This window comes from Variovorax sp. CF079 (assembly GCF_900101545.1).
Taxonomy (GTDB): domain Bacteria; phylum Pseudomonadota; class Gammaproteobacteria; order Burkholderiales; family Burkholderiaceae_C; genus Variovorax.
In genome coordinates this window covers 219,719-319,750 of record NZ_FMZU01000005.1, presented here as the reverse complement: position 1 = coordinate 319,750, position 100,032 = coordinate 219,719, and the positions used below count along the sequence as shown (strand labels likewise).

Genomic DNA, 100,032 nt, shown 5'->3' with positions numbered 1-100,032 from the left:
CTCGCCGACGCGGCGCGCCACGCTGTCGCCGGCGCTGCCGGCCGGGAAGCCGTAGAGGATCTTGACCTGCTCGATGGTCTGGGCCAGCGCGGCCAGTGGGTGCAGGGCAGCGAGTGCCGCTGCACCGCCGAGGGTGTGGAGGAAGTGGCGGCGATCGGTCATGGTGTGTCTCCTTGCTGTTCTCTCGGAATCGTTGGTCAGGCTGCGAACTCGGGGCGCGGCAGGCCCACGCGCGGCAGCCCCATCATGTCGCGCGCCTCGGCCGGCGTCGCGGGCTCCATGTCCATCTCGCGGATGAGGCGCACGATGCGCTCGGTGAGCTGCAGGTTGGTGGCCAGCTCGCCGTGACGGTAATAGAGGTTGTCCTCCAGGCCGACGCGCGCATGGCCGCCGAGCAGCAGCGCGCTGATGTTGGCCTCGAGCTGCGAGGGGCCGATGCCGCTCACGCAGAAGATCGCGCCCTTGGGCAGCGTGTCCACCATCATCTGCAGATGCCGCGGCGAGAAGGGCATCGCGTTCTGGAAGTTGCGGTGCACGTTCATCACCAGGTTGATGAAGTAGGGCGCCTCGTCCAGCCCCTCCTCGATCAGCGTGGTCGTGTCCTGCAGGATGTGGGTGGGGCTGAACACCTCCCACTCGGGCTTGATGCCGCGCGCCTTCATGCCGGCCGCGAGCTCGCGGCCCTTGGTGAGCGGCGTGTCCATCAGGATCTCGCGGCCTTCGAAGGAGAGGTTGAGCGTGGTCGCGTCCAGCGTGCACATCTCGGCGCCGGCGTCCATGCCCTTCACGCGCTCGTCGAAGGCGATCTCCCAGCGCCCCCCAGGCAGCGGCTTGATCATGTCGCCGTGCACGCCGCCGCCGGTGGAGTTGTTGAGCACGATGTCGCAGCCGGCGGCGCGGATGCGGCGGTTGATGTCGCGGTAGACCTCGGCGTCGCAGGTGGCGCCGTCGTCGGGCCGGCGCGCGTGGATCGCGGCCACGCTGGCGCCGGCCTTCCAGCAAGCCACCACATCCGCCGCGATCTCCTCGGGCTGGGTGGGAAGATGCGGGTTCTGCGACTTGTGCGCCATGCCGCCCGTGGGGGCGATGGTCACGATCACTTTGCGCTTGGACATGGGCTTTCTCCTGTGGACGGCGCGCTATTATTTTTGGCTGCCGTCGTCCCGGCAGTCATTGCGATGACATTTGAGATCAGGGTTTACGAGCCGCAGCCAGCAGGAGCGTCGATGCCGCACACCAGGCCGAGCCAGAGACCTCCGGCGTCCTTGTCGATTCCCGAGCTGCTGCAGCGATCGGTCTGGTTCCCCGGGCTGGACGCTGCGGCGCAGGCGCGCGTGCTCGATGACATGCGCGAGGAGTCGGTGGCCGCCGGCGCCGCGCTGTGCCGCCGCGGCGACACGCCGCTGCACTGGTACGGCACGCTCGAAGGCCTGCTCAAATGGTCGATGACATCGAGCGACGGCCGCTCCGTCACCTTCGGCGGCCTGTCGGTCGGCAGCTGGTTCGGCGAAGGCACGCTGTTGCGCGCGATGCCGCGCTCGGCCGACATCATCGCGCTGCGCGACAGCCGTGTCGCGGTGCTGCCGCTCGACACCTTCGAGTGGCTGCACCGCACGCAGATGAGCTTCAACCACTTCCTGCTGAACCAGATCAACGAGCGCCTGCACTGGTTCATGGGCAACTATGCGGCGCACCGGCTGCTCGATGCCGACAGCCAGGTGGCGCGCGCGCTGGCCGGCCTGTTCCATCCGTGGCTGCATCCGGGCAGCGACGTGTATCTGCAGACTTCGCAGGAAGAGATCGCCAACCTCTCCGGCCTCTCGCGACAGCGCTGCAACGCGGCGCTCAACCGGCTGCGCGAAGCGGGCCTGCTGCGCATCGAGTACGGCGGCATCACCGTGGTCGATCTGGAAGGGCTGCGGCGCTTTGTCGAATAGTGCGTCGGAGAACTCGCCTGCAGCGCGTCTGGGCAGTCAGAGCCTGGAAGACCAGTACGCGGGCTCGCGGCTCTGATGCGCGATGGCAAAGATCTGAGGCCCGAGGCTTGCGTCTTCCGCGTAGATCACGGTGCAGGGAAATCGATCGAAGTGATAGATGCGCATGCCGTGCCCTCCATCAGGACCACGCTGCTGATTCTCGAGGAGGAGCCCAAGAACTCGCTCGTACTCGGCGAGGAAAGCCTCTGCGATCAGTCGCTCCAGAAGTCGAGCGCGGTCCTCGGGCGGCAAACCGAGGACCTGAGCCTCAAGATCTTGAACGGCAATGGACATGACGCCTCCGTAAACCAGTGCGAATGGCAAGCACGCCACAGCACTGCCGGAGCCGGGCGCCGCCAAGCTCCCGATCCCTCAGAGCCGGCTCAGCGCCGCCGATCCAGCGCTGCCCGTTGCGGCCTTCAGAATTTGTGCGCGAGGCGCGGAGGCCTGTTTTCTTCGCCGGTGCTTTCGTCGTCCACCGAGGCGATCTTCAGGCGGGCGGCCTCGTGCTTGACACTCAGTTCCATGCAGCGCTCGCGTTCGGCCGGCCGGGACGGCGACTCGCGCATGCAATCGACGAAGAACTGCGACTCGTCGGCGCTCAAGCCATGCAGCACTTCCCGGCCCTTGGCGTCGATGGCCAGGGCGCTGCGGGCGGACAGCTCGGCGCGTTGCGCCTCGGGCATTTCCAGCAGTTTCATGCTCGGCTCCTTTTCGAACAGTCTGCAGTCTGGCGCAGTTTGCCTGGTGTGGCGTGCCATGGTGCCTGGCTGCCCCGATAGTGTGCGGCGCGCCCGAAGGCCCTGAATCAGATCAACACTGTACGCCCTCTTCATTGGGATGAATCACCTTGTTTGTAGAGGCATGCAAGGAGAGTGAATGCACACATCTGAGAATGGGCCCGTATATTGCTGTATGCTGTGAAATGCCGACTGTCGACAGTTGCCCGTCGGAACCGACCCAAGGAAAAGATCCATGCCATTGCACGCAGTGGGCCGCGCGGCCCTCCCGATCTCCGATGCCGAGCGCGCCGTGCGCCAGGACCTGGCCGCCGCCTACCGGCTGGTGGCGCACTACGGGATGGACGACAGCATCTACACGCACATCTCCGCGCGCGTGCCCGGCACCGAAGACCAGTTCCTGATCAACCCCTTCGGGATGCTGTTCAAGGACGTCACGGCTTCCTCGCTGGTGAAGATCGACCTCGAGGGCCGCATCCTCGACGACTCGCCCTACGACGTGAACCCGGCCGGCTTCACCATCCACAGCGCCGTGCATGCGGCGCGCCACGACGCCGCCTGCGTGCTGCACACGCACACGGTGGCGGGCGTGGCGGTGTCCTCGCTCGCCGGCGGGCTGCAGCCCTGCAACCAGTGGGCGCTGCAGTTCCACGAGCGCGTGGTCTATCACGACTTCGAGGGCATCGCGCTCGACTTCGAGGAGCGCGAACGGCTGGTCGCCGACCTCGGGCCGACGGCGCGTGCGCTCATCCTGCGCAACCACGGCCTGGTCACGCTGGGCTGCACGGTGTCGGAGGCCTTCATCCTCATGCTCAACCTGGAGCGCGCCTGCCGCGTGCAGGTCGCGATCCAGTCCAGCGGCCAGCCGGTCTACCCGGTTCCGCCCGAGGTCTGCGAAAAGACCGCGCGCCAGTACGAGAGCGGCGACACCGTGCGCATGCCCGGCCAGCCCGACCCGAATGCACGCGAATGGCGCGCGCTGCTGCAGCGCATCGAGCCCGTGCCCGCCACGTCCTTCCGCGACTGAGCTTCGTTCCCTTCCTTCCTTCCTTCCCACCATCCCCGATCGAGCCACAAGGAGTTCTCATGAAACGTCGCAATCTCATCCAAATGGGTGCCGCCACGGCGGCCGGCCTGACGCTCGCGGGCGTTCCCCTGCATGTGCTGGCGGCAGGCAAGAAGGGCGGCGTGATCAACGCGGTGGTCCAGCCCGAGCCGCCGGGCCTGATGCTGGGCATCACGCAGAACGGCCCCACGCAGATGATCGCCGGCAACATCTACGAAGGCCTCTTGCGCTACGACGAGAAGATCAATCCGCTGCCTTCGCTGGCCACTTCGTGGACCTCGAACAAGGAGGGCACGCTCTACACCTTCAAGCTCAAGCCCGGCGTGCTGTGGCACGACGGCAAGCCCTTCACCTCGGCCGACGTGGTGTTCTCCGCCGACGTGTTCCTGCGCAAGACGCATGCACGGCTGCGCGCCAACCTCGCCGCGGTGGAGAGCATCCGGGCGGTCGATCCGCTGACGGTCGAGTTCAAGCTCAAGTACCCCTTCGGGCCCTTCCTCGGCATCTTCGAGGTCGGCAGCATGCCGATGATCCCCAAGCACATCTACGAAGGCACGGACTTCGCCGCCAACCCGGCCAACGCCACGCCGATCGGCACCGGCCCGTTCAAGTTCAAGGAATGGGTCAAGGGCTCCTACATCCAGCTGGTGGCCAACGACAAGTACCACGTCAAGGACGTGCCGCTGGTCGAGAGCGTGTACTTCCACGTCATTCCCGACGCGGCCTCGCGCGCCGCGGCCTTCGAATCGGGCAAGGTCGACCTGGTGCCGGGCGGCGCGGTCGAGTACTTCGACGTGCTGCGGCTGTCGAAGCTGCCGGGCGCCGCGGTCACGACCAAGGGCTGGGAGTTCTTCGCGCCGCACGCCTGGCTGTGGATCAACAACCGCAAGGCGCCGATGGACCAGGTCAAGTTCCGCCAGGCCCTGATGCACGCGATCGACCGCGAGGCCATCTGCAAGGTGGCCTGGCAGGGCTTCGCCAAGCCGGCGACCGGCCCCTTCAACAGCAACATCAAGTTCCACAGCACCGACGTCCCCAAGTACCCGCGCAGCGTCGACACCGCCAAGAAGCTGCTGGCCGAGGCCGGCTACAAGGGCGAGACGCTGCGCCTGCTGCCGCTGCCCTACGGCGAGACCTGGACGCGCTCGGCCGAGATCCTGCGCCAGAACCTGGCGCAGGCCGGCGTCAAGCTCGAGATGGTCGCCACCGACGTGGCCGGCTGGAACCAGAAGCTCAACGAGTGGGACTACGACCTCGCCTTCACCTACGTCTACCAGTACGGCGACCCGGCCCTGGGCGTGGCGCGCAACTACACCACGGCCAATATCGCCAAGGGCTCGCCCTTCAACAACGTCGAGGGCTACTCCAACCCGAAGATCGACGAGCTGTTCGATGCCGGCGCCAAGGAGGCCGATCCCGAGAAGCGCAAGGCGATCTACCTGGAGGCGCAGAAGCTGCTGCTGAACGACGTGCCGGTGGCCTGGCTGTACGAGATCAACTTCCCGACGCTCTACCGCACCAAGCTCAGCAACATCATCAGTTCGGGCATCGGCCTGAACGACAGCCTGAGCGGCGCCTCGGTGGCCTGAGCCGCGCATGAAGCGCACGCAATTCATGCTGGCCCGCGTGCTGCAGGGTCTGGTCGCGATCCTGCTGATCGCGACCGTCAACTTCATGCTGGTGCGCGCCGCGCCGGGCGATCCGGTCTCGGTGCTGGCCGGCGAGGCTGGTGCTTCGGACCCGCAGTTTGTCGCCCAGCTGCGCGCGCAGTTCGGGCTCGACCAGCCGATCACGACCCAGCTCGGCACCTACCTCGGCAAGGTGGTGCAGCTCGACCTCGGCTTCTCCTACCGCCAGCAGCAGCCGGTGCTGAAGCTGATCCTGGACCGGCTGCCCGCGACGCTGCTGCTCACCGGCAGCGCCTTCGCGCTGTCGCTCTTGTTCGGCGTCACGCTCGGCGCGCTCTCGGCGCGGCGGGCCGGGACGTGGGTGGACAGCGCGATCACCACGGTGGCGCTGGTGTTCTATGCCACGCCCCTGTATTGGCTCGCCCTCATGGCCGTGCTGGTGTTCACGGTGCAGCTCGACTGGCTTCCGGGCTTCGGCTTCAGCACCGTCGGCTCGGGCGCGACCGGGCTGGCACTGGCGTGGGACGTTGCGCAGCACCTGGTGCTTCCGGTGCTGACGCTGGCGCTGTTCTACATGGCCGTCTACGCCCGCATGACGCGCGCCGCCATGCTCGACGTCGCGCAGATGGACTTCGTGAAGACGGCACGCGCCAAGGGCGTGAAGCCCGGCCGCATCCTGCGCGCGCACGTGCTGCGCAACGCGCTGTTGCCGGTGGTCACGCTCGCGGGCATCCAGGCCGGCAGCCTGATCGGCGGCGCGGTGCTCACCGAAACCGTGTTCGCATGGCCCGGCCTCGGCCGCCTGATGTTCGACGCGCTGCTGCAGCGCGACTACAGCCTGTTGCTAGGCACCTTCCTCGTGACGGCGGCGATGGCCGTGCTGTTCAACCTGATCACCGACCTCGTCTACACGCTGGTCGACCCACGCATCGAACTGACATGACCCAAAGTCCTTTCTGGCGGCGCTTCGTCCGCAACAAGGGCGCGGTGGCCGGCATGGTGGTGCTGGCGGTCGTCGCCGTCGTCGCTTTGTTCGGCCCCTGGATGGCCGCCAACGACCCCTGGGGCATGGTGCAGCAGCCCTTCCTGCGGCCCTGGACCGAGCCCGGCTTCGCGATGGGCACCGACACCCTCGGGCGCGACATCCTCTCGGGCGTGATCCACGGTGCGCGCATCTCGCTCCTGATCGGCGTGGTCTCGACCGTCGTCGCGCTCCTGATCGGCGTCACGCTCGGTGCCGTCGCCGGCTACTTCGGCGGCTGGATCGATGCCGGGCTGATGCGCTTCACCGAGATCTTCCAGGCGGTGCCGAGCTTTGCGCTGGCCATCGTGCTGGTCGCGATCTTCCAGCCCTCGGTCGGTTCCATCGTGGCGGCCATCGCCATCGTCTCCTGGCCGCCGGTGGCGCGCCTGGTGCGCAGCGAGTTCCTCACGCTGCGCCAGCGCGACTTCGTGCAGGCCGCCTTGCTGGCCGGCCAGTCGACGCCGCGCATCATCCTCACGCAGATCCTGCCGAACGCCATGTCGCCCATCATCGTGATGGCCTCGCTCATGGTGGCGACGGCGATCCTGCTCGAATCGAGCCTGAGCTTCCTCGGCCTGGGCGACCCCAACCAGATGAGCTGGGGCTACATGGTTGGCTCGGCCCGCACCGTGCTGCGCCAGGCCTGGTGGATGGCGCTGTTCCCGGGGCTGGCCATCGTGCTGACCGTGCTCGCGCTCAACCTGGTGGGTGAAGGCCTCAACGACGGCCTCAATACGCGGCTGGACGGGAGGGGCCGATGAACGCCGGCGTGACACGCCTGAAGCCGGCGCAAGCCGTGCTCGAGGTCGTCGACCTGAGCATCTCGCTGCCCAAGGGTGCCGACCGCGCGCTCGCGGTCGAGGGCGCGACGCTCTCGGTGCTGCCGGGCCAGACGCTGTGCGTCGTCGGCGAATCCGGCTCGGGCAAATCGATGATCGCCAACGCGGTGATGGGCCTGTTGCCGCGCCCGCAGGTGGCGCCGGTGGCCGGCAAGATCCTGTTCGAAGGCACCGACCTGCTGGCGCTGACCGAGCCGCAGATGCGCGAGCTGCGCGGCCGGCGCATCGGCATGGTGTTCCAGGAGCCGATGACGGCGCTGAACCCGGTCATGCGCATCGGCGAGCAGATTGGCGAGGTGTTCGATGCGCACGGCACGGTGCCCGCGGCCGAGAAGCGGCGCCGCATCCTCGCGGCGCTGGCCGACGTCGGCCTGCCCGATCCCGAGCTGCTGATCGACAGCTATCCGTTCCGCCTCTCCGGCGGCCAGCGCCAGCGCGTGATGATCGCCTGCGCGCTCGTGCTCGAGCCCGTGCTGCTGATCGCGGACGAGCCGACCACCGCGCTCGACGTGACGACGCAGGCGCAGATCCTCAAGCTGGTGCGCGAACTGCAGCAGCGCCGCGGCACCGCCGTGCTCTTCATCACGCACGACTTCGGCGTGGTCTCGGAGATCGCCGATCACGTGGTGGTGATGCAGACCGGCAAGATCGTCGAGTCCGGGGCCGCCGCCGGCGTGCTCGGCGCGCCGCGGCATCCCTACACGCGCAAGCTGATCGCCGCCATTCCCCATGGCCACGCGCAGCGCGCCACGCCGACCGACGATGCGCTGCGCTTGCTGCAGGTGCAGGACCTGTGCAAGACCTACAAGTCCGGCGCGGGCCTGTTCAAACGTGGCCGCTCGGTGCAGGCCGCGAAGAACATCAACTTCGAGCTGCGCCGCGGCGAGACGCTGGGCCTGGTCGGCGAGTCGGGCTCGGGCAAGTCGAGCGTGGGACGCTGCCTGGTCGGCCTGGCGCCCTTCGACAGCGGCCGCATCCTCTTCAAGGGGCACAACCTGGCGCAGGACGGGAACTTCCGCCGCTCTGCCGGCGGCAAGATCCAGATGGTGTTCCAGGATCCGTATGCGTCGCTGAATCCGCGGCATCGCATCGGTGCGGCGATCGCCGGCGGTCCCATCGCCCAGGGCGTAGCCAAGGCGGAGGCCATGGCGCGCGCGATGGAGCTGCTGAAACTGGTCGGGCTCGGGGCCGACGCGGCGCAACGCTACCCCCACGAGTTCTCCGGCGGCCAGCGCCAGCGCATCGGCATCGCGCGCGCGCTGGCGATGCAGCCCGAACTGCTGGTCGCCGACGAGCCGGTGTCGGCGCTCGACGTCTCCGTGCAGGCCCAGGTGCTGGAACTCTTCGCCCAGGTGCGCGAGCAGTTCCAGCTGGCGATGGTGTTCATCACCCACGACCTGCGCGTCGCCGGCCAGATGTGCGACCACATCGCGGTGATGCAGCGCGGCGAGGTGGTGGAGTACGGCGAGACGCATGCGGTGCTGAACGACCCGCAGCATGCGTACACGCGCAAGCTGATCGATGCGGTGCCGCGGCTGGCTTCGCCCGACGAAGCTGCGGCGCGGGTCGCGTGATGCAGCGCAACGGCGACAGCACGACACCCTGCGTGGCGCTGCTCAGCGAGGTGCTGGACATGCAGTACCTCGCACCCGCTTTCCGCGAGGCCTGCCCCGGCATCGACCTGCGGCTCGGCGCCGAGCTCGGGCCGCTGGAAGACATCGAGGCGGCGGTCTGCTGGTACCCGCCGCACGGTCAGCTGGCGCGGCTGCCGAAGCTGAAGCTCGTGCAGTCGCTGGCCGCGGGCATCGACCACATCGTGGCCGACCCGCAGCTGCCACGCGAGCGCCCCTTGTGCCGCATCGTCGACACCGGCATGGCCGCCGGCATGAAAGCCTATGTGAGCTGGGCGGTGGTGCAGCACCATCGCGGCATGAACGCCTACGTTGCGAGCTCTGCGGCCGGCCGATGGGAGGAGCAGGACGTGGTCTCGCCGCGCCGCCATCGCGTCGGCATCGCCGGCCTCGGCACGCTGGGCATGGCCTGCGCCGAGGCGCTCGCGGGCATCGGCTACCAGGTCCGCGGCTGGAGCCGCAGCGCCAAGGAAGCGTTGCCGCCGGGCGTCGTCGCCTTCCACGGCGCCGGACAGCTCGACGCGTTCCTGTCGGGCTGCGACACGCTGGTGTGCCTGCTGCCCTTGACGCCGCAGACGCAGGGCTTTCTCGATGCCGCGCTGTTCGCGAAACTGCCGCGCGGCGCGCACCTGATCAACGTCGGCCGCGGCGATCACCTGGTCGAAGCCGACCTGCTGGCTGCGCTCGAAAGCGGCCAGCTCGCGGCCGCGACACTCGATGCCTTCTCGCAGGAGCCGCTGCTGCCGGACCATCCCTTCTGGGGCGATCCGCGCATCCTGATCACGCCGCACATCGCGACGCGCACCGACCGCCTGGTGATCGCGCAGCAGACCCTTGCCAACCTCGCGCTGCTGAAAAAAGGCGAGCGTCCTTCCCACTTGGTCGACCTCGAACGCGGCTACTGACATGAACCCATCCACCCACGCCGACAACGCCGCCCACGACATCGCGGCGCACCTTCATCCCTTCACCAACCTCGCCACCCATCCCCAGGTCGGGCCGCTGGTGATCCGGCGCGGCGACGGCATCTTCGTGGAGGACGACCAGGGACGCCGCTACCTGGAGGCGATGTCGGGCCTGTGGTGCGCCTCGCTGGGCTTCAGCAACGAGCGCCTGGCCAAGGCCGGCAGCGAGGCGCTGCGCTCGCTTCCCTACTATCACACCTTCAACCACCGCTCGAACGAGGCGGCCATCGCGCTGGCCGAGAAGCTGCTCACGCTCGCGCCGGTGCCGATGTCGAAGGTGTTCTTCGCCAACTCCGGGTCGGAGGCCAACGACAGCGCGGTCAAGCTGGTCTGGTACTACCACAACGCCATCGGCAAGCCGGACAAGAAAAAGATCATCGCGCGCCGCAATGCGTATCACGGCGTCACCGTGGCAGCGGCCAGCTTGAGCGGCCTGGTGCCCAATCACCGCGACTTCGACCTGCCGATCGCTCGCATCCTGCACGTCGACTGCCCGCACCACTACCGCTACGCCGAGGCCGGCGAAAGCGAGGAAGCCTTTGCCACGCGCCTGGCCGATGCGCTGGAAAAGCGCATCCTCGAAGAGGGCCCCGAGACCGTCGGCGCCTTCATCGCCGAGCCCGTGATGGGCGCGGGCGGCGTGCTGGTGCCGCCAGCCACCTACTTCGAGAAGGTGCAGGCGGTGCTCGCGAAGTACGAGGTGCTGCTGATCGCCGACGAGGTGATCTGCGGCTTCTGCCGCACCGGCGAGATGTTCGGCTCCACCACCTTCGGCTTGCGGCCCGATATCCTGACCGCGGCCAAGGCGCTGTCCTCGGGCTACGTGCCGATCTCGGCCGTGATGGTGTCGGAGAAGGTGCATGCGGCGGTGGCCGCCAACAGCGGAAAGATCGGCACCTTCGGTCACGGCTTCACCTACTCGGGCCATCCGGTGGCCTGCGCGATCGCGCTCGAAACGCTGCAGGCCTACGAAGACGAGAACATCCTCGCGCACGTGAAGACGCTGGCGCCGCGCTTCCAGCAGGGCCTGCAGCGCTACGCAGCGCGCCCGCATGTCGGCGAGGTGCGCGGCGTGGGCCTGATCGGCGCGATCGAGCTCGCAGCCGACCCGGCCCGGCGCACGCCCTTCGATCCGGCGCAGAAGGCCGGCGCGCGCGTGGCCGAACTCGCGCTGGAACAGGGCCTGATCGTGCGCGCCATGGGCGACGCCGTCGCCTTCTGCCCGCCGCTCGTCATCAGCGCCGCGCAGATCGACGAGATGTTCGAGCGCTTCGACCGCGCCCTGGTCGGCTTCGAAGCGTCGATGGCATGAAGGCCTTCTTCACCGACGAGCAGCTGCTGCACGATCCGCAGCAGTTCATGCGCCTGGGCCGCATCAGCAAGCCGGCCGATCTGCCGACCCGCGCGCACGCCTTGCGCGACGCGCTGGCCGCACGCGACATCGAACTCGTGCAGCCGCGGGACTACGGCCGCGCGCCGCTCGAAGGCGTGCACAGCGTCGACTATCTGGACTACCTCGAAACGGCCTACGCGCTGTGGCGCGCGCTGAAGCTGCCGGGCGTCGAGCCGGGCATCGAAGTGCTGCCCAATCTTTCGCCGTACCACGGCGGCACGCCGGGCGTGCTGCGCGCGCCTTGCCCCTCGCCGTCGATCGTGGCGCGCACGGGCTACTACATCAGCGACCTCTCGTGCCCGATCGGCCCCCACACCTGGCGCTCGGTCCTGCGTTCGGCGCACACCGCGGTGGCGGCGGCCGACGCGGTGCTCGACAGCGGCGATGCCGCCTATGCCCTGTGCCGGCCTTCGGGCCACCACGCGCACCGCGACCGCGCGGGCGGCTTCTGCTACGTGAACAACAGTGCGGCGGCCGCGCAGCGCCTCCGGGAGCGCCATGGCCGCGTGGCCGTGCTCGACCTCGATGCCCATCACGGCGACGGCACGCAGAACATCTTTTATGCGCGCGATGACGTGCTGACCGTGTCGACGCATGCCGATCCGAGCGGCTACTACCCGTTCTACACCGGCTATGCGCACGAGCGCGGCAGCGGTGCGGGCGAGGGCTGCAACCTGAACCTGCTGTTGCCCCACGGCGCCGGCAACGAGCTCTTCCTGCAAGCGGTGGACCAGGGACTGGCGGCGCTGCGCGGCTTCGCGCCCAAGGCCCTCGTGCTCGCGCTGGGCTTCGACAGCTACAAGGACGACCCCATCAGCGTGCTGCGGCTCGACCTGGACGCCTACCGCCGCATCGGCGAGAAGATCGGCGCGCTGGGCCTGCCCACGGTGATCGTCCAGGAAGGCGGCTACATGGTGGAGGCCATCGGCTCGGCGCTGGACCACTTTCTGCGCGGCTTCGAGGCGCTTCGGTGATGACCACCGCCGCACTGCGAGCCCCGGGGTCGAGGAGCGCCGGCATCGCGCTCTTCTTCTGCGCGCTGGTGGCCTTCGCCTCCTACGACGCCTTCTGCAAGAAGATGCTGCAGTTCTACCCGGCGCCCTTCGTCAACCTGATGCGCTACCTGTCGGTGATCTGCATCGCTCTCGCCATGCTGCTGCACCACGGCGACCTGCGCATCTGGCGCGCGCCGCAGAAGAAGTTGCTGCTGCTGCGCGGCGCGATGCTGGCGACCGTGGCCACCTGCTTCATGACGGCGCTGATCTGGATGCCGCTGGCCGAGGCCACGGCCATCTACTTCACCGCGCCGCTGTTGATGGTCGCGCTGTCGCCCTGGCTGGTGGGCGAGCAGGTGCAGCGCAGCCGATGGGTGGCCGTGGTCGTCGGCTTTGCCGGCATGCTGCTGATCGTGCGGCCCGGCAGCGACCTGCCGTGGCTCGGCACCGTGCTGATGGCGATCGCCGCCGTCTGCTACGCCGTCTTCCAGCTGCTCACGCGCCGGCTCGCGGGCAGGGTCGCGAGCCCCGTGCAGTACGCCTACACCGCGCTGGTCTGCCTGATCGCGACCGCGCTGCCGGCGCCGCTTTTCCTGCCGCCCGAGCGCCCCGAGGCCGGCGCCGTGCTGCTGCTCCTGGCCGGCGGCGCCTGCAGCGGCGCGGCGCAGTGGCTGCTGCTGGCGGCCTTCGAGCGGGTCGAGGCCTCGACGCTGGCGCCGCTCAACTATTTCCAGCTGCTGCTCGCGGTGGCCTTCAGCACCTTCTGGTTCCACAAGCCGCCCGACGGCCTGGCGATGTCGGGCATTGCGTTGATCATCGCGGCCGGCGTCTACCTGGCGCGGCAGCCGATGAAAGAATGAGCCCGGGTGCTCCAACAAGACGAGACAACCACATGGCTTTCAATTCCTCTTCCGACACCGTTCTTTTCGAATCCGTCGAGGCGACCGACTTGGTCGGCCTGGTCGAAGCCCAGCTCACCCGCGCCATCGTCGAAGGCCGCCTCGCGCCCGGCAGCCGCATCGTCGAAGCCGACATCGCGCGCCGCATGGGCGTGAGCCGTGCGCCGGTGCGCGAAGCGGCGCGCCGGCTCGAGCGCCAGGGCGTGCTGGTCGCGCGGCCGCGCCACGGCTTCGCGGTGCGAACCATCAGCGTGCAGGAGATCGACGACCTGTACGAAGTGCGCCTGAGCCTGGAGCTGACTTCGATCGAGCTGGCCTGCCGCAAGGCCAGCGATGCCGACCTCGCGCGCGTGCGCGCGATGGTCGACGACATGGTGCGCCTGGCACGCACGCGGGCGCAGGACGAGCGCATCGATACCGACCTCGCGCTGCACACGCTGATTAGCGAACTCTCGGGCAATGCGCACCTGCACCGCATCTTCCTGAACACGCAGACCGAGCTGCGCATGATCATCGCCCTCATCACCGTGGTCGACGATTCCGAGACCGTGGCCAGCAACCACCTGCTGATCGCCGACGCGCTGGTGCGCCGCGACATCGAAGCCGCCAAGGCCGCGATGCGCACGCACATCGAATCCGCATGGCGCGACGTGCGCGCCCTGTTCGTCCGCCAGCACGGCGTCCCCACCCCCTGAATTCAAGGACCCCCTCGATGAAGGTCGTCTACACCGACACGCACCAAGGGCACGACCCGCAGCTGTTCATGGTGCGCGGCAAGCTCAAGCGCAGCAACGAGCAGCCCGAGCGCGCCTTCCGGCTGCTCGACGCTGTGCGCAAGGATGGCCACGAGATCGTCCCCTGCGAGGACTTCGGCGCCGGCCCGCGCGCGGCCATCCACACGCCCGACTACCTGCGTTTCCTCGAGACGGCCCATGCGCGCTGGCAGCTGCTGGACGACCCTTCGGAAGAGGTGATGCCGAACATCCACCCCTTTCCAGGCCAGCCCTGCAGCTATCCCGAGAGCGTGGTCGGACAAGCGGGCTTTCACATGGGCGACAACGCCTGCTCGATCGGCCCCCACACCTGGGAGGCGGCCGTTGCGTCGGCCCACATGGCGACGCACGCCGCGCAGCTGGTGCTCGACGGCGAGCGCGCTGCCTATGCGCTGTGCCGCCCGCCGGGCCATCACGCCTACGTCGATCGCGCCAACGGCTTCTGCTACCTGAACAACGTGGCCATCGCCGCGCAGCATCTGCGCAGCAGGCACGCGCGCGTGGCCATCCTCGACATCGACGTGCACCACGGCAACGGCACGCAGGGCATCTTCTACCGCCGTGCCGACGTGCTGTCCATTTCGCTGCACGGCGACCCGCGCAACTTCACGCCCTTCTTCACCGGCCATGCGCACGAGCGCGGCGAGGGCGAGGGCCTGGGCTACAACATCAACAAGCCGCTGGCGCTCGGCACCGATCTCGACGGCTACCTGCCGGCGCTGCGCGAGGCCTGCGACAGCATCCGCGCCTTTGCGCCCGGCGCGCTGGCGGTGGCGCTGGGCCTCGACACGCACGAGCGCGACCCGTACAAGGGCATGAAGATCACGACGCCGGGCTTTGCGGTTCTGCTGGCCGAGATCGCGCGCCTCGGCTTGCCGACCGTGCTGGTGCAGGAGGGCGGCTACCTCTCCGACGACCTCGGCCCCAACATCGCGAGCGCGCTGCGCGGCTTCGCCGGCGCGGCATGACCGACGCGCAGGTCCTGAGCGAGGGCTCGCCCGACCTCGACGATGCCTGGGTGCGCGCGCTGGCGCGCGAGCGCTGGGGCATCGAGGGCGAGCTGCGCGCGCTGACGGGCGAGCGCGACCGCAACTACCTGCTGGCGCCGCCCGGCGACGGCGCGCGCTTCATGCTGAAGATCTCGCATCCGGCCGAGTCGGCGCTGGTCGCCGACTTCCAGACCCAGGCGCTGCTGCACCTCGCGGCTGCCGACCCGCAGCTGCCGGTGCAGCGCATCGTGCCGGCATCGAGCGGCGAGCCTTCCTTCCTCTGCGATCCCGGAGACGGCCTGCCGCGCGTGGCGCGCCTCTTCAGCTACCTGCCCGGCCTGCCGCTGCCCGAGGCGCCGCGCACGCCGCGGCAGCAGCAGAACCTCGCGCGCATGCTGGCGCGGCTCGACCTTGCGCTGCGCGATTTCGACCATCCCGCCGGCGAGCTCGCGCTGCCCTGGGACATCCAGCGCGCCGACAGCGTGCGCGGCCTGCTCGCGCACATCGCCGACCCGGAGCGCCGCGCGCTGGCGGAGGGCGCACTCAACCGCTTCGAGCGCGACGCCAAGCCACGGCTCGCCGCGCTGCCCGCGCAGCCGATCCACAACGACTTCAACATCTACAACGTGCTGGTCGATCCGGCCGACACCGACCGCATCGCCGGCATCCTTGACTTCGGCGACATGGTGCGCGCGCCGGCGATCGACGATCTGGCCGTCGCGGCCGCCTACCAGGTCGGCACCGGCGGCGATCCGCTGGCCGACATCGCGCCCTTCGTTGCCGCCTACCACGGCGTGCGGCCGCTGCTCGCGGCCGAAGTCGAGCTGCTGTTCACGCTGATCACGGCGCGGCTGGTGATGGTGGTGGCCATCAGCGGCTGGCGCGCGGCGCGCCATCCCGAGAACGCGGCCTACCTGCTGCGCAACAACCCGCTCTCATGGGCGCGCCTCGCGGCCTGCGAGCGCGTCGGCGCCGAAGCCGCGACCGCCGTCTTCCGCCGCGCCTGCGGCCTGCACATGGAGGCCTGACATGCCGACCTCAACTTCTGCGATCCCTCCTGCGACCCGCTCGCTCATGGACCGCCGCGCGCGGGTCCTGGGCCCGGCCTACCGCCTCTTCTACGAGACGCCGCTGCACCCGGTCCGCGGCGAGGGCGTCTGGCTGCACGATGCCGACGGCAGGCGCTACCTGGACGCGTACAACAACGTCGCCTCGGTCGGCCATTGCCATCCGCATGTGGTGGAAGCCATCGCGCGCCAGGCCGGCGTGCTCAACACGCACACGCGCTACCTGCACGAAGGCGTGCTCGACTATGCGGAGCGCCTGCTCGCCACGATGCCCGCCGAGCTCGCGCACACGATGTTCACCTGCACCGGCAGCGAGGCCAACGACCTGGCGATGCGCATTGCGCACTCGCACACCAAGGCTTGTGGCCTGATCGTCACGCGCTTCGCCTACCACGGCGTGACCGCATCGATCGCCGAAGCCTCGCCCTCGCTCGGCAAGTTCGTGCAGCTCGGCGACGCCGTGCGCACCGTGCCGGCGCCCGACAGCGGCGGCGCGGCCTTCGCCGACGGCGTGCGCGCCGCCATCGCCGATCTGCAGGCGCATGGCATGCGGCCCGCCGCGCTGATGGTCGACACCGTGTTCTCCAGCGACGGCATCTTCACCGACCCGCCGGGCTTCCTGGCCGAGGCGGTGGAGGCCGTGCGCGCCGCCGGCGGCATCTTTATCGCCGACGAAGTGCAGCCCGGGCTGGGCCGCACCGGCGATGCCTTCTGGGGCTTCCAGCGCCACGGCGTGGTGCCCGACATCGTCACCATGGGCAAGCCGCTCGGTGCCGGCCATCCGCTGGCCGGCCTGGCGGTGCGGCCCGAGGTGCTCGCCGCCTTCGCGCGCGAATGCCGCTACTTCAACACCTTCGGCGGCAACCCGGTTTCGATGGCCGCCGGCATGGCGGTGCTCGACGTGATCGAGCGCGAAGGCCTGATGGCGAACGCACAGCGCGTCGGCAAGTACCTGCGCGCGCGTTTGACGGCGCTCGCCGCGCGCCATGCGCTCGTCGGTGAGGTGCGCGGCGCCGGCCTGTTCGTCGGCGTGGACCTCGTGAGCGACCGCGCCACGCGCGCACCGGCCACGGCCGAGACGGCGCGCATCGTCAACGCGCTGCGCGGCCGGCAGGTGCTGCTGAGCTCGACCGGCGAGGACGCCAGCACGCTGAAGATCCGTCCGCCGCTGGTGTTTAGCGAAGCCCATGCGGACCTGCTGGTCGACACGCTCGATAGCGTGCTGACGACGCTCTAGTCGAGCGGCTCGACGCCGCACCAGTCCGCCATGAACTGCGCCATGGTGGCGGCCACGCGCTTCATACTGTCCAGCGAGACCGCTTCGTCGATGCCGTGGATGTTGCGCGCCAGCGGGCCGTAGACGGTCACCGGGATGTCGGTCATCAGCGCGAAGTGCCGGCCGTCGGTGGTGGCGGTGCAGGCGAGCGGCTTGGGCGCGGCGCCGGTGATCTTCTCGTGCGCCTCGGCCAGCATGCGCAGCGGCGGCGCGTCGAGCTCGTATTCGCAGCCCGGCGAGAAATGTCCGCGTGCGTTGATCTCCACCGTGAGATCCGCATCGAGCCGGGCCGCGGTGGCGCGGATGCGTTGCGTCACTTGCAGCGTGGCCTCCTCGGCCGTCGTGCCGGGGAAGAAGCCGAAGCGGATGCCGAGCCTGCAGGTGCAAGGCACCGACGAGTTCCACTCGCCGCCCTCGATGCGCCCCAGGTTGAAGTTGAGCGGATGCTCCACGTCGCGAAACAGCGGATGCCGGCGCTCGGGCGCATTCCATTCGGCCTCCAGCGCCTTCAGGTCGGCCATGATGGCGATGCCGGCCTCGATCGGGTTGACGCCCTTGCTCATGTAGGCGACATGCGCTGGCCGGCCGGTGATGTCGATGAAGAGCCAGCACACGCCAACCTGCGCGCGCATCAGCGTTTCGCCGAAGGGCTCGGGGATCAGCACCGCATCGAAGTCGCTGAGCTTCGCCTTGCCCAGCGCGTTCTGCAACGCGTGCACGGTGGCGAGCGTGCCGTTGCCGGTGTTCTCCTCGTCGAGCACGGCGTTGAAGCCGACGGTGCCGGCCGGCTGCAGGCCCATCTCGCGCAAGGCCTGGTAGGCGATCAGCGCGCAGACCAGGCCGCCCTTCATGTCGCCCGCGCCGCGGCCGTGCAGCCAGCCGTCCTTCACCCAGGGCACGTAGGGCGGCCGGGTCCACAGCGCCTCGGGTCCGGTGGGCACCACGTCGATGTGCCCGTTGAACAACACGGAGCGCCCGCCGCCCATGCGCGGCAGGTGGCGCGCCAGCAGGTTGTAGCGGCCGTTGTCGGGGTCGCACGGGCAGGAGAACAGAGGCATGCCTTCGATCAGGCTGCTGTCGAGCACGATGCGCTCGGACTCCAATCCCAGCTCGGTCAGCGCGCCTTCGAAGAAGTCGGCCGCGGGCTGCTCCGCACCCGACAGGCTGGGCGCCGCGACGAATTCGCTCAGGATCTCCGTCATGCGCGGCGCGAGCCGCTCGATCGTTGCGAGCAGGCGGGTGCGATCGACGGCGGGGGAAGGATTCTTCATGCGCTGGCCCGCCGCAAGCTCCATGCCCGCCGCGCTCAAGCGTTGCCGTGCACCGACAGGACCGCGCGCAAACCGCCGAAGCGCCGGAGGTACTGCGGCGGCGTCAGGTTCACCTGGCGCCGGAACAGGCGGCCGAAGAAGGCGGCGTCGTCGTAGCCGACTTCCTCCGCCACGGCCGCCACGGCCGCGACGGGCAGCTCGCTGGTCTCGAGCAGGTGCTTGGCCACTTCGATGCGCATCGTGTGCACGTACTCGAGCGGCGCCATGCCGGTGGCCAGCTTGAAGCGGCGCTGGAAGGAACGCTGCGGGAGGCCGCTCTGCTGGACCATCGCCGCCACCGGCGCCGGGTCGGCGTAGTGGTCGGCGATCCAGGCCTGGCAGCGGCCGATCAGCGCGTCTTCGACCTGCGTCGAGCGCGCCACGCGCGCGAAGGGAGGCCCGACTTGAGAAAAACGCATACGCCGCAGAGCCCGAACGATCGGCCGCGCAGTTCTGCCTGCTGTCCGCGAGTGCCTTGCTGGGCGTGACGCAATTGCTTCTGAACCGTTCAGCGACTCCGTCTCCGAGCGAACGCCTGCAGGATTGGAACGACCTGAGCGAGCTCACCAAGGAAGCGGGGCGATCGGCGTACCGCGCGGCCTTGATCCTGGCCGACCCGGAGCGTTGGTGCCGCCCGGGTTTTGAGCCCAGGCAGGTGCGTCCAAAGGAACGAGGTGAAACTACGGGGGTACACACCCTGGCCCTTCCCCCGGAGCAAACCTTGTCATCCAAAGTCTTTCGCGTTGCACTATCGGCTTCGGCAGCTGCGCTTGGAGGCATCGCAGCCTACTGGGCCCTCCTTGCGACACGCCAGGGACACATCCTTTTCGACGCTCGCAAGCACCCCGTCGTTCACTTGTCCGACGACTTTTCCACTTACTCTCATACCGTGCCGGGCGGGATGGTCCGCGGCTATGTCTATCACCCCCAGGGCGAGGAGGCGCTGCAGGACCTGTTCATCTATTTCGCGGGCCGAGGCGAGGATGTCCGCGCCACTGCAAAGGCGCTGCACTGGCTTCCGGAAGGCTTCGGATTCGCCGCGGTCAACTATCGGGGGGTGGCCGACTCGCAGGGGCACCCCTCCGAGGTCGCCTCCGTCGAGGACGCGAGAGAGTTCGCCAATCACTTGCGCCGGGCCTTCCCGCACGCGCGCCTGCACGTCGTCGGTCGAAGTCTGGGGACGGGCGTGGCCATTCAGCTTGTAGCGCGACAAGACTTCTCGAGCCTGCAGCTGGTCACGCCATACGACTCGATGCTGCAGGTGGCGAAGAAGCGCTTCCCGCTCGTTCCACTTTCCCTGTTGCTGCGGCACCAGTTCAACTCCCTGACGCACTGCAAGGAGGTCGCAGCGAAAACCCAGGTCCTGCTGGCCGAGTGGGACGATGTCGTGCTGCCGGAGCGTTCACAGAAGCTCATCGCCGCCTGGCCAACACCCATCAGCGTGCAGACCATCACCGGCTCCGACCACCGCAGCATCATGGGCCTCGAAGCGACCTGGCTCCATCTCGTCGACTTCGCATTGACAGCGGTCCTCCCTGAGCCGAAGGCCGCATGAGCCGCTACACGAGCCCGGGCCTCCGCCGGCCTGCTCTCAGACGCCGGCGCGCAGATGGAAATCGGCCTGCCCGGGACTACGCCCGGCGGCCGCGCGCGAAGTAGCGCATCAACGCGCCCTGACGATCCTCCACGTAGCCCTCCAGCCATGAGTCGTCCGTGTCCAGAAAACCGGACCAGCTCTTCTTGTGCTGTTCGGCTCATCCACCCGCATCGAAGGCAGCAAGCTGTCGGACCGGGAGGTCGAGCGTCTGCTGTCCAACCTGCAGATCAAGACCTTCACGACGCGCGACGAGCAAGAGGTGGCCGGTTACGCCGAGGTCATGGAGCTGGTGTTCTCGTCCTGGCAGGACATCACCCTGACCGAGAACCACATCAAGCAGTTGCATCGCGACTTGCTCACATACAGCGAAAAGGACGCGTGGCACCGGGGCAAGTACAAGACCTCCACGAACAGCGTCGTCGCGTTTGACGAAAACGGCAAGCAGCTGGGCGTGATCTTCGAAACCGCGACGCCGTTCGACACGCCACGCCTGATGACCGAACTGGTGGTCTGGTTCAACGGCGAACGCGACGCCGCGTGTCTCCATCCACTGTTGCTCGTCGGTATCTGGGTCGTGGTCTTCCTTGAAATCCACCCATTTCAGGACGGCAACGGCCGCTTGAGTCGGGTGCTGACCACCTTGTTGCTGCTGCAAGCCGGCTACGCCTATGTCCCGTACAGCTCACTCGAGAGCGTGATCGAACTGAGCACGGAATCCTACTATCTTGCGCTGCGCCAGACGCAGGGAACGATTCGCACCGAGTCCCCGAACTGGCAGCCCTGGCTCGTCTTCTTCCTGCGCGCGCTGGCTGAGCAGGTTCGTCGTCTTGCTCGCAAGGTGGAGCGCGAGAAGCTGGTGCTGGCCGCGCTGCCCGAGCTATCACTGCAGATCGTCGAATTTGCGCGGGAGCATGGGCGCATCACGATGGGGGATGCGATTCGGCTGACCGGCGGCAATCGCAATACGCTCAAGCAGCATTTCAGAGCCCTGGTCGAACAAGCACGCTTGGCCCAGCATGGTGCTGGCCGTGGTGTGTGGTACGAGTTGGAGTAGGGATACCTATGGTCGGCAATCGCCCACCGAGCAACTTCTCCCATCTCGGGCTCACGACGAGCGCATGATCGTTGGGATCTGCGCAGAGGATCTCGGTGTGTCCCGCCCGTTTCACACCCCCAGCAACTCCTCCAACACCTCCGGCGCCGCCAGCAACTCCGCCGAAGGCCCGTGCCGCACGATCTTGCCCTTCTCCATCACCACCGCCTGATCCGTGTGCGCCAGCACCTTGCGCCAGTCGCGGTCGACGATCAGCGTCGCGATGCCGGTGGTGCGGATGTCCGCGATCACGCGCCAGATCTCGGCCACGATCAGCGGCGCCAGGCCTTCGGTCGCCTCGTCGAGGATCAGCAAGCGCGGGTTGGTCATCAGCGCGCGGCCGATCGAGAGCATTTGCTGCTCGCCGCCCGACAACTGCTGCCCGCCGTGCGAGAGCCGCTCCGTGAGGCGCGGGAAGGTGGCCATCACGCGATCGAAAGTCCAGGCGCGCTTTCCGTCGATGCCGGAGCGTGCGCTCATCACGAGGTTCTCGCGCACCGAGAGGTTGGGGAAGATGCCGCGGCCTTCGGGCACGTAGCCGATGCCGCGGCGCGCCATCTTCTCGGGCGCCCAGCCGGTGACGTCGTCGCCGTCGAGCTTCACGCGGCCCGAGGCCGGACGCACGTAGCCCATCAGCGAGCGGATCAGCGTGGTCTTGCCCATGCCGTTGCGACCCAGCAGGCCGACCGAGGTAGCCGCCGGCATCGCGACGTCGATGCCGCGCAGGATGTGGCTGTCGCCGTAGTAGGTGTTGAGGCCTTCGATCTGCAGCATCTCAGTGGTCCTCGCCCAGGTAAGCAGTGCGCACTTCGGGGTTCTGACGGATAGAAGCCGGGTCGCCGGTCGCGATGACGGTGCCGTTGACCATCACCGTGATGCGGTCGGCGATGCGGAACACCGCGTCCATGTCGTGCTCCACCAGCAGGATCGCGTGCGAGGCCTTGAGGCTGGCGAGCAGGCCCAGCATGCGCTCGGTCTCCTCGGCGCCCATGCCGGCCAGCGGCTCGTCGAGCAGCAGCACGCGCGGGTTGGTGGCCAGGCACATCGCGACTTCGAGCTGGCGCTTGGCGCCATGGCTCAGCGTGCCGGCGACGCGCTCGGCCACCGCAGTGAGCCCCGCGGCCTCCAGCGCTTCGCGCGCCGCGGCATTGCTCGTCGCGCACTGCGTCGAGGCCTGCCAGATCGCCCACGGCCGCGGCGTCGCGGCCTGCGCGGCGAGGCGGCAGTTCTCGAGCACCGTGAACTCCGGAAAGATCGTGGTGCGCTGGTAGCTGCGGCCGACGCCGGCGAGTGCGCGGCGGAACTGCGCGCGCTTGGTGACGTCGGTGCCGTCGAGCGTGATGCGGCCGTCGGAGGCGTCGATCTCGCCCGAGAGCATGTTGATCAAGGTGGACTTGCCGGCGCCGTTGGTGCCGATCACCGCATGGACTTCGCCGCGCCGCAGGTCCAGGCTCACCGCATTGACGGCGACCAGGCCGCCGAAGCGGCGCGTCAGCGTTTCGACCGAGAGCAGGGTACTCATGCGGCCGCCCCCTTCGGCGAGAGCCGCGATGCGATGCCGATGATGCCCTTGGGCAGCAGTGCGACGAAGGCGATGATGGCCAGACCCAGCGTGAGCTGCCAATGGTCCGCGAGCGGCCCCACCAGCGCATGGGTGGAGAGCAGTTCCTTCAGCAGCGTGAAGGCCACGGCGCCGATCACCGCGCCGCGCAAATGGCCGAGGCCGCCGAGGATGATCATCAGCAGCACCTCGCCTGAGTTGTGCCAGGCCAGGAGCTCGGGATTCACCACGCCGTCGCGCGAGGCGACGAGGAAGCCCGCCAGCCCGGCCAGCGCACCCGCGATCACGAAGGCCGCGAGCTTGTAGCCGTAGACCGGAAAACCGGCCGCACGCATGCGCTGCTCGTTGACGCGGATGCCGGCCAGCGCCGCGCCGAAGCGCGAGCGGCGGATCAGCGCCAGGAAGCCGTAGGTGAAGACCAGTGCCGCGAGCACGAAGTAGAACTGCACGCTGCGGTTCTCCATGTCGAGCGCGCCAATGGCCGGCCGCACGTACATGTAGATGCCGTCGCTGCCGCCGCCGAGCGCGGTGTCGTGGAACACGAAGAAGGCCATCTGCGCGAAGGCCAGCGTGACCATGATGAAGTAGACGCCGCGCGTGCGCAGGCTGAGCGCGCCCGTCACCAGCGCGTAGCCGGCGGCGCAGCCCATGGCCAGCGGCAGCAGCACGGCGAGGGAGCCACCATCCTTGCCGGAGCCCAGCACCGTGGCATAGGCGCCGATACCGTAGAAAGCCGCATGGCCGAGGCTCACCAGGCCGGTCATGCCGACCAGCAGCTCGAGGCTCAACGCGAAGATCGAGAGGATCATCACCTTGACCACGAGGTCGCTGAGATAGGGGCTCAGCATCGGGCCGAGGACTGCGAGCGCGATGGCGCACAGCAGCGGAAGAAAGTACGAAAAGCGCTTCATGTCAGGTCTTGCGCCCCATCAAGCCTTCAGGACGCCAGATCAGCACGATGGCCATCAGCACATACACCCCCATGCCGCTCAGCTCGGCGAAGAACACCTTGCCGAAGGTGTCGACGAAGCCGACCAGGAGCGAAGCGATCAGCGCACCCGTGATCGAGCCGATGCCGCCGATCACCACCACCACGAAGCAGATGATCAGCACGCTCGCGCCCATGTTCGGATAGACCGAGGACATCGGCGCCGCGATCATGCCGGCCAGCGCGGCCAGCGCCACGCCGGCCGCGAACACGATGCGGTAGAGCCGGCGGATGTCGATGCCCAGGCCGCGCACCATGTCGCGGTTGCTGGCGCCGGCGCGGATCATCATGCCCAGGCGCGTGCGGTTGACCACGTAGTAGAGCCCGACTGCGAGCACCACGCAGGCCGCCGAAGCGAAGAGCCGGTACCACGGGTAGCTCATGAGATCGCCGAGCGCGAAGCTGCCGTCCAGCCAGGGCGGCACCCTGACGCCGTGCACGTCGTTGCCGACGAGCAGTGAACGCAGCTCCTCGAACACGAGGATCAGGCCGTAAGTCATCAGCACCTGCTGCAGATGGTCGCGCTGGTAGAGGTAGCTGAAGAAGGCCCACTCCAGCGCATAGCCGAAGAGCGCGCTGAGCACCACGCCCGCCAGCAGCATCACGATGAACTGGTCACCGAAGAGCGGCGAGAGCGCGAACGCCATGTAGGCGCCGATCATGTAGAAGCTGCCGTGGGCCAGGTTGATCACGCCCATGATGCCGAAGATCAGCGTCAGTCCGGAGGCCACCAAAAACAACAGAAGCCCGTACTGCACCGAATTCAGGCATTGGACTAGAAAGGTACCGAGGTCCACGACAGGTCGTCACTTTCCGCTCAGAGTTTGCAGCCGCGGGCCGGGTCGGCGAGGCCCTTGATGGCCACGTTGACCATCTTGTTTTCCTTGCCCTCCACCTTGCGCAGGTAGATGTCCTGCACCGGGTTGTGCGACTTGCCGATCGTGAAAGCGCCGCGCGGGCTGTCGATCTTGGCCTTCTCGATGGCGCCTGCGAACTCGGCCTTCTTGCTGATGTCGCCCTTGGTCGCCGCCAGGCCGATCGCGAGCATCTGCGCCGCGTCGTAGCCCTGCACCGCGTACACGTCGGGCTGCAGCTTGAACATCTTGGCGTAGGCGGTGCGGAAGCTGATGTCGCGCGGCGTGTTGAGGCCGTCGGCGTAGTGCAGCGTGGTCAGCATGCCCTGGGCCGATTCGCCCTGCGCGTCCAGCGTGCCGTCGGTCAGGAAGCCGGGGCCGTAGAGTGGGATGTTCTTGTTGAGGCCGGCCGCCGCGTAGTCCTTAACGAACTTGACCGCGCCGCCGCCCGCGAAGAAGGAATACACCGCATCGGGCTTGGCCGCCGCGATCTCGGTCAGGAGCGCCTGGAACTCCACGTTCGGGAAGGGCACGGTGAGCTGCTTCACAACCTTGCCGCCGCCCTTCTCGAAGCCTTCCTTGAAGCCGTTGACCGACTCGTCGCCGGCCGCGTACTTCCAGGTGAGCGTCATCGCGGTCTTCTTGCCCTGCTTGGCTGCGACCTCGCCCATCGCGTAGGCCGGCTGCCAGTTCGAGAACGAGCTGCGGAAGATGTTCTGCGCGCACATCGGGCCGGTCACCGCGTCGGCCCCGGCATTGGGCACGATCAGCACGGTGCCGCTTTCCTTGGCGGCCTTGGCCATCGCCATCGCGACGCCGGAGTGCACGGTGCCGACGATCACGTCGACGTTGTCGCGCTTGATCAGCTTGTTGACGTTGTCGGTGGCCTTGGCCGGGTCCGATTCGTCGTCGACCTTGATGTATTCGATCTCGCGGCCGCCGAGCTTGCCGCCCTGTTCCTCGACGCGCAGCTTGAAGCCGTTCTCGATGGCCACGCCGAGCGCCGCATAGGTGCCGCTGAAGGGCAGCATCAGGCCGACCTTGAGCTTGCCCTGCTGGGCGTGGCCGACGGTCGCGATGCAGGCCAGCGCAAGAGCGGTTAGCGTGGTGCGTGCGATGCGAGTGGTCATGGGTATCTCCTGGCGTTGATGATGAGTGAAAAGGACGGGAACGGCCTGGCGACAGATCGGCAGGGGCGGGTCGGGACGGGCTTCTCCATGGTGAACCGTGGGACGCAGATACTTTAAGGGTAAATCATTCATCTCTCAAACACGAGTTTTCCCTGCCCGCCGATCCGCTGCTTCGACAAACGAAACGGCCGCCACTATGACCTGTTCCGGCTGGTCCCGATGCGGGGAATGCCCGCAGTCGCGCAGCTCGAGCAGCCGGGTTCCGGGCACCCGCTCGGCGATGCCGCGAACCTGGCGGAGTGTGCCGTACTCGTCGTCGATCCCCTGGATAGCAAGAACCGGGCAACGGATGGCGTCGAGCCCGGCCTCAATGTTCCATTGCTTGAAGGGCGGGTGCAGCCAGATGCGGTTCCAGCCCCAGAAGGTGGCTTCGGCGTCATCGTGGTAGCGGGCCAGCTTCTTCGGAAGGTCGGTCGCGAGCCAGGCCTGGCGCGCCTGGTCGATGCTCGCCACCGTCAGGTCTTCCACGAAGATGTGCGGCGCGAGCAGCACCAGCCCGGCCACGCGCTCCGGAAAACGCGACGCGTAGAGCAGCGAGATCGAGCCGCCGTCGCTGTGGCCGAAGAGCCAGGGCTTCTCCTTGAGGCCAATGGCCTCGAAGAAGGCCGGCAGCACCTCGTGCGCCTGGCGGTGCATGTAGTCGACGTCCCAGAACTCGTCGGGCTCACGCGGCGTCGAGCGGCCGTAGCCGGGGCGCGAGAACACCAGGCCGCGAAAGCCGCCGCGCTCGCAGAGCTTCTCGGGGAAGTCCTTCCACATCGCGACCGAGCCAAGACCTTCATGCAGGAACACAACCAGCGGCGCATCCGTCCGTTCGGGTGCGATGCGCACATATTCGATGCGCACGTCTTTTCCCCGCCAGTGGATGGCGGTGAATTCGGATTCCGTGCTCACGCTTCGCGCTCCCGCTCGCGCAAACGGAAGCGCTGGATTTTTCCTGTGGCCGTCTTCGGCAGCTCGTCGACGAACTCGATGAAGCGCGGGTACTTGTAGGGCGCGAGGCGCTCCTTGACGAAGGCCTTGAGTTCCTCGTCCGTCACCGACTGGCCGGACTTGAGCACGACGTAGGCCTTGGTCTTGGTCAGCCCGTCGGCGTCTTCCTTGCCGATCACCGCGGCCTCGAGCACCGCCGGGTGCTGCATCAGCGTGGCCTCGACCTCGAAGGGCGAGACGTAGATGCCGCTCACCTTGAGCATGTCGTCGCTGCGGCCGGCGTAGGTGTAGTAGCCGTCGGCGTCGCGCGAGTACTTGTCGCCACTCTTGGTCCAGCCCTCGCGGAAGGTGTCGGCGCTCTTCTCGGGGTTGCCCCAGTACATCACCGCCGTGCTCGGCCCCTTGATATAGAGGTCGCCGACTTCGCCCACGGGCACGGGCTTGCCGTCCTCGCCGCGCAGCTCGATCGCATAGCCCTCGACCGGCCGGCCGGTGGTGCCGTAGCGGATGTCGCCGGGCCGGTTGGAGATGAAGATGTGCAGCATCTCGGTGGAACCGATGCCGTCGATGATCTCGCAGCCGAAGTGCTGCTTGAAGCGCTGCGCGAGTTCACCCGGCAAGGCTTCGCCGGCCGAGGAGCACATGCGCAGCGACACCGCCTCGCGCGGTGGCAGCGCGGGCGAGGCGAGCATGCCGGCGAAGCCGGTCGGGGCGCCGAAGAACACCGTGGGTTTGTGCGTGCCGGTCCAGCGCTTGAAGACCGCGTCGGGCGTCGGCCGCTCGGCCATCAGCAGCACCGTCGCGCCGACCGAAAGCGGGAAGGTCAGCGCATTGCCCAGGCCGTAGGCGAAGTAGAGCTTGGCGGCCGAGAAGCAGACGTCGTTCTCGGTCAGCCCCAGCACCGGCTTGCCGTAGAGCTCGGCCGTCCACCACGGGTTGCCGTGCGTGTGCACCGTGCCCTTGGGCTTGCCGGTGGAGCCGGAGGAGTAGAGCCAGAAGGCGTGATCCTGCGGCGTGGTGGCGGCGGGTTCAGCCAGCGGCTGGTGCGCGGCGATCACCGCCTCGAAATCCTGCGCGCCGTCGGGCAGGGCGCCGGTGGGTTGCGAGACGATCAAGGTCTTGAGCTCGTTCGACCCCTTGACCCGCGCGTCCTGCAGCACCGGCAGCAGCGCGCCCGACACCAGCGCCGCCTTGGCGCCGCTGTGTTCGAGCATGTAGGCGTAGTCGTCGGTCGTCAGCAGCGTGTTGACTGCCACCGGCACGATGCCGGCATAGAGGCAGCCGAGAAAGCTCACCGGCCAGTCGCTGCTGTCGAGCATCAGCAGCAGCACGCGCTCTTCGCGCTTCACGCCTGATGCGCGCAGCGCCGCGGCGAGCCGCCGCGCGCGGTCTTCGAGCTGGCCGTAGGCGAGGGTGCCGCGGTCGTCGACATAGGCGATCTTCTGCGCGCGGCCGCGGTTGAGGGCGAACAGGTGTTCGGCGAAATTGAAGGATGCTGGCAGGCTCATCGTGTCTCCTCGGGTCGCATTTTTCTCTTCGGACGGTCTTCAGCCGGCCGAGAGGCCGAGCTGCGCGAGCACCGCCGGACTGGCCTGCACCGCGCTCTTGCGGTGATAGAAGTCCAGTGCCCGCAGGCCGCCCAGTTCGGCGCCGCCGCCCGCGCGGCCGGGGCCGCCATGCAGCGACTGGGGCATCACGTTGCCATGGCCCGTGTGGGCCTGCGCCACGTCCGGCGTGATCACGTGCACGCGGCCGTGGCTCGCGGCGAGCTGCACCGCTGCTTGGCCGAGCGCCGCCTCGTCGGCACCGTAGAGCGAAGTCACGAGCGAGCCCTGGCCGCGGTGTGCGAGCGCGATCGCATGCTCGACGTCGCGATAGGGCAGCAGGGTGGCGACCGGTCCGAACACCTCGACGTCGTGCACGCGCTGTGCAGCATCGGCATCGCGCGCGCCCAGCAACACCGGGCCGATGCAGGCGGCGACGGCGGGGTCGGCATCGACCAGCGGGGCCTTGCTGCCGTCATGCAGCACGCTCGCCTGCGCCTTGAGTTCTTCCAGCCCTTCGCGCACCGCATTCAATTGCGCACGGCTCACCAGCGAGCCCATGCGCACGCTCTCGTTGCGCGGATTGCCAACCGTGATGGCGGCCAACTTGGCGCCGATCGCTTCGGCCGCCGCGTCGTAGACGGCAGCCGGCACGAGGATGCGGCGGATCGCGGTGCACTTCTGGCCCGACTTGACCGTCATCTCGCGCACCACCTCGCGCACCAGCAAATTGAAGGCGTCGCTGCCCGGCGCCGCATCGGGCAAGAGCAGGGCGGAATTCAGGCTGTCGGCCTCGATGTTGACGCGCACCGAGCGCTGGGCCACCGCGGGGTGCGAGCGGATCACGGCGCCGGTATCGGCCGAGCCGGTGAAGGACACCACGTCGAAGCCCTGCAGCTGGTCCATCAGACCGTTCGAGCTGCCGCAGATCACCGACAGCGCGCCGGCCGGCAGCACGCCTGCCTCGACCACGTCGCGCACCATGCGCTGCGTGAGCCAGGCGGTGGAGGTGGCGGGCTTCACGATCACCGGCACGCCCGAGAGCAGGGCGGGCGCGGCCTTCTCCCACAGGCCCCAGGACGGGAAGTTGAAGGCATTGATGAAGAGCGCCACGCCGCGCGTCGGCACCTGCAGGTGCAGCGACTGGAATACCGGCTCCTTGCCGAGCTTGGCCGCATCGCCGTCGCGCAGCGCGCGCACATCGCCCAGCGCATCGCCCCACTTGGCGTACTGGCCGAGCGTGAAGATCGCACCGTCGATGTCGACGGCCGAGTCGTTCTTCACCGTGCCCGAGTTGGCGGTGGCGATCTCGCAATAGGCGTCGCGGTTCGCCTGCAGCACCTTCACGACCGCGCCCAGCAGCGCGGCGCGCTCCTTATAAGTGAGGGCGCGCAGGGCAGCGCCGCCGGTCTCGCGCGCGAAGCCGAAGGCCGCGGCCAGGTCCAGCCCGGTCGCATCGACCCGGGCCAGCTCGGTGCCGAGCACCGGATCGACAAGCGCCGTGCCGGCGCCGCTGCCGGCCTGCCAGCGGCCGGCGACGTAGTTGGAAAGAAGTTCGGTCATGGAGCGTCTCAAGTCTTGGTGAACTGGATCTGGCCTTCGGGCAGCAGGTAGAGGACCAGCGCTCGCCCTTGGGCGACGGTGGGGTGATGAGCCGTTCCCGGCGGATAGACGCACCAGCCCGCCGGCCGCCCGTCGAAGGTGGCATCGCCCTCCAGCGGCATGATCAAATCGATCTCGCCGTACGGATGCGTGTGGTGCGGGCCGGCGATGTCCTTCATGTCGACCACGTCGACCGAGAAGCGGTGCAGCGCGTCCTCGGCCTTGAAGACCCGGCCGTACTTGATGCCGCCGCCTTCGCGATCGCACAGCCAGCCTTCCGCCACGCCGTCGATGCAGGCCTGCTTGAGGCGCTCGAAGGCGGGGCTGCCGGCGCCGTGGACGGTGTTGAGCCAGCGGTCGAGTTCGTCATCGAGCGCTCTGCCGGCGAGCTGCGCTGTCACGTCGGCAACGATCTGGTGGAAGGCTTCCTTGGACATCGTGGTGGTGCTCATGCGTGGGTGGAACTTGCGGCAATTGGCCGCGTGCAGTATCTTGCCTGTGCACGAACCATAAGCATCGACACAAATGGTGTCAAGCAATATAGTGCATATATGGTGTTTACCCGGATAGGGGTGAACGGGAGACGAAGGAGCGACATGAATGAACGAGCCGACGCGGTGCTGACCGCACCCGCGGACCCGGCCCTGCCGGCCGAAGAAGCGAAGAACCCCCTGCTGGTGGCGCTGGGCGAGCGCGTGCGCAACCTGCGCGCGCGCCGCGGGCTCACGCGCAAGGCCGTGGCGCAGGCGGCGGAGGTCTCGGAGCGCCACCTGGCCAATCTCGAATACGGCATCGGCAATGCGTCGATCCTGGTCCTGCAGCAGGTGGCGACCGCGCTGCAATGCTCGCTGGCCGAGCTGGTGGGCGACGTCACGACCAGTTCGCCCGAATGGCTCCTGATCCGCGAGCTGCTGGAGCGCCGCGACGAGGCCGACCTGCGGCGCGCCCGCATCGCGCTCGGCGAGCTGCTCGGCACCGCCGCCGGCGACCCGGCGCGCAACCGCCGCATCGCGCTGGTGGGCCTGCGCGGCGCGGGCAAGTCGACGCTGGGCCAGATGCTGGCGGACGATCTCGAGGTGCCCTTCATCGAGCTGAGCCGCGAGATCGAAAAGCTGGCCGGCTGCAGCGTGCGCGAGATCCACGACCTGTACGGCACCAACGCCTACCGCCGCTACGAGCGCCGCGCGCTCGAGGAGACGGTGCAGATCTACAGCGAGGTGGTGATCGCCACCCCGGGCGGCATCGTGTCCGACCCCGCCACCTTCAACCAGCTGCTGGCCCACTGCACCACCGTCTGGCTGCAGGCCGCGCCCGAGGAGCACATGGGCCGCGTCGCCGCCCAGGGCGACACCCGCCCAATGGCCGCCAGCAAGGAAGCCATGGACGACCTGCGCCGCATCCTCGCCGGCCGCGCCGCCTTCTATTCCAAGGCCGACCTCAGCGTCGACACCAGCGGACAGGGCCTGGCGCAGAGCTTCCGGGCGCTCAGGACGACGGTGCGCGAGGCAATGAGCCGGGCCGCCTGAAGGGCGCCAAAAAGAAGAACGTAAAAAATCCCTCGCAGGGTTGACGCGCCCTGGAACATGCAGCATGATGCATGCATTGTCGCCAGACAAATGCATTATTGTTCCTAGACCCCCACGGCACCCAGGAGACCTCGACATGACCGACACCGCCGCCCATCCCGCCCGCGTCGACTACCGCACCGACCCCACGCAATACCGCCACTGGAAGCTCAGCGTGGAGGGCCCGGTGGCCCGCCTGTCGCTGGACATCGCCGAAGACGGCGGCATCCGTCCCGGCTACAAGCTCAAGCTCAACAGCTACGACCTGGGCGTGGACATCGAGCTCAACGACGCGCTGAACCGCGTGCGCTTCGAGCATCCGCAGGTGCGCTCGGTGATCGTCACCAGCGGCAAGGACCGCATCTTCTGCTCGGGCGCCAACATCTTCATGCTCGGCGTCTCCAGCCACGCCTGGAAGGTGAACTTCTGCAAGTTCACCAACGAGACGCGCAACGGCATCGAGGATTCGTCGAAGCACTCGGGCCTCAAGTTCATCGCGGCCGTGAACGGCGCCTGCGCCGGCGGCGGCTACGAGCTGGCCCTGGCCTGCGACGAGATCCTGTTGGTGGACGACCGCTCCTCCTCCGTCTCGCTGCCGGAGGTGCCGCTGCTCGGCGTGCTGCCCGGCACCGGCGGCCTGACCCGCGTCACCGACAAGCGCCACGTGCGCCATGACCTGGCCGACATCTTCTGCACCAGCGTCGAAGGCGTGCGCGGCCAGCGCGCGGTCGAGTGGCGCCTGGTCGATGCGATCGCCAAGCCGGCGCAGTTCGGCGCCGCGGTGCAGGAGCGCGCCGCCAAGCTGGGCGAGGGCAGCGACCGCCCCGCCGATGGCAAGGGCGTGAGCCTCACGCGCCTCGAGCGCGAGGACGGTGCCGACAGCCTGCGCTACGAACACGTCACGGTCGAGATCGACCGCGCACGCCGCACCGCCACCTTCACCGTCAAGGCGCCGAAGGGCGCGCAGCCGGCCGACATCGCCGCGATCGAAGCCGCCGGCGCCGCCTGGTGGCCGCTCGCGATGGCGCGCCAGCTCGACGACGCGATCCTCAACCTGCGCACCAACGAACTCGACATCGGCACCTGGCTGCTCAAGACCGAGGGCGATGCGCAAGCCGTGCTCGCGAGCGACAAGACCATGCTCGCCCACAAGGACCACTGGCTGGTGCGCGAAACCATCGGCGCGCTGCGCCGCACGCTGGCGCGGCTCGACGTCTCCTCGCGCAGCCTGTTCGCGCTCGTCGAATCCGGCTCCTGCTTCGCCGGCACGCTGGCCGAGATCGCCTTCGCGGCCGACCGCGCCTACATGCTCGCGCTGCCCGACGATGCCGAGCGCGCACCGAAGATCACGCTGGACGAGTTCAACTTCGGTTTCTTCCCGATGGTCAACGACCAGAGCCGCCTGCAGCGCCGCTTCTACGAAGAGGCCGCGCCGATGGAAGCCGCGCGCGGCGCGGTCGGCCGCGCGCTGGACGCCGACGAGGCGCTCAAGCTCGGCCTGGTCACCGCCGCGCCCGACGACATCGACTGGGAGGACGAGATCCGCATCGCCATCGAGGAGCGCGCCGCCATGTCGCCCGACGCGCTCACCGGCCTCGAAGCCAACCTGCGCTTCGCCAGCCAGGAGAACATGGCCACGCGCATCTTCGGCCGGCTGACCGCCTGGCAGAACTGGATCTTCAACCGCCCGAACGCCGTCGGCGAGAAGGGTGCCCTCAAGGTTTACGGCACCGGCGAAAAAGCCGGCTTCGATCTCAACCGCGTCTGAGTCCACCCCGACCGTTCGGGCTGAGCTTGTCGAAGCCCCCCGCGAGCCTTCGACAAGCTCAGGCCGAACGGATTTTCGGATTTCCATCCAAGCAGGAGCCCCCATGAGCACGATCAACTACAGCGAGAAGATCCCCAACAACGTCAACCTCGGCGAAGACCGCACGCTGCAGCGCGCGCTCGAAGGCTGGCAGCCGAACTTCATCAACTGGTGGGACGACGTCGGCCCCGACGGCTCGACCAACTACGAGGTCTACCTGCGCACCGCCGTCAGCGTCGACCCGCAGGGCTGGGCCCAGTTCGGCCACGTGAAGATGCGCGACTACCGCTGGGGCATCTTCCTGAACCCGGGCGATGCCAACCGCGAGATCCACTTCGGCGATCACAAGGGCGAGAAGGCCTGGCAGGACGTGCCCGGCGAACACCGCGCCAACCTGCGCCGCATCATCGTCACGCAGGGCGACACCGAGCCGGCCTCGGTCGAGCAGCAGCGCCACCTGGGCCTCACCGCGCCGAGCATGTACGACTTGCGCAACCTGTTCCAGATCAACGTGGAAGAGGGCCGCCACCTGTGGGCCATGGTCTACCTGCTGCACAAGCACTTCGGCCGCGACGGCCGCGAAGAGGCCGAGGCGCTGCTGCAGCGCACCTCGGGCGACGAGAACAACCCGCGCATCCTCGGCGCCTTCAACGAGAAGACGCCCGACTGGCTGGCCTTCTTCATGTTCACCTACTTCACCGACCGCGACGGCAAGTTCCAGCTGTCGGCCCTGGCCGAGAGCGCCTTCGATCCGCTGGCACGCACCACCAAGTTCATGCTGACCGAGGAAGCGCACCACATGTTCGTGGGCGAGAGCGGCGTCTCGCGCGTGCTGCAGCGCACCGCGCAGGTGATGAACGAGCTGAAGACCGACGACCCGCAGAAGGTGCGCGCGGCCGGCGCCATCGACCTCGGCACGATCCAGCGCTACCTCAACTTCCACTACAGCGTGACCATCGACCTGTTCGGCGCCGACCAGTCGAGCAACGCCGCCACCTTCTACAGCTCGGGCCTGAAGGGCCGCTACGAGGAAGGCAAGCGAGGCGACGACCACGTGCTCAAGGGCCAGACCTACAAGGTGCTCGAGGTGCAGAACGGCCAGCTCGTCGAGAAGGACGTGCCGATGCTGAATGCGCTCAACGAAGTGCTGCGCGACGACTTCATCAAGGACTCGGTGGCCGGCGTGAGCCGCTGGAACAAGGTGCTGGAGAAGGCCGGCATCCCGACCCGCCTGGTGGTGCCGCACAAGGCCTTCAACCGCCAGATCGGCGCCCTGGCCGGCATCAAGATGTCGCCCGAAGGCCGCGTGGTGAACGAGGCCGAATGGGCCGCCAAGAAGGACGAGTGGTTGCCCACGGGCGAGGACTTCGCATTCGTGGCATCGTTGATGGGCCGCGTGGTCGACCCGGGCAAGTTCGCCGGCTGGATCGCGCCGCCGGTGATGGGCATCAACCGGCAGCCGGTGGATTTCGAGTACGTGAGATTCGGCTGATCGGCGTGACTCCTTCCCCCTCTGGGGGAAGGCAGGGATAGGGGCAAGCAGCGTACCCACGACAAGCGCCGCGTGCCCCCACCCAACCCTCCCCCAGAGGGGGAGGGCTTTAGGAGAGACTAATGGAAACGGCCACCATCGACATCGGCGTCATCAGGCAGCACCTGATCGACCCTGAAATCTGCATCCGCTGCAACACCTGCGAAGCCACCTGCCCGGTCAACGCGATCACGCACGACGACCGCAACTACGTGGTGCGCGCCGATGTCTGCAACGGCTGCATGGCCTGCATCTCGCCGTGCCCGACCGGTTCGATCGACAACTGGCGCACCATGCCCGTGGCGCGCGCCTATTCGATCGAGGAGCAGCTCACCTGGGACGAACTGCCGGCCGAACTCACGCCCGAGCAGCTCGAAGCCGAAGGCGTCGCATCGCCTGCCGAAACGCTGGCGCCTGCGCCGGCCGCACCGCCGCAGCCGCCGGCCGAGCCGGGCGAAGTGCCCTTCAACTCCGCACAGTACGGCGCCACCACGCCGCCCTGGTCGGCTGCGCACGCCTACACCAACCTGTTCCCGCCGAAGAGCCCGACCTCCGCCACCGTGGTGGGCAACTTCAACTGCACCGAGGCCGGCTACGAGAACCAGACGCACCACATCGTGCTGGACTTCGGCAGCATGCCCTTCCCGGTGCTGGAGGGCCAGTCGATCGCCATCATCCCGCCGGGCACCGATGCCAACGGCAAGCCGCACTTCGCGCGCCAGTACTCCGTCGCCAGTCCGCGCAACGGCGAGCGGCCCGGCTACAACAACGTGTCGCTGACGGTGAAGCGCGTGCTGCAGGACCACCAGGGCAAGCCGGTGCGTGGCGTCGCCAGCAACTACGTGTGCGACCTCAAGGTCGGCGACAAGGTGCAGGTGGTCGGCCCCTTCGGCGCCTCCTTCCTGATGCCGAACCATCCGAAGTCGCACATCGTGATGATCTGCACCGGCACCGGCAGCGCGCCGATGCGCGCGATGACCGAATGGCGCCGGCGCCTGCGCAAGAGCGGCAAGTTCGAAGGCGGCAAGCTGATGCTCTTCTTCGGCGCACGCACGCAGCAGGAGCTGCCGTACTTCGGACCGCTGCAGACCCTGCCCAAGGACTTCATCGACATCAACTTCGCGTTCTCGCGCACGCCCGGCCAACCCAAGCGCTATGTGCAGGACGCGATGCGCGAACGCGCCGCCGACCTGGCCGCGCTGCTCAAGGACAGCCAGAGCCACTTCTACGTGTGCGGCCTGAAGAGCATGGAAGAGGGCGTGGTGCTCGCGCTGCGCGACGTAGCGGTGGAAGCCGGACTCGACTGGGACACGGTCGGTGCCAGCCTGAAGCGCGAAGGCCGCCTGCACCTCGAAACCTACTAAGCTCGGCCGATGAAGTTCGCCGAGTTCCACGCCGCCCAGGTCATCGAGGCCGGCCCCTATCTCGTGACCGAGGCGGAGCTGCTGCAGTTCGCGAAGGCCTACGACCCGCAGTGGTTCCACACCGATCCGGAGGCGGCGGCCGAAGGTCCCTTCGGCGGATTGATCGCGAGCGGCTGGCATACCGGCGCGATCGCGATGCGGCTGGTCACCGACGCAGCGCTCGCGGGTTCCGAATCCTTCGCATCGCCGGGCCTCGGCCACGTGAAATGGCCGAACCCCGTGCGGCCCGGCGATTCGCTGCGGCTCGTGGCCGACGTGATCGAAGTGCGCCGTTCGGAGAAGCGCCCCACGCTGGGCATCCTGCGCTGGCGCTGGCGCCTGTTCAACCAGCGCGAGCTGCTCGTGCTCGACCTCGAGGCGACCAGTCTGTTCAAGCTCGGCGCTTAGTCTTGGCCATCAGCACCAGCGCGATGCCTCCGAGGATCGCGACCGAGGCGAAGGCCAGCCGCGGCGTGATCGCTTCCGACAGGAACAACACGCCGCCGAAGGCGGCGATCAGCGGCACCGACAGCTGCACCGTCGCCGCGCGCATGGCCGAGAGCCCCGGCAGCGCCGCATACCAGATGACATAGCCGATGCCGGAGGTGACCGCGCCGGAGGCCACGGCCAGCGCGATCCCGGCCGCGTTCGCGTGGGCTCGGGACGCCAGCGCCAGGCTCAGCAGCAGCGCGAGCGGCGCCGCGCGCAAGAAGTTGCGCGCGGTGGCAGCCAGCGGGTCGGCCACGCCGCGGCCGCGCAGCGAGTACACGCCCCATGCGATGCCCGCGATGGCCATCAGTGCGGCCCCGAGCGGCGGCGGCGCCGTCACGCCCGGCGAGACCAGGTAGACCAGGCCCGCGACCGCCAGCACGAAGCCGGACCAGGCGACCGGCCCGAACATCTCGCCCGAACGCAGCCCGACGCCCAGCATCGTCAGCTGCACCGCGCCGAACAGGATCAGCGCCCCCGTGCCCGCCGACAGGCTGAGGTAGGCGAAGGAGAAGAAGGCGACGTAGGCGAACAGCATGGCCGCAGCCAGCCAGTCGGCGCGGCCCGCGGCCGGCGGCTTCGCGCGCAGCCGCACGATGAGCGTGAGCGCGAGCGCGCCCGACACCAGCCGGATGCTGCCGAAGCTGGCTGCGTCGATGGCCTCTTGCTGCAGCGCCAGCCGGCACAGCAGCGAGTTGGCCGCGAAGGCCAGCATGGCGGCCACGGTGAGCGCGAGGGTCTGCAGGCCGGGCGGGCCGTCGCGCGCTTCAGGCATGAACGGCCACCAGGACCATGGCCCATGCCAGCAGCGCGACGCCGAGCGGCGTGCTGAGGCGATGGCCCCAGCGAAAGTTCTTTTCGATCGCCATCACGGCGGCCAGCAACAGCATCCAGCCCAGGCTGCCGGTGCCGAGCGCGAACATCAACAGCATCAGCGCCCAGCAGCAACCGACGCAGAACAGGCCGTGGTGCATGCCCAGCGCGAAGGCGTGGCGCGCCTGCGCCTGCCCGCGCCAGTGCTCGATGACGAAGCTCAAGGGTGTGCGGCATTTCTCCAGGCAGCGGTGCTTGAGCTTGCTGAACTGGAAGGCCCCGGCCAGTGCGATGGTCGCGGCGCCGATCAGCCAGCCATGCCAGGCCAGCGTGGGCGCGCTGGAAAGCAGCGCCAGCAGGGTGCCGTGCAGCGCATGCGCCAGCAGGCCGAAGGCGCCCCACACCGCCATGTAGCCCAGGGCGAGCAGCGCCAGCAGGCGCCCATGGTCCGGGCGCTCGGCCGTCAATCGGTCGAAGGCGTTGAAGAGCGGCAGCGTGGTCGGCAGCATCATGGCCGCCGTCATGAGGATCCACGCGAGGCCGTAGAGCAGCGCGGGCACGAGCACGTCGCCCGCCGGAACGACGCGGCACAGGAACGCCGCCGGTCCCGATGCCGTCCAGTCGCCGTGCTCGAGATAGCGTCCGTAGGGGCTGCGCGCCCAGGCCCACAGCGCCAGCCACGCGAGCGCAATCAGCGCGGCCAGCAGCGGCAGGAACACGCGGCGGTGACGGGAGGCGCCGGCGGGCAGCCGACCCGCTCGCCCGGCGCCTGCGGCGGCGCTCATGCGTCGAAGACGAAGGTGCTTTGCAGGGCGTTGTGGTTCTTGATGTCGAGATCGATGCCGAGGGCCGGGTTCTTGGAACGATAAGTCGGCGCCTTGCCGACGAACACCGGCGCGCCCGGTACCGTCGAGAACACGGTGTCGGAGAGGGTGGTCAGGCCGCCCATCGCGCCGCGATAGGGCTCGAGTTCGGCGTAGTAGTTCTTGCCGATCGCGAGTTCGCCCTTGCCCTCGTCCACGGTGAAGCGGATCGGCGCCCGCTCCACCGACACCACCGTGCCGATCAGCTTGGCGAGGTCGGCAATCGGCCCGCCGGCCTGGCCGGTGTAGACCTTGAGCAGCGCTTCCTCTTGCGCCTTGGAGGCGTTGTCGTCGACGAAGATCGCGGCGGTCCAGTTGCCTTCCAGGATGTTGCCGGGCACATGGGCCACGGCTGCGATGGTGTTGCCGCCCACGTCAAGGCCGTCCACCGTTCCCTTGTCGATGCGCCACGCGACGATGGTGTCGCAGGTGCCGTTGTCAGGATCCTCGCCGATCCAGCAGGGGCACAGCACATTGCAGTTGCAAACCTCGAGCAGGCGACCTTCCAGGTGATAGCTCATACGCACCTCCATTGAAGCCACTGGGACATGGACTTGTCGCCGCGACGTTGGCGGCAAGGGGGGAATCGATGCTACGCCGCGTGCCGGGCCAAGTCCATATCGGAGTTTCTGTGCCTTTCAAGGCTATTCTTCACGCGCGAAATCGCCGGGGTCCGCTTAGGATCGATTCATGAAAGTGGATATACATGAGAACGATCTTCGACGGTGAATCGGAGAACCCGGAGGGCTGGGAGACGCGCATCGCCGCCATCACAGCGGACGCAGTCGCGAATGCGGACGCCGGCCTCATCGAGCGTTGCATAGGCAGTCTTCTGCGCGTCGTGCGCGAACAGCTCAATCTCGAGGTGCTGTTCGTCGGCGAGTTCGTGAACGCCAATCGCGTGTTCCGCCACATCGATTCGAAGACCGCGCCGGCCATCGTTCAGCCGGGGCAGTTCCACCCGCTGGACGAAACCATCTGCCAGCGGATCATCGACGGCCGGATGGATTGCCTGGTGCCCGACATCACGCGCGTGCGGATCGCGAATGGTTTGCCCGACTACTACGACGGCATGGGCGCCCACATCGGCGTGCCGGTGCGGTTCACCGACGGCACCCTCTACGGCGTGCTGTGCGGTTTCAGCTTCGAGCCGGGCGCCGATCTCGAAGAGCGCGACGTGAAGCGCCTGGAAATGGCGGCCGACGCGATTGCCCAGCTCCTGGCGCAGGCTGAAGGGCACGAGGCGAGGCTGTCCCACACGCGTTGACGGCAGCGACATGCGGACGATCGGGCAAGCCTGCCCGACGCGCGGGCAGGACGCCGCCGCGCATCGGCACGACAGTCGGTGCCCATGCCACAACAGCAATCGCCTTATTTCCGCGAAACCGGCGCAGGGCCCGGCGTCGTCTGCATCCACGCCAATGCGAGCGCTTCCGCGCAGTGGCGTGCGCTGATGGAGCGCCTGTCACCGAGCTACCGCGTCTTCGCTCCCGACTCCTTCGGCGCCGGCAGGAGTCCTGCCTGGCCGGCTGACCGTGTCGTCGCGCTGGGCGACGAGGTCGCGCTCCTGGAGCCTGTGTTCGCGGCGGCCGGCGAACCTTTCTTCCTGGTCGGGCACTCCTACGGCGCCGCGGTGGCCCTGATGGCGGCGCTCGCGCGCCCCGAGCGGATTCGCGCCATCGCGTTGTACGAGCCGACTCTGTTCGCGCTGCTCGAAGAAGAAGCGCCAGGCCAGGAGGCGGCGAACGGCATCCGCTTTGCCGTGGCCGATGCCGCCGCGGCCATCGATGCCGGCGACCAGGCTGCCGCCGCCCAGCGCTTCATCGACTACTGGATGGGCCCGGGAAGCTGGAGCGGCATGCCCGAGGCGCGCCAGGCGCCCGTCGCCGCATCCATGGTCAACGTCGCGGGCTGGGCCCGGGCGCTCTTCTCCGAGCCCACGCCCCTGCGGGCCTTTCGCGCGCTCGATCTCCCGGTGCTGTACATGATGGGCGGGCAGTCTCCCGCTTCGTCACGCGGGGTGGCCAGGCTTTTGACCGGCACGCTGGCCAAGGTCACCGTCATCGAGTTCGCCGGGCTCGGGCACATGGGGCCGGTCACGCATCCGGAGCTGGTCAACGACGTCGTGGCGGGCTTTCTGGCATGCCATTGAGGATTCGGCCGAAGGCCAGCCTGTCGTTTGCCGGGACGAGCCGGGAGCCTGACCAACGACCACATCGCCTGGTGATAACACCATCGTTGTCTTGCAGCGTGCACCCCTGCCTTGTAGGATTCAGGCGTCGAATGTGACTTTTTCACATTTGCTTCTGAACCTCGAAGCAACAGAGCCGGACATGCTGAAAATCAAGAACCCCTTGGCGTACTTACTTCGCATGCTGACCCTGAGCAGTGCCCTCGTGCTCTCGGCCTGCGGAGGTGGGGGCGGCGGAGGCGGCGGGTTCTCGGCCGGGACCGGGACGACGGCTGCCAATTCTTCAGGCACGCTGCGCGTATCGATGACAGATGCGCCCGCCTGCGGCTTCGACAATGTCTTCGTCACCGTCGAGAAAGTGCGGGTCCACGGCGATACCGGCGTCGACGCAGGCGGATCCGGATGGGTTGACATCGTGGTCGATCCGGCACGACGCATCGATCTTTTGTCGTTGACCAACGGCGTGCTCACGACGCTTGGCCAGACGCCGCTCGCCGCCGGCACGTACCAGCAGATTCGCCTGGTGCTCGCGGCCAACGGGGCCGGCAAGGTCGCCAACTCGGTGGTGCCTACCGGCGGTGTCGAGCAGCCGCTCGACACCCCCAGCGCGGTGCAGTCCGGCATCAAGATCATCCGTCCCTTCACCGTGGCGGCCGACACGCTGACCGACCTGATCCTGGACTTCGATGCCTGCAAGTCGATCGTGACGCGCGGCAACGGCACCTACGGCCTCAAGCCGGTAGTGACGGCGCTTCCGAGCGCGGTCAGCGGCTCGGTGACCGGCGTGTTGGCCAGTGCGCCGGGTGCCAGGGTCTATGCCGAACGCAACGGTACGGTGGTCAAGGCTTCGGTGGCGGACGCGAACGGCAACTTCACGTTGTCGCCGATCGAGCAGAGCAGCAGCGTGGGCACCGTGGACGTGGTGATCGTGCCCACCTCGACCAACGCTCGCGGCACCGGCATCATTCGGGACGTTCCGGTCACCGCCGGCGGCAGCACGGCCCTTGCCACCGCGGGCGCCCCCATCACACTGCCGAGCTCGGCATTTCGCAAGGTTTCCGGGGCTGTCAGCCCGGCCAGCGCGCAAGCAACGATTCGGGCCCTGCAGCTGAGCGGCGCGCGCACATTCGAGATCGCCGCCACGGCGAGCAACCTCGATACGGGAGCCTACGGCCTTTTCGATGCGCAGCCGGCGCTGCCGGCGGCCGCGCCCATGGTGGGCACCTATCAGACGACGCTTCCCATTCCGCTGACGGCAGACACCGCCGCCGCGGGCAAATACAGCATCCAGGCAACCAGTGACGCGGGCGCTGTCAGCACGCGGCAGGTCGACATCACTGCGAGCGACCTTGTCGATCAGAATTTCCAGTTCTGATCGATCGGACTACCTTCGCACGCGCAGCCGCAACTTCAGCCCCACCAGCGGCGTTCGAAGCGCCGCGTGACCTTCCCAGCGTGGGATGGAAGGCCTTGATATGGGCCGGGTCCGGGCCGCGCAGCGCCATGGGGCGCTGCCGCTTCCGATGATCGCCATGTCGGCCCCTTCGTACGCCAGTGCGCTCCAAGCGGGGCATCTTGCATCAAGATGCGGACCGCCCAGCGCAAACTGATTGCGCTGGCCATGAAGCGAAGTCAACCCGCAGGAAACGCATGAACATCCCACCAAGCATCGCCGCGTTCTGGCAGGACTTCTGCACGGAGATGGGAGAAGATCGCTCCGCCCGGTTCTTCGAGGCCTTCCACTTCCACGACAACGAAGCCGGCGCCAACGAACTGGCGCAGCTCGTGCTCGCGGGCGTCAAGCGTGCCACTGCCGGTCTTGTCTGGACGTACGAGAGCGCAGGCGTCTCGCCACCCAAGCCAGGCGCCCTCAGCGTCGTCACTTACTGGGACGGCAAGCCCGCGTGCGTCATCGAGACTCTGGAGATCGAGGTGGTGCCCTTCGAGCAGGTCACAGCCGAGTTCGCCGCCAGCGAGGGCGAAGGCGACGGGTCATTGGCGTACTGGCGCCACGTCCATTGGGCCTACTTCGGCCGCGAGTGCGCTCGCATCGGGCGAGCGCCAAGCCAAGTCATGCCCGTAGTCTGTGAGCGCTTCAGCGTCATCTAAATGTCTTGATAGACCGCAACCTTCACGCGCCGATTCGAAAGTCTGCAGTCGAGACCAGGCGAACGCGAGGGCCAAAACTGCTGATGTTGCTGAGGGTTGTGTTGTGGTGCTGGACCACCTGAGGCGCCGACAGGTACTGATTCCCCTCCGTCGTGTGCGCGTCCTCGACCAGGACCACCGGGTAGCCCAGCGCCAGAGCCCTTCGTGTTGTCGTGTCCACGCAGAACTCCGTGTGCATTCCGCAAACGACAAGGTCCGTGACGCCATTGTCCTTGAGCACTTCCTCGAGCTCCGTGCGATGGAACGAGTCCGGGGAAGTCTTTCGGATGCGCAGGTCCGTCGCCTTCACTTCGAGGCCACGGGCCAGCTGCCACGAATCCGTTCCGAACTCGAGGTAGCCGGCATTCGATTCATGCTGGATGAAGACCACCAACGCGCCAGCGGCGCGAGCCCTGTCCGCCACCTGATTGATTCGACGGATGACTTGCTGCGACTCGAAGGCATCATGCTCACCTTCGCAAAGGCCCTGCTGGACATCGATAACAAGGAGCGCGGTATTCATGCTTGGAGGGTGTCAGGCCGGAAGCCGGCTCAATTCGAGTTGATCGCCAACGGCTTGCGGCCATTTGGTCGACGCCGGCGATTGTAGGCACCGGCGCGCGGCCATGAACACGCGGTCGACCGGCTAAACAATTGCAGCGCTCTGCCGATATGCATGGGAGGCTGCAGGTGCACTCCTGCCGTCAGGCACCTCACCCTTCCTTCAAGAGACCTTCATGACCCAACCATCATTTGCGGGGCGCGCGGTCACACGGCTTTTCGTCGTCCTGAACACCATCGTGCTGTTGACTGCCTGCGGCTCGCGCCAGCCGGCAGCGCCGCAGGCAGAGCCGGCCGCCGCCAGCGCGCGCAATACGGTGGTGATGCCTGCCATCGCATATGGCACGACCGCCAAGGGCCTTCAGCTATCGAAGAAAGACGATCCGTGCGATGTGCCGGCCTCGTTGCAGCAGGCCGTGCAAGACCAGTTGATCGCGCCCTACGAATACCTGCTTCCGGCCCGCTCTCCTGGCACCGACGGGGCGCCTGTGCTGAAGATCGAGATCACCGACATTCTTGCGAACGCCGGCGGCCTCTATGGCGGACCCAAGATCGTGCAATTGCGCGGCACCTTGGAACGCAGCGGAGAGCCGCCCGCCGGCTTCACGGCGCAGCGACAGATGTTCATTTACTTCGGCGTGCCGCGCAGCACCTGCAGCATGGTGGGCGTGGTGACCTATGCGTTGGGCGGCGACATCGCGAACTGGCTGCAGAAGCCGACCAACGGTGCGACGCTCGGGGAGTTCTGACGTGGCTGGGCGCTGGACTATGGGGCCGGCAGCTCAAACGATCGGGCGGATTCACGCGGCCGCCAGGGACATCGTCGAACGGGCTGGCGGGGGCGGCGCGAAATGCGAGCAGTGCTGACTGATCGCTCCAGCCGCAGCGGGCCTGCGGCCTTCGCGCGCGGCTGAGCTCAAACGTTGAGCGGTCCTTTGCGGTGTCGAAGTTGGTCTCTCGAACTTCCGCAATGGGCCCCACTGCGGTCCTACGATTTTCTCTGAAGCCGACGTTGAGTTGGAGTCCCCGTCGCTGGGTCAGACGTCTTCACGCCCAGACATAGCGCGCTCGACAACGGAAGCCATTGCCGCAGCGTTCTCAGTCCCTTCGGCGGCAAGCCCGGCGACGGTGCCTAGCCTGTCTTGCAATGCTTCATCTTGACTCGCCTTGAGCTTTCCGACCAAGCGCTCGATTGGAATCTCTATGCCCACCACCGCACGCAAGAGCTTGTCGATGAAGTCCGCTGGCGCGTCCGTCACCTTCCAAGGCAGTTGTTGTGAGGACTCATGAACAGCCGTCAAGCGAACCAGCATGTCACGCAGCCAGGCTTCGTCGTTGATGGCTCGGGCCACGCCGTGTGCGTGTGCGACCGCGTAGTTCCAGGTTGGGACGACCTTCCCGTGCTCTTGCTTACTCGGGTACCAGCCAGGCGTGATGTACGACTGAGGGCCTTGGAACATGACCACTGAATGCTTCGATGCGAGGAGCTGCGTCCACACTGGATTGGCGCGCGAGACGTGGCCAAGAAGTGTTCCGAGCTTGCCGCGCGACCTGTCCAGCAGAAAGGGAACATGGTTTGCGACCAGCCCTTCGCCGCTTGGCGCGACCCACGCGCCGAGCGGGTAGGCCTCTATCAATGCCTGGGCTTCGACAAAGTCGGACTGTGCGTGGTGCTTTGATACGTACACGAAAACTCCGAAGATTCAGTTGAACCATGCACACCTGTGCCGAAGGGGCCGCTTCTGGGCCGCATTCTGCCTTTGCACTGGGCGCCAATCTTCAAGCGACCTGTTTCTCGCCCTCGAGCGGTGAGGAGGCAACCCCGCGAACCTTCGACCAGTATTCGTCCTGAACGTCGTCGTCAATGACGGGCCGGACGTGCGTGGCGTACAGAGCGTCCTTGCCGTCCCGGCGGGGTCCTGAAATCCAGTAGTGCTCGCCTGTCTCAACGTCGAAGTAGTTCGACTTGAATCCGCTCCCTTTAAGGCTACGAAAAGCCTTGCCTCCGTAGTACAGCGTTGCCCCGGATTTGGAGCAGGTGACTCGGCCGATGCGAGCTGGTCCTGTCAGACCGCCCGACTTCGCTTCGATGTACATGATGCGGCTCTTCATCAGGTTCGTGCTCTTGTGAGAAGTAGGAGGCTGATGGGAGTGTCCGGTCGTAGCCGTTTACAGCTGCCCGCCGCCCCAGTCGATGTTGTGTTTGAAACCTGGGAAAACTCCCTGGAGTCGTTCAGTGGCCTCCTTGGCGACCATGAAGAACGCAGCGTACGAAGCGTCCTGGCCGCCATCGCGAAAGCCCGAGAGCTCGACGTTGCACGCCAAGACTGAAACGTAGCTCTGCGCGAGCAGCGTCGTGAGGACTCCGTTCTTCGCCGCTGCGACGTACTCGTCATCGATGCCGTCCGCGCTGACCGAAAAGGAAAAAGTTGCGGCAGGTTTGATGGCGGCGGTCAGAGCCGCGCTCATGTTCCTTCCACCAAGCTGCCGACGCCACTCTTGAGAAACGATGCGCCCTTCGTGCACGCTTGCCCAAGGGCGTAGCTCCACCTTTTCAGCAAACCGTTCGTTGATGATTGCGGGTGGTTTCATATTTGACGGGAAAGGCTGCACTGCTCGGCGGACCGCAACTCGGAACGCTGCTTGAGGAGGTCTACGTACGCGACCTCCACCAACTGGGCAGCATCAATCGCGAGACGCTCCATGAGTTGTGCCGCTTCGCGGGTTCCGTCGTCGCGTCCCTCGTCGTCCCGCAGTACCACTTCAAGTTCGAGGAAGGCACCCAGCCCACGAACCTCGTCAAGATGGATGCGCGTACGACCGGCGATATACAGAACCCGATGCTTCACAACTCGCCCGACCGTGCCATAGGCAAGGTTCAGCGCTTCGCGGAGCCCGTCCGGTTCAGAGGTCGGCGTGCGAACATAGAAAGACTCTTTCGGCCCGGCCTGGTCGGGGCGCCGGTAGAAAATCAACTCTCCAGTCCCATCGCTGAATGCCCGCAGCTTCAGCCGACCGCTTGGGCATGCAAAGAAGGTGTCATCCTGGAAGATGTCGACTGGCCCCGTGTCGGCAAAACTGGCCGTCACGGCAGCTAGCCGTGCAAGGTCCTGCACGCGTGCTTTGATTTCTACGTTTCGAGCCATGTTCACATCTGCCTAGGTAGTTATCGCCGCGTCGCGTTCACGCCTTCACAAGCAGCCCCAGCACGTACTCGTCTACGTAATGTGGCTCGTTGGCCCGTTTGTAGAACTCGCGCAAAGTGCCCTCGTGTAGAAAACCCAGCTTTCCATAGAAGCGCAGTGCTTGCGTGTTGTCGCTCTCGGCGTACAGCTCGATGCGTCGGACACCCTCGGCCTTGAGCCGCTCTATCGCATCAGCAAGCATGGCATGCCCTATGCCTTGCCCGTGGCGTCGCGGGTCTACCGCCAGGGTTCCAAGCAGGGCGACATGCCGCACCCGACCTGGGTAGCGAGTCGCCTTGTAGAAGCCGGCGAGCGAGCCATCGACTTCCCACAGGTAGAAACAACTGCTTCTGATGAGCTCATCGTAGATACCTTCGAACTCGTCGAGCAACATGGGTTCGTAGGTGAGGAACGGTACTACCTTCTCGTGCGCGTAGATTGAGAACACGGCCTCAATGTCTTCAGGCTTGGCAAGTCGGCGCATTCAAGGAATCCTTGGGAATGACAGGAATGGATGGCGGCAGGTATGTCCAGCGGACGACCGCTATTGGCCCGCATTCTGCCCGTCACGGCTCGACCGTGACGCGCTGAAACTTCATCGCAGCGACGAAGCTTCGCGCATTTGCGCCTGCATGTCGGCGGAGTGCTGCAACTGTCTTGGCGATTAAGACTGTGTTCAGGGCTCGTACCTACAATCGCCGGCGTTCACCCAACGAGGATCCATGAAATCAAAACTGTTGCTTGCTGCGGCATGTGCACTGAGCGTCGCACCCCTGGCCTTTGCCCAAGGCCATCCCCATTGGAGCTACCAGGGCCACGGCAGCGCCGCCCACTGGGCTGAGTTGGATGAAAGCTTCAAGCTGTGCAAGCTAGGCAAGCACCAATCGCCGATCAACGTCGACACCCGGGTGGTCGAGAAATCGCATGGCGCGAAGCCCCTCGGCTTTGCCTACGCGGCCGAGACCGGCGAAGTGGTCAACAACGGCCACACGATCCAGGTGAATCTGCCCGCGGCCGGCTCGGTCACCCTCGATGGGGTCGAGTACAAGCTGCTGCAGTTCCATTTCCACACGCCGAGCGAAGAGAAGATCGACGGCAAGGCGTACCCCTTGGTTGCGCATCTCGTGCATAAGAACGCAGAGGGACAGCTCGCCGTCATTGCGGTGCTGTTCAAGGCCGGAAAGGAGAACGCGGCGCTGAAGCCCGTGTTCGACCACCTGCCGGCCAAGGAAGGCGAAACCCTGAAGCTGGACGTCGCCATCAACCCGGCCGATCTGCTACCTGCCGATCGTGCCTACTACGCCTTCATGGGATCGCTGACGACGCCGCCTTGCAGCGAAGAGGTGCGTTGGCAGGTGCTGAAGACGCCAGTCGAGCTCTCCGCCTCGCAGCTTGCCGCGTTCAGGAAGCTCTACAAGATGAATGCACGGCCTGTGCAACCGTTGAATGGCCGCAAGGTGTTGACGGCCAACTCGAATTGAGCTGGCTTCCGGCCTCATGCACGCCGCATGCGACCGCGATGACAAGTCCGTCACCGCGCCTCCGGGCGCGGTCTAGGCGCTCGTCGGCCGATCGATCGGCTTCGGGCTCTTCCGGGCGATCAGCGAAAGTAGCGGGCCTGTCGCGGCCGTCGTGACCAGAGCCATCACCAGCAGCATCGTGAACAACTCGGCCCCGATCAGCCCGGCATCAAGCCCGACCTTGATCACGATGAGTTCCATCAGGCCACGTGAATTCATCAGTGATCCCGTCGCCAGGCTCTCCCGCCAGCCGTAGCCGCACATCCGCGCACCGGCCGCGCCGCCAACGATCTTGCCGACGCTGGCCGCCAGCAGAATCAGTGCAAGCATGCCCAGGCCGCTGTTCGCGAACGCGCCGGCACTGGTTCCCAGGCCAGCCAGCGCAAAGAAGATCGGCATCAGCACGACGATCGACAGTGGCTCTATCCGCTCGGCCAGCGCGTGCAGAAGCCGGTCGTCGCGCGGAAGAGCAACACCGAAGAGGAACGCGCCGAAGACTGCGTGCAGATGCAGCCATTCAGTGAGCATGGCGCAGACGAACATGCCGATCAGCAGCGCTGCCAGCATCATCGGCGAAGGCACGCCGTCCGGCGCGTGGGTGCGCAGCAACCAGGCCAGCATCGGCTTCACAGCGAGGAATACCACGGTCACCAGCACAACCAGGCCGATCGCGATGCGCATGAAAGCCTGCAGTCCGGCGCCAGCACTCGCCAGCGCGACCACCAGCGCCAGCAGAATCCACGCCAGCGCATCTACCACGCCGGCGGCGCCGAGCGACAGCTGGCCGACGCGCGTGCGCGTCATGTTGCGGTCCCTGAGGATGCGGGCCAGCACCGGGAACGCGGTGATCGACAGCGCCACGCCGAGGAACAGCGCGAATGGCCAGAATTCCACACCCTGCGGTGCGAGCGCAGGATGAAGGACCGGCGCGATCGCCAGGCCCAGGACCATCGGGAGCACCATGCTCGATACGCCGACCCAGCCCGCAGCCCTGAACTGCGCCCCCATGCCGCTGGGCGCGCGTAGCTCGGCGCCGACGATGAACATGAAGAGCACGACCCCCACGGTCGCGAGCGAGGACAGCCCTGGAAGCGATGCTGGGGGAAAAAGCTGTTGATGCCACTGCGGGAACAGCGCGCCGAACACGACCGGCCCGAGCAGGATCCCCGCCGCCATCTCGCCAATGACCATCGGTTGGCCGAATGCCCGAAGCACGAGGCCGCAGGTCCGAGCGGTGACCAGGATGACGGTGAGCTGCAGGAAGAGGAGTGTCAGGGACATGTGGCCGGTGCCGGCTTGTCGAAGGCCCGCATCCTGCCACACCGCGCACCGACGCTATCGGGCTCTAAGCCGTCCCCAGGACCAGCGCTGGAATGATGCGGGTCATGTGCGCCTTTGCCCTGCCTAGAAGTCCGCAAACTCGGTGGTGTGATAGCCGGTTAGCCGACCACCCTGAGTCGCTTCGGATGCTCGCGCCTGCCCAGTTGAAAACACAAAGGTTGCGGCGGTGAGCGCGACGAACGCGATGAGCAGCCAGAAGCCGAACGTGTAGACGAGCCAGAGCGGGCCTAGGGCAACAAGGAGAAGAAGCAGCGCTCTGAACATGCGGTCAGTTTGCCCCAACCAGCGCAACGCGTTGCGTGATGGAATCGACCAATCAACGGAGAAAAAGCAGGGGCCGCCGTCCGCTCGTAACTGGGCTCTCCCCAACGGATGCGCGGCGAGCCGTTACGACCCTCCGTGCTTCAACTCGCGCAATTGCTCCTCTGCACGGTTGAGTTCCAGCCGCAGGTCCCGGATTTCTTGCTCCAGCCTCTCGATGCGCGCTGCGCGACTCTGCTCCGGGGCGGCGACCGCCTTGCAACGAGTTTGCAGTGCGGCCAACGCCTCGGCGAGCTGCCTTCGGCGCAGCATTTGGCCTTTGGAGCGGGCGATGTCGATGTCCCGCTCGAGCGCAGCTTCCTTAGCTTTGCAATCGGTGTTGTCCGCCTGGTCTACGGGCTGTGCGATGGCGGGAATTGCCAGAGCCAGCGCGATGGCCAAGAAGGAAGGTTTCACGCGCATACCGGTACCAGTGAGAGCAAGGAGAAGTCGAGTTTGCCAGCAACTTCCCGCGGTCGGCCGCTACCGGTTGCTCCGCCGGTCTCGCAACACGCTGACCGGCCCGCCGCCTCTACGCCAGCCCGATCTGCGCGTGTATCTCTTTGATCACAGCCTCTTTTTCCCGGTTGTAGACCTCTGGATTGACCGGATCGATCATGTGAGCATGGTCCTTGGCTTCCTCGTACTTCCTACGCAGGTCTGGACGTCGATGGAGGATGTCCATGAATGCCAAGGAGTCCTTGTGAACCGGATCACCCCGATGGCAGATGTGTATGTTGATGTTGAACCTGCGTCCGTCGTGTTGAATGCACCCGCAGACGTACGGCTTCTCATCTTTGTCCACCCACACGGCACGCCGGTGAAATCCAAGCCTCTCAAACTCCTCTTGCGCAGCGCGTAGATCCTCTCGGCTCGTGATGGCGGCGATATCCACCATGGGTTTGCCCCGCAAACCGCGGATGGCTGTGCTCCCAATGTGAACGAGCTCCACGCCCTCCAGATTCTCTTGGACGTATCGCCGTACTTGCGCGAACACATCGGAGTACGCGGGATCGTAGGGCAGGATGTTGCGGTGCTCCAAGCCCTCGTCAAACGTGTCGACCTTCATGGCGCCTCCATGCGATGCAGCGACGAGATCGTCCCTGGTTGCGAAGTGTCCTTTCGCCGAGCGGTCAGGGCTGTCAAAGACCGGACCGTATAGCTCAGACGCGTCGCGCCGATTGCATAGCCGCCCTCCAGAACACTTCTGCCGCCCTCGGCAGCTGTCCCGGCGTGCGGAACAACCGGATCTCGAGCTCCACATTCCATTTGCCGTCTCCGACCGGCAAGAGCGTTCCTTCCGCCAGCTCGGTTTGAATGAGGCTGACAGGCAGCCAGGCGATACCGCGCGCCTCGAGCGCCATCGTCTTCAAGACCGTCGCAAGGTGCGCGGTGAGGACCACGTTCGTCGCCAGCTGCTCGAGCCTGGCCCCGAGGACGGCGCGCATGATGCGGCCCAGGCCGGACTCGGTGCTGTAGGCGAGCATGGGAACGCGCGCCGAATCCGTGCCGCGCAGCGCATGGACCGGCGTGTTGCGTTTACCGGGGGCGCAGACCGGGATCAGCGCGTCGGCACCGACCACGCACGAGGGAAAGCCGCCTGCCTCCAGCCGTCCGGGAACCTGGGCATGCCCATGGCACAGCAGGAATTGCGTGCGGCCTTGCAGCATCAGTGCTTCGCATTGCTGCATCACGTCCGACACCAGTTGCATCGGGCCGGCGGACGCACCGGATTCCAGTCCGCGCAGCCATGCCGGCATGAAGGTCAGCGACAAGGCGTGCGTGGAGGCGATCCGCAGCGTGGCCGAACTCGCGTCGGCGACGGCGCGCGCCTCGTCCGGCATGCGGGCCACGCGCGCCAGCAGCTCCTGCGCCGATGAGCGGAACCACTCGCCGGCTTCGGTCAGCGTTGCCGGATGGCTGGTGCGGTCGACCAGCACCACGCCGAGCCACTCCTCCAGCGCGCGGATGCGCCGGCTGAAAGCCGGCTGGGTCATGTGCCGCTCCTCGGCGGCTCGGGAGAAGTTGCCCGTAGCGGCCAGGGCGAGGAAGTCTTCGAGCCACAAGAAATTCATCGGCGGTGCTTTGGCGGCATACAAGAAGAGAAAACGGGCATTGGCCTTTGGCGCGCTGCAGGGCGACCATGGGGCCACTCGGACGCGACTTGCTCGCCGTTCCAGGAGTTTTTAACCCAGGAGACATCATGCCGACCATCCAGAATTACCGCGGGATCATTCCTGCCATCGCCTGCCCCTTCACGCGCGACTTCCGCATCGACGAGCCCGAGCTGCGACGCCATGCGTCCTGGCTGGCCGAGCAGCCCGGCGTGGTCGCGGTCATGACCAACGGCCACACCGGCGAGGTGTTCTCGCTGACGGCGAAGGAGCGCGCGGAGGTCACGCGCATCGTGGCCAGCGAGCTCGAGGGCAGGCTCCCGGTGATCTCCTCGATCGTCTGCGAAGGCCTGCTGGAAGCCAAGGAGCATGCGCGCATGGCGCGCGACGCGGGCGCCCGCGCACTTGACGTGATGCCGCCGCACCACTGGCTGCGCTTCGGCTTCCGCGCCGGGCACGTCGCCGACTACTTCGAGGCGATCTCGGAGGCCGGCCTGGACCTGGTGGCCCACGTGTATCCCGCCTGGACGCGCGCCGCCTATTCGTCCGCCACGCTGGCAGAACTGGCGAAGCTGCCGTACGTGCAGGCCTTCAAGGTCGGCCAGCGCGACATGAACAAGTACGCAAGCGACATCAAGGCGATTCGCGAGGCCGATGCCTCCAAGTCCATCCTCACCTGCCATGACGAATACCTGCTGGCGTCGATGGTGCAGGGCGTCGACGGTGCACTGGTCGGCTTCGCGACCTTCATTCCCGGCCTCATCAACGATCTCTGGGAAGCGGTCAAGGCCGGCGACCTGAAGAAGGCCATGAAGGTCCAGGCCCTGATCACGCCGCTGAAGGACGCGGTGTATGGCGGCGGCGAGCCCACGGGCGAGGCGCATGCGCGCATGAAGGCCGGTATGTATCTCGCCGGCGTCATCAAGGACCCGACCGCCCGCCCGCCGACCGAAGCGCCGAGCAAGGCCGAGATGCAGGCGCTGCGCGCCGCGCTCGACAACGCGGGTCTGCTGAAGCGCTGAGCGCGCGGCGAGACCCAGGGATGACTGCCATGCAACGCAGAAAATTCACGCATTGCGCACTGTCCGCCATGCTGCTCGGTCTGGCAGGCGCCGCCGGCGCCCAGGCCTGGCCGAGCAAGCCCATCACGATGATCATTCCGTTCCCGCCCGGCGGCACGCTCGACACGGTGGGCCGCATGCTGGCGCAGAAGCTCGGCGAGCAGCTGGGCCAGAGCGTGGTCGTCGACAACCGCGCCGGCGCCGGCGGCGCCATCGGCTCGGCGGCCGTCGCCCGCGCGGCGCCCGACGGCTACACGGTCCTCTTCAGCCCGTCGACCTTCACCACCACGCCGATGGTGGTGAAGACGACGCCCTACGACGTCAACAAGGACTTCCAGCCCGTCGCGCTGGTCGCGAAGGCGCCGCTCTCCGTTGCGGTCAACAAGAACCTGCCGGTGAACGATCTCAAGGGCTTGATCGCGCATGCGAAGTCCCACCCCGGCAAGCTGAGCTTCGCCATCGGCTCGCCGGCCTCGGCAGGCCATCTGTCGACCGAGCTGCTCAAGCGCGCGAGCGGCATCGACTACCTGGTCGTGCCGTACAAGGGCTCCGGCCCGGCCTACCAGGACCTGATCGGCGGCCAGATCGACGGCTTCGTCGATCCGGTGCTCGGGTCGGCGCAGTACGCGAAGAGCGGCATGCTGAAGGTACTGGCCGTGACCTCGAAGACGCGCATCGCGAGCATGCCCAACACGCCGACGGTCGCGGAGACCGTGCCCGGCTACGAGTTCTACAGCTGGTACGGCATGTGGGCGCCGGCAAAGATGCCGCAGGAGATCGCGCAGCGGCTGAATGCCGAGATCAACAAGGCGCTGGAAGCGCCCGACATCAAGGACAAGCTCACCGTCCAGGGCCTGCTGCTGACGCCGGGCAGCATCGCCGACTTCGCCACCTTCCAGAAGGAAGACATGGCACGTTCGGCCAAGATCATTTCCGAGGCGAACATCCGTGCCGAATAGCCCGCATGCCCTCGTGACCGGCAGCAGTTCCGGCATCGGCCTCGCCATCGCGCAGGCCTTGCTGGCGGCTGGGTGGCAAGTCACCGGTTTCGATCGATCTGCGCCGGCCATCGCGCACGCCGCGTTCACGGCCGTCGAGGTCGACCTCTCGGACGCAGGCGCGACCGACGAGGCGGCGCGGCAGGCGGCCGGCGTCACGGCCTTCGTCCATGCGGCGGGCGTGCTGCGCGTCGGCGCCATCGGAAGCCTGAACCCGTCCGACGGCGAGCTGATGTGGCGCTTGCACGTCGACGCCGCCACGCGCATCGCCGACGTGCTGGTGCCGGCCATGGCAGCGGCAGGCCACGGCCGCGTCGTCCTCGTCGGCAGCCGCGTCGCGCAGGGCAAGGCCGGCCGGAGCCAGTACGCCGCGTCCAAGGCAGCGCTGGTCGCGCTGGCGCGCAGCTGGGCGGCGGAAGTGGCCGCGCGCGGCGTCACGGTGAACGTGGTGTCGCCGGCGGCCACGCAAACCGCGATGACCTCCGACCCTTCGCGCGCCGCGGAAGCGCCCGTGCTGCCGCCGATCGGCCGCCTGATCAGGCCAGACGAGATTGCCGCACTCGTCGGCTTTCTCCTGTCTGCGCAAGCCGGCGCCATCACGGGCCAGGACATCCAGATCTGCGGCGGCTCCTCGCTGCCGCGCTAACCCTGATCGAGTTCGACCATGAAGATCATCGACATCAAAGAAGAGACCAAGCCCATCAAGTCCAACATCCGCAACGCCTACATCGACTTCTCGAAGATGACCCTGAGCCTCGTGGCCGTGGTCACCGACGTGATTCGCGACGGCAAGCCGGTGGTGGGCTACGGCTTCAATTCGAACGGCCGCTACGGCCAGGGCTCGCTCATACGCGAGCGATTCCGCCCCCGCATCCTGGAGGCCGACCCCGCCTCGCTGATCGACGACAAGCACGACAACCTCGATCCCCACAAGATCTGGGCCGCCATGATGACGAACGAGAAGCCCGGCGGGCATGGCGAGCGCTCGGTCGCGGTCGGCACCATCGACATGGCCGTGTGGGATGCGGTCGCCAAGATCGAACGGAAGCCCCTGTACCAGTTGCTCGCCGAGCGCTACGGCTCCGGCCGCGCCGAGCGCAAGGTCTTCGTCTACGCGGCCGGCGGCTACTACTGGCCGGGCCAGGGCATCGAGGGCCTGGAGCGCGAGATGCGCAGCTACCTGGACCGCGGCTATTCCGTCGTCAAGAAGAAGATCGGCGGCGCTTCACTGGCCGAGGACCGCAAGCGCATCGAGGCGGTGCTCAGGCTGCTCGGGCCGGGCCAGAAGCTGGCGGTGGACGCCAACGGCCGCTTCGACCTGAAGACCGCCATCGAGTACGCGAAGGCGCTGTCGGAGTACGACCTGTTCTGGTACGAGGAAGCCGGCGATCCGCTGGACTATGCGCTGCAGGCCGAGCTCGCCCAGCACTACCGCGGCCCCATGGCCACCGGCGAGAACCTGTTCTCGATGCAGGACGCACGCAACCTGATCCGCTACGGGGGCATGCGGCCCGACCGCGACTATCTGCAGTTCGACTGCGCACTCAGCTACGGCCTGGTGGAGTACCTGCGGACCTTGGAGATGCTGAAGGAAAACGGCTGGTCTGCGTCGCGCTGCGTCCCGCATGGCGGCCACCAGATGTCCCTGGCGATCGCAGCCGGCCTGGGTCTGGGAGGCAATGAGTCCTACCCCGACCTGTTCCAGCCTTACGGTGGCTTTCCCGATGGCGTCAAGGTCGACAACAGCTACGTCGTGCTGCCGGAGCTTCCGGGCATCGGCTTCGAGGGCAAGACGGACCTTTATGCGGAGATGAAGAGGCTGGCTTCCTGATGCGCCGCGGAGAAAGCGTCAAGTACGAAACTCGGCGATGCGACGCGCAAGCAGCAGTGCCGAAGCGAGCATCAGCATGAACCCGCTGGCAGCTTCGGACCATATGGTCGTGTTGGTCGCGAGCGTGTGTTCGGAGCAGAGCGCAAGGGTGTAGTGGCCGAGGCCGCCGAGCCCGAGGGCACCGTACGCGCCGACAAGAAGCACGCCGAGCGCACGAAGCCCCAGCCGAGCGACGAGCAGACCGGCGATGCCGAGGCTGTTGACGGCCAGCCAGGCGAGATACACCTGCTCCCGGGTGAGCCAGCTCGGCATGTTGGGATAGAAGGCGATGAACTCGGCGTTGTGGGCGAAGTGCGCCAGGCTGGCGACGAAGTACACCGCGACGAGCACCCACATATGCGCGGGCAGAAGTGACCTTTTGAGCATTGGCGCATTGTGTGCTGGACGGTGCGGATCAAGGCAGCAGGTGCCGGCTGAAGAAGGCGGTGGTCTTGCGGTCCACCTCCGGCATCGCGCTGCGATCGAAGCCCGGCGGGTCGTTGAGCATCTCGCCGACAAGGCCGGTGAGCCCCGGCGGCGGCGGCGACAGCAGCGCGCCGTGGCCGCCGGTGGGCAGGTCGGCGATGTGTTCGCAGCGCGGCATGCAGGCCTCAAGCACCCGGTCGCTGTGGAAGCGCGGCACCAGCCAGCGGTCTTGCTGCGCGGTGATCAGCCCCAGCGGCACGCGCGGCACGGCCAGCGATGCCATGTCGAAGTCGGCGGAGGAGGGCACGCCGGCCACCACGGCGGCCACGCGCGCATCGGTGTGGGAACGCGGCGCGGCATCGTCGAAGCGATGGCGGATCACGGCCAGGGCGGCCCACTTTTTCACGCCGTCGAAGATGCCGCCGGTCAGCCGGGTGATCAGGCCGGCGCAGGACTGGAAGTCCTCCACCAGGTGCGCCTCGCAATGCTGCTTGAAGCCCGCCGGCGACCAGCGTCCGCCGGCCATGCTCAAGGCCGTGTGGCCGCCGGCCGACATGCCGTAGACGCCGACCTTGTCCAGCTTCAGCAGCGGCGCGAAGCGCGCGTCGCGCCCGACCGCGTCGATGGCCCGCGACACCTCGGCCGGCCGCATCGTCCAGCTGTCGGGGCCGGGGTCGCTGTCGTCCCTGTAGTTGTCGGCCCGGTGCTCGGGCATGGCGACGACGAAGCCGGCTTCCACCAGGCTGCGCGCCAGGTCCGCATGCACCCAGGGCGAGCCGCCCGAGCCATGCGAGATCACCACCAGCCGGCCATTCCCGCGCGCCGGCATACCCTGCGGCGCCAGCGTCAGCGTGAAGCGCCCGCGCTTGACCGGCCGGGCCTCGTCGCCCGACGGGTAGTACAGCGTGACCGGGCCGTCGTCGGCCGTGGCGGGGATTTCGCCCAGGCCGACGGAGGCCTGCGCCAGGCCGGACAGCAGCGCCAGCACCAGGGCCGGCCAACGGAATGAACGCATCGAATCAGCTCCTCATCAAAACTTGAAAATGGAAGTATTCGTTTTGCCTGCGCAGGCTGCGGGATAGAGAACTTCATCCGCACAAGGCCGGCATCTCGTGGCATTCTCGGCCGCTTGAGTTTGAACGGGCTGGCATGAAAAACAGGACGCGCGGCACGGTCGAGATGACCGCCGCCATGGTGATTTCCGGAACCATCGGATGGTTCGTCGTGCAATCGGGTTTGCCGATCATCGACCTGCTGTTCTGGCGCTGCGTCTTCGGCGCCGCGACGCTCCTGATCGTCTGCGCGGCCATGGGCATGCTGCGCGGCAAGCTCCCGCTTCGGCTCATCGGCTGGGCCGCGCTCGGCGGTGCGGCCATCGTGCTCAACTGGGTGCTGATCTTCGCCTCGTTCTCGCGCGCCTCCATCTCCATCGCCACGGCGGTCTACAACACCCAGCCTTTCATGCTGGTCCTGCTGGGCGCGTTGCTGTTCTCCGAGCGGCTGACCGCGAACAAGTTCATGTGGCTCGGCCTGGCCTTCATCGGCGTGCTGCTCATCGTGCAGGCCAAGTCCGATGCGGACTACGCTGGCGCCGGCTATCTCACCGGCATTCTGTTGGCGCTCGGCGCGGCCTTCTTCTATGCGCTGGCCGCCATCATCACCAAGAAGCTCACCGGCACGCCGCCGCACCTGATCGCGCTCATCCAGGTCTGCGTCGGCATCCTCATGCTGGCGCCCTTCGCCCACTGGTCGCAGCTCCCCACCGACAGCCAGGCGTGGGGCAACTTCCTCATCATGGGTGCCGTGTACACCGGCCTCGTGTTTGTGCTGCTCTACGGCGCGATACAGAAACTGCCGACGCACGTGACGGGCGCACTGTCCTTCGTCTACCCCATCGTCGCGATCGTCGTCGACTTCGTGGCCTTCGACAATCTGCTGCATCCGGTGCAGATGTTCGGCGTGGCCGCCATCCTGCTGGCGGCCGCGGGCATCAACCTCGGCTGGTCCTTCGGGCGGGCGAAGGCCTGCGTCGAAGGATCCCGGGCGCTCGATTGAGCTCAGAACGCCACTGAGGCCTGGACGTACAGCGTGCGCGGCTGGCCGACGTACTTGCCGCCGTTGTTGTCGACCGAGCGCGTGTAGTAGCGGCGGTCGAACAGGTTCTTCACGCCGACGGCCAGCTTCAGGTTGCTCCGCTGCGGACCGAAGTCGTAGCCCGCGCGCAGGTTCACGGTCGCGTAGCCGGGAATGTCACCGAGCCGCCCGCTCGCATCTTCCAGCGTGACGTACTGGGCGCCCGCGTCGGGCGATCCGGGCGAGCGCTGTTTGGACTGCGCGAACACGTCCGCATTCAAGGTCCAGGGACCGCGCTGGTAGCGCGCGCCGAGCGATGCCACCTGGCGCGAGTAGAAGGGCAGGTCGCGCCCGGCGAAGACGCCGGCCTTGGAAATGGCCTGCGTGTAGGTGTAGGTCGCATAGACCGAGAAGCCCTTGAGCGCGGCGTTCAGCGCCCCGAGCTCGTAGCGCATCGCCGCTTCCAGGCCGCGATGCCGTGTCGCGCCCAGGTCGGTCCACGTGCCTTCGCCCACGATTGAGCGGGCCAGCTGCAGTTCCTTGTCGAAGTCGATGTTGAACAGCGTCAGCTCGGAGCTCCAGGCTTCGCCCTTGTAGTGGGTGCCGATCTCGTAGGTGTTGGCTTTTTCGGGGTGCAGGCCCTCCGTGGCCTGAGCGAGCTGCGCGTACTGCTGCGGTCCGAAGGACACGCCCGCGTTCGCGAACAGCGACCAGCGATCGCTCATGCGGTACATGACCGACAGCGTGGGCAGCACCTCGTTGGAGTCGATCTTCGGAAACAGGGTGCTGGTGATCCTGCTGCCGGTGAGGTTCACCACGTCGTTGTGCGTGCGGATGGCTTCGTAGCGCACGCCGGGCGTGACGGTCCAGTTGCTGAAGTCGATCCGGTCGTCGATGTAGAACGCATGCGCGGTCGTGCCGCCCGCGCTGGTCTGGTAAGTCGGCGAGGCCAGCGTGTAGGCATCGAAACCCGGACGCGGCCGGTAGAACGCGCTGCGCGTCGCCACTTCCGAACTCGACTCCTTCAGGTAGCGGTAGCCGATGCTGACTTCCTGGACCACGCTGCCGGAATCGAAGAGCCGCGAGTAGCGGGGCTCGACCGCGAAGGTGTTGTAGTTGCGCGGGGCCGCGGTGAGGCGGCGCAGGCCGGCGCTGGCGCCGGTGCCGTCCTGCTCGATGTGGCTGCCGCGAAAGGAGTCGGTGTAGTAGCTGAGCAGCTCGAACTTGTTGATGCCGTCGTTGTGCGTGTACTTGATCGAGCCGTCGGTCCGGCGCCCGGTGAATTCGTCGAAGGGGCGGTCGGACTGGAAGGGGTTCGCGGCGTACTGCGCCGTGGTCAACCCGCCCGGCATGCGCCCGCTGCCCTCGAAGTGATGCAGCGACAGCGCGATGTCGTCGTATTTGGAGAAACGGTAGGCACCCTTCAGCATCACGTCGTCGATCCTGGTGCTGTCGTTGCTGCTGCGATAACCGTCACCGTGCGTTCCGGAATACAGGAGCGCCAGGCCGAGCCCCTGCTCGTTGGTGCCGCCGACGAACAGGCTCGGCGTCGTCTTGACGCCGCCGCCGTGGCTCGCGCTCTCGACGCCGATGCTCGCGTCGGCAGTGAACTGCCGGGGAATCGAACGCGTCACGAAGTTGATGATCCCGCCGACGTTCTGCGGGCCATAGCGCACCGAGCCCGCGCCCCGCACCACGTCGACCGCCTCGAGGCTGCCGAGCGACAGCGGTGCCAGCGACAGCTGCGGCTGGCCGTACAGCGCATACGCCAGCGGCACGCCGTCCAGCAGGATGGTGGAACGCGGCGACAGCCGGGACGTCAGCCCGCGCACCCCGACATTGAGCGAGATGTCGCTGCCGCCGGTGCCGTTGCTCTCCTGCACCTGCACACCGGGGATCTGGCGCAGCACGTCGCGCACGCTGGTGGAGCCGCTTTCCTCGATCTGCTTGCGTTCGATGATGGTGCGTGCGCCGGGATGTTCGAGCACCTTGGTTTCGCTGGGGCTGCCGAGCCAGTCGCCGGTGACGGTGACCGTTTCCAGCTGCGCGCCGGGCGACGCATCGGCTTCGGCAGCAAGGGCTTGCAGGCTGATCTGAAGCAGCGCGATGGCGATGGCCACACGGGTTTTTGGGGGGGACAAGGCTTCTCCTTCGAATAAGAAATCAGGCGAGCAGGACGGCCTGGCTCAGGACGTCGTGCGGCTGGAAAGTGCGTTGCTGCGGGCGGCGCCGGCCACGGCGCGCCGGCGCCACCAGAGCCAGACGCCGCTCAGGCCGAGGCCGCCGAGCGCGAGGCCGAGCAGGGCAGTGACGGCTTCGTGCACCGGCCCGCCGAGCACGCCGGTGTGCAGCGGATAGATCACCGCCACTGCGCCGTTGCCGGCGTCGAGCTCCTGCCATCGGCGCACCGCCAGCACCTCGCCCGTTCGCGGATGCAGCCAGACCGAGCTGATGCCGTTCGGATGCGGATCGTCGGCAAGCCGGAAGCGCACGCGCAACGGACGGTCGGCCTTGGCGGGTACGTGCATGTAGCCGATCGGCTGGCCCGGAAATTCCTGCTGCGCACGGGCCACGAGTTCGTCGAGCGAAAACCGCGACCCGGCTGGCGTCCCCTTGGGCACCACGGGCGGCTTGACGGGCTGCTGCCCGATCGCGGTGGAGATGAAGTTGCCCAGCGGCCGCCAGGCCATGTAGGCGCCGGTCGCTACCGAGACGGCGATCAGCAGCCCGAGCACCGCGCCGCCGGTGCGGTGCAGGTCGAACAGCCCGCGCAGCAGGCCGCGATGGAGCGTGATGCGCAACGAGGGCGGCCAGCGCGTCGGCCACCAGAGCACCAGGCCGGTGATCAGAAGGAACAGATAGGCCAGCGCAGCGCAGGCCAGGATGTCCTTGCCGGCGTCGTCCAGGAGCAGGCTGCTGTGCAGCTCAAAGAGCAGGTTGTACGCACCTTCGTGCGTGCCGCGCCGTCCTTGTTCTGCGCCGGTCGCGGGGTCGAGGTAGAGCGTGCCCTCCCACTTGCCGCGCACCATCACCCAGAGCGTTTCGCCGGGCTTGCGCGGCGGGCGCAGCGTGAAGTTGGTGTCCGGGCCGAACTCGGCCAGGAGGCGCTGGCGCAGCGACTCGAGCGGCAGCGCCGCTGCCGCCGCGTCACCGGCCGTGCGTGCGACGAAGAAGGCGGGATGGGCGTAGCGGTCGAGCGGCAGCGCCACCACCAGCATCGCGCCGAGCAAGGCGGTGAGGGCGAGCAGCGGACCGAGCGAGAGGCCGATCCAGCGGTGAATCCTGAGCCAGAGACGTCTCAGCGGGGCGCGCAGCATGAACAACAGGGACGGCGAGTCCCATCACGATGGTTGTTGGCTGCGCACCGCTGGCGGTGCGTTGGCTGGGAAGGGGGGTGGGAAAAAGATGCTAACGCATTTCCCATCGTCGGCCAGAATGCCGAGCCGCTCGACGCGGCCATCAATATCAACAATGGAGTTTCGACCGTGACCTTGAGGATCCCTTTTTCCACCCTGGCCATGACGGCCGCGATCGTGGTGCTGGCCGCGGGCTGCTCGACGCAGTCCCGCACCTCTTCTCAAGCCGCCGCTCCGGCGCCGGCAACCCAGGCGGCACCGGCACCGGCCGCGCCTCCGGCACCGCCGGTGCCCGAGGGCATGAGCTACGACGAGCTCACCGGCGTGCTGGGCACCGGCAACGAGAAGCGCGTCAGGCAGGAGCTGGTCGGCAAGACCGTGGCGCTGAACCTTGCCAAGCCCAAGGGCCGCGGGGTGCCAGCCGGGCACTACGAGGTCGATGACACGGATGCGATCTACTTCCGCTGCAGGACCGCCGCCCCCGGCTTCGCAGGCGGCGAGATCAGCACCAAGGTCAGCGGCTATCGCTTCGTGACCAAGGCCAAGCAGAAGATCGTCGACCTCGAACGCTGCGCACCGCCAGAGCCCGTCAGGACTGCCGCGGCACCGGCCGCAGCGCCGGCACCTGCCGCGGCACCCGCACCGCAACCGGCAGCACCCGCCCGTTCGAGCGGCGGCGTCGCCAAGGCCGGCATGGACGCGCAAGGCAACGTGGTCGATTCATCCAAGGTCGAGGCCGGCAGCGGCCGCACCGTGAAAGGCCTGAACGACTACGAGGGCGAGATCACCGGCAACCCCGCGCCCAACAGCAAGTTCAGCAAGTTGCAGATCGGCATGCCGGCGCGCCAGGTGACCGACCTCGCGGGCCCGCCCACCGACCAGGGCGCCTACATCACGGGCAAGGCCTGGATCCCCTTCTACTTCGGCGCCGACCGGCATCGCTTCGAGATGACCTACAAGGGCCAGGGCCGCCTCATCTTCGCCGGCGGCGGCATGGGCGATTTCTCCAGCGGCCACCTGATCTGGATCATCCACAACGCCAACGAAGCAGGCTACCGCTGATCGAAGACCAGGGCCTGGCGCCGGTCCAGCGCTTACGATCCCGCGCACCGGCATTCTGCGAAAGGGCTACATGAGCGATGGTTTCCTGGCAACGCTCTCGTGGCCCTCGGCACTCGCCTTCGTGCTGGCGCTCCTGGTCGTCCTGCTCGGGCTCGTCATCTGGTCGATCCGCCGTCACCGCGATCCACGCCTCGCAATCGACTGCGATGCGCCGATCACCGAACTGATGCCATCGCTGTCCGGTCTGACGCAAGGCACGATCTACGAAGGCAACGCGGTCGAGCTGCTGGCGAACGGCGCCTTCTTCGACGCGATGTTCGAAGAGATCCGCGCCGCCACCTGCTCGGTGCACTTTGAGACCTTCCTGTGGAAAGAAGGCGTTCTCGGCACGCGCCTGGTCGATGCGCTCGTCGAACGCCGCCGCGCCGGCGTGCCGGTGCGCGTGCTGGTCGACGCCGATGGCGGAAAGAAGATGGGCGAGGGCGCCTCGCGCCGCCTGCGCGAGGCCGGCTGCCGGCTCGCGATGCACCACCCGCGCCACGTGCGCAACATCGGCGTCTTCAACGACCGCGACCATCGCAAGCTGGTGGTGGTCGACGGCAAGGTGGCGCTGGTCGGCGGCCATTGCATCGTCGACGGCTGGCTCGGCGACGGGCAAGACCGTGAGCACGTGCGCGACCTCGGCGTGCGCCTGCGCGGGCCCATCGTGCATGCGGTGCAGGCCGCCTTCAGCGAGAACTGGGTGGAAGACACCGGCGAGCTGTTCGTCGGCGACGCGGTGTTCCCGCCGCTCGAGCGCGTGGGCGAGGTGGCGGTGCATGTCGCGAGCCTCAAGCCCGAAGGCTCGCCGCCGGCGGTGAAGATCCTGCACCACCTGGTGGTGTGCGTCGCGCGCAAGCGCATCCGCATCCAGAACCCTTACTTCCTGCCGGACCGCGAGGCCATCGACGCGCTGTGCGAGGCGGCGCAGCGCGGGGTCGACGTGCGCGTGATGGTGCCCTCCACCGAGGCCTCCGACATGCCCATGGTGCAGCACGCCGCACACCGCAACTTTCATTTGCTGCTGGCCGGCGGCGTGCGCATCTTCGAATACCAGAAGTGCCTGCTGCACCAGAAGGTGATGACCATCGACGGCGCCTGGTGCGCCATCGGTTCGAGCAACTTCGACGATCGCTCCTTCGAGACCAACGACGAGATCACGCTCGGCCTGCGCGACGAGGCGCTGGCCGCGCAGCTCGAAGAGATCTTCGAGTGCGACACGCGCGACTGCATCGAGCTGCAGGCCGACGCGTGGGCGCGCCGCGGGCTGTGGCACCGCTGCAAGGACAACGTGCTCTACGTGTTCAACGAGCTGCTGTGAGACGGACGCCTCGGGCGATGCCGCCGGCTATCGCTCTCCCCTCGATTGCATCAATGCGCGATGCAGCTTGTCCAGCCCTCGCACGAGGGCGCGAACTTCGGCGAGCGACAGCGCCGCTGTCCACTGCCCGACCTCCGCGTGGTCGTCCGTGTTCCGGCGCTTCCAGAAGCGATGGTGCAGCTTCGTGAGGTGCAGGCGGCGCACGCGACCGTCCTGCTCGTCCGTGGTGATCTCGAGGAAGCCTTTGCGCTCGAGCACGTTGGCGATCTGCTTGAGGTTCTGGTGGCTCATTGCCAGCGTTGAGGCCAGTTGCTTGAGCGTCGGCGCCTCGGCCTGACCTTGCAACACCTGCAGCACCATCGCCTGCTGGGTCGTGAGGCCGCTGTCCGAAAGCTGCCGATCCATGCGCGTGCGCAGCTCCATGCCGTTGGCGAGCAGAAGCCGGAACAGCAGGACGCGCTCGGCCTGCTCGGCATCGCGATCGGCCTCGAGTCCGAGGCTAAGAATTTGACGGCGCAACTCCATAGGGAATATATTACCTATATTCGATCGGCCTGACGACTCCTGAAGTGAGGTGGCATCATGATCGCGCTGTTCCCCCACTGCGGCTTTCTCTCCGAGACCTCGCGCATGCTGGCCATTGCGCGCGCGCTTGTGCAGCGCGGCGAACAGGTCGCCGTCGCCACGCATGGCGGCCCCTACACGCGCGTGCTCGACGAGGCAGGCATGCCCTACACGCTGCTGGCACCGGCAATGGACGACCGGCGCTGCGAGGAATACTTGGCCGGCATCGTCACGCTCGGCAAGCCCGGCGCCCGGCTCCAGCCGGCGGACGAAGTGCGCGCCGGCGTGCGCAGCGAGGTCGAGTTCCTGCGTGCGCACGCGGCCAGCATGGTCGTGATCGGGTTCACGCTGACGGCTTACCTTTCGGCGCGGGTGGTCGGCATCCCGCTCGCCGCTTCGCATGGCGGGTCCTATGTTCCACCGGTGTTCGAGCAGGGCCTTGCACCCGCACCATCGCAGTCGCCGGTTCCCCAGCTCGATTGGCTGCCGGCTCCGATGCAGAAGCTGATGGCCAATCTCGGGCCGCCGCGCATGCGTGGGCCGGTCGCATTCCTTAACGAGATCGCGGCGGAACTCGGCGTCGAACCTGTGCCCAGCCTGGCCGCGCTGATGCTCGGCGATCTGACCTTGGTCACCGACGTTCCCGAGGTGCTCGGCATCTCCGACGCCGACATGTCGGCATGGAGGCCGAATGGTCACGGGGCCTACCGGGTAGACACGAGGCTGCGCTACGTCGGCCCGCTCTATGCCCGGCTCGACCTGCCCATTTCCGCGCGCGTGGAAGCCTTCCTCGGCGATGCGCGATCCACGGCCTACGTCTGCCTGTCGTCCAGCACGCCGGCGTACATACGACGTGTCGTGTCCGGCGTCCGTGATGCGGGCCTGCGGGTGCTCGTTGGCGCAACAATCCATGAACTGCGCGACCTGGAGAACTCCGACGTCCTGGTGGAAGGCATCCTTCCAAGCCATCGCATCATGCCGCGCGTCGCGGTGGCGCTGATCATGGGCGGCCAGGGCAGCGTGCAGACGGCAATGGCCGGCGGCACTCCCTTTGTCGGCTTTCCCCTGCAGCCTGAGCAGGAACTCAACGTGGCCCTGGCCGTGCGCCAGGGCATGGCCATCGCGATCGGCCCGCGACGCGCGGACGAAGCGAAGGTTGCGCGGGCGGTGCGCGAGATCGTCACCCAGCCGGCATACGCGGCGGCCGCCGCGCGCACGCGGCAGCACTACATCGATGTCGATGGCGCCGGTCGCGCTGCCGAGGCCGTGATCGAGCACCTTCGCGAACGCGCGCGTGGCGACGTGACGATGGCTACAGCCGCATCGTCATGAACACGCTGTACGGGTCTTCGGCATAGTCACCGAAGGGCCCGCTGCGCGCGAACCCAAAACTCTCGTAGAGTCTGTGGGCAGGCTCGAAGGCCTCCTGCCGGCCCGTCTCGAGGCTCAGGCGCCGATAGCCGCGAGACCTTGCGACCTCGATGATGTGGGCGAGGATCGCGCGTCCGGCGCCTTGGCGGCGACGTGCGCTGGGCGTGCGCATCGACTTGATTTCGCCATGCTCCAGATCCAGTTCTTTGAGGGCGCCGCAACCCAGCAGGAGCGAGCCGTTCCAAGCAGACCAGAAGGTGATCCCGGGCTGGCGAAGCTTGGCCAGATCGAGCGCGTGAACGCTCTCGGGCGGCGACACCGCATACATGTTCTGCAGGTGCTCATCGAGCAGTGCATGGATTTCGGGGCGCGAGAGGTCGTCGATTTCGATCTTCATATGTTCGCGCGATTCTCAATCAAAAAAAAGCCCGCAACGCGCGAGCGCTGCGGGCTTTTGCGACCGACCTCTTGCTTACTTGCTGACGCCGAGCGAGCCCGACCCTTGAGCCTTGCCGCCGGCCTTGGCGCCGGCGCCACTGGGCTTCAGTGCATCGCCGGCCGAGCCCGCGGCTCCGGCCGCGCCATCGACCGTGCTGCCCACGGCATTCGTGGCGCCGCCGACCGCATTGGTCGCGCCACCCACCGCACCCGTGGCGCCCCCGACCACGCCGCCGATGGTTCCGCCGGCGCCGCTCGTCGCGTTGCCAACCGCTTCGGTCGCCGTTCCGGCGCCTGCGCTACCAGCCCTGGTCTGCGCGCCCGCATCGGTGCGCGCGCCGGCCTTGGCGCCTGCACCCGTAGTGCCTTGCTTGGGCGCTGCATTGGCTTTGCCCGATGTGTTGACGTCGGCACCCACGCCTACGCCCACGCCGACGGACTGTGCCTGGGCGAATCCGCTCATGGCGAGAAGACCCGCGAGCAATGCGCCGAGCGCGATACGGTGTTGGTTATGCATCTTCATGTGTGACGGTCCCTTTCATTGAATGGTCACTGACAACGAACCGGCTTGCGGCCAGTTCGGGGTGAACCGTAGGCGAGGCGTCGCATGTCGCCATGTGCGGATGTGCCGCTCATGGGTGTGGGAAGTGGCTGTCGGCGAGATGAAGGGCTGATACGTTGGGCCCGCGCGCGTCGTAACGAGTTGTGCAAGTCACATGCCTCGCCCAGCGGCTGAGCAAGTGTAGAAAATTGCCCGATGCTCGCGCCCCTGCTCTGAACAGCCCACGGACCACCCATGAACTACCTTCGAGCGCTTGCTCAGACCCGGCGTCATCCCTCGGCAGTCCTGCTGCTGGTGCAGCTGGCTGGCATCCTCGTCTACCCCTTTGTCGAGTCGACTCGCGCGGGAGCCCACGCACTGGCCGTGTTCGGGCTCTTGGTGCTGTTCGTGTCTCGCGGCTGATCGGGCTGACGCTGCAGCCGCGCAGGTGATCGAATGAACCTCGACCCGTTCATCAGCGTCGATCAAACACCGTTCTCGTCTTCAAGAGAAGAGGTGGTGAAGATGCGAGGCAAGCCCGCGAGAACGAGCCGAAACGGCGTCGGACTCCATGAGCTCGACTACGAATCGGTCATCTACCGATTTCAGGACAGCGGCAGGTTGGAAGAGATCACCATGCAAGCGCCGGTGGTGAACATCGGCAATCTGTCGGTGCCATTCACCGTGCTTGCATCCTTCATTCGCACCGCGGATTCGTCTGCGTTCGAGAGGGCAGGCTTTATCGTCTCTCCCAGGTTCGGACTTGCCTTCGATCCGGATGAGCCCTTCTGGATCACCGCACTTGCCGCTCACTGCCTCGACGCATGGCGCGCTCTGTGAAACCGGAAACGGCCTGGCGCGCAAGAGGCTTGCGGTTAGCATCGCCAGGAGACACGCAGTCAGGAAATCAATGCGGATATTGCTCGTCGAGGATGATCGGGTGCTGGCGGATGCGCTTTCGCGCGCGCTGGTGCAGTCCGCCCATGCCGTCGACGTCGTCTCCACCGGCGAGGAGGCCGACCATGCCCTCGCCCTGGGCATCTATGACCTGGCAATCCTGGACATCGGCTTGCCGGGGCTGAGCGGACTGGATGTGCTGAAGCGCCTCCGGGGGCGCAAGTCCACGACGCCCGTGCTGATGCTCACCGCCTTCGACACCCTCGCAGACCGTGTCCGCGGGCTCGATCTGGGCGCCGACGATTACCTGGCCAAGCCGTTCGACCTGCCGGAGCTGGAAGCGCGCGTGCGGGCGCTGCTGCGCCGCAGTACCCGGTCCACACCCTACCTCGAACATGGTCGGCTGCGCTTCGATACCGTGGGCCGCCGCGTGTTCCACGAAAAGCGGCCGTTGGATCTGTCGCCGCGCGAACTCGCCTTGCTGGAACTGCTGCTGATGCGCGCGGGGCGTGTCGTGAGCAAGGAGCACATGGTCAACCATCTCTATGGCTGGGGCGAAGAGGTCGGCGACAACGCGATCGAGGTCAACGTCTACAGGCTGCGCAAGAAGCTGGAGCCGCTCGGTTGCGAGATCCGCACCGTGCGCGGCATGGGCTACCTGATCGACAGCAGCGATGTGGAGGCCTGAGCCTCGGCTGCAGCGCAAGCTGCTGGCTTGGCTGCTCGGGCCGCTCGCCGTACTGCTGGTGCTCGATACCGCCGCCGCCTACTGGAACTCGCTGCGGTTCTCCAACCTCGCCTACGACCGCGCGCTGCACGAGATCGGACGCGAGATCGCGCTGCATGTGAAGCTCGACGGAACACGTCCCCGGCTCGAGCTCTCGGAGGTCGCGGCCAACATCCTGTTGCTGGATCAGGAAGACCAGCTCTTCTACCGCGTTGTCGGCGAGGACGGAGCCAATTTGGGCGGCGATGCGCAATTGCCTCCACCGCGCGTTGAAAAGACCGCCAAGCCGGACTTCTACGGCGATGTGGTGCGCGGGGAGCCGGTGAGAATGATGGTGGCGTGGATGCCCATCGGTCCGGACGCCGGGCCTCCGCTGGTTCTGGTGCAGGTGGCCGAAACGCTCAACAAGCGAGCGCGCTTCACCTGGGAGATGGTCGCCAATGTGGTGCTGCCGCAGCTGCTCCTGATCGTCATGGCGACAGCGGTGGTCTGGTTCGGGGTTTCGCGTGGGCTCGAGCCGCTGCAGCGGCTGCGGCGTGCCGTATCAGACCGCTCGCACCTCGACCTGAGCCCGGTCGACACCCACGACGTTCCGGGAGAGGTGCGGCCGCTGGTGGATGACGTCAACGAGTTGATGGCACGCCTTGGGCGCACCTTCGATTTCCAGAACCGCTTCGTGGCGGACGCCGCTCACCAGCTGAAGACACCGGTCAGCGGCCTGAAGGCCCAGATCGAGCTGGCGCTGCGGGAGAACGATCCGCAGCGGGTGCGCCATTCGCTCGCGCAGCTCTATATCAGCGCCGACCGGCTGTCGAGGCTGGTGCGCCAGCTGCTTTCGCTGGCCCGCAACGAGCCCGGTGCGCTCGACTCCATGCAATTGCAGCCGCTGGACCTGAATGCTCACGCCCTGGAGGTGAGCATGGAGTGGGTGCCGCAGGCGATCAAGCGAAACATCGACCTCGGCTTCGAAGGTGCCGATCATCCGCTGATGATCGACGCCGACCGGGACCGCTTGCGTGAGCTGGTCAATAACCTGATCGACAACGCGATCCGCTACAGCCAGTCGGGCGGCCGGGTGACCGTGCAGGCCGGCCAGATCGGAAACGACCAATGCCGCCTGGCCATCAGCGACGATGGCCTCCGAATCCCTGTCGAGGAGCGCGCCCGCATCTTCGAACGCTTTCACCGCCTCCTCGGCACGCAGGAGGATGGCAGCGGTCTCGGTCTCGCCATCGTCAGCGAGATCGCCACGCTGCACGGCGCGCGCATCACGCTGGAGGAAGACGCCGACGGCGTGGGCAACACCTTCAGCGTCTTCTTCCCATTGCGCGCTGCCTGATCGGCGCAGCAGCGCTCTGTAAGCTTACTGACAGCTCGCAGACAACCGGCTGTCAGCGCGCCGGCAGAAAGGTGACAGGACAGGTCTCTACGCTCGAAAAGGGCGGAACCGCTGTGGTTCCGAACCATTTACCGAGGAGACACCGTGTCGCTTTTGTCGAGTGCCGAATTCTGGATCGCCCTGTCGCAGATCATCCTGATCAACATCGTCCTGAGCGGGGACAACGCCGTCGTCATAGCGATGGCCTCCCGCTCGCTACCGCCCGCCCAGCAAAAGAAGGCAATCCTGTTCGGCAGCGTCGGCGCCATCGTGTTGCGCGTGGTCCTGACCTTCTTTGCCGTCTATCTGCTGACCCTGCCGTACCTCAAGCTGGTCGGCGCAGCGCTGCTGCTCTGGATCGGCATTGGCTTGCTTCAAGAAGAGGACGAGGGGAAGAGCATGGAAGGCCACGCCGGTCTGGCTGCGGCCATCAAGACCATCGTGGTTGCCGACCTGGTCATGAGCCTGGACAACGTCGTCGGCGTCGCTGCTGCAGCGAAGGGCAATGTTCCACTGCTTGTGTTCGGTCTCGTGATCAGCATTCCCCTGATCATTTTCGGCAGCACCTTGATCCTGAAACTGATGGATCGATTCCCAATCATCATCGTGCTCGGCGCCGCCCTGCTCGGTTGGGTGGCCGGCGAAATGGCGATGACAGATCCGTCCATCGTCGGCTTGGCCGCCAATCAACACGCGCTGCACACGGTGGTCCCGGCGCTCGGTGCCATGTTCGTGGTGGCGATCGGCAAGTGGCTGAGCACCCGCCGCGGACAGCGCCGCGAACAACAACTACAAGCGACCAAGAAGCAACCCGCCGTCTGAAGGTGCCCGCATGACGCGCATTCTGGTACCTATCGACCCGAATGAACCGGCTCGTACGCGCTCGGCCATCGAGCAGGTCGTGCGCATGAGCCGAACCGAGCGGGTGACCGTTCGCTTGCTGCGGGTGCAGCCCAAGGTCTCGGGTCATGTTGCGATGCTCTTCGGCACACGCGAGCTGCTCGACCTGCAGCTGGACGCAGGCGCCGAGGATCTGCAGTACGCACAGAGCCTGCTCAACCTGGCTGGGGTCCGCTACACAAGCATCGTGCTGGTGGGGCGCAGTGCCGAGACGATTGCCATGGCCGCTCGCGACTACGGCTGCAGCCGTATCGTCTTCGGCAGCGATGAACCCGGTCTGGCAGGAAAGATCTTCGGCTCGATGGCGCAGCAGGTGCGCCAGCACCTGGGTGCGAGCGGCGACCCCCAGGTCATCAGCTCCTGAATGGGAAGAGCTGGTCGAGATGAGCGCCACGTCCGTGGCGACCGTCGCCAGAGCTGAACCGGTGCCGTTGCGTGTCAGTGCCCTGATGCCGGCGTCGGGCACCCGCGTTCAACGATGAACAGCCGGTTCAAGCTCTAACATCCTCTCATGTACGTCGGTCATTTCGCCATCGGCATGGCGCTGAAAGCACGCTATCCAAAAGTACCCGCCTTGCCAATCATGCTCGGCGCGGGTTTCCTGGACATTCTTGATGGCACCTTCATCGTTCTGGGCTGGGATCGCGTGACGCCGAATCCGCTCGCCGGCCCGTACCTCTTCTTCGACCTCACGTTCATAGATTGGGACCACTCATTGCTGGCCGCGTTGTTCTGGTCAGCGATTTGGGGCGCGCTTTTCCTGCGAGACAGGCGGGTCGCGACCTTGGCGTTCGTCGCGGCCCTTTCGCATTTCCTCGCGGACTTGCCCGTGCACAACAACGATATGGCGCTGTACCCACACGCCGAGACCCATTGGGGCTATGGGCTGTGGGGCAAGCTGGGCACTGCATCCTGGGTTCTAGAGGGTGTGTTTGCTGCAGCTCTGGTCGCGTACGCATGGGTCACAAGCGCTCGTCGCGGGGTGAGCCTGCTCTGGCCCTCGATGGTGCTCGTTGTCCTGTTCCTGAATCTGTCACCCTGGCTTTCGCCTATGAAGCACGTCGCAGGGCTGAACGAACCTTTGGCCCATCTGCTGCACGGCATCTTGGTCACCCTCGGCTTTCTCGTGCCCGGTACCTTGCTGACATGGCTTATCAACAAGGCGGAGAGCAAAGCGACGCGCTGCGGTTGACTTGGCTTGCGTCAACCTGTGGTGGTCGGCGTCTCGCAAACTCGCCTCAGGCGAATACCGCCTGTATTCCCGCAAGACGGACCCGAGGACTGGCAGGCGCGAGGACTGGGCCCAAGGATCCCCCTGGTCAGGGGGTAAGCAGCTCGCTCGCCATTGAATCGACCAGGAGCACCCGGAGTCCCGGGAGAGACGGGCGCGTTTCGGCCACGATCTCGTGAAAGTCCTCATCGGCGATAAATCGCGCCTGGCAGTCGCCGATCATGACCGCGTCGCCGCTTCTGAGGGCGGCGCACGTCCTATCGCTGTTCTGGGCATCGACAGCGCGAACAGTTCCGTGCGTCCATTCGCTCTCCATGGCGCACACTTCGCCTTCGCGGTTCGCCGCAGGAGAAACGCAGTGACTAAAACGGATCTTGCCCGCCGGCGCGGGTTGCTCGTCTGGGAAGCGGCGTGCGAGCAGTTGAACGACGCTCTTCAGTCCGCACCTGCGCGTCCTCCGCTGACGCTGGAACAGATCGACGACGCCATTCGGCTTGCCCGCAAGGCGCTCGACGAACTGGAGGACGCGTTTTACACCTGAGACCGCCCGCCATCGAGGGAGATCACGCCTTCCTTGCGCCGTCTATCAGCCGCTGAGCACGCGGCGCGCGCTGAGCAGGCTTGCGGGGCCCAAGCAGCTGCGCGATGACCGCCGGTTGCGCGCCGTCCTGTGGCGAGCGATTGGGCGGGGACGGATCGAGGCGGCCCATGCCGACAGAGAACTCTTGAAGCGCTCGCTGAAATTCAGCGACAGCCTCCAGGTACTCGCGACGTGCGGCCTTCGTGCTCATGACCGGAAGGTACTCGCATTCGGTTGGGGTGGCTATGCCGAACGCCAGTGCATCCGTCAATTGCCGAAGCGCTGGACCGCAGCCAGCCTGACTGCCAGAGCGGGCGGGGTGCCTTGCTTCACAAGAGCTTTCATGGCCTCGTAGACCCCGAGCATCACGTCCTCCTTGAACTCGGTGGAATCGGGATCGAGCACGGGGTAGTCGCACTCGACCGAGCGCAAGGCGAGTTCATATTCGTCAATGAACGCAGTCCAAACCACGCCGTTGCGGCGCGCAGTGTCGACGTTCGTTGCGCTTGGTAGTGCATCAGCTCTCATGTCATGTCCATCTGGTTGACCAGGCTGGATACTGGAGCCACTGGTGCAAGCAGGGGCTTCGTCTACGTGCGCTCCTCCTGTAGGTTTCCGCCCTTGGCCGTCGTCGGCCAATTGCGCAGGAGCTCGCGGTCTTGCTGGAGGTGGCTAAGCACCAAGCTGATGAAGGGGGTGCGGAGGCTCCTGCGTGCGGTCTCGCACCAGCAGCGTTTCCCCTCACCACGCGATGAACATCGCGACGAGCACCGCAACAACCACAAGCGCGGCGACGCCCATGTTGCGCCGCCAGCCGGAAGCGCGCTGCTCACGTTCCTCGAGCCGATGGTGGAGAGTCAGGTCCTCCAGCCGGGAAGGGGCGCTGTCGAGTTCGGCAGCGAAGCGGTTGTGGGTGTTGAATCGTCTTGACATGGCTCTAGAGGTTTAGCGGTTGGAAGCTCGTGTGCCCCACCGATCTACTTTCTCGACGGCGACTCGGAAGCACTGCGAGGCAAACACACCGTCTGGGAGTAGTCCTGAGGAGGATCCGTGTTCCCCGTGGTTGCGGCTTCGGTGAAGTTGGCGAAAACGGTGGCGTCGAAAGTGGTTTGACGCTTGATCGGAACAGGCGCGTGGCGCTCCCTGGAACTCGCGCGAAGGCGCGCCAGATCGGCTCTCATCTCATCCAACGAGCGCATCGTCTTGGCCCGATCGCGTACGCCTGTGGCGATCGCGGGTGCCGGCGGCACCGACGCCCGAGGCTTCGGCGAACCCAAGGACCGTGCGGGAGCCTCCGACCTCATGGGAGCTGACCCGAGCGGTACTCGGTAGGCGGAACGCACACCGAGCGTCTGACCTGACGCAGATTTCGCTGAACGCGCGACGACTCGTCTGCCGATCTGCGCCAGAAGGCTCAGCAGTCGTCGGAAAGAGGGAGAAGTCTCCATGGCCGTCAAAGCCTTCGTAAGAGATGGGACCTGATTCTGAGCGCGCCAAGATGAATACCAAAGGATTCATTTGTCTTGCTTCGCTCGATGTGTGAGATATCGCACGGATGAGGCGCCGACTCCGACGGCCAGCCCAATCAATCCCAGCCCCCGAGGCGGCGCCGACCAGGATGCTGCCCATCCGCGGATGCCAGCGGCTCGAGCCACAGCGTGGCCGCATCGTCGGGCGCGAGGGCGCGCAGCCTCTCGTCCTTCCACAAATCGGCCGCCAGCTCGTCGAGCTGCTCGGGGTCTACGGTGCGCCACTGTCGTTGCAGCCGGTGCGCACAGACGGCAATCCAGATTTCGCGGTCCATGGATGACACTGTACATTCATCCAGTATTCTTGCGAAATGTTCGCGACGGTTTTCCGATGCCGGCGGGAGGGGCTCTTGCTGCGGAGCGAGCTGATCATGGGCGGAGGCGCTGCGTGCCCTCACCCCCGCCCTCTCCGAGGGGGAGGGAGCAGGACAGGCCATCATGCGGATGCGCTCCTCACAGCGCGCGCATCAGCACCACCACTGCGAAGGTGATGAACGCCAACCAGGCGACCGTGAACAACACGGTGCGCGCGAAGAACCGCCCGAAGCCGCTGATGTGGATCACCGCATGCGCCAGGCGCGCATAGAAGTAGACCGCGGCGCACACCTCGGTCACCCCGCTGGATATGCCAGCGGCGTGCGCGATCAGCACCACGGCCGCGAAGGGCGCCAGGTTCTCGACCGCGTTCTGGTGCGTCCGGTTGGCGCGGGTGACCCAGTCGGGCAGCGGTGTCGTCGGCGGCGTCTTGTAGGCGGCCGGCGTCAGCGGCCCGCGCGACCTCACATACCCGATGACGACGGGAATCCAGAGAACGCCGGTCAGGATGGCGGTCAGCAGCAGATAGAAAAGTTCGGTCCTCATGGTTGCCTCCCCGGCGTGGATACGCAGGTACTCGGAAGACGTTTCGGTCCTGCAAAAGGATGCGGTCTCTGCTCGAAAAAGGCCGCTGCACCGCAGGTGTGGTTCATCACCGGCAGTTTGCGTGGCCTCAAGGATGTCAGGGTCGAGATAACCATGGGCGTCTGCGGCGAAGCCAACGCTAGCGCGTCCGCGCGGCTCCGCACTTTCTTCTCTCCAGCAGGAAGTAGCCGTTGACCGCACATTCCACGTCTTCCACGACCTGGCCCGCGTCGGGGCAGGACTCTTGCACGAGCAATGCGTGCTTGGCCATGGCATCGACGATGGAGAACGCATTCAAGGCGACGCGCTCGCGATCGAACTCCGCAGGCCAGTCCGATGCCGAAGCAAAGGCATCGCGAAACAGATGAACAAACTGCCTGTAGAGCTCGCGATAGGTTTCAGAAGAGGAGATGCGCCGCTCCAGAACAAAGAGGGCTCGCCATTCCGCAGCTTGGCCCAGCAAGGTTCCGACAAGCGCTTGCGCCAGGGCATGAACCGTCTGCTCCAGCGTACGCGGGCTCGAAGCGACGCCGGCCTCTTCCACGCGCGCGGCCAATCCGCGCAGCCGGCTGCGAACGGTGACGGCGGCGATGGAATCCTTGCCCGGAAAGTACTGATAGAGGGTGCCAAGGCCGACGCCCGCGACCGCCGCGATATGGCGCATCGACACCTTCTCGTACCCGCGCTCGAGCAGAAGAAGGACGAAGGCATCCTGAATGGCGCGCGAGGTCATCCACGCCCGCGCCTGCGAAGGCTTGCGGCGAGGCTTAACAGTCAAGATCATGTGCTGTCTGCTGGGGTGGCACCGAAGACTTCATCTTCCAAAGCTGAACACTTGCTTGCCGTGGAGCCGCAACGCCGCTCGTCCGGGCGGGCGCCACGAGGGGGAAGCACGTGCCATTGCGACGCGCGCGCATGGGCGGGAAAACCGAACACGCCGAGCGTACATCTCACATAAGCTTTCAGGGCGCCTTCGAACTCGAAACTGGGGATCGCCCGCCATGACACAGCAGACCTCTGCTCCGCCGCCTGCGACGCTGGCCGATCTGATTCACCGGCTCGATCACGCCCGTTCAACCGGCGAGCGCGAGATGGGAACCGAGACGGGCACGGTGCCCCTCGGCCATTACACCGACCGTCATCATTGGCAGCAGGAGCAGGACATGCTTTTTGCGCAGTGGCCGATCGTCGCGGCGCACAGCTCGGAAGTGCCTGCAGGATCGGCGCTGCCATTCGATGCGCTCGGCGTGCCCATGGTGGTGACCCGATCAGGCGACGGTCGCGTCCGCACGTTCTTCAATGTCTGCAGGCACCGCGGAATGGCGCTGGTTCAAGCCGAAGGGCCGGAGCCCGCAAAGGCCAAAAGCTGCAAGACACTGGTTTGTCCGTATCACGGCTGGACCTACGGGCTCGACGGGCACTTGCGTCATCGCTTGCATGCGGAGACTTTCGACGGGATCGACCCGGCCACGCTCCATCTGGTCGAACTGCCCTGCGCCGAAGCCGGCGGGCTGATATTCGTGAAGCGCACGCCTGGCCCGGCGTTCTCGGCCGCCGGCTTTCTGCGAGGGCTCGAAGAGCACCTGCAATGGCTGGGGCTGGCGGACATGAAGGTGTTCCGCAAGATCGATCGGGTGTATGCCGCGAATTGGAAGCTCACCGTCGACGCGTTCCTCGAGGGATATCACATCCGCGTCCTGCATCGTGACACCATCTATCCGTTCTTCGCCGATGCGTACACGGTCAACCTGGATGCCGGCCCGCATCAGGACTCGCTGGTCGCCCGGCGCAGAGCCTTCGAGGCATTCGAGACGCCGCGCGACCGCGATGCGCTGTGCAAGCTTGCGACGCCGACGCAGTTTCTGTTCCCGAACACCTTCCTGATCTGGCACCCGGACTATGTCAGCCTCATCGGCATGTTCTCGCCGGCCGCCGGCGAAGTGCGGTGGATGCACACGATGTTGATTCCTCCCGATCGCACCGGCGACGACTGGATTCCGCACTGGGAAAAGACTTTCCGGCTGATCGAGGAGACGGTCTTTCAGAAGGAAGACATCGCGACGGCGGTGGCGATCCAGCGCGGCCTGCACAGCGGCGCCAACGCGGGCTTGCAGGCAGGTCGGCTCGAACACGGGGTGCTGCGCTTTCATCGCGGCATCGACGCGGCGATCGGCGGGACGCTCGTGCCCGCGGGCGAGGGCTAGCGCATCGATCCCAGCAGGGCGCGAGCCTGCTGCAGGTCGGCCGTGTCGAAACCCTCCGTGAACTGTGCGTACACGGGCGCCAGCAGTTCGCATGCTTCCACGCGACGCCCCTGTTGCAGCCAAGCCCGCGCAAGGCTCGTCGCGCATCGCAGCTTCCAGGCCAGGGATTCCTGTTGTCGCGACGCTTTGACGGCCTCGATGAACTGCGCTTCAGCCAAATCCTTCGAAGCGGGCTCGCGATCCAGCAGCTCGCCCTTCACGCGCAACAGCTCGGCCACCGAGCACCGATCGCCGACCCGCCGTGCGCGCCCGATGGCGGCCTCGATCAGTTCGAAGGCTTCGGCCACGCATCCCTGCAGGCCGAGTTCCATGCAGGCGGCGGAAACGTAGCCCGTGTAGTGCAGGACGAAGAGCGCTTCCCCGATCTCGTCGAAGGCCGGGCGGAGTTCGCGCGCATACGCCTCCGTGTCGCCTTGGCTCAGCAGCAGCAAGCCGCGCCACATGCGGCCGCGCGCCTTCCAGGTCGATACGCCGTGCCGCCGCGTCGCGTCTATCGCCGATGCCGCGGGCTCCGCCAGCGCCGCGACGCCGCGCGTGAGCAGGGCGATGGCGCACACGCCCTCGGTCAGCACGTAGCACACCGTGGGCGGATGGTCGATGGCGCGCGCACCCTCCGTCGCCTGCTGCACGACCCGCATCGCCTGGTCCGCAAAGCCCTGGAGCCAGAGGGCGTGCGCGAGCGAGTTCTGCGCAATCATCTTCTGCTCGTAGATGAAGCGGATCAGGTGCGATCGATAGACCGGCGCGGCATACCGCCCGACCATGCGTTCGAGCCCGTCGCGGGCATCGGCCAGTCGCCCGAGGCACTGCAGCGCATCGATGCCGCCTTCACCTCCGCCTCGCCGGTGGAAAACGTCGCTGTGTTCACGGCCCTGGTGCCGCCCACGCCGTTGCCGAGGCCGGTCGCGAATCCGGAAGGCAGCAAGGACATCATCACCTTCGGGTCCAGCGGATTCCCGGCGCCCAATGGCATGGTGTTCGACAAGGCAAGAAACCTGTACGTGTCCGACTCGTTCCAGGGTGCCATCTATCGCATCGAGCGGGCGACGAGCTGCGCGCCATCGTGTGCCGCGGTGCCGATATCGCGCGACCCGCTGCTCGCGACGGCCGGCACCTTGCCCTTCGGCGCCAACGGGCTCGCGTTCAATGCCGACGAAAGCCTTCTCTATGTCAACAACGCCGGCGACGGACGCCTGCTGCGCATGCCGATGCCGGCGGGGCCGCTCGGCATCGTCGCCGAGAGCGTGCATGGCGCCGACGGCCTGATGTTCCACCGCGGCCTGATGTGGATCGCATCGAACCAGGCTGACGTGGTGCTGGGGCTCGACGAGAAGGGCCGCACCGTGGTTCGTGCGGGCGAGTTCGATGGCATCGGCAGCGACGGGGCGCCGCGGGGACTGCTGTTTCCGGCGAGCACTGTCGCGCAAGGCGACTGGATGATCGTCTCGAACCTTGCCTTGCCGCTCACGCCCGCAGAGGGCGACGAGTGGGAGGAGAAAGTGACGCGATGGAATCTCGTCCGGTTCAAGTTGCCCGCGCCGGCCCGCTAGCCGACGGAGGGTCTTATCTGGCCAGCAGCGGTATCGGGTAAGCGAAGTCCACGAAGGCCGTGGCCTCGAATTCCGAGTCGTCTTTCTTGCGCGGCATGGGCAGGGGTTCGGAGATGCCCACGAAGGCAGTGGCCTCGAACTCCGAATCGTCCTTCTTGCGCGGCGAGGACATGGGCAAGGGTTCGGGGATCTCCATGAAGTCGGTCCGCGCAAAGCTGGTATCGACATGGCGCGCTGGCTGCTGTGCCAGCGCATGCCGCTCCCTGGCCGTCTGGCGCAGCCGCGCCAGGTCGGCCCTCACCTCTTCGAGCGAGCGCATCGTCTTCGCGCCGACGGGCGCTTCGGCCTCAGGGGCTTCCACGACGATCGTGGGCGCTTTCATGACTGGCGTGGGAGCAGCCGGTTGAACGGCAACCGGCTCGACCTCGGGCCGTGCCGCTTCGAAGCTCGTCGGACGGAACTCGCGCCTGGCCGGGGCCTCGCTTCGAGGCTTGGCCCGCACGGCCGGCCGCATCGGCACGGGCGCCGCCAAGACGGCCCAAAGGCCGCGCGGGATGCGAAAGAGCGGTTCGAGAAGGCGAGATGCGTTCATAACGTGAGGCTCGAAATAGGTGTCGTGCCATTGTCAAACGCGGTCGAATGAAGGCAAACGGGTTACATCGTGCGCCGCGCCGCGAATTGCGCACAACTGCACGAACCTTCAATGCCTTTGCGAGCGCCGAGATCGCGGAAGACGGTCAAGCCCGATTCGGCGCGTCACAGCACCGTCACCGGGCGCATCGATAGTCGCGCCATCTGCACCGGTTCCCGCGTGCGATCGGCATATGCACCAAAGAACAGCGCTGCCGCAATTCGATGGACCAGGAGGGACCCTGCCATGACGATCCGCCACTTCGCGCTGAGCTGCGCATTGACTGCCGTTGCCGTCACAGGCATCAGCTTGGTCTCTGCGCCTGTTCAGGCCCGTTCGGCTCAGCCGATCAAGACCATCGCCTTCAACGACCACGACGATGACCGCGATCGCGACCCCGACCATCACGGTCGCCCGCGCGAGCCCATCAAGATCAAGATCATCGGCTTCAACGACTACCACGGCAACCTGCAGTCGCCCGGCACCTTCGGCATCAACACCGTGGTCCCCGCGGCGCAGCGTCCGGCCGTGGGCGGTGCCGAGTACCTGGCGGCCTACGTGGCGCGGCTGAAGGCGCAGAACATGCTGAACGTGGTCGTCGGCGCCGGCGATTTCATTGGTGCCTCGCCGCTGATCTCGGCCCTGTTCTTCGACGAGCCGGCGGTCGAGACGCTGAACAAGATCGGGCTTGAGTTCAATGCCGTCGGCAACCACGAGTTCGACAAGGGCTCGGCCGAACTGAAGCGGCTGCAGAACGGCGGCTGCAAGCTCACCAACAGCGTCCCCGACCCGAACAGCTGCAAGGGCGTGGGCTCCAACGCACTGGGCACCTTCGACGGTGCGAAGTTCAAGTGGCTGTCGGCCAACGTGTTCGAGACCGCCACCGGCCGCACCCTGCTGCCGGCCTACGGCATCAAGAACTTCCGTGGCGTGAAGGTGGCCTTCATCGGCATGACGCTGAAGGGCACGCCCAGCATCGTCACGCCCACAGGCGTCGCCGGTCTCGAGTTCCGTGACGAGGCCGAGACGGTCAACGCATTGATCCCGCGCCTGCGCGCGCAGGGCGTCGACGCGGTCGTCGTGCTCGTCCACCAGGGCGGCTTCCAGACCAGCCCGAACGTCGGCGACATCAACGGCTGCGACGGCAACCTGAAGAACGCCGACGGCACCGACTCCGAGATCGCCAACATCGTCAAGCGCCTGCGCAACGGCGTCGACCTGGTGATCAGCGGCCACACCCACGCGGCCTACAACTGCTCCGCCAACACGGTCGACGTGAAGAACGTCAACGGGGTGGCGGTCAGCACGCCGCGCCCGACCGGCCTGCCGAACAGCGAGGGGCGCCTGGTCCCGGTCACGAGCGCGAGCGCCTTCGGCCGGGTGCTGACCGACATCGACCTGAGCGTCCACCCCCGTTCGCACAAGGTGCTGGCGGTGTCGGCGACCAACCGGCTGGTCGACCGCACGGACGTGGCGATCAACAACGCGATCGCCACCGATCCGAGCGTGAAGAACATCGTCGACGGCTACAACGCGCTGGTGTCGCCGCTGGCCAACGCGGTGATCGGCACCATCGCCGCGCCGCTGCCCAATGCCGCGAACGGCGCCGGCGAGATGCCGGCGGGCAGCCTGATCGCCGACGCGCAGCTGCAGGCCACGCAGCCGGCCGCGCTCGGGGGCGCGGTGATGGCGTTCATGAACGCCGGCGGCGTGCGCAACCCCGGCTTCGCGATCGCCGGTGCCAGCTACCCGTACAACGTGACTTACGGCAACGCGTTCACGGTGCAACCCTTCGGCAACAGCCTGGTGACGATGACGCTGACCGCGCTGCAGCTGAAGAACCTGCTCGAACAGCAGTTCGTCGGCTGCCAGGGCCAGATCCAGCAGCGCATCATGCAGGCGTCGAACGGCCTGAAGTATTCGTGGAGCGCCGCCGCCGCACCCTGCTCGAAGATCGTCGACGTGGTGCTCACGCCGACCGACGTCACCGTCACGCCGCCGGTTGCGACCGGCGCGCCGGAGACCATCGTGGCCAACGGCGTGGTGCAGAACCCGACCAAGACCTACCGGGTCACCGTCAACAACTTCATGGCCACCGGCGGCGACGGCTTCACGGTGCTCCTGGGCGGCACCAACGTGCTCGGCGGCGCGCAGGACATCGATGCGCTCACTGCCTACCTGAACGCCGGCTACAAGTCGCCGAAGCCCCCCTACGACCCGACGCTGCCGGCGCTGGCGATCCCGCGCATCACGGTGCTGCCCTGACCAGCAACCGGGCCGCGTCCGTCGTCGCGATCGCCTGCATCGCGCTCGGCCTGCCGGGCATGCGCGCCGATGCGCAGCCGCGTTCGCCGGCAGCGATCACGGACATGCGCGTGCTGGACACGACGCGGATGGAAGCCCGCTCGGCGCTGCTCGGCCGCGCCGAGTCGGAGCTCGTGCGCGGCGACATCGCGGCGGCCACCGACGCCTTCGACCGTGCCGCCCTGATGCTGCACGCGCCCGACACCGAGATGGGACTGGTGCGCACCTACATGCAGGTCGGGCAGTACCGGCGCGCACTCGCCTTTTGCGCGCACACCGCCGGCGCGCACCTCGAATCGGCCCCGGCCGGCGCGCTGTACGCGTGGCTGCTGCGCGCCGGCGGCCAGCCCGCGTTCGCCGAGCGCGTGCTGAACGAGACGCTCGCACGCTTGCCGCAGGATCCCGTGCTGATCGAGGCGCGCAGCGCTCTTGCGAAGCCCTTGCCGGTGGCGGCGGGGCCGCTGCTGCAAACGCCGCACCGGATGGCACCCCAGGGCGTGATGGCGCGCGGGCAGGAAGAGATTCCGGAGGCGGCACGGATCGTCTCGAGCGGTGTGCTGATCAACGACGGCACGCTCGCACTCGTGCCGAGCTCGGCCGCGCGCTCGGCGGCCTCCGGCACGCTGTGGGTGCGCAACGGTCTCGGGCAGACCACGCGCGCGCGGATCGACGGCGACGCCAGTGCACAAGCGCTCGAGGCGCTCGGCGTCACGGTGCTGCGCCTTGAGGCCGCATTGGACGCGACGGGAACGCAGGCCGTGGCGGCGCGCGATCCCTTCGCGGGAAGCCCGGGCTTCGCGCTGGAATACGCCGCGCCGGGCGCCGCCGTCGCCGCATGGCCGTGGCTGCGGCAGGGCTTCCTCGGTTCGTTTCAGGGCAACGCCGGCCTTCGGCGATTGGGCATCGAGGTCGCCGACGGGCCGCACGGCGGGCCGGTGCTCGACGCCAACGGGCGCCTTGCGGGCATGGCCTTGCAGGGCTCCGACCGCGAGGCCGTGATGCTGCCTGCGTCGCGGTGGCAGTCCTTGCTGGAGATCGCGCCGGCCACGCCGTCGCCGAGTGCCGTCGACCCCGCTGCATCGGCGCGGCCTTCGAGAGCGATTCCGGTCGACGAGGCCTATGAAAGCGGGCTGCGACTCGCGCTGCAGCTGATCGCGTTGCCCTGAGGGCCCGTTTTTCGTTGCCTCACGAGGTCGCGCCGCACTCACCGCTGCCGCTGCGCTTCGCCAGTGCGGTGCCGCGAACCGGCGTCGCAGCACCCGTCCGGCTGCGCGCGGTATGAATCAACAGGGCGCCGACCACCATCGCCATCCCCAGCAGCTCGTTGCCCGAGGGCAGCTTGCCCAGCGCCACGCTCATCAGGAGCGCCGACACCGGGATGAAGTTCAGGAAGGCCGTGCCCGTCACCGCGCCCAGGGTGCGCACGCCGTGATTGAAGGCCAGCACGGCCATGGCCGAGGGCACCAGGCCGACGAAGACCAGAACGTGCCACGAGAGCGCCATGCCTTCCGCGCTCGGTACCGCGGCCAGGCCGAAGGCGGTGGCCAGCAACGCGCCCAGCAGCAGCACGGGCCAGGCGGTCAGCACGGTCAGCGCGGTGTATTCGACGACGTCGAGCCGGTCGGCGAACTGTGTGGCGCCGCGCGTGTACCAGACCCACCCCAGCGTGCCGAGGAGGGCGATCGCGTCGCCGTAGGCGGTCGATGCGCCGGCCTCTGCGCCGTGCGGGAAGAGCACGCCCGAGACGACGACCACGCCGGCCAGCGCCAGCGCGCTGGTCGAGAGCGTCGCGCGCGTGGGCCGCACGCCGTCGAGCACCCAGCGCAGCAGCTGTGCGGTCATCGGCGTGGTGGCCATGATGACCGCGCCGTGCGAAGGCAGCGAATGGGCGAGGCCCGTGAGCAGCAGCACGCTGAACACGCCGAAGCCCGCGATGCCGCGCAGGGCCAGCGGGCCGGCGTGGGCGCGCAGCTTTCGCCAGGGCGCCGCGCCGCGCGGGGCGAGCAGGGCGACGAACACCAGCGCGGAGAGGCTGTAGCGGATCAGCGTGAACCAGAATGGATCGACGTGGTGGAGAACGTTCTTGCTGACGAGGAACATGCCGCCCCAGGTGGAGGTGGCGGCGAGCAGCGCGGCGATGCCGAGCGCGCGTGGGTGGATGGTCTTGAACATGAGCCGAATATCGGCATCGGGGTCCGCATTGACCATTCGTTTCTTTGGACCGGGGTCTCAGGATTTGCGAACAGACGAATCCGGCCGGCGCGCTCACAATTTGCGACATGGAGCTCTACCAACTCAAGACCTTCGTGGCCATCGCGCGCGAGGGCAGCCTCACGCGGGCGGCCGAGCGCGTGTTCACCAGCGCGCCGGCCGTGAGTGCGCAGCTCAAGGCGCTGGAAGACGAACTCGGCGTCAAGCTTTTCGAGCGCACGCCGCGCGGCATGACGCCGACCGAAGCCGGCCACACCCTGCTGGAGGAAGCGGAGCGCACCCTGGCCTCGGCGACGCGCATGCGCTCGGCGGCCGAGCAGATCCGCGGCGCGGCGCAGGGCGTGGTGCGCTTCGGCACCGTGGTCGATCCGGTTGCGCTGCGGCTCGGCGAAGTGCTGGTGAAGCTGGCCGAGCGCCATCCGCAGGTCTCGCTGCAACTGCAGCAGGGCCTGTCGCACCGGACGCTGGAAGGCGTGCGGCGCGGCGAGCTGGACTGCGCCTATGCGCTCAGCGACAGCGAAAAGCTCGACGGCCTCGTGCTGCAACGCCTCGGTGTCGTCGACCTGGCGGTGACGCTGCCGCTGCCGCTCGCCGAGGCCCACCCCGCGCTGGATCTCGAGGCCCTGACCCAGCTGCCCTGGGTCGGCACGCCGCCTTCATGCATCCTGCGCGCGCACCTCGACGGCCTGTTCGCAAGCGTCGGCCGCGAATACCGCCCCGCGCGGACGGCCGACAGCGAGAGCGCGATCCGCAGCATGGTCGCGGTCGGCCTGGGCGCCGGGCTTCTGCGCGTCGACCAGGCCGAGCAGGCCGAGCGCAACGGCGAGCTGAAGATCTGGCAGGGCTGGCGCTCGCACACCTGGCTGTGCTGGGTCGAAGCGGCCGGGAGCAGCCGCACGACGGCGGTCGATGCGGTGCGCAGCGCGGTGCTGGAGGCCTGGGCCTAAAGCTTCCCGTCGGCTTTGTCCGTGGAAGACAAAGCCTCGTTTCCTACGCCGGCCGCCACCGTCCCGGGTGAGTTTGCGGCGCATGGAAGAAGACCTGTGGGCGTTGGAAGAGCGGTTCTGGCTCGGTGACGCGCTCTTCTACGAGCAGCACCTGGCAGTCGATGCGCGCATGGTCTTTCCGCAGCCCGTGGGCATGATGGGACGCGCGCAGATCCTGGCCTCGATCGAGCCGGACAAGCGCTGGCGCCGGGTCGAGTTCGCGAACCAGCATCTGCTCGCTCCGGCCGAGGGCACGGCGGTGCTGGTCTACGCCGCTGCCGCCGATCGCGGCAGCACCGGCAGCGCCTATCGCGCGCAATGCAGTTCGGTCTATGTTCGCACCGGCGGCCGCTGGCAACTGGTGGCGCACCATCAAACGCCGGCCGACTGCAAGCTCAGCAGCTGATCGGCTGCCGCTGCCTTCGGCGGCTGCGGCTTCGGATCGCAGGCGGCGAGCGTTGCCAGGGCGATGCATGCCAGCGCAAGAGTGAGCTTTCGATAGGTCATGGTCGTCTCCTTGGAGCGCATGGGCACTTCGTCACGATTCTGCCGCCGCACGGTGCGGCTGGATGTCGGCGCATGACCTACAGCGCGCGGCGCATTCCGGATCAATGCGCGAAGTTGCGCACTTTGACTCGAAAGTTCTACCTGGCGTTGGCGCGCGTTGACCGCAGCGCGGGGCCCCTGACCTATTCTGCGGGCTCGCAACTACTCGAGACATCCATGATGAAACACCGCGTCGATCGCAACGCAAGCTTCGCCCCTTGGGCCGCGGCTTTTCTGCTGGCCGCTGTCGCTCCGGCCCAAGCGCTGGTGCTCGGCGTGACCGAGGGCGTGACCTACAAGGCCAGCGACAGCCAGATAGAAGCCAAGTTCGAGCCGATCGCCGAGGCACTGAGCAAGGCGCTCAAGCAGCCCGTGACCCTCAAGGTCTTGAGTTCGTACGCCAATGCGCGCGAAGCATTGAGGCAGAACCAGGTCGATCTGGCCTTCATGCATCCGGCCCACATCGCCTTCGAAGCGACCAAGGGCGGCAACTACAAGACGCTCGCCTGGACCGCGGGCTTCACCGAATACAAGGTCTCGTTCCTGTGCAAGGACCTGCAGACGATCTCCAACTGGAAGGAGATCGCCGGCAAGAGCCTGGTCATGCCCGACCCGGATTCCATCACCTCGGTGATCACGCGCGCGATGCTGCGCGAGCAGGGCCTGCAGGACGGCGCGGTCAAGACCACCAACACGCGCTACCAGGACGCGGTGCCCTTCTACGTGCAGAATGGCTTCGCCGCCTACGGCGCCACGGCCTCCGCCGGCGTGGTCAAGGCCTGGAAGTCCACCGGCGGCAAAACCTGCGCCGAATCGCGCGCCGTCCCCATCAAGCAATGGCTCGCATCGAGCAAGCTCGATGCGAGCGCGGTCGCCACGGTGCGCGACACCTTGCTGGGGCTCGGCCAGTCGGAAGGTGGCAAGCGTGCGCTGGCCACTTCGACCTATACCGGCTTCGTCGCGCCTTCAGCGGAAGTCGAGAAGAGCCTGATGTACTGGCTCGGGATCTAGGCCCTCGACCAAAGCCGCACTGCGAGCGCCGCGCCGGCCGTCGCGGTGGCGAGCGCCGTGACCGCCATCCAGCCCCATTCGGCGAACAGCAGGCTGCCCAGCGCCGCACCGATGGCCATGCCGATGAACATGCCGACGAAGAGCACGGCATTGAGGCGGCTGCGCGCGCCGGGCTCGATGCCGTAGACGATGGTCTGGTGCGCGATCAGCGCGGCCTGGATGCCGAGGTCGAAGCCGATGGCGCAGGCCACCAGCAGCGCCAGCCGAGCGTGCGGCTGCATCAGCGGCGCCAGCGCCATGGCCGCGAAGGAGAGCACGACCAGCCCCGCGCCCAGGCGCGTCACCAGTTCCGGCCCGCGGCGATCGGCGATGCGGCCGGCGATGGGCGCGGCCAGCGCCCCGGCGGCGCCCGCCAGCCCGAAGGCGCCGGCCGCGGCGCTGCCGAGGCGGAATGGCGCGCCGTGCAACATCACGGCCAGGGTGGACCAGAAGGCGCTGAAGCCGACCGAGAGCAGGCCCTGCGCCAGCGCCGCGCGGCGCAGTGCGGCATGGCGCTGCCACAGCTGGGCCAGCGAACCGAGCAATGCGCCGTACGCCAGTTGCGTAGTGGGCTGGAAGCGCGGCAGCCGATGCCATGCGGCGGCGCCGATCAGCGCGATGCTCGCCGCGGCCGCAACGAACACCGCGCGCCAGCCGAAGTGCTCCGCCACGAAACCGCTCGCCACGCGCGAGAGCAGGATGCCCAGCAGCAGCCCCGTCATCACCGTGCCGACCACCTTGCCGCGATGGGCGTCGGGCGCGAGCGTGGCGGCGGCCGGCACGATGTCCTGGGCCATCGTCGCGGCCAGGCCGACGACCAGGCTGACGACCAGCAGCGCGCCGATGGAGGGAGCAACGCCGGCCAGCAGCAGCGCGGCGCCGAGCACGGCCGCCTTGAGCAGGATGATGCGGCGCCGGTCGTAGCGGTCGCCCAGCGGCGCCAAGAGCAGGATGCCGAGCGCGTAGCCGAGCTGCGTCAGCGTCGGGATGAAGCCGACGGCCCGGTCGGAGGCGCCGATGTCCGCACCCAGCACGCCGAGCATGGGCTGGCTGTAATAGATCGAAGCGACGGCGAGGCCGGCCGCGGTCGCGAGCAGAAGAACCAGCGACGCCGGCAGGCCCTGGGCCGCGCGGGCCGGCTCCGGGGCCGGCACGACGCCCGCTGTGGCATGCGAGCAGTGAATACCAGACATGGTGTTAACCCTTAGAAACTCTTGAGGGATGGAGTGTGAGGTTTGAGTGCTCTCAGTGGTAGCCGCAAGCCGCGCACAATTGATATACGCTGCTCGCATGAAAGAACCCGGCTCACCCTCGGCCTCCGCCGACCGCATCGCGCTGATGCAGACCTTCGTCCGCATCGTGGAAGCCGGCAGCCTGTCGGCGGCCGCGGCGCAGATGGGATCGACGCAACCCACCGTGAGCCGCCGCCTGCAGGTCCTGGAACGATCGCTCGGTGTGCGGCTGCTGCAGCGTTCCACGCATGCGATGAAGCTCACCGAAGACGGCGAACGCTGCTTCGAGCGCGCCAAGGAACTGCTCGCGAACTGGGAGGCCTTCGAAGCCGACCTGCGCGGCACCGGCGACGAGCCCGAAGGCAGCTTGCGCGTGATCGCGCCGCATGCCTTCGGCCAGTCGCAGCTCGTCGAACCGCTGGCCCGCTTCCTGCGGCGCTACCCGCGCGTGACGGTCGAGTGGCTGCTGCACGACGATACGCAGGACTTCATCGCCAACGGCATCGACTGCGCCATCCAGATCGGAGAAGTCAGCGACCCCGCGCTGGTCGCGATCAAGCTGGCCGAGGTGCCGCGCATCGTGGTCGCCGCGCCCTCGGTGCTGGCCGGCGCGCCGGTGCCGGCGCACCCATCCGAGCTGGCGGGCTTGCCCTGGCTGGCGCTGCGCACCTACTACCGCAACGAGGTGACGCTCACGCATGCGGCGAGCGGCGAAACCCATCGCTTCGCGATCCGGCCGCGCATGAGCACCGACAGCCTGCTGGCCCTGCGCCACGCCGCGGTGCTGGGGCTGGGCGCGGGCGTGGGGTCGGCCTGGCTGCTGACCGAGGACCTGGCCCAGGGCCGGCTGATCCAGCTCGCGCCGCAATGGTGCGCCGCGCCACTGCCTGTCTACGTGGTGTATCCCCACGCCCGCTTCTATCCGGCCAGGCTGCGCCGCTTCGTCGAGGCGATGCGGGAGGCCATGCCGGCGGTGGTGGGGATGCGCCAGCGCGAAGAAGCTATCCTACGCAGGCCTTGATCACGGGCCCATGGCTCCCGCCACCCGTCGACCTGACCATCCAATCCGTATGAGCAAATCCATCCTCGCATCCCTGGCCTTGGCCGCATGCTGCGCCGGCGCTCTCGCGCAGCCGCTCAAGCTTCCCGTGGAAAGCAGCGACCAGGGCACCCTCTACGTCGCGCCCAACGTGTCGCCCACCGAGACCTCGGCCCGCACGAATGGCGCAACGATCGGCACGCAACGACTCGACGGAAGCGGCGCGTACGGCGGCGTCGACACCTCCGGGTCCCGGCCCAACTATTCGCTCGGTGCAAGCACGGGCGGCACCACCTCTTTTTCGGCGGGCGCCCATTCGGACGGCAAGAGCAACGCGGGCATCAAGGCCGGCGTGACGATCAAGTACTAGCCGACGTTCACGCGCGGCGAAACAGCAGCACCGCGTTCGTACCGCCGAAGGCGAAGGAACTGCTGATCGCGGCTTCGAGCTGCGGCGCGGCTTCACCGGCCTCGCGCACCAGGTTCAGGCTGCACTCCGGGTCGATGGTCTGGCAATGCGCGTTGGGCGGCACTTGACGCCGCGCCAGCGCCAGCACGGTGATCACCGCCTCGAGCGCGCCGGCGGCGCCGAGCAGGTGGCCGTGCAAGGCCTTGGTCGAGCTCACGCGCAGATCGTCGAGCGCCTCGCCCCACACCTCGGCCAGCGCGTTGCGCTCGACCACGTCGCCGATGCGCGTGGCCGTGCCGTGCGCGTTGCAGTAGCCCACGTCGCGCGGCTGCAGACCGGCCTGCCGCAACGCGGCGCGCAGGGCGCGGGCCTGGCCCGAGGCGTCGGGCTTGGTCAGGTGGGTGGCGTCGCAGCCGATGCCCCAGCCGGCCAGCGTGGCATGGCTGCGCGCGCCGCGCAGGCGTGCGCGCTCGGCCGATTCGAGGACGAGGAAGGCCGCGCCCTCACCGAGCGCGAAACCGCTGCGGTCGCTGGCAAAGGGCCGGATCGCGCTGGCCGCTTCGCCGGGCGCGAAGCCGGCCAGGGTCTGCATCGCCTGCCAGGCCAGCAACACGCCCGGCACGATCAGCGCTTCGCTGCCGCCGGCGATGGCGATGTCGACCTCTCCGCGCTGCACCGCCTTGGCTGCCTCGGCAATGGCCACGGCCGACGAGGCGCAGGCCACGGAATAGGTGAGCACCGGGCCGTGGACGCGCTGCCGCATCGCCACCTGCGAGGCCGGCGCGTTGGGCATGAAGGCCGGAATGGTGAGCGGCGGCATGCGCCCGGCGCCGCGGTAGGCCGCCTCGAGCGCGCCCGCGCCGCCCATGCCGCAGCCGGCGTAGACGCCTATGCGTTCGGAGTCCACGTTGCCGAGTGCGCCTGCATCGCGCACCGCCAGGTCGGCCGCGGCCACGGCCAGCTGGCTCACGCGGTCGACGCCGGCGAGCTGCAGCTTGGTGAACCAGCGGGATTCGTCGAAGGCCACCGTGGCGGCGGCGGCCGGCTTGGGCAGCTCGGGGAGGACGGGTCCGAGCGCCGATTCGCCGCGCATCAACGCTTCGAAGACCGTGCCCGGATCGTCGCCATGCGGCGCGACGAGGCCCAGACCGGTGACGGCGACCTCGGTTGTCACTTGGCCTGCGCCATCCTGACCTTGTCGACCATGGCCGCGAGGCCGGCCAGCGTGTCGACGCTGTTCGCGTCGTCGTCGGTGATGGAGATGGAGAAGTGGTCTTCGATCGCGAACACGAATTCGACCAGCGTCAGTGAATCGAATCCCTTGTCGCGCATGGACGCGTGAGGGTCGAGCGCCGCCGCCTCGATGCCGTACTTCTCGTGGATCAGATCCTGTAATACTTTCAGCGAGCTCATTGTGCGATGTCCGTCCTCACGCCGGCCCTGGCCTCATCGATGGGGAATGATATCCGCTCGACCGAAAATGGCGCGGGCCACGCGCTGCGGGCCGGGCCGCCAGCGCAGCGAGGGCAGCACGAAGGCGATGCCGAGCAGCGCGCCGGCCAGCGCATCGAGCACCACGTGCTGCTTGATCGCCAGCGTCGACCAGGCAATGGCGGCGAACCACAGCCAATTCAAGAGGCGCACGAAGACCGGTGTGCGCGCCCGGCGCAGCACGTCGTCGATGCGGATGACGGTGAACATCGCGACCGCGACATGCATCGAGGGGCAGGCATTGCCTGGCGCGTCCACACCCTGCAGCAGCGCGAAGCCCGGGAAGTCCGAGGCCGGCGCCGCGAGCGGCACCTGCGTCGGCCAGTAATGGAACAGGCCCAGCCCGGTCAGGCACAGCGCGCCGACCCAGAGGCCATAGACCACCAGCTCGCGAAAGCTCAGCTGCAGCCCGGGCGCGACGCCCACATACAGCCAGAGCGAAAAGTAGGCGACCAGCGCCTGCGGCTGGAACGGGATCAGGTGGTCGAGCGCGGTCAGCGGCATCACCGTGACCGCGAAGTCCGGGTGGCGCAGCATGTGGAAGTAGCCGATGAAGAAGAGCCAGGTGAACACCGTGACGCCGACGATCTTCAGTGCCAGGTGGCGGCGAATCCGCAGGCCGATGTCGGCGGTCCAGGTCTGTGGAGGGGAGGGCGCCATGTGAGGGTCGATCGGGGCGTTGATGTTTCGACCGGGTCGATCATGCCTGAGCGGGCCCTTGACAAGTGCCCGGCCCAAATCAGATACTGAACCTTCAAGTTCAGTTACGGTCCTTTCGAAAGGAATCCCATGCAGAAGATCTCTCCCTTCCTGTGGTTCGACGGCAAGGCCGAAGAGGCCGCGAAGTTCTACACCGCCATCTTCAAGAATTCGCGCATCACCAATGTGATCCCCGGACCCGGCGGCACGGTGATGGGCGTGAGCTTCGAGCTCGAAGGACAGGAGTTCATGGGCCTGAACGGCGGGCCGATGTTCCAGTTCACGCCGGCCGTCTCCTTCTTCATCAAGTGCGAGACGCAGGAAGAGATCGACAACTACTGGACCCGGCTCACCGAGGGCGGCGGCGAGCCGCAGCCCTGCGGCTGGCTCAAGGACAAGTTCGGCCTCTCGTGGCAGGTGATACCCAATGCGCTGGGCACCATGCTGCAGGACAAGGACCCGGCCAAGGCGCAGCGCACCATGGAAGCCATGATGAAGATGTCCAAGCTGGACATCGCGGCGCTGAAGAAGGCCTACGACGGCGGCTGAGCCCTTCAGCCCCGCGCCGGCAGCACCGTCCCGCGGCTCTCGCCGAAGCCGATGCGCGCATGGCCCGGCTTCTCGCACCAGCCGCGCAGCAGCACCGCATCGCCGTCCTCGAGAAAGCCGCGTTGTTCGCCGTCGGCCAGCGCGATCGGTGCCTGGCCGGCGCGCGTGAGTTCGATCATCGCGCCGGCCTCGCCGGGCCCCGGGCCCGAGATGGTGCCGCTGCCGAACAGGTCGCCGGCGTTCAGGCTGCAGCCGCCCACCGTGTGGTGCGCGACCATCTGCGCAATGCTCCAGTACTGGTGTTTGAAGCTGGTGGCCGACAGGCGCGAGGGGCTGCTGCCCTCGGCGCGGGCTTTGGTGCTTTCGAGCCAGACCTCGAGCCGGATGTCGAGCGCGCCGCTTGCGCGATTGGCTTCGCTCTCCAGGTAGGCCAGCGGCTGCGGATGATCGGCCGGCCGCACCCAGGCCTGGCGATAGGGCGCCAGCGCTTCCAGCGTCACGATCCATGGCGAGACGGTGGTCGCGAAGTTCTTGGCCAGAAAAGGGCCGAGCGGCGCCATCTCCCAGAACTGGATGTCGCGCGCCGACCAGTCGTTGAGCAGGCAGATGCCGAAGATGTGGTTCTCCGCGCGCTCGAGCGGAATCGGCGCGCCGGCCGCATTGCCCTGGCCGATGTAGATGCCGAGCTCGAGCTCGTAGTCCAGCCGCGCGCAAGGGCCGTAGGTCGGCGCTTGCGCGCCGGGCGCCATGGTCTGTCCCATCGGCCGGTGGAACTGCTGGCCGCTCACGCCGATGGTCGAGACGCGGCCGTGGTAGGCGATCGGGATCCACTGGAAGTTGGGCGTGATCGGATCGTCGGGCTTGAGCAGCCGCCCGATGTTGAGCGCATGGTCGATCGAGGTGTAGAAGTCGGTGTAGTCGCCGATGCGCGCGGGCAATGCGAACGCGGCCTCGGCCTGCGGGATCAGGCAGGCGCGCACGGCCTCGGCCGCTTCCTTCGGCGCATCGTCCTTGAGCAGCGCGAACAAGCCATGGCGCAGCGCGCGCCACACGCTGGGGCCGAGCGCGAAGAAGTCGTTGAGCGCCGATTGCGCGCAGGCGCGTGCGCCATCGAGCGCCGCGCCGTCCAATTGCCGGCCCGCGGCCAGTGCCGCGAGGTCCAACACCTGGTCGCCGATGGCGACGCCGCCGCGGTAGGGCTCGCGGCTTCCGGTACGGTGGAACACCGCGAAGGGCAGGTTCTGGATCGGGAAGTCGCTGCCTTCGGCGTTGGCCGAGGCCAGCCAGCTGCGGGCGCTGGCATCGTGCGTGTGGTTGAGCGTCGTCGTCATGATGTTCATCCCACGGTGGCCATCAGCGCGTCGTCGAAGATCGCGACCGCGCGCGTCCAGCCGGCCGAGGCGCCGCGGATCTTGTGCGGAAAGCAGCTGATGAAGAAGCCATCCGCCGGCAGCGCCTCGAGGTTGTGCAGCTTTTCGAGGTGGCAGTAGCCGATGTCGCGGCCGGCCTTGTGGCCTTCCCAGATCAGCGAGGCGTCTTTCGATTCGCCGTACTTCTTGGCCGTGTGGACGAAGGGCGCATCCCAGCTCCAGGCGTCGGTGCCGGTGAGGCGCACGCCGCGCTCCAGCAGGTACATGGTCGCTTCGTAGCCCATGCCCGCGCCGGCCGAGACGTAGTCGCCGTGGCCGTAGCGCGAGCCGGCACGTGTGTTGACCACCACGATCTCCAGCGGCTTCAGCGTGTGGCCGATGCGCTTGAGCTCGGCGTCGACGTCGTCGGCCGTCACGACATAGCCGTCCTCGAAATGCCGGAAGTCCAGCTTCACGCCGGGCTGGAAGCACCATTCGAGCGGCACGTCGTGGATCGCGATCGCGGGCTTCTTCTCGCCGAGCGCCTTGTCCATGGTCGAGTGGAAGTGGTAGGGCGCATCGAGATGCGTGCCGTTGTGCGTGGAGAGCTGCACGAACTCCACGGCCCAACCTTCGCCGTCGGGCAGGTCTTCCCGCTTCAAGCCGGGGAAGAAAGGCTCGATCTGCTCGTAGGTCTGCTCGTGCGTGAAGTACTGGATCTTGGGCGCGAAGGCGGGCGGATCGGAGAGCACGTCGTTTTCGAGAAAGATCGAGAGGTCGACGAATTTGCGGGTCATGGCGGGGTTCCTTTTCTTCAGGGGTGCTGCCAGCGCAGCAGTTTCTTTTCGGCAAGGGCCAGGAGGGCATTGCTCGCGAAGCCGATCAGGCCCAGGAGCACGATGCCGGCGAAGAGCTCGCTCGCGCGAAAGGCGCGCGCCGCGAGCAGGATGGCCTGGCCCAGGCCGCTCTGCGAGGCGATCATTTCGCCGACCACGGCGACGATGAGCGAAATGGTCATCGACAAGCGCATGCCGGCCAGGATGTCGGGCATCGCGTTGGGCAGGCCTATCTTCCAGACGAAGGCCGCGCGCGGCATCTGCAGGCAGCGCGCCACTTCGGCGAGCCGCGGCTCGATGGCCGCGAAGCCGTGCACGGTGGCCAGCAGCACCGGCCACATCGCGCCGAAGGCGACGACGAAGAGCACCATGCCCGGGTTGAGGCCGAAGATCGAGATTGCGAGCGGCAGCAGCGCGGAGGCCGGCAGCGGGCGGATGAATTCCAGCGTCGGCTGCACCCAGGCGCGCACCGCGGGCGAGATGCCGATGGCGGCGCCCAGCAGCACGCCGAAGAGCGAGGCCAACAGCCAGCCTTCGAGCATGCGGCGCACGGTGGCAATGGTGAAGACCAGCAGCTCTCCACTGCCGCTGCCGCGCAGGTTGAGGCCTTCGGCCAGGCTCGCGAGCGTCGCTTCGGGCGTCGGCAGGAACACGCGGCTGACCCAGCCCGCGTTGCTTGCGGTCCACCACAGCGCGACGAGCGCCGCGAGCACCGCGGCCGAGCCGAGCCATCCAGTGAAGCGATGGCTCATTGCACGACTCCCATGCGCCGCGCCACCCAGCGTTGGAGCCGCTGCATCGCCGCGTTGATGACAAAACCCACCACGCCGATCCAGCCCAGCCAGGCCAGCATCAGCGGCGGGTCGAAGCTCTGCTGCGCGATCATCATCGCGTAGCCCATGCCGTTGGGATTGGCCGCGATCTCGACCGTGACGGCCACCACCAGCGCCACCGCCACGCCGAGCCGCAGCGCGACGAAGAGCCGCGGCACGATCGCGGGCAGCACGATCTTCCAGGCCCGCTCGCGCGCCGTAAGCCCAAGCACGCGGCTCACCTCCAAGAGGCGCGGCTCGACCTGCTGCACGGCCGACTGGACGAGGATCAGCATCGGCCAGAAGGCGGCGAAGGCGACGATGGCCAGCTCCATGCGCACGCCGAAGCCGAACATCAGCATCGAAAGCGGAATCAGCGCGACGGAGGGGATGGGACGCAGCACCTCGATAGACAGCAGGCCGAACTGCGCGGTGCGCCGCGACAAGCCCAGCACGATGCCCAGCGCAATACCGAGCACGGCGCCGAGCAGCAGGCCGAGGGCCGCGGTGCCGAGCGTGAAGCCGGTGGCCTGCCACAGAGAGCCGTCGACGGCCGCACCGGCAAAGGCCTTGAGCGCGGCGCTCGGCGGCGCGAGCGCATCGCTGCCCTGTGCGGCGGCGCGGCGCGCATACCACTCGAAGAGGGCGAGCAGCAGGGCAGGGAAGACCCAGGGCCGCAGCAGTGACAACGCACGGCGTTCAGTCATGGCCTTGCTCGATGAAGGCAAACAGTTCGCGCCGCAAATGCAGGAACTCCGGATGCTCCTTGGTCGTGAGCTGGTCGCGCGGCCGCGGGATCTTCACATCGATCATGCGCGCCAGGCTCGGCCGCCCCGGCGCGGGATCGGCCTGCAGCGCGATCACGCGGTCGCCGAGGTAGATGGCTTCCTCGAGGTCGTGCGTGACGAAGAGCACCGTCAACCCGTCTTCGCGCACCAGGCGCGCGAGTTCGTCCTGCAGGCCCTGGCGCGTCAGCGCATCCAGCGCGCCGAAGGGCTCGTCCATCATCATCAGCTCGGGCTTCTGCGCGAGGCAGCGCGCGATCTGCGCGCGCTGCTGCATGCCGCCCGAGAGCTGCACCGGAAACTTCTGCGCATGCGCCGCGAGGCCGACCTTGGCCAGCACTTCGGCGATGCGCGGCGCGCGTTCGCTCGCCGGCACGCCGGCCGCTTCGAGCGCGAGGCTCACGTTGCCCTCGACCGTGCGCCAGGGCAGAAGCGCGCGGCCGTAGTCCTGGAACACGAAGGCCACTTCGCGCGAAGGCTCGTTCATCGGCTTGCCCTTGCGCCGCACCTCGCCGGCGCTGGCGCGCACGAGGCCGCTGGCCGCGCGCAGCAGCGTGGTCTTGCCGCAGCCGCTCGGGCCCACGATGCAGACGAACTCGCCGCGCGCTACCTCGAAAGAGGTAGGCGACAGCACCTCGCGCGCGCCATAGCAAATGCGCACGCCGTCGATGGCGAGGAAATCCGGCCTCACTTCGCGACCAGCCTGGCAACGTCGATCGGGGTCTTGAGCATCTCCTGCTCCTTCATGAGGCCGACCCAGTAGGCGAGCTGCTTGTCGGTCACCACCGGGCCGGGCGGCGAGATCTGCACCTTGGCCAGCACCTCGGGCGGCAGCTTGATGTACTTGCCGATGCTCGCGCGCACCCTGGCATCGTTCTTCGGCTGCTGCATGAAGGCGCCGCCTTCCTGCACCGCCTCGCGGAAGCCGCGTGCCGCGGCCGGGTTCTTCGCCACCCATTCGCGCTTGGCCGCATGCACGATGGTCTGGTTGCCCTCGGGCAGGAAGGTCGAGTAGTAGGAGGCCACGTAGCCCGCGCCGCTGTCGGTGATGCGGCTCATGAAAGGATCGGCCGAGACCACCGCATCGACCGAGCCGCCGCGCAGCAGGTCGGCATGCTGCGGGAACGAGGCCTCGACGAAGTTGACCTTGCGGTAGTCCACGCCCTGGTCCTTCAGGTAGGCGCGGAAGGTCACGTGCAGGAAGGCGCCGAGGCCCGGCACGCCGATCTTCTTGCCCACGCAGTCCTGCGCGCTCTTGATGCCCGAGCCCGCACGCGCCACCAGGCCGAAGCCGGTGATGGTCTTCGAAGTGAGGCCGCCGCCAGCGACCAGCACCAGGTCCATCCCGCCGTCGACCGCCTGCAGGAACACCGAAGGCGTGGGCCCGCCGATCTGCAGCGAATCGGACTGCAGCGCAGCCGGGATGGTGGAGTTGAGCGGAATGAACTTGAGCTCGACGTCGAGGTTGCGCTTCTTGAAGTAGCCCTCTTCGGCCGCCACGAAGACCGAGGCGAAGTCGGTCACGGCCGTGTAGCCGAACACGATCTTGGTGTTGGCCTGCGCGCGCGCAGGCAGTGCCGCGGTCGCGGAGGCGGCGGCGAGCGCCGACAACAGGGTGCGTCGTTTCATCATGTCTTTTGTCTCCTGGGGGTGGGTTTCTTCTGCGAGGCCTTGGGTCGCGGCAGCGCGGCGCGCAGGCCGCCGACGATGAAGTTCACGAGCATCGGCGCCACGGCCGGATCGCTGCGCCGGTTCTCGCCGCGCGAGAGCCGCTCGATGCGGTTGTCGTTCAGGTGATGCAGCAGCGTGCCGAGCGCGAACTGGTAGGCCCATGCGGCCTGGCCGCGCGTCGCATGCGGCAGCGCAATATGCAGCGCGTCGATGTAGGCCTCGGCCAGCGGATCGAAGTAGCCGCGCAGCACGCGGTCGGCTTCCTCGGTCGCGTGGTAGAGCTCGCGCGCCACCAGCAGCGCGTAGTACTCGCCTTCGGCGCTCGCGCGCAGCGCCAGCACCGGGCCGGTGAAGGCTTCGACGATGCGCGGCAGCGTCTGCGGGTCATGAGGGTCGTTGTGCACCGCGCGCAGGCCGGCCAGCCGCTCCTCGATGGTGTGGCTCCAGTGCTCGAAGATCGCGTGAAAAAGCTCGTGCTTCGGCCCGTAGTAGTAGCCCACCAGCGCGAGCGGCACGCTGGCCTCGTCGGCGATCTGGCGGATCGTCACCGCGTGGTAGCCGTGCTGCGCGAATAGCTTCTCGGCCGCGAGAAGAATCGCCTGCCGGCGGTCAGGCCGAACGGAAGTAGCGCGCTGCACACGTTGAACCATGGCGGGTATTGAACAAGCGTACAAACTTGTTGAACACTCGTACAAACCCTGTGCTTTCCCGCATTGAAGCCGGGTCCACCGGCGCGTTAGGCTGCGGAGGTGACTCAAACATCCGCCCCCTTCATTCCCCAGATTCGTCTTTATCAAAACTGGCTGCGCGAAAAGCGCGGTCTGAACTTCGATTCGTACGACGCGCTGTGGCGCTGGTCGGTCAGCGATCTCGAAGCCTTCTGGCAGAGCATCTGGGATTTCAGCGACATGCAGTCGCCCACGCCCGCAAGCGCCGTGCTGGCCGACGCGCGCATGCCCGGCGCGCGCTGGTTTCCCGGCGCCCAGGTCAACTACGCGCGCGAGGTGCTGCGCCATGCCGATGCGGCGCATGCGGCGGGCATGCCGGCGATCGTCAGCGAGAACGAGCTGGGCGAAGTGCGCGAGATGTCCTGGCCCGAGCTGCGCCGGCAGATCGCCGCCTGCGCGCTGAGCTTGCGCGAACTCGGCGTGGCACACGGTGATCGCGTGGCGGCCTACATGCCCAACGTGCCCGAGACCATGATCGCCTTCCTCGCGTGCTCGAGCATCGGCGCAGTGTGGAGCGTGTGCGCGCCCGACATGGGAACGGCCGCGGTGGTCGACCGCTTTCGCCAGATCGAGCCCAAGGTGCTGATCGCGGCCGACGGCGTGTACTACGGCGGCAAGGCGCTGGACCGCAGCGCGGTGATCGAGGAACTGCGCGCGGCATTGCCCAGCGTCCAGAAGCTGCTGCTGCTGCGAACGCCCTTCGCTGCGAAGCAGATCGCGGCCGAGCGCGACTGGGCCGCCGCGGTCGCGCGCGACGATGCGCAGACTGCGGCCTTCGAACCCGAGTGGCTGCCGTTCGAACATCCGATCTGGATCGTCTATTCGAGCGGCACCACCGGCCTGCCCAAGCCCATCGTGCACGGGCAGGGCGGCATCCTCGTCAACATGTACGCCTGCGGCCTGCATCACGACCTGGGTCCGAGCTACAGCGCCAACAACTTCGGCGAGCGCTACCACTGGTACAGCTCCACCGGCTGGGTGATGTGGAACTCGCAGCTCTCGGGCCTGGCCTTCGGCGCGACCATCTGCATCTACGACGGCAATCCGGCCGGCAGCAAGGAAAAGCCCGACTGGGGCGTACTCTGGCGCTTCGTCGCGCGGCACCGGGTCAGCTTCTTCGGCGCCGGCGCGGCCTATTTCGCGAGCTGCATGAAGGCCGGCGTCGAAGCCAAAGACTGCGGCGATCTCTCGCGCGTGCGTGCGCTGGGCAGCACCGGCTCGCCCTTGTCCGAGGAGGTGCAGCGCTGGGGCACGGCGCAGGTGCTCGCGGCCGGCTCGCCCGCCGTCTGGTGGTACAACATTTCGGGCGGCACCGATTTCTGCGGCGCCTTCGTCGGCGGCAACCGCGAACTGCCCGAGGTGCCGGGCCAGATGCAGTGCCGCTTTCTCGGCGCTTCGGTCGAGGCCTGGAACGAGCAGAGCCAGCCGGTGATCGGCGAGGTCGGCGAACTGGTCTGCACCCAGCCCATTCCCTCGATGCCGCTCTATTTCTGGGGCGACGAGGGCAATGCGCGCTACCTCTCCAGCTACTTCGATACCTACCCGGGTGTCTGGCGCCACGGCGACTGGATCAAGATCGGCGAAGACGGCGGCTGCATCATCTACGGCCGCAGCGATGCGACCATCAACCGCCAAGGCTTGCGCATGGGCACCAGCGAAATCTACAGCGCGGTCGAAGGCTTGCCCGAAGTGCTCGACTCGATGGTGGTCGATCTCGAGTACCTCGGCCGCGAAAGCTACATGCCGCTCTTCGTCGTGCTGCGGCCCGGCGTCGCGCTCGACGATGCGATGCGCGCGAAGATCAACCACGCGATCAAGACGCAGCTCTCGCCGCGCTTCCTGCCCAACGACATCTTCCAGGTGG

111 protein-coding genes (1 of these 111 running past the window's edge) are annotated in these 100,032 nt (G+C 67.3%); 54 read left to right on the top strand and 57 right to left on the bottom strand.

The genetic code is table 11. The annotated features are described in order from the left end of the window. Both BLS74_RS35060 and BLS74_RS09105 read right to left on the bottom strand, forming a co-directional pair. Positions 1–162, bottom strand: a 162-nt coding sequence (locus BLS74_RS35060) for an Hpt domain-containing protein (protein WP_170855551.1), incomplete at its 3' end; no start/stop codon positions are given. Between the two features lie 35 nt (positions 163–197). Continuing rightward, positions 198–1,115, bottom strand: coding sequence for a beta-keto acid cleavage family enzyme (locus BLS74_RS09105; RefSeq protein ID WP_093104653.1), 918 nt, complete (start codon positions 1,113–1,115; stop codon positions 198–200). Positions 1,116–1,226: 111 nt separating this feature from the next. Here BLS74_RS09105 and BLS74_RS09100 point away from each other — a divergent pair, with 111 nt between their 5' ends. Further along, positions 1,227–1,937: a Crp/Fnr family transcriptional regulator gene (locus BLS74_RS09100; RefSeq protein ID WP_093104652.1), complete on the top strand. Its 711-nt coding sequence runs from the start codon at positions 1,227–1,229 to the stop codon at positions 1,935–1,937. 36 nt (positions 1,938–1,973) lie between these two features. Here the strand turns inward: BLS74_RS09100 and BLS74_RS09095 are convergent, their stop codons facing one another. Together BLS74_RS09095 and BLS74_RS09090 are read right to left on the bottom strand one after the other, a co-directional pair. Next, positions 1,974–2,270, bottom strand: coding sequence for a hypothetical protein (locus BLS74_RS09095; RefSeq protein ID WP_093104651.1), 297 nt, complete (start codon positions 2,268–2,270; stop codon positions 1,974–1,976). 125 nt (positions 2,271–2,395) lie between these two features. Then, entirely contained in the window at positions 2,396–2,677 is a 282-nt protein-coding gene (locus tag BLS74_RS09090; protein ID WP_093104649.1) for a hypothetical protein, read from the bottom strand. 274 nt (positions 2,678–2,951) lie between these two features. Here BLS74_RS09090 and BLS74_RS09085 point away from each other — a divergent pair, with 274 nt between their 5' ends. From BLS74_RS09085 to BLS74_RS09025, 13 genes are read left to right on the top strand one after another with little or no spacing between them, the layout of a single operon-like run. After that, positions 2,952–3,743 (top strand): class II aldolase/adducin family protein, encoded by a 792-nt coding sequence (locus BLS74_RS09085; protein ID WP_093104648.1) that lies wholly within the window; start codon positions 2,952–2,954, stop codon positions 3,741–3,743. 59 nt (positions 3,744–3,802) lie between these two features. Next, a complete protein-coding gene (locus BLS74_RS09080; protein ID WP_093104647.1) occupies positions 3,803–5,371 on the top strand; it encodes an ABC transporter substrate-binding protein in 1,569 nt (522 codons plus the stop codon). Between the two features lie 7 nt (positions 5,372–5,378). Then, a complete protein-coding gene (locus BLS74_RS09075) occupies positions 5,379–6,353 on the top strand; it encodes an ABC transporter permease (protein ID WP_093104646.1) in 975 nt (324 codons plus the stop codon). After that, on the top strand, positions 6,350–7,195 hold the full coding sequence (locus tag BLS74_RS09070; protein ID WP_093104645.1) for an ABC transporter permease: 846 nt from the start codon (positions 6,350–6,352) through the stop codon (positions 7,193–7,195). The genes BLS74_RS09075 and BLS74_RS09070 overlap by 4 nt, the downstream gene beginning before the upstream one ends. Next, the gene (locus BLS74_RS09065) at positions 7,192–8,847 is read left to right on the top strand and encodes an ABC transporter ATP-binding protein (protein ID WP_093104643.1); all 1,656 of its coding nucleotides are present in this window, start codon (positions 7,192–7,194) and stop codon (positions 8,845–8,847) included. The genes BLS74_RS09070 and BLS74_RS09065 overlap by 4 nt, the downstream gene beginning before the upstream one ends. After that, positions 8,847–9,809 carry a 2-hydroxyacid dehydrogenase gene (locus BLS74_RS09060; RefSeq protein ID WP_093104642.1) on the top strand — a complete coding sequence of 321 codons (963 nt, stop codon included), beginning with the start codon at positions 8,847–8,849 and terminating at the stop codon, positions 9,807–9,809. The genes BLS74_RS09065 and BLS74_RS09060 overlap by 1 nt, the downstream gene beginning before the upstream one ends. A 1-nt stretch (position 9,810) precedes the next feature. Then, positions 9,811–11,181 (top strand): aspartate aminotransferase family protein, encoded by a 1,371-nt coding sequence (locus BLS74_RS09055; RefSeq protein WP_093104639.1) that lies wholly within the window; start codon positions 9,811–9,813, stop codon positions 11,179–11,181. Then, entirely contained in the window at positions 11,178–12,236 is a 1,059-nt protein-coding gene (locus BLS74_RS09050) for a histone deacetylase family protein (protein WP_093104634.1), read from the top strand. The genes BLS74_RS09055 and BLS74_RS09050 overlap by 4 nt, the downstream gene beginning before the upstream one ends. Further along, on the top strand, positions 12,236–13,117 hold the full coding sequence (locus tag BLS74_RS09045; protein WP_093104632.1) for a DMT family transporter: 882 nt from the start codon (positions 12,236–12,238) through the stop codon (positions 13,115–13,117). The genes BLS74_RS09050 and BLS74_RS09045 overlap by 1 nt, the downstream gene beginning before the upstream one ends. A 32-nt stretch (positions 13,118–13,149) precedes the next feature. Beyond that, positions 13,150–13,851 carry a GntR family transcriptional regulator gene (locus BLS74_RS09040; RefSeq protein ID WP_093104628.1) on the top strand — a complete coding sequence of 234 codons (702 nt, stop codon included), beginning with the start codon at positions 13,150–13,152 and terminating at the stop codon, positions 13,849–13,851. Positions 13,852–13,868: 17 nt separating this feature from the next. Then, the gene (locus BLS74_RS09035) at positions 13,869–14,897 is read left to right on the top strand and encodes a histone deacetylase family protein (protein ID WP_093104627.1); all 1,029 of its coding nucleotides are present in this window, start codon (positions 13,869–13,871) and stop codon (positions 14,895–14,897) included. Further along, entirely contained in the window at positions 14,894–15,946 is a 1,053-nt protein-coding gene (locus BLS74_RS09030) for a phosphotransferase (protein ID WP_093104625.1), read from the top strand. Before BLS74_RS09035 ends, BLS74_RS09030 begins: the two co-directional genes overlap by 4 nt. A 1-nt stretch (position 15,947) precedes the next feature. Further along, complete coding sequence (locus tag BLS74_RS09025) at positions 15,948–17,222, top strand: aspartate aminotransferase family protein (protein ID WP_093104616.1); 1,275 nt, start codon at positions 15,948–15,950, stop codon at positions 17,220–17,222. On the opposite strand, the gene BLS74_RS09020 is transcribed toward BLS74_RS09025, so the two are convergent. Together BLS74_RS09020 and BLS74_RS09015 are read right to left on the bottom strand one after the other, a co-directional pair. Then, positions 17,219–18,532 (bottom strand): ArgE/DapE family deacylase, encoded by a 1,314-nt coding sequence (locus tag BLS74_RS09020; protein WP_093104739.1) that lies wholly within the window; start codon positions 18,530–18,532, stop codon positions 17,219–17,221. The genes BLS74_RS09025 and BLS74_RS09020 overlap by 4 nt on opposite strands. Before the next feature lie 35 nt (positions 18,533–18,567). Next, positions 18,568–18,990, bottom strand: a complete 423-nt coding sequence (locus BLS74_RS09015; RefSeq protein ID WP_093104606.1) for a helix-turn-helix domain-containing protein — start codon at positions 18,988–18,990, stop codon at positions 18,568–18,570. Positions 18,991–19,292: 302 nt separating this feature from the next. Between BLS74_RS09015 and BLS74_RS09010 the strand changes: the two genes are divergently transcribed. Continuing rightward, positions 19,293–20,126: an alpha/beta hydrolase gene (locus BLS74_RS09010; protein WP_093104738.1), complete on the top strand. Its 834-nt coding sequence runs from the start codon at positions 19,293–19,295 to the stop codon at positions 20,124–20,126. 187 nt (positions 20,127–20,313) lie between these two features. Continuing rightward, the gene (locus tag BLS74_RS09005) at positions 20,314–21,222 is read left to right on the top strand and encodes a Fic family protein (protein ID WP_244503809.1); all 909 of its coding nucleotides are present in this window, start codon (positions 20,314–20,316) and stop codon (positions 21,220–21,222) included. A gap of 111 nt (positions 21,223–21,333) precedes the next feature. On the opposite strand, the gene BLS74_RS09000 is transcribed toward BLS74_RS09005, so the two are convergent. From BLS74_RS09000 to BLS74_RS08960, 9 genes are all read right to left on the bottom strand, one after another. Continuing rightward, positions 21,334–22,035, bottom strand: a complete 702-nt coding sequence (locus BLS74_RS09000) for an ABC transporter ATP-binding protein (RefSeq protein ID WP_093104604.1) — start codon at positions 22,033–22,035, stop codon at positions 21,334–21,336. Position 22,036: 1 nt separating this feature from the next. Then, positions 22,037–22,783, bottom strand: coding sequence for an ABC transporter ATP-binding protein (locus BLS74_RS08995; RefSeq protein ID WP_093104603.1), 747 nt, complete (start codon positions 22,781–22,783; stop codon positions 22,037–22,039). Beyond that, positions 22,780–23,733, bottom strand: coding sequence for a branched-chain amino acid ABC transporter permease (locus BLS74_RS08990; protein WP_093104601.1), 954 nt, complete (start codon positions 23,731–23,733; stop codon positions 22,780–22,782). Before BLS74_RS08990 ends, BLS74_RS08995 begins: the two co-directional genes overlap by 4 nt. 1 nt (position 23,734) lies before the next feature. Continuing rightward, positions 23,735–24,607 (bottom strand): branched-chain amino acid ABC transporter permease, encoded by an 873-nt coding sequence (locus tag BLS74_RS08985; RefSeq protein WP_093104600.1) that lies wholly within the window; start codon positions 24,605–24,607, stop codon positions 23,735–23,737. A 20-nt stretch (positions 24,608–24,627) separates the two neighbouring features. Beyond that, the gene (locus tag BLS74_RS08980; RefSeq protein WP_093104598.1) at positions 24,628–25,794 is read right to left on the bottom strand and encodes an ABC transporter substrate-binding protein; all 1,167 of its coding nucleotides are present in this window, start codon (positions 25,792–25,794) and stop codon (positions 24,628–24,630) included. 135 nt (positions 25,795–25,929) lie between these two features. After that, entirely contained in the window at positions 25,930–26,700 is a 771-nt protein-coding gene (locus tag BLS74_RS08975; protein WP_244503808.1) for an alpha/beta fold hydrolase, read from the bottom strand. 44 nt (positions 26,701–26,744) lie between these two features. Then, positions 26,745–28,295, bottom strand: coding sequence for a benzoate-CoA ligase family protein (locus tag BLS74_RS08970; protein WP_093104594.1), 1,551 nt, complete (start codon positions 28,293–28,295; stop codon positions 26,745–26,747). 39 nt (positions 28,296–28,334) lie between these two features. After that, on the bottom strand, positions 28,335–29,894 hold the full coding sequence (locus BLS74_RS08965) for a 3,4-dehydroadipyl-CoA semialdehyde dehydrogenase (RefSeq protein ID WP_093104592.1): 1,560 nt from the start codon (positions 29,892–29,894) through the stop codon (positions 28,335–28,337). 8 nt (positions 29,895–29,902) lie between these two features. Further along, on the bottom strand, positions 29,903–30,370 hold the full coding sequence (locus BLS74_RS08960; RefSeq protein ID WP_093104736.1) for a 4-hydroxylaminobenzoate lyase: 468 nt from the start codon (positions 30,368–30,370) through the stop codon (positions 29,903–29,905). 159 nt (positions 30,371–30,529) lie between these two features. Here BLS74_RS08960 and BLS74_RS08955 point away from each other — a divergent pair, with 159 nt between their 5' ends. From BLS74_RS08955 to BLS74_RS08935, 5 genes are all read left to right on the top strand, one after another. Next, entirely contained in the window at positions 30,530–31,459 is a 930-nt protein-coding gene (locus BLS74_RS08955) for a helix-turn-helix transcriptional regulator (RefSeq protein ID WP_093104591.1), read from the top strand. A gap of 136 nt (positions 31,460–31,595) precedes the next feature. Beyond that, positions 31,596–33,266, top strand: coding sequence for a 2,3-epoxybenzoyl-CoA dihydrolase (gene boxC, locus BLS74_RS08950; RefSeq protein WP_093104587.1), 1,671 nt, complete (start codon positions 31,596–31,598; stop codon positions 33,264–33,266). A gap of 103 nt (positions 33,267–33,369) precedes the next feature. After that, complete coding sequence (gene boxB, locus BLS74_RS08945; protein WP_093104585.1) at positions 33,370–34,797, top strand: benzoyl-CoA 2,3-epoxidase subunit BoxB; 1,428 nt, start codon at positions 33,370–33,372, stop codon at positions 34,795–34,797. 122 nt (positions 34,798–34,919) lie between these two features. Beyond that, on the top strand, positions 34,920–36,200 hold the full coding sequence (boxA, locus tag BLS74_RS08940) for a benzoyl-CoA 2,3-epoxidase subunit BoxA (protein ID WP_093104583.1): 1,281 nt from the start codon (positions 34,920–34,922) through the stop codon (positions 36,198–36,200). Positions 36,201–36,209: 9 nt separating this feature from the next. Further along, the gene (locus BLS74_RS08935) at positions 36,210–36,647 is read left to right on the top strand and encodes a MaoC family dehydratase (protein ID WP_093104582.1); all 438 of its coding nucleotides are present in this window, start codon (positions 36,210–36,212) and stop codon (positions 36,645–36,647) included. On the opposite strand, the gene BLS74_RS08930 is transcribed toward BLS74_RS08935, so the two are convergent. The 3 genes from BLS74_RS08930 to BLS74_RS08920 are packed head-to-tail and all read right to left on the bottom strand — an operon-like array spanning position 36,631 to position 38,925. Further along, on the bottom strand, positions 36,631–37,503 hold the full coding sequence (locus BLS74_RS08930; RefSeq protein ID WP_093104580.1) for a DMT family transporter: 873 nt from the start codon (positions 37,501–37,503) through the stop codon (positions 36,631–36,633). The two genes, BLS74_RS08935 and BLS74_RS08930, sit on opposite strands and share 17 nt — an antisense overlap. Then, on the bottom strand, positions 37,496–38,326 hold the full coding sequence (locus BLS74_RS08925; RefSeq protein ID WP_093104579.1) for a DUF2182 domain-containing protein: 831 nt from the start codon (positions 38,324–38,326) through the stop codon (positions 37,496–37,498). The genes BLS74_RS08930 and BLS74_RS08925 overlap by 8 nt, the downstream gene beginning before the upstream one ends. Beyond that, a complete protein-coding gene (locus tag BLS74_RS08920) occupies positions 38,323–38,925 on the bottom strand; it encodes a DUF1326 domain-containing protein (protein WP_093104578.1) in 603 nt (200 codons plus the stop codon). Before BLS74_RS08920 ends, BLS74_RS08925 begins: the two co-directional genes overlap by 4 nt. Before the next feature lie 185 nt (positions 38,926–39,110). Here BLS74_RS08920 and BLS74_RS08915 point away from each other — a divergent pair, with 185 nt between their 5' ends. The 4 genes from BLS74_RS08915 to BLS74_RS08900 all read left to right on the top strand — a co-directional run bounded on the left by BLS74_RS08915 (position 39,111) and on the right by BLS74_RS08900 (position 42,704). Continuing rightward, positions 39,111–39,671, top strand: coding sequence for a GAF domain-containing protein (locus tag BLS74_RS08915; RefSeq protein WP_093104576.1), 561 nt, complete (start codon positions 39,111–39,113; stop codon positions 39,669–39,671). 84 nt (positions 39,672–39,755) lie between these two features. Beyond that, a complete protein-coding gene (locus BLS74_RS08910) occupies positions 39,756–40,556 on the top strand; it encodes an alpha/beta fold hydrolase (RefSeq protein WP_093104570.1) in 801 nt (266 codons plus the stop codon). Positions 40,557–40,737: 181 nt separating this feature from the next. Further along, positions 40,738–41,970: a DUF4382 domain-containing protein gene (locus tag BLS74_RS08905; protein WP_093104569.1), complete on the top strand. Its 1,233-nt coding sequence runs from the start codon at positions 40,738–40,740 to the stop codon at positions 41,968–41,970. A 275-nt stretch (positions 41,971–42,245) separates the two neighbouring features. After that, the gene (locus BLS74_RS08900) at positions 42,246–42,704 is read left to right on the top strand and encodes an ASCH domain-containing protein (RefSeq protein ID WP_093104567.1); all 459 of its coding nucleotides are present in this window, start codon (positions 42,246–42,248) and stop codon (positions 42,702–42,704) included. Positions 42,705–42,726: 22 nt separating this feature from the next. Here BLS74_RS08900 and BLS74_RS08895 read toward each other — a convergent pair whose 3' ends face one another. Further along, complete coding sequence (locus BLS74_RS08895) at positions 42,727–43,266, bottom strand: cysteine hydrolase family protein (RefSeq protein ID WP_093104566.1); 540 nt, start codon at positions 43,264–43,266, stop codon at positions 42,727–42,729. Between the two features lie 214 nt (positions 43,267–43,480). Here BLS74_RS08895 and BLS74_RS08890 point away from each other — a divergent pair, with 214 nt between their 5' ends. Next, positions 43,481–44,053, top strand: a complete 573-nt coding sequence (locus tag BLS74_RS08890; RefSeq protein WP_093104564.1) for a hypothetical protein — start codon at positions 43,481–43,483, stop codon at positions 44,051–44,053. A 288-nt stretch (positions 44,054–44,341) separates the two neighbouring features. Here the strand turns inward: BLS74_RS08890 and BLS74_RS08885 are convergent, their stop codons facing one another. The 5 genes from BLS74_RS08885 to BLS74_RS08865 form a co-directional block, all read right to left on the bottom strand. Next, on the bottom strand, positions 44,342–44,992 hold the full coding sequence (locus BLS74_RS08885) for an FMN-binding negative transcriptional regulator (RefSeq protein ID WP_093104562.1): 651 nt from the start codon (positions 44,990–44,992) through the stop codon (positions 44,342–44,344). A gap of 91 nt (positions 44,993–45,083) precedes the next feature. Then, on the bottom strand, positions 45,084–45,416 hold the full coding sequence (locus tag BLS74_RS08880) for a 1-deoxy-D-xylulose-5-phosphate synthase (RefSeq protein WP_093104561.1): 333 nt from the start codon (positions 45,414–45,416) through the stop codon (positions 45,084–45,086). 57 nt (positions 45,417–45,473) lie between these two features. Beyond that, positions 45,474–45,896, bottom strand: a complete 423-nt coding sequence (locus BLS74_RS08875; protein ID WP_139191658.1) for a hypothetical protein — start codon at positions 45,894–45,896, stop codon at positions 45,474–45,476. Then, on the bottom strand, positions 45,893–46,450 hold the full coding sequence (locus BLS74_RS08870) for a class IV adenylate cyclase (RefSeq protein ID WP_093104559.1): 558 nt from the start codon (positions 46,448–46,450) through the stop codon (positions 45,893–45,895). Before BLS74_RS08870 ends, BLS74_RS08875 begins: the two co-directional genes overlap by 4 nt. Positions 46,451–46,487: 37 nt before the next feature. Continuing rightward, positions 46,488–46,973: a GNAT family N-acetyltransferase gene (locus BLS74_RS08865; RefSeq protein WP_093104558.1), complete on the bottom strand. Its 486-nt coding sequence runs from the start codon at positions 46,971–46,973 to the stop codon at positions 46,488–46,490. 238 nt (positions 46,974–47,211) lie between these two features. On the opposite strand from BLS74_RS08865, the gene BLS74_RS08860 reads away from it, so the two are divergent. After that, entirely contained in the window at positions 47,212–47,970 is a 759-nt protein-coding gene (locus tag BLS74_RS08860) for a carbonic anhydrase (RefSeq protein ID WP_093104557.1), read from the top strand. A gap of 72 nt (positions 47,971–48,042) precedes the next feature. Here the strand turns inward: BLS74_RS08860 and BLS74_RS08855 are convergent, their stop codons facing one another. The 5 genes from BLS74_RS08855 to BLS74_RS08835 all read right to left on the bottom strand — a co-directional run bounded on the left by BLS74_RS08855 (position 48,043) and on the right by BLS74_RS08835 (position 51,725). Next, positions 48,043–49,332 (bottom strand): cation:proton antiporter, encoded by a 1,290-nt coding sequence (locus tag BLS74_RS08855; RefSeq protein ID WP_244503806.1) that lies wholly within the window; start codon positions 49,330–49,332, stop codon positions 48,043–48,045. 81 nt (positions 49,333–49,413) lie between these two features. Then, a complete protein-coding gene (locus BLS74_RS08850; RefSeq protein WP_093104555.1) occupies positions 49,414–49,614 on the bottom strand; it encodes a hypothetical protein in 201 nt (66 codons plus the stop codon). Positions 49,615–49,737: 123 nt separating this feature from the next. After that, complete coding sequence (locus tag BLS74_RS08845) at positions 49,738–50,073, bottom strand: DUF1090 family protein (protein ID WP_093104554.1); 336 nt, start codon at positions 50,071–50,073, stop codon at positions 49,738–49,740. 109 nt (positions 50,074–50,182) lie between these two features. Then, positions 50,183–50,719: a GrpB family protein gene (locus BLS74_RS08840; RefSeq protein ID WP_170855550.1), complete on the bottom strand. Its 537-nt coding sequence runs from the start codon at positions 50,717–50,719 to the stop codon at positions 50,183–50,185. Positions 50,720–50,813: 94 nt separating this feature from the next. Continuing rightward, a complete protein-coding gene (locus tag BLS74_RS08835) occupies positions 50,814–51,725 on the bottom strand; it encodes a LysR family transcriptional regulator (protein WP_093104552.1) in 912 nt (303 codons plus the stop codon). A gap of 128 nt (positions 51,726–51,853) precedes the next feature. Between BLS74_RS08835 and BLS74_RS08830 the strand changes: the two genes are divergently transcribed. From BLS74_RS08830 to BLS74_RS08815, 4 genes are read left to right on the top strand one after another with little or no spacing between them, the layout of a single operon-like run. Continuing rightward, complete coding sequence (locus BLS74_RS08830; protein WP_093104550.1) at positions 51,854–52,786, top strand: dihydrodipicolinate synthase family protein; 933 nt, start codon at positions 51,854–51,856, stop codon at positions 52,784–52,786. A 29-nt stretch (positions 52,787–52,815) separates the two neighbouring features. After that, positions 52,816–53,784, top strand: coding sequence for a Bug family tripartite tricarboxylate transporter substrate binding protein (locus BLS74_RS08825; RefSeq protein ID WP_093104733.1), 969 nt, complete (start codon positions 52,816–52,818; stop codon positions 53,782–53,784). Beyond that, positions 53,774–54,469 (top strand): SDR family NAD(P)-dependent oxidoreductase, encoded by a 696-nt coding sequence (locus tag BLS74_RS08820; protein WP_093104548.1) that lies wholly within the window; start codon positions 53,774–53,776, stop codon positions 54,467–54,469. Before BLS74_RS08825 ends, BLS74_RS08820 begins: the two co-directional genes overlap by 11 nt. Positions 54,470–54,487: 18 nt before the next feature. Further along, positions 54,488–55,654, top strand: a complete 1,167-nt coding sequence (locus tag BLS74_RS08815; RefSeq protein ID WP_093104547.1) for a mandelate racemase/muconate lactonizing enzyme family protein — start codon at positions 54,488–54,490, stop codon at positions 55,652–55,654. Positions 55,655–55,672: 18 nt separating this feature from the next. Here BLS74_RS08815 and BLS74_RS08810 read toward each other — a convergent pair whose 3' ends face one another. Together BLS74_RS08810 and BLS74_RS08805 are read right to left on the bottom strand one after the other, a co-directional pair. Continuing rightward, positions 55,673–56,044: a hypothetical protein gene (locus BLS74_RS08810; protein WP_139191657.1), complete on the bottom strand. Its 372-nt coding sequence runs from the start codon at positions 56,042–56,044 to the stop codon at positions 55,673–55,675. A gap of 64 nt (positions 56,045–56,108) precedes the next feature. After that, the gene (locus BLS74_RS08805; RefSeq protein WP_093104543.1) at positions 56,109–57,134 is read right to left on the bottom strand and encodes an alpha/beta hydrolase family protein; all 1,026 of its coding nucleotides are present in this window, start codon (positions 57,132–57,134) and stop codon (positions 56,109–56,111) included. Positions 57,135–57,268: 134 nt separating this feature from the next. Here BLS74_RS08805 and BLS74_RS08800 point away from each other — a divergent pair, with 134 nt between their 5' ends. Next, positions 57,269–58,174 (top strand): DMT family transporter, encoded by a 906-nt coding sequence (locus BLS74_RS08800; protein ID WP_093104542.1) that lies wholly within the window; start codon positions 57,269–57,271, stop codon positions 58,172–58,174. A 2-nt stretch (positions 58,175–58,176) separates the two neighbouring features. Here the strand turns inward: BLS74_RS08800 and BLS74_RS08795 are convergent, their stop codons facing one another. Continuing rightward, complete coding sequence (locus tag BLS74_RS08795; protein WP_093104541.1) at positions 58,177–60,333, bottom strand: TonB-dependent receptor family protein; 2,157 nt, start codon at positions 60,331–60,333, stop codon at positions 58,177–58,179. Between the two features lie 45 nt (positions 60,334–60,378). After that, positions 60,379–61,509 carry a PepSY-associated TM helix domain-containing protein gene (locus BLS74_RS08790; RefSeq protein ID WP_093104727.1) on the bottom strand — a complete coding sequence of 377 codons (1,131 nt, stop codon included), beginning with the start codon at positions 61,507–61,509 and terminating at the stop codon, positions 60,379–60,381. A gap of 168 nt (positions 61,510–61,677) precedes the next feature. Here BLS74_RS08790 and BLS74_RS35055 point away from each other — a divergent pair, with 168 nt between their 5' ends. Both BLS74_RS35055 and BLS74_RS08780 read left to right on the top strand, forming a co-directional pair. Continuing rightward, complete coding sequence (locus tag BLS74_RS35055; protein WP_244503805.1) at positions 61,678–62,610, top strand: hypothetical protein; 933 nt, start codon at positions 61,678–61,680, stop codon at positions 62,608–62,610. A gap of 70 nt (positions 62,611–62,680) precedes the next feature. Further along, positions 62,681–63,970, top strand: coding sequence for a phospholipase D-like domain-containing protein (locus BLS74_RS08780; RefSeq protein ID WP_093104539.1), 1,290 nt, complete (start codon positions 62,681–62,683; stop codon positions 63,968–63,970). A 27-nt stretch (positions 63,971–63,997) separates the two neighbouring features. Here BLS74_RS08780 and BLS74_RS34350 read toward each other — a convergent pair whose 3' ends face one another. Further along, positions 63,998–64,573, bottom strand: coding sequence for a MarR family winged helix-turn-helix transcriptional regulator (locus BLS74_RS34350; RefSeq protein ID WP_170855549.1), 576 nt, complete (start codon positions 64,571–64,573; stop codon positions 63,998–64,000). On the opposite strand from BLS74_RS34350, the gene BLS74_RS33770 reads away from it, so the two are divergent. Then, positions 64,553–65,866: a nucleotide disphospho-sugar-binding domain-containing protein gene (locus BLS74_RS33770; RefSeq protein WP_139191656.1), complete on the top strand. Its 1,314-nt coding sequence runs from the start codon at positions 64,553–64,555 to the stop codon at positions 65,864–65,866. The two genes, BLS74_RS34350 and BLS74_RS33770, sit on opposite strands and share 21 nt — an antisense overlap. Here the strand turns inward: BLS74_RS33770 and BLS74_RS08765 are convergent. Beyond that, the gene (locus BLS74_RS08765) at positions 65,847–66,302 is read right to left on the bottom strand and encodes a GNAT family N-acetyltransferase (RefSeq protein WP_093104535.1); all 456 of its coding nucleotides are present in this window, start codon (positions 66,300–66,302) and stop codon (positions 65,847–65,849) included. The genes BLS74_RS33770 and BLS74_RS08765 overlap by 20 nt on opposite strands. A 75-nt stretch (positions 66,303–66,377) precedes the next feature. Next, on the bottom strand, positions 66,378–66,866 hold the full coding sequence (locus BLS74_RS08760; RefSeq protein ID WP_093104533.1) for an adhesin: 489 nt from the start codon (positions 66,864–66,866) through the stop codon (positions 66,378–66,380). A gap of 273 nt (positions 66,867–67,139) precedes the next feature. Between BLS74_RS08760 and BLS74_RS34345 the strand changes: the two genes are divergently transcribed. From BLS74_RS34345 to BLS74_RS33765, 8 genes are all read left to right on the top strand, one after another. Beyond that, positions 67,140–67,307 carry a hypothetical protein gene (locus BLS74_RS34345; protein ID WP_170855548.1) on the top strand — a complete coding sequence of 56 codons (168 nt, stop codon included), beginning with the start codon at positions 67,140–67,142 and terminating at the stop codon, positions 67,305–67,307. Between the two features lie 33 nt (positions 67,308–67,340). Next, complete coding sequence (locus BLS74_RS08755; RefSeq protein WP_093104532.1) at positions 67,341–67,724, top strand: hypothetical protein; 384 nt, start codon at positions 67,341–67,343, stop codon at positions 67,722–67,724. Between the two features lie 70 nt (positions 67,725–67,794). Beyond that, on the top strand, positions 67,795–68,469 hold the full coding sequence (locus BLS74_RS08750; protein ID WP_093104530.1) for a response regulator transcription factor: 675 nt from the start codon (positions 67,795–67,797) through the stop codon (positions 68,467–68,469). Next, positions 68,456–69,847: a sensor histidine kinase gene (locus BLS74_RS08745; RefSeq protein WP_093104528.1), complete on the top strand. Its 1,392-nt coding sequence runs from the start codon at positions 68,456–68,458 to the stop codon at positions 69,845–69,847. Before BLS74_RS08750 ends, BLS74_RS08745 begins: the two co-directional genes overlap by 14 nt. A gap of 144 nt (positions 69,848–69,991) precedes the next feature. Further along, positions 69,992–70,708: a TerC family protein gene (locus tag BLS74_RS08740; protein WP_093104527.1), complete on the top strand. Its 717-nt coding sequence runs from the start codon at positions 69,992–69,994 to the stop codon at positions 70,706–70,708. A gap of 10 nt (positions 70,709–70,718) precedes the next feature. After that, positions 70,719–71,150, top strand: a complete 432-nt coding sequence (locus BLS74_RS08735; protein ID WP_093104525.1) for a universal stress protein — start codon at positions 70,719–70,721, stop codon at positions 71,148–71,150. 147 nt (positions 71,151–71,297) lie between these two features. Next, positions 71,298–71,978 carry a hypothetical protein gene (locus BLS74_RS08730; protein WP_093104524.1) on the top strand — a complete coding sequence of 227 codons (681 nt, stop codon included), beginning with the start codon at positions 71,298–71,300 and terminating at the stop codon, positions 71,976–71,978. A 214-nt stretch (positions 71,979–72,192) separates the two neighbouring features. Beyond that, on the top strand, positions 72,193–72,558 hold the full coding sequence (locus BLS74_RS33765) for a hypothetical protein (protein ID WP_139191655.1): 366 nt from the start codon (positions 72,193–72,195) through the stop codon (positions 72,556–72,558). A 22-nt stretch (positions 72,559–72,580) separates the two neighbouring features. On the opposite strand, the gene BLS74_RS34340 is transcribed toward BLS74_RS33765, so the two are convergent. The 6 genes from BLS74_RS34340 to BLS74_RS08690 form a co-directional block, all read right to left on the bottom strand. Next, positions 72,581–72,808, bottom strand: coding sequence for a class III extradiol ring-cleavage dioxygenase family protein (locus tag BLS74_RS34340; RefSeq protein ID WP_170855547.1), 228 nt, complete (start codon positions 72,806–72,808; stop codon positions 72,581–72,583). A gap of 56 nt (positions 72,809–72,864) precedes the next feature. After that, on the bottom strand, positions 72,865–73,125 hold the full coding sequence (locus BLS74_RS08710) for a hypothetical protein (protein ID WP_139191654.1): 261 nt from the start codon (positions 73,123–73,125) through the stop codon (positions 72,865–72,867). A gap of 213 nt (positions 73,126–73,338) precedes the next feature. After that, positions 73,339–73,530, bottom strand: a complete 192-nt coding sequence (locus BLS74_RS08705; RefSeq protein WP_093104516.1) for a hypothetical protein — start codon at positions 73,528–73,530, stop codon at positions 73,339–73,341. Positions 73,531–74,182: 652 nt separating this feature from the next. After that, on the bottom strand, positions 74,183–74,401 hold the full coding sequence (locus tag BLS74_RS08700) for a hypothetical protein (protein WP_093104514.1): 219 nt from the start codon (positions 74,399–74,401) through the stop codon (positions 74,183–74,185). Positions 74,402–74,579: 178 nt separating this feature from the next. Continuing rightward, a complete protein-coding gene (locus tag BLS74_RS34335) occupies positions 74,580–74,987 on the bottom strand; it encodes an MAPEG family protein (protein WP_170855546.1) in 408 nt (135 codons plus the stop codon). A 178-nt stretch (positions 74,988–75,165) separates the two neighbouring features. Further along, complete coding sequence (locus tag BLS74_RS08690; protein ID WP_093104722.1) at positions 75,166–75,810, bottom strand: TetR/AcrR family transcriptional regulator; 645 nt, start codon at positions 75,808–75,810, stop codon at positions 75,166–75,168. 217 nt (positions 75,811–76,027) lie between these two features. Between BLS74_RS08690 and BLS74_RS08685 the strand changes: the two genes are divergently transcribed. Next, entirely contained in the window at positions 76,028–77,230 is a 1,203-nt protein-coding gene (locus tag BLS74_RS08685; protein ID WP_170855545.1) for an aromatic ring-hydroxylating oxygenase subunit alpha, read from the top strand. On the opposite strand, the gene BLS74_RS08680 is transcribed toward BLS74_RS08685, so the two are convergent. Next, a complete protein-coding gene (locus BLS74_RS08680; RefSeq protein ID WP_139191653.1) occupies positions 77,227–78,054 on the bottom strand; it encodes a hypothetical protein in 828 nt (275 codons plus the stop codon). The two genes, BLS74_RS08685 and BLS74_RS08680, sit on opposite strands and share 4 nt — an antisense overlap. Here BLS74_RS08680 and BLS74_RS08675 point away from each other — a divergent pair. Next, a complete protein-coding gene (locus BLS74_RS08675; RefSeq protein ID WP_139191652.1) occupies positions 78,016–78,840 on the top strand; it encodes an SMP-30/gluconolactonase/LRE family protein in 825 nt (274 codons plus the stop codon). The two genes, BLS74_RS08680 and BLS74_RS08675, sit on opposite strands and share 39 nt — an antisense overlap. 13 nt (positions 78,841–78,853) lie before the next feature. On the opposite strand, the gene BLS74_RS08670 is transcribed toward BLS74_RS08675, so the two are convergent. After that, on the bottom strand, positions 78,854–79,432 hold the full coding sequence (locus BLS74_RS08670; protein WP_093104506.1) for a hypothetical protein: 579 nt from the start codon (positions 79,430–79,432) through the stop codon (positions 78,854–78,856). Positions 79,433–79,717: 285 nt separating this feature from the next. Here BLS74_RS08670 and BLS74_RS08665 point away from each other — a divergent pair, with 285 nt between their 5' ends. Together BLS74_RS08665 and BLS74_RS08660 are read left to right on the top strand one after the other, a co-directional pair. Next, positions 79,718–81,736, top strand: coding sequence for a bifunctional metallophosphatase/5'-nucleotidase (locus tag BLS74_RS08665; RefSeq protein ID WP_093104505.1), 2,019 nt, complete (start codon positions 79,718–79,720; stop codon positions 81,734–81,736). Positions 81,737–81,795: 59 nt separating this feature from the next. Continuing rightward, complete coding sequence (locus tag BLS74_RS08660; protein WP_093104503.1) at positions 81,796–82,941, top strand: tetratricopeptide repeat protein; 1,146 nt, start codon at positions 81,796–81,798, stop codon at positions 82,939–82,941. Between the two features lie 19 nt (positions 82,942–82,960). Here BLS74_RS08660 and BLS74_RS08655 read toward each other — a convergent pair whose 3' ends face one another. Continuing rightward, a complete protein-coding gene (locus tag BLS74_RS08655) occupies positions 82,961–83,983 on the bottom strand; it encodes a DMT family transporter (protein ID WP_244503804.1) in 1,023 nt (340 codons plus the stop codon). A gap of 71 nt (positions 83,984–84,054) precedes the next feature. On the opposite strand from BLS74_RS08655, the gene BLS74_RS08650 reads away from it, so the two are divergent. Next, positions 84,055–84,933 carry a LysR family transcriptional regulator gene (locus BLS74_RS08650; RefSeq protein WP_093104502.1) on the top strand — a complete coding sequence of 293 codons (879 nt, stop codon included), beginning with the start codon at positions 84,055–84,057 and terminating at the stop codon, positions 84,931–84,933. Positions 84,934–85,015: 82 nt separating this feature from the next. Next, a complete protein-coding gene (locus BLS74_RS08645) occupies positions 85,016–85,378 on the top strand; it encodes a nuclear transport factor 2 family protein (protein WP_170855544.1) in 363 nt (120 codons plus the stop codon). Here BLS74_RS08645 and BLS74_RS35525 read toward each other — a convergent pair. Further along, entirely contained in the window at positions 85,345–85,479 is a 135-nt protein-coding gene (locus tag BLS74_RS35525; RefSeq protein WP_280142623.1) for a hypothetical protein, read from the bottom strand. The genes BLS74_RS08645 and BLS74_RS35525 overlap by 34 nt on opposite strands. Positions 85,480–85,695: 216 nt before the next feature. On the opposite strand from BLS74_RS35525, the gene BLS74_RS08640 reads away from it, so the two are divergent. Then, positions 85,696–86,529 (top strand): phosphate/phosphite/phosphonate ABC transporter substrate-binding protein, encoded by an 834-nt coding sequence (locus tag BLS74_RS08640; RefSeq protein ID WP_244503803.1) that lies wholly within the window; start codon positions 85,696–85,698, stop codon positions 86,527–86,529. Here the strand turns inward: BLS74_RS08640 and BLS74_RS08635 are convergent. After that, entirely contained in the window at positions 86,526–87,761 is a 1,236-nt protein-coding gene (locus tag BLS74_RS08635) for an MFS transporter (RefSeq protein ID WP_093104499.1), read from the bottom strand. The two genes, BLS74_RS08640 and BLS74_RS08635, sit on opposite strands and share 4 nt — an antisense overlap. Positions 87,762–87,858: 97 nt before the next feature. On the opposite strand from BLS74_RS08635, the gene BLS74_RS08630 reads away from it, so the two are divergent. Both BLS74_RS08630 and BLS74_RS08625 read left to right on the top strand, forming a co-directional pair. Then, the gene (locus tag BLS74_RS08630; protein ID WP_093104497.1) at positions 87,859–88,821 is read left to right on the top strand and encodes a LysR family transcriptional regulator; all 963 of its coding nucleotides are present in this window, start codon (positions 87,859–87,861) and stop codon (positions 88,819–88,821) included. Between the two features lie 49 nt (positions 88,822–88,870). After that, positions 88,871–89,209: a hypothetical protein gene (locus tag BLS74_RS08625; protein ID WP_093104496.1), complete on the top strand. Its 339-nt coding sequence runs from the start codon at positions 88,871–88,873 to the stop codon at positions 89,207–89,209. Between the two features lie 7 nt (positions 89,210–89,216). Here BLS74_RS08625 and BLS74_RS08620 read toward each other — a convergent pair whose 3' ends face one another. From BLS74_RS08620 to BLS74_RS08610, 3 genes are read right to left on the bottom strand one after another with little or no spacing between them, the layout of a single operon-like run. Continuing rightward, positions 89,217–90,422: a beta-ketoacyl-[acyl-carrier-protein] synthase family protein gene (locus BLS74_RS08620; RefSeq protein ID WP_093104494.1), complete on the bottom strand. Its 1,206-nt coding sequence runs from the start codon at positions 90,420–90,422 to the stop codon at positions 89,217–89,219. Beyond that, positions 90,419–90,661 (bottom strand): acyl carrier protein, encoded by a 243-nt coding sequence (locus BLS74_RS08615; protein ID WP_093104493.1) that lies wholly within the window; start codon positions 90,659–90,661, stop codon positions 90,419–90,421. Before BLS74_RS08615 ends, BLS74_RS08620 begins: the two co-directional genes overlap by 4 nt. A gap of 33 nt (positions 90,662–90,694) precedes the next feature. Beyond that, positions 90,695–91,399: a phosphatase PAP2 family protein gene (locus tag BLS74_RS08610; protein ID WP_093104491.1), complete on the bottom strand. Its 705-nt coding sequence runs from the start codon at positions 91,397–91,399 to the stop codon at positions 90,695–90,697. Between the two features lie 129 nt (positions 91,400–91,528). Between BLS74_RS08610 and BLS74_RS08605 the strand changes: the two genes are divergently transcribed. Then, positions 91,529–91,987, top strand: coding sequence for a VOC family protein (locus BLS74_RS08605; protein ID WP_093104490.1), 459 nt, complete (start codon positions 91,529–91,531; stop codon positions 91,985–91,987). A 5-nt stretch (positions 91,988–91,992) separates the two neighbouring features. On the opposite strand, the gene fahA is transcribed toward BLS74_RS08605, so the two are convergent. Genes fahA through BLS74_RS08570 form a run of 7 tightly spaced genes read right to left on the bottom strand, consistent with a single transcriptional unit; the run spans position 91,993 to position 98,090 of the window. After that, positions 91,993–93,318 carry a fumarylacetoacetase gene (gene fahA, locus BLS74_RS08600; RefSeq protein ID WP_093104698.1) on the bottom strand — a complete coding sequence of 442 codons (1,326 nt, stop codon included), beginning with the start codon at positions 93,316–93,318 and terminating at the stop codon, positions 91,993–91,995. Between the two features lie 5 nt (positions 93,319–93,323). After that, positions 93,324–94,133, bottom strand: a complete 810-nt coding sequence (locus BLS74_RS08595) for a cyclase family protein (RefSeq protein ID WP_093104488.1) — start codon at positions 94,131–94,133, stop codon at positions 93,324–93,326. A 17-nt stretch (positions 94,134–94,150) separates the two neighbouring features. Then, positions 94,151–94,924 (bottom strand): ABC transporter permease, encoded by a 774-nt coding sequence (locus BLS74_RS08590; protein WP_093104487.1) that lies wholly within the window; start codon positions 94,922–94,924, stop codon positions 94,151–94,153. Continuing rightward, the gene (locus tag BLS74_RS08585) at positions 94,921–95,691 is read right to left on the bottom strand and encodes an ABC transporter permease (protein ID WP_093104485.1); all 771 of its coding nucleotides are present in this window, start codon (positions 95,689–95,691) and stop codon (positions 94,921–94,923) included. Before BLS74_RS08585 ends, BLS74_RS08590 begins: the two co-directional genes overlap by 4 nt. After that, on the bottom strand, positions 95,684–96,460 hold the full coding sequence (locus BLS74_RS08580; RefSeq protein WP_093104483.1) for an ABC transporter ATP-binding protein: 777 nt from the start codon (positions 96,458–96,460) through the stop codon (positions 95,684–95,686). Before BLS74_RS08580 ends, BLS74_RS08585 begins: the two co-directional genes overlap by 8 nt. Continuing rightward, complete coding sequence (locus tag BLS74_RS08575; RefSeq protein WP_093104482.1) at positions 96,457–97,401, bottom strand: ABC transporter substrate-binding protein; 945 nt, start codon at positions 97,399–97,401, stop codon at positions 96,457–96,459. The genes BLS74_RS08580 and BLS74_RS08575 overlap by 4 nt, the downstream gene beginning before the upstream one ends. Next, positions 97,398–98,090: a TetR/AcrR family transcriptional regulator gene (locus tag BLS74_RS08570; RefSeq protein ID WP_244503802.1), complete on the bottom strand. Its 693-nt coding sequence runs from the start codon at positions 98,088–98,090 to the stop codon at positions 97,398–97,400. Before BLS74_RS08570 ends, BLS74_RS08575 begins: the two co-directional genes overlap by 4 nt. Positions 98,091–98,189: 99 nt before the next feature. On the opposite strand from BLS74_RS08570, the gene BLS74_RS08565 reads away from it, so the two are divergent. Next, positions 98,190–100,032, top strand: partial view of an acetoacetate--CoA ligase gene (locus BLS74_RS08565; RefSeq protein ID WP_093104480.1) — the 5' portion only. The gene runs 182 nt beyond the window's last position; 1,843 of the gene's 2,025 nt are visible here — the first part of the coding sequence; its start codon is at positions 98,190–98,192; its stop codon lies beyond the right edge, outside the window.

Excerpts from the sequence above, each read along its gene's own strand:
- boxB (WP_093104585.1), top strand. The coding sequence starts at position 33,370 with ATGAGCACGATCAACTACAGCGAGAAGATCCCCAACAACGTCAACCTC.
- BLS74_RS08790 (WP_093104727.1), bottom strand. The coding sequence starts at position 61,509 with ATGCTGCGCGCCCCGCTGAGACGTCTCTGGCTCAGGATTCACCGCTGG.
- BLS74_RS09085 (WP_093104648.1), top strand. The coding sequence starts at position 2,952 with ATGCCATTGCACGCAGTGGGCCGCGCGGCCCTCCCGATCTCCGATGCC.
- BLS74_RS08930 (WP_093104580.1), bottom strand. The coding sequence starts at position 37,503 with ATGCCTGAAGCGCGCGACGGCCCGCCCGGCCTGCAGACCCTCGCGCTC.
- boxC (WP_093104587.1), top strand. The coding sequence starts at position 31,596 with ATGACCGACACCGCCGCCCATCCCGCCCGCGTCGACTACCGCACCGAC.
- BLS74_RS09020 (WP_093104739.1), bottom strand. The coding sequence starts at position 18,532 with ATGAAGAATCCTTCCCCCGCCGTCGATCGCACCCGCCTGCTCGCAACG.
- BLS74_RS08670 (WP_093104506.1), bottom strand. The coding sequence starts at position 79,432 with ATGAACGCATCTCGCCTTCTCGAACCGCTCTTTCGCATCCCGCGCGGC.
- BLS74_RS09035 (WP_093104627.1), top strand. The coding sequence starts at position 13,869 with ATGAAGGTCGTCTACACCGACACGCACCAAGGGCACGACCCGCAGCTG.
- BLS74_RS08845 (WP_093104554.1), bottom strand. The coding sequence starts at position 50,073 with ATGCGCGTGAAACCTTCCTTCTTGGCCATCGCGCTGGCTCTGGCAATT.
- BLS74_RS08765 (WP_093104535.1), bottom strand. The coding sequence starts at position 66,302 with ATGAAGATCGAAATCGACGACCTCTCGCGCCCCGAAATCCATGCACTG.
- BLS74_RS08625 (WP_093104496.1), top strand. The coding sequence starts at position 88,871 with ATGAGCAAATCCATCCTCGCATCCCTGGCCTTGGCCGCATGCTGCGCC.
- BLS74_RS09080 (WP_093104647.1), top strand. The coding sequence starts at position 3,803 with ATGAAACGTCGCAATCTCATCCAAATGGGTGCCGCCACGGCGGCCGGC.
- BLS74_RS08995 (WP_093104603.1), bottom strand. The coding sequence starts at position 22,783 with ATGAGTACCCTGCTCTCGGTCGAAACGCTGACGCGCCGCTTCGGCGGC.
- BLS74_RS08570 (WP_244503802.1), bottom strand. The coding sequence starts at position 98,090 with ATGGTTCAACGTGTGCAGCGCGCTACTTCCGTTCGGCCTGACCGCCGG.
- BLS74_RS09060 (WP_093104642.1), top strand. The coding sequence starts at position 8,847 with ATGCAGCGCAACGGCGACAGCACGACACCCTGCGTGGCGCTGCTCAGC.
- BLS74_RS34335 (WP_170855546.1), bottom strand. The coding sequence starts at position 74,987 with ATGAGGACCGAACTTTTCTATCTGCTGCTGACCGCCATCCTGACCGGC.
- BLS74_RS08745 (WP_093104528.1), top strand. The coding sequence starts at position 68,456 with ATGTGGAGGCCTGAGCCTCGGCTGCAGCGCAAGCTGCTGGCTTGGCTG.
- BLS74_RS08750 (WP_093104530.1), top strand. The coding sequence starts at position 67,795 with ATGCGGATATTGCTCGTCGAGGATGATCGGGTGCTGGCGGATGCGCTT.
- BLS74_RS08925 (WP_093104579.1), bottom strand. The coding sequence starts at position 38,326 with ATGAGCGCCGCCGCAGGCGCCGGGCGAGCGGGTCGGCTGCCCGCCGGC.
- BLS74_RS08870 (WP_093104559.1), bottom strand. The coding sequence starts at position 46,450 with ATGGCTCGAAACGTAGAAATCAAAGCACGCGTGCAGGACCTTGCACGG.
- BLS74_RS08710 (WP_139191654.1), bottom strand. The coding sequence starts at position 73,125 with ATGAGAGCTGATGCACTACCAAGCGCAACGAACGTCGACACTGCGCGC.
- BLS74_RS09015 (WP_093104606.1), bottom strand. The coding sequence starts at position 18,990 with ATGCGTTTTTCTCAAGTCGGGCCTCCCTTCGCGCGCGTGGCGCGCTCG.
- BLS74_RS08575 (WP_093104482.1), bottom strand. The coding sequence starts at position 97,401 with ATGATGAAACGACGCACCCTGTTGTCGGCGCTCGCCGCCGCCTCCGCG.
- BLS74_RS09095 (WP_093104651.1), bottom strand. The coding sequence starts at position 2,270 with ATGTCCATTGCCGTTCAAGATCTTGAGGCTCAGGTCCTCGGTTTGCCG.
- BLS74_RS08640 (WP_244503803.1), top strand. The coding sequence starts at position 85,696 with ATGATGAAACACCGCGTCGATCGCAACGCAAGCTTCGCCCCTTGGGCC.
- BLS74_RS08585 (WP_093104485.1), bottom strand. The coding sequence starts at position 95,691 with ATGACTGAACGCCGTGCGTTGTCACTGCTGCGGCCCTGGGTCTTCCCT.
- BLS74_RS08830 (WP_093104550.1), top strand. The coding sequence starts at position 51,854 with ATGCCGACCATCCAGAATTACCGCGGGATCATTCCTGCCATCGCCTGC.
- BLS74_RS08800 (WP_093104542.1), top strand. The coding sequence starts at position 57,269 with ATGAAAAACAGGACGCGCGGCACGGTCGAGATGACCGCCGCCATGGTG.
- boxA (WP_093104583.1), top strand. The coding sequence starts at position 34,920 with ATGGAAACGGCCACCATCGACATCGGCGTCATCAGGCAGCACCTGATC.
- BLS74_RS08780 (WP_093104539.1), top strand. The coding sequence starts at position 62,681 with ATGAGCGATGGTTTCCTGGCAACGCTCTCGTGGCCCTCGGCACTCGCC.
- BLS74_RS08650 (WP_093104502.1), top strand. The coding sequence starts at position 84,055 with ATGGAGCTCTACCAACTCAAGACCTTCGTGGCCATCGCGCGCGAGGGC.
- BLS74_RS08920 (WP_093104578.1), bottom strand. The coding sequence starts at position 38,925 with ATGAGCTATCACCTGGAAGGTCGCCTGCTCGAGGTTTGCAACTGCAAT.
- BLS74_RS09065 (WP_093104643.1), top strand. The coding sequence starts at position 7,192 with ATGAACGCCGGCGTGACACGCCTGAAGCCGGCGCAAGCCGTGCTCGAG.
- BLS74_RS08895 (WP_093104566.1), bottom strand. The coding sequence starts at position 43,266 with ATGAATACCGCGCTCCTTGTTATCGATGTCCAGCAGGGCCTTTGCGAA.
- BLS74_RS08955 (WP_093104591.1), top strand. The coding sequence starts at position 30,530 with ATGAATGAACGAGCCGACGCGGTGCTGACCGCACCCGCGGACCCGGCC.
- BLS74_RS08990 (WP_093104601.1), bottom strand. The coding sequence starts at position 23,733 with ATGAAGCGCTTTTCGTACTTTCTTCCGCTGCTGTGCGCCATCGCGCTC.
- BLS74_RS08690 (WP_093104722.1), bottom strand. The coding sequence starts at position 75,810 with ATGATCTTGACTGTTAAGCCTCGCCGCAAGCCTTCGCAGGCGCGGGCG.
- BLS74_RS09045 (WP_093104632.1), top strand. The coding sequence starts at position 12,236 with ATGACCACCGCCGCACTGCGAGCCCCGGGGTCGAGGAGCGCCGGCATC.
- fahA (WP_093104698.1), bottom strand. The coding sequence starts at position 93,318 with ATGACGACGACGCTCAACCACACGCACGATGCCAGCGCCCGCAGCTGG.
- BLS74_RS08605 (WP_093104490.1), top strand. The coding sequence starts at position 91,529 with ATGCAGAAGATCTCTCCCTTCCTGTGGTTCGACGGCAAGGCCGAAGAG.
- BLS74_RS09100 (WP_093104652.1), top strand. The coding sequence starts at position 1,227 with ATGCCGCACACCAGGCCGAGCCAGAGACCTCCGGCGTCCTTGTCGATT.
- BLS74_RS08635 (WP_093104499.1), bottom strand. The coding sequence starts at position 87,761 with ATGTCTGGTATTCACTGCTCGCATGCCACAGCGGGCGTCGTGCCGGCC.
- BLS74_RS09040 (WP_093104628.1), top strand. The coding sequence starts at position 13,150 with ATGGCTTTCAATTCCTCTTCCGACACCGTTCTTTTCGAATCCGTCGAG.
- BLS74_RS08805 (WP_093104543.1), bottom strand. The coding sequence starts at position 57,134 with ATGCGTTCATTCCGTTGGCCGGCCCTGGTGCTGGCGCTGCTGTCCGGC.
- BLS74_RS08875 (WP_139191658.1), bottom strand. The coding sequence starts at position 45,896 with ATGAAACCACCCGCAATCATCAACGAACGGTTTGCTGAAAAGGTGGAG.
- BLS74_RS08905 (WP_093104569.1), top strand. The coding sequence starts at position 40,738 with ATGCTGAAAATCAAGAACCCCTTGGCGTACTTACTTCGCATGCTGACC.
- BLS74_RS08665 (WP_093104505.1), top strand. The coding sequence starts at position 79,718 with ATGACGATCCGCCACTTCGCGCTGAGCTGCGCATTGACTGCCGTTGCC.
- BLS74_RS08865 (WP_093104558.1), bottom strand. The coding sequence starts at position 46,973 with ATGCGCCGACTTGCCAAGCCTGAAGACATTGAGGCCGTGTTCTCAATC.
- BLS74_RS08595 (WP_093104488.1), bottom strand. The coding sequence starts at position 94,133 with ATGACCCGCAAATTCGTCGACCTCTCGATCTTTCTCGAAAACGACGTG.
- BLS74_RS08900 (WP_093104567.1), top strand. The coding sequence starts at position 42,246 with ATGAACATCCCACCAAGCATCGCCGCGTTCTGGCAGGACTTCTGCACG.
- BLS74_RS08970 (WP_093104594.1), bottom strand. The coding sequence starts at position 28,295 with ATGAGCCTGCCAGCATCCTTCAATTTCGCCGAACACCTGTTCGCCCTC.
- BLS74_RS09050 (WP_093104634.1), top strand. The coding sequence starts at position 11,178 with ATGAAGGCCTTCTTCACCGACGAGCAGCTGCTGCACGATCCGCAGCAG.
- BLS74_RS08880 (WP_093104561.1), bottom strand. The coding sequence starts at position 45,416 with ATGAAGAGCCGCATCATGTACATCGAAGCGAAGTCGGGCGGTCTGACA.
- BLS74_RS09090 (WP_093104649.1), bottom strand. The coding sequence starts at position 2,677 with ATGAAACTGCTGGAAATGCCCGAGGCGCAACGCGCCGAGCTGTCCGCC.
- BLS74_RS08815 (WP_093104547.1), top strand. The coding sequence starts at position 54,488 with ATGAAGATCATCGACATCAAAGAAGAGACCAAGCCCATCAAGTCCAAC.
- BLS74_RS08960 (WP_093104736.1), bottom strand. The coding sequence starts at position 30,370 with ATGTCCAAGGAAGCCTTCCACCAGATCGTTGCCGACGTGACAGCGCAG.
- BLS74_RS33770 (WP_139191656.1), top strand. The coding sequence starts at position 64,553 with ATGATCGCGCTGTTCCCCCACTGCGGCTTTCTCTCCGAGACCTCGCGC.
- BLS74_RS08910 (WP_093104570.1), top strand. The coding sequence starts at position 39,756 with ATGCCACAACAGCAATCGCCTTATTTCCGCGAAACCGGCGCAGGGCCC.
- BLS74_RS08850 (WP_093104555.1), bottom strand. The coding sequence starts at position 49,614 with ATGTTCAGAGCGCTGCTTCTTCTCCTTGTTGCCCTAGGCCCGCTCTGG.
- BLS74_RS09025 (WP_093104616.1), top strand. The coding sequence starts at position 15,948 with ATGCCGACCTCAACTTCTGCGATCCCTCCTGCGACCCGCTCGCTCATG.
- BLS74_RS09070 (WP_093104645.1), top strand. The coding sequence starts at position 6,350 with ATGACCCAAAGTCCTTTCTGGCGGCGCTTCGTCCGCAACAAGGGCGCG.
- BLS74_RS08760 (WP_093104533.1), bottom strand. The coding sequence starts at position 66,866 with ATGAAGATGCATAACCAACACCGTATCGCGCTCGGCGCATTGCTCGCG.
- BLS74_RS08935 (WP_093104582.1), top strand. The coding sequence starts at position 36,210 with ATGAAGTTCGCCGAGTTCCACGCCGCCCAGGTCATCGAGGCCGGCCCC.
- BLS74_RS08630 (WP_093104497.1), top strand. The coding sequence starts at position 87,859 with ATGAAAGAACCCGGCTCACCCTCGGCCTCCGCCGACCGCATCGCGCTG.
- BLS74_RS08730 (WP_093104524.1), top strand. The coding sequence starts at position 71,298 with ATGTACGTCGGTCATTTCGCCATCGGCATGGCGCTGAAAGCACGCTAT.
- BLS74_RS08680 (WP_139191653.1), bottom strand. The coding sequence starts at position 78,054 with ATGGTCGGGCGGTATGCCGCGCCGGTCTATCGATCGCACCTGATCCGC.
- BLS74_RS09105 (WP_093104653.1), bottom strand. The coding sequence starts at position 1,115 with ATGTCCAAGCGCAAAGTGATCGTGACCATCGCCCCCACGGGCGGCATG.
- BLS74_RS09000 (WP_093104604.1), bottom strand. The coding sequence starts at position 22,035 with ATGCTGCAGATCGAAGGCCTCAACACCTACTACGGCGACAGCCACATC.
- BLS74_RS08735 (WP_093104525.1), top strand. The coding sequence starts at position 70,719 with ATGACGCGCATTCTGGTACCTATCGACCCGAATGAACCGGCTCGTACG.
- BLS74_RS08660 (WP_093104503.1), top strand. The coding sequence starts at position 81,796 with ATGCGCGCCGATGCGCAGCCGCGTTCGCCGGCAGCGATCACGGACATG.
- BLS74_RS08590 (WP_093104487.1), bottom strand. The coding sequence starts at position 94,924 with ATGAGCCATCGCTTCACTGGATGGCTCGGCTCGGCCGCGGTGCTCGCG.
- BLS74_RS08835 (WP_093104552.1), bottom strand. The coding sequence starts at position 51,725 with ATGAATTTCTTGTGGCTCGAAGACTTCCTCGCCCTGGCCGCTACGGGC.
- BLS74_RS08840 (WP_170855550.1), bottom strand. The coding sequence starts at position 50,719 with ATGAAGGTCGACACGTTTGACGAGGGCTTGGAGCACCGCAACATCCTG.
- BLS74_RS09030 (WP_093104625.1), top strand. The coding sequence starts at position 14,894 with ATGACCGACGCGCAGGTCCTGAGCGAGGGCTCGCCCGACCTCGACGAT.
- BLS74_RS09075 (WP_093104646.1), top strand. The coding sequence starts at position 5,379 with ATGAAGCGCACGCAATTCATGCTGGCCCGCGTGCTGCAGGGTCTGGTC.
- BLS74_RS08610 (WP_093104491.1), bottom strand. The coding sequence starts at position 91,399 with ATGGCGCCCTCCCCTCCACAGACCTGGACCGCCGACATCGGCCTGCGG.
- BLS74_RS08860 (WP_093104557.1), top strand. The coding sequence starts at position 47,212 with ATGAAATCAAAACTGTTGCTTGCTGCGGCATGTGCACTGAGCGTCGCA.
- BLS74_RS35525 (WP_280142623.1), bottom strand. The coding sequence starts at position 85,479 with ATGACCTATCGAAAGCTCACTCTTGCGCTGGCATGCATCGCCCTGGCA.
- BLS74_RS09055 (WP_093104639.1), top strand. The coding sequence starts at position 9,811 with ATGAACCCATCCACCCACGCCGACAACGCCGCCCACGACATCGCGGCG.
- BLS74_RS08890 (WP_093104564.1), top strand. The coding sequence starts at position 43,481 with ATGACCCAACCATCATTTGCGGGGCGCGCGGTCACACGGCTTTTCGTC.
- BLS74_RS34345 (WP_170855548.1), top strand. The coding sequence starts at position 67,140 with ATGAACTACCTTCGAGCGCTTGCTCAGACCCGGCGTCATCCCTCGGCA.
- BLS74_RS08915 (WP_093104576.1), top strand. The coding sequence starts at position 39,111 with ATGAGAACGATCTTCGACGGTGAATCGGAGAACCCGGAGGGCTGGGAG.
- BLS74_RS08825 (WP_093104733.1), top strand. The coding sequence starts at position 52,816 with ATGCAACGCAGAAAATTCACGCATTGCGCACTGTCCGCCATGCTGCTC.
- BLS74_RS08965 (WP_093104592.1), bottom strand. The coding sequence starts at position 29,894 with ATGACCGAACTTCTTTCCAACTACGTCGCCGGCCGCTGGCAGGCCGGC.
- BLS74_RS08615 (WP_093104493.1), bottom strand. The coding sequence starts at position 90,661 with ATGAGCTCGCTGAAAGTATTACAGGATCTGATCCACGAGAAGTACGGC.
- BLS74_RS08980 (WP_093104598.1), bottom strand. The coding sequence starts at position 25,794 with ATGACCACTCGCATCGCACGCACCACGCTAACCGCTCTTGCGCTGGCC.
- BLS74_RS08705 (WP_093104516.1), bottom strand. The coding sequence starts at position 73,530 with ATGTCAAGACGATTCAACACCCACAACCGCTTCGCTGCCGAACTCGAC.
- BLS74_RS08645 (WP_170855544.1), top strand. The coding sequence starts at position 85,016 with ATGGAAGAAGACCTGTGGGCGTTGGAAGAGCGGTTCTGGCTCGGTGAC.
- BLS74_RS08700 (WP_093104514.1), bottom strand. The coding sequence starts at position 74,401 with ATGGACCGCGAAATCTGGATTGCCGTCTGTGCGCACCGGCTGCAACGA.
- BLS74_RS08755 (WP_093104532.1), top strand. The coding sequence starts at position 67,341 with ATGAACCTCGACCCGTTCATCAGCGTCGATCAAACACCGTTCTCGTCT.
- BLS74_RS08655 (WP_244503804.1), bottom strand. The coding sequence starts at position 83,983 with ATGGTCAATGCGGACCCCGATGCCGATATTCGGCTCATGTTCAAGACC.
- BLS74_RS34340 (WP_170855547.1), bottom strand. The coding sequence starts at position 72,808 with ATGAGCACGAAGGCCGCACGTCGCGAGTACCTGGAGGCTGTCGCTGAA.
- BLS74_RS08685 (WP_170855545.1), top strand. The coding sequence starts at position 76,028 with ATGACACAGCAGACCTCTGCTCCGCCGCCTGCGACGCTGGCCGATCTG.